Origin of the sequence: Enterovibrio sp. FF113, from assembly GCF_041439165.1 — a bacterium.
In the GTDB taxonomy this organism is placed as follows: domain Bacteria; phylum Pseudomonadota; class Gammaproteobacteria; order Enterobacterales; family Vibrionaceae; genus Enterovibrio; species Enterovibrio norvegicus_A.
Genome location: NZ_JBGONO010000011.1, coordinates 1 through 115,343, shown reverse-complemented (window position 1 = coordinate 115,343; position 115,343 = coordinate 1). Strand labels below are relative to the sequence as shown.

Below are 115,343 nucleotides of genomic sequence, written 5' to 3'. Positions count from 1 at the left end.
TTCTTTCCATTCTTAAAACCTCAATCATCCATCAAGCATTCTAACTTCTACCTGTAACAGGCTAAATTGCCACTGAACACGTAAAATCCCCGATATAAAGACTGATCACATATCCTTTGAGCTTGTATCTCGCGCTGGCGCCTCTATGGCGTATCGACCAGGGGTGAGTTGGCTCTGCTCGCATTGAATCAATACAAGCCATACAGAACTGCTCTGTCTGAATAGCCTTATCCCAGGCTTTGATTCACCTGCTTTTATCTATCAATGAAAAAGAAGGGCTGTCTCATTTATATGCAATTGTGAGAAAGTCCCTTCAAATCAACGAGAATCCTCCCACCAATAAAAGTGATCTATCTCACGCAATTTGCATCAATACAATGTTTATCCGCTTTCAATTATCGCTATAAACTGGCGAAAATAGGTCTATTTTAGAAACGATAATAACTAAATTTCCCCATTTATCGAAAGAGAAGCCATTGATTCATCACAGTGGTATATACCAGATTTGGTGTGAATAGTAACTTTCTTATTAGGAATGAATGGGGCGTTAAGACTATTTTTGATGCTACATATTCATTAATGTTGTGGATAAGTGTGTGCTTACTATTTGTACATATATAGATTAACAATCTGGCTTGAGGCTGGGTTGTGATCCCCATCCAGAACGATTAAGCATATTGTGATAATGGTTTCTTGTGGGAAACAGTTTTCTTCGTTGTGGATAACGCGAAAGTGAGGGGAAGATGAGGCGTTGAGTGTAATAAAAGCCTTCTTTTGAAATAGCGCTTTTAGATAAGTAATAGGTATAGCTTGGCGCTACAAGACCTTGCTCTTTGGCTAAATTGAATGGAAAAGAAATGGCTGCCAATAGAGCGCTACGTCACGAAATCAGGTATAATCGCGCGCAAAATCCCTCAGAATACATTTCCATGAATCAATATTTAGCTATTACCTCTCGCGGTCTCGAAAACCTGCTTGCAGAAGAACTCGAACAACTCGGCGCAAGCAGCGTTAAAGCGGTTAATGCCGGCGTACGTTTCCTTGCCGATGAGAAAACCCTTTACAAGTGCTGTTTATGGAGCCGCACAGCATCACGATTTATTCTTGTACTCAGCGAATTTGCCGTACGTGATGACATGGACCTGTATCTGGGTGCAACTGCCATTAACTGGCCAGAATACTTTAGCGAGAAAAAGCGAATTGCTGTTGATTTCAACGGTACTAACCGTGAAATTCGCAACAGTCAGTACGGTGCGCTGAAAGTTAAAGATGCCATCGTAGACCGCTTTATTAAGGCGGATCGTGAGCGTCCAAGCATTGACCGTGAGCAACCTGACCTTCGTATTCACATGCGCTTGTCTCGTGAAGATGGCCTGCTGGGTATCGACATGGTAGGTAGTGGCTTGCACCAGCGTGGTTACCGTACCGAAGCAGGTATGGCTCCTTTGCGTGAAACCAATGCCGCGGCATTGGTGATGAAAAGCGGTTGGACATCAGAGCAACCCTTGCTTGACCCTATGTGTGGTTCAGGCACGTTACTGATTGAAGCAGCAATGATGGCAGCGCAAGTTGCGCCAGGATTGAAACGTAAACGTTGGGGCTTTGAATCACTGAAATCTTTCAACCGCGAAGAGTGGATGGAAGTGCATGCGGAAGTTACCGTTAAGTCCAAGAAAGGCCCTGCAAGGTGCGAAACGCGCTTCTTTGGTTTTGATAACGACCGTCGTGTGCTTGAAACGGCAAAAGCGAATGCGAACCGCGCAGGTGTTGGTAGCCTTATTCAGTTTGAAGAAGCAGACGCAAGTACACTGCAAAACCCAGAAGGGTTTGGCACGGGTCACATCATTTGTAACCCGCCATATGGCGAGCGTCTTGGTACTACTCCGGGTCTTATTGCGCTGTACACCCAGTTGGGCGTGCAGCTTAAAACGCAATTCAAAGGTTCCGTCGCACACATCTACTCTGGTTCTAACGAACTCCTGAGCTGCATTCGCATGCGTGCAGAGAGCACCTATAACCTGCGTAACGGTGCACTTGATTGTGAAATGAAGACGTACCAGATCACTGCCCGTGGTGAGGTGACAACGTCACCAGATGGCCAAGTGCAAGTGCAAATGCCGGATGTTGCCCCAGAGTTTTCTAACCGTTTACGCAAGAACCTCAAGAAACTCGAGAAGTGGGCGAAACAGCAGGGCGTTGAATGTTATCGCTTGTACGACGCTGACTTACCCGATTACAACGTGGCGATTGACCGTTATAACGACAACATCGTTATTCAAGAATACGCGCCGCCTAAAACAATCCCGGAAGAGACTGCCCGTCGTCGTTTGATGGACACTGTGCGTGCGACTATTGCCGTGACTGGTGTTAACGCAAACAACGTCATCTTGAAAACCCGAGAGAAGCAAAAAGGCACTAACCAGTATCAGAAGCTGGGTGAAGCCAAGCGTTTTATGAAGGTTCACGAATACAACGTGACGCTGGAAGTTAATCTTCAAGACTACCTTGATACAGGTTTGTTCCTAGACCACCGTAACACCCGCAAGATGTTGGGTGATAAAGCGAAAGGTAAAGACTTCCTCAATTTGTTTGCTTACACCGGTACAGCAACGGTTCATGCCGCTGTGGGTGGCGCGAAGTCAACAACCACCGTAGATATGTCTAAAACCTATCTCGCGTGGGCTGAACGCAACATGGAATTGAATCGTAAAGCGGGGAATCAGCATCAATACATTCATGCGGACTGCCTAAAGTGGCTTGAGTCAGAACAAGGTCAATACGATCTTATTTTCATCGATCCTCCAACGTTCTCTAACTCAAAACGTATGGAAGATAACTTTGATGTGCAACGTGACCACATCAAACTGATGGCTGATCTGAAACGTCTACTTCGAACTGACGGCGAGATTGTGTTCTCTAACAACAAACGTAACTTCAAGATGGATCTCGAAGCGCTCGGCGAACTGGGTTTGTCAGCACAAAACATTACTCATCGTTCTATTCCATTGGATTTTGAACGTAACAAGCAGATCCACAACTGTTGGATTATTACCCACAAGGAAGGTTAATGGCCTTAATCCTCTACAGCACGGAAGGGTGTCACCTTTGTGAAGAGGCAATGGCTTTATATCAAGCAGCGGATAACACCGCTGCTTTGAACGTTATAGACATTGCATTTGATGACACGCTGTACTCTCGTTACGGCGTCACTATTCCTGTTATCTCACTTCAAACGAAAGACGGCTCAGTCATTGAAGAACTGAGCTGGCCTTTTGATTCTTTCGCTTTAACAACATGGTTAGTTAAACATGGCATTGATTAACATCACCAACGCTCAGCTCGCTTACGGCGATAATCCTTTACTCGCCCACGCAGAATTTGCGTTGCAGCCCAATGAACGGGTTTGTCTTGTCGGCCGAAACGGCGCGGGTAAATCGACTCTAATGAAAGTCATCCATGGCACAGTGCAGCTTGATGACGGCAGTATTAACCGCCAGCAAGATTTGAAAGTGTCACGTTTAGAGCAAGATCCTCCGCGTGATTCCGAAGGCACTGTGGTTGACTATGTGTCTGAAGGTTTAGCAGAAGCAGGGGCGCTCCTTAAGCAGTACCACGAATTGCTCGGGTTGATGGAAACGGATCCTAGCGAGAAGAACATCAACCGATTGGCAAGGGTTCAAGATCAGCTAGACCATTCTGGCGCATGGCATTTTGAAAACCAACTGACCATGGTGCTTGATGCACTTAAATTGGACGGTTCTAAGAAGTTGTCCGAATTGTCTGGTGGTTGGCAGCGTAAAGCCGCTTTAGCGCGTGCACTGGTGTGTGAGCCTGATGTATTACTTCTAGATGAGCCAACGAACCATTTGGACGTGGCGACGATTTTGTGGCTGGAAAACTTCCTTAAAGATTTCAAAGGCGCGATCATCTTCATCTCGCACGACCGTGCATTTATTCGTTCTATGGCAACACGCATCGTTGACCTCGACCGCGGTCAATTGAGCTCATGGCCTGGCGATTACGAAAAATACCTTGATGCCAAAGAAGAAGCGCTTCGTGTCGAAGCTGATCAAAACGCTGAGTTCGACAAAAAACTCGCGCAAGAAGAAACCTGGATTCGCCAGGGGATCAAAGCGCGTCGTACGCGTAACGAAGGCCGTGTACGTGCCCTTAAGCAACTTCGTCGCGAACGATCTGAGCGTGTCGAAGTGTTGGGTAGTGCCAATATACTGGTTGATGAAGCGGTTAAGTCAGGAAAAATCGTTTTCGAAGCGAAAGACATTAGCTTTAAGTTTGATGGAAAGAACTTAATCGAAGACTTTAGCTTTAATGTGATGCGTGGCGACCGTATTGCATTGATTGGGCCTAACGGCTGTGGCAAAAGTACGTTGCTGAAGTTGATGTTGGGAAATCTGGAATCCGAAACTGGCAAGTTCCATGTCGGCACTAAGCTCGAAGTGGCTTATTTTGACCAATACCGAGAGAAGCTCGATCCAGAGAAAACCGTGGTCGATAATCTTGCGGAAGGCAAGATGGAAGTCGAAGTGGGTGGGCGTAAGCGACATGTGCTTGGCTACCTGCAAGATTTCTTGTTCCACCCACGTCGTGCACGAACGCCAGTAAAAGCCTTATCTGGTGGTGAGAAGAACCGCCTTCTACTCGCGCGTATCTTCCTTAAGCCTTGTAATTTATTGGTTCTCGATGAACCAACCAACGATTTGGATATCGAAACGTTGGAACTTTTGGAAGAATTGCTTGCCAACTATCAGGGTACTTTGCTGTTAGTGAGCCATGATCGTCAGTTTGTCGATAACACCGTGACTCATAGCTGGGTGTTTGAAGGTGAGGGTGTTATTCACAAATTCGTCGGTGGTTATCACGATGCGATGCAGCAACGCGATAATTATCGTCAGACGATTGGTGCAGATAAACCTCAAGAGAAACAAAAGAAACAGGAAGCTTCACAAGAAGAAGCGCCTATAAAACAAGCTGAAAACAATAAGCCAGGCAAAAAACTGTCTTATAAGTTGCAAAGAGAGCTAGAAGCGCTTCCACAGCTTCTTGAAAACTTAGAGAATGAAATCTCGCAGTTACAGGAATCGGTGAACGATCCTGCGTTCTTCCAGAAAAGCACCGAAGAAACTCAGCCAATTTTGCAGCGTTTGAGCGATGTTGAAGTTGAATTGGAAACGGCGTTTGAGCGATGGGAAGAACTCGAAGAGATGCAGAAGGAATAGTAATGCAGTTCAACAAATTTAAACTTTCAGCTGTCGCGCTTGCGATGGCTGGTTTTCCAATCGCAGCGAATGCGGCATTGTATTCTGTCGACCGTGTGGATAACGCATCCACAAGCCAGTCAGCGGCTGCTACTGCTATTTCGCCTAATGGCGGTAAAGTTGCGGTTGAGGTGTTAAGTGGCCCTGTGGGACTTAACTACTCTCAAGAGCTGCCTTACATGGTAGACGTAGAGCATTTCATTAATAGCTATAATGACTTGGATAGTTACTGTTTTAACTACCTTGGCTACAACACCTGCGATACGTGGGCGAATGAGCAATGGTATGGCATTAAAGCATCTGGTGAAGTGTGTGATAGTGAAGACTATGATGCCAATATTTGTACTGGCGGCTTGAACAAAGAAATTGATGCTTGGCATGCAGGTTATACCAGCAATAGTGTCGCTACTTTAGATGGCTCTCAGGTTAATCCGTTTGGTTCAGGTGTTTCCGGTACAACGCTGACAAACCCAAATACGGATTCTACCAATGTTGTCGTTAATGCGGTGACTGATTCTGGGGAGGCGATGGGGGCTTCCAGCAGTCCTTATTTCGACGAAGGTAGCTATAACGCTCGTGCATTTGTTCGTCGAGGCTTTTCAGGAAGCACAGAACTTCTTCCTCCATCAAGCGCAACAGGTGTTATTCCACAAATCGGTCAAACCAATGCCAATGGCTCAATAGATGCTAACGGCACGACGATTGTGTTTGGTTCGGCCTCAACGCATAACATGGCAGAACCAAACAATAGCAACAAGGCTCCAGAGGATTCTGGGCTTTCCGATTTAAATAGCTGCTCAAGCTCTGTTGACTATAGCAACCGTGCTTGTCAGTACTATCAGTTTGCTAATCAGGCATCTGTTTGGTTGCTCGGCGCGACTGATGCCAATAATGCACGAGTTATTGCTGGCTTCCCGAATGGTGCAACTGGCAATACAGACGATACCGCTCAGGCAAGTGTTCGTGCTGCAGCGCTTGTAGGGGCGGACACTGCGCCGACAATGGTTGGTTTTAGCACTTATGATGATAGTGACTTCTATGCTCGTGCCGTGAAGTTTACGCCAACCGCCGATTTTGATGCGTGTTTTGCGACACTAAAACTAGATTCATCCGCTGGCACTTGCTGGGGTATGTCGCTTATTCCTGGCATAGAAATCCGCCAAAATGGCGATATTATCTATAGTTACACCGAAGCCAACGACATTAATGCAAACAATGTCGTTGTAGGTGTGGCTAAGAACTACAGGCTGAATAACGGTGCATACGCAGAAAATGTGTTTGTTAATGAAGGCACATCAACGACACTTTTAACCACTGCTCAAAGTTCATTGTTCTTTAATGGCTACAACGCGACTGCGGCGGCGATTAACGACAATAATGAGCTGGTGGGTAAGGTCGATATTGAATCCTCCCGTGATCGCGCTCGACGCCAGCGTGGCTATGTATATCTGCATGGCTCTGCGCCAAATTTGGCCGATTTCGACAATACGCGCGGTTGGTTGTTGGATGATCTGACCAATGGTGCAACGGGAGCGAATGCTTACCGTATCGCTGAAGCTTATGATATTGCAGTAAATGGTGATATTGCAGCGTCTGCTTTCTATTGTGCTGGTGGCTATAGTTCAACAGCCCATGACGCAAAATGTGATGGCGAAGAAGCGCTGGTGGCCGTGAAACTGACACGTGAAAGCGGTGATATTACACCTCGTCCTTACGAAACAAATACGATCACTCGCAGCGGTGGTGGTTTTGGTGTGCTAGGCCTTGCTCTTCTTGGGCTAGGTGGACTGTTGAGACGTAGAAAGTAATGTTCATTTTTGGCTCGTCCTCACAAATATTTGTCGGATGAGCCAGTCGATGCTTGATTATTTATTAACCTTGAATGAATCTTAAATGGTGCGGTTCATTAACAGTGACCCTGTTAAGCCGCATCGCAAAGATACATTTGTCGAAGGATAAGAGGGCGGAAATATGAAAAGACAGAAGCGAGATCGTTTAGAGCGAGCACAAGCTAAAGGCTATCAAGCCGGCGTAAGCGGTCGATCCTCTGAAACATGTCCTTATCAAGCCACGGACGCACGCAGCCAATGGCTAGGCGGTTGGCGTGATGGTCGAGATACTAAAGCGACGTCAATGAAATAATCTCTTTCTTGCAATCCATCCAAATAAGCCCCGAATTCGGGGCTTTTTCTTACCCGTTTAATGCACTATAACTAATTGGGTTTGAATTATTGTTCAATACAGGATTGGAGATGTCGATATCTCTACTTAAGTCTGTGGGTGGAAACCGTGTGGGTGAAGCTGATTCGCACCAGAAAGGACAAACGCGAGAAGAGAGGGAATCTGCAGCACTAAACAAAAAAACCGCCACAGGGGCGGTTTAATGAAAGATTGGCGCATGTTTAGAATGAAGAGGTATCTTGAAATAAACCTACTTTCAAATCTTTCGCAGCGTAGATTTCTTTGCCATCTACCAGTACACGGCCATCAGCAACGCCCATTACCAATTTACGGTTAATGACACGCTTCATCTGAATTTCATACGTCACTTTTTTCGCAGTAGGGAGGATTTGGCCAGTGAATTTCACTTCGCCTACACCCAGAGCTCGGCCTTTACCTTCGCCGCCCATCCAGCCAAGGAAGAAACCAACCAGCTGCCACATTGCATCCAAGCCCAAACAACCAGGCATTACTGGGTCACCAGGGAAGTGGCAATCAAAAAACCAAAGGTCAGGTGTGATGTCGAGTTCAGCAACAATAAAACCTTTACCGAAATCACCACCTTCATCGGTGATGTTTGCAATTCGGTCCATCATCAGCATGTTTGGAGCTGGCAACTGAGGACGGCCAGGGCCAAAAAGCTCGCCCTGACTTGAGGCAATTAGGTCGTCGCGATCATATGAGTGACGTTTCATTAGTATTGTACTGCTCCTGCAAAAAGATGTCATTATTCTAGCGTACACGTGTACGCTAGACAACTCTGATCAGTGTCGGCTGAACATGTTTTTAAGCTTATTTATTAGTGATGTGTGACGATGCTCACCATGGTGGAAGAGTTCGATTCGCAGCGCGATTTTATCGAGCAGTGTTTCGGTTTCTTCATCGTCCTCTTCGCCACTAAATGGCACACCGGTGATCAATGGGAATGCTTCTTCAACATTTTCAACGGCCCAGATGTGGAACTTACCATCACGAATGGCTTCGGTGACGTCCTTACTAAGGCAGAGTGCGTTGAGGTTTGTCATTGGCAAAATGACACCTTGAGAGCCGGATAAGCCGCGATGCTCACAGATGTGGTAGAAGCCTTCAATTTTCTCATTGATACCGCCAACTGCTTGTACACGACCGAATTGGTCGACAGCGCCCGTGATGGCAATGCTCTGGTTGATCGGCTGTTGAGATAGAGCACTCACAAAGGCGCAGAGTTCAGCCAACGATGCGCTGTCACCGTCCACTTCACAGTAAGACTGCTCGAATACGATAGAGGCGGAGTAAGGCAATGGCTCGTCCAAATCCAGTGCAGCACTCACGAAAGCTTGCATGATCATCATGCCTTTCGCGTGGATATTGCCACCCAGTTCTGCTTTGCGTTCTACGTCAGCAATGTCACCGTCACCGAAATGCACGACACAAGAGATACGTGCCGGTTCGCCATACGCCATTGGATGTCCAGGCATCTCAACCACGGTCAGGCCGTTTACCTGCCCAATATGTTCGCCTTCAGTATCAATAAATACTTGGCCTTTGTGAATGTCATCAACGGCACGAAGTGGCAGATAAGACTCACGGAAGTATTTGGCTGAAATCGCCGCATCTAAGTCTTCATCAGTGATGACGTCTGTCAGTGATTGATAATCAGCTTCACGCAAAATAGTTTGAACCCACAACGGGCAAAGGGGCATGCGCTCTTGGTCTTCAGCGTGACGCGCACCAGCCTGCATAAAGCGTTTGATTGCACCGGTGGTCAGAGGTTTTACGCCGAATTGCTGCTGGAAGCCTTTAACCACAGCAAGGTAGGTATCAATGTTTTCTTCTGAAAGGTGTATGTCTTGCTCGTATTCACAATAACTCGCAATACCGTGTAGCTCTGGTTCGCCACTTGCGAAGTCTGCCATTAATCCACGATCACCAATAACGATGACACTGACAGAGATGGTTTCAGGATCTGGCAATTCGCAATAGGTATCTCGCTTGGCGCTTTTCCAATGCAACGTATTTGTCGCAATGACGTTTTTCAGTCGATTCCAAATATTGGCCTGACTGATAATGCCGGTTAGCGAAATAATCAGCACGCCACCATTCGCTTTATGGAGTAAACCTTCCATTTTTTGTGACGTTGTCACGCTGTCGTTGTTAGGATAAACTGCACCAAATAACTGAGTTTCATCAAAGTTTTCAGCAATAACAACAGGCATGTCCGGTTTGGGAAGGTGGTCAACCACCATCTTCTCCGTTAGCGTAAAGTAGTCATGAACATCGGCCGCGGTGACCAGCAAAAGGCGAGGGAAGTGCGACTCATGGACAAGCCGTTGAATGCTGTTTTTCAGTCGAGGTTGCAGAGCACTGGGCGCAACGGCGTCTATCGAAGCGTAATTTTCAATGTGCTGCTCTACGTGAGAGAACTGGGGAACAACGGACTGCCAGGTAACTTCTTGCATACGTCTGGGTTTCTGCCTTTGGAGATTTAGATATATCCATTATAAAGGAATAAGACCCTGCAAAGTAGCGAAGATAACCGCTTGTCATGATTCGAGAAAATAATTAAAAATAAAGGCTCACTTTGTGAGCGAAGCGACGAAAATATCAATAAGATATAACAGGTAAAATTTGATTAAAAAGTAATCTACTGTTACGCTGTAACTGTAATTTCACATCACTTTAGCTCTCACAATAAAAAATTAATAATATGAAATATCAACAACTTGAAAATCTCGAAGCCGGATGGAAATGGAGTTATCTGGTTAAGAAGCACAAAGAGGGCTTCAATGTATCCCGCTATGTCGATACCAGCGAGATAGATGTATCGATTAAATCTCTTCTGGCACTTGAACACGAACCCACTCGAGTGATCGAATGGATTGGTGAGCATATGTCACCGGCGCTCGATATTAAGCTCAAGCAAGCCATTCGCGCTAAGCGGAAACGTCACTTTAATGCAGAACAAGAGCACACGCGCAAAAAGTCTATTGACCTCGATTTTCGTGTGTGGGAAAAACTGTCTGTGAAAGCGCAAGAACTCGATGCCACATTGTCAGATACGATAGAGTATTTGATTGGTGAAGCTAATCGTTCGCAAAACGCCAACAAGAAAGTTGATGCGTTGAAGAAAGATTTGAATAGTTTGTTAGATTTGTAAGGTGAATTCATGGAGTACTTTCTGGCGGGGAGTTTTATCGCGCTGTTTGTGTTTATCGCCATTGACCGTCCCATTCTTCTCATCAAATTCAAAGACGGTGAGATCATAAAGACACGAGGTAAAATCCCTCACGGACTCTTGCACGACTGCGCAGAGATTGCCAAGCGCAATCCGATTACCGGAACAGTGAAAGTTTATCGTAATCGATTTAAACCCGTTAAATTGGTCATATCGAAAAGTATCGATAACAAAGCGCAGCAACGAATTCGCAACGTCTTCCCTTATAAGTCTTTCAAATAATGCATGCCGTTACACCTCAAGCCTTTCGTTTAACGCGAGGGGCTGACCTCAAACTGTCAATTCTCGACGCCATTAGATATCATAATATTCCAGCAGGGTGTGTAGCCTCCGTTGTGGGGTGTTTATCGCGACTTGTGATCAGAACGGCAGACGGAAAATCCACTATCGACATTCATGAAGATGTTGAAATTATCTCAGTGTCAGGCACGCTTACGCCCGATCATGTGCACCTTCATATTGCTGTCGCAAACAAGCAGGGCGAAGTGGTAGGCGGGCATTTAATGGAAGGCAGTATCGTCAGCCACACTGCCGAAGTCTGTTTGTTCTCGTTTCCGAATATGTCTTTTACACGTGAGTTTGACGGCGGGACTGGGTACACCGAGTTAGTCGTAGGCAAACAGTAGACGATATAATAAAGGTAAAGCAGAACAATGATTTATTAATGACATTGTGAATAGTTATGTGCCATGGTTAGAAAATCTTCGGGTAAAAGACAAGGTGGCATGCATAGAACGCTAGTTTCAGTGACTAAACGTCGTTGAGGTAGTATCTAATATTGCATACTTTCAAGGTGTTAATGCCTACTCGGGTTCGTTTGTTCACTTAGCAATATAGCCAGTAATTCGTTTATTAGCAGAACACTAACGCACTATAACTTAGAGTATTGGCTTGCCATAATCTTGCCACATTTGTTCTTTATTCATCCTTAATTGCCGCCCGAAAGTGACAGATTGTTTTGATGTAATAAGCCCATCAAAAACGATACAGGACGTGGCAATGTTAACCCTGACATTCATTCGAACTCACTTTCAAGGGCCAACCTCTGATTGGCTGCTCACCGCACTACTCATCTTTCTCATGCCTGCACTGGCTTTCGCTGCAGAAGAAGAAGGAGGCTTATACATTCAGTCAGCAAATAGTGAATCGACGTTGTGGACAGAAGCACCCCAGTTTTCAACCGATGCCAGCATGGTGATTAATGGGTTGATCAATCGCGTAACCGTTAGGCAGGTATTTTCTAATCCAACCGAGGATTGGGTCAACGCGCGGTATCTATTCCCGTTGCCACAAAATGCCGCCGTTGATCGGTTAAGAATTCGCGTCGGCGAACGTGTTATCGAAGGCGAAATTCAAGAAAAGCAGAAAGCCCGAGAGATCTTCAATCAAGCGGCTGCCATCGGCAAGAAAACATCATTGATTGAGCAACACCGTTCAAACCTGTTTTCAACGCAGATGGCAAACATTGCACCGAACGAGACCATTATCGTTGAGATTGAATATCAAGAAACGCTTCACTATGAAGATGGAGAATTCAGTCTTCGCTTTCCAACCACGTTTACGCAGCGCTATATACCTGGGTTGCCACTGTCTTCAGTATCGGAAAGTCATGCACATAATCTTGACGAGACGCGACGAGAGCAAGCCAGTGAAACCATTAAGCCGGCTTCGTCAGCATTGGCTGATCTTCAAAACGGCTGGGCAGTTGCAACGGCTCAAGTGACCGATGCCAACGAAATATCCTCTGAATACAGAGATCCATTAGTCGATGACGCTATCGCATTTAATCTCGATATTGACCTCAACATGGGGTTGCCTGTCGGGTTAATCGAAAGCCAAACAGGAAACATCAACGTTGTTGAAGTTACGGCCGGTCGCTATTCGGTCACTCTCAGTGAAATGGCGATTGCAGATCGAGATTTCGAACTGTCATGGCGTCCGTTAGCAGGGGCAGAACCAGTGGCTGCGATGTTTGTTCAACACGGCGACAATGAAAATTATGGCCTGCTAATGGCGATGCCGCCGCAATCAAAAACGTCTAACCCGATCCCCAAAAACATAACCTTAGTACTGGATACTTCGGGTTCTATGTATGGTGATGCGATGGACCAAGCCAAAGAATCGGTTATCTATGCGTTGAGCCGCTTAGATTCTGACGACTATTTCAACCTGATTGTGTTTAACGACAAAGCCAAGCGCTTGTCAGCCAATGCGTTACCAGCGACCAATGATAATATCCAAAATGTCATTCGCGGCGTTAAACGTTTGGAAGCCGATGGCGGTACGGAAATGGTCGATGCCATTACGCTTGCCTATGATTCTGCCGCTCTGGACGGCTACTTGAATCAAGTTGTATTTATCACGGATGGCGCCATTGGCAACGAAGAGGAACTGTATCGTCTGATTGACCAAGGGCGAGGAGACCGCCGCTTATTTACAGTAGGCATTGGCTCAGCACCTAACAGTGCGTTTATGCAGCGTGCGGCAGTCAGTGGCAAGGGTACGTTTACGCATGTCGGCAGTTTGAACGAAGTGAATGCGGTCATGAAGCCTCTTTTTGACAAGCTATCAAGCCCGATCATGAAAGATATCGACGTGAAATGGCAAAATGGAAAGCCCGTTGATGCTTGGCCCTCGCCAATTTCCGACCTCTATCAAAGCCAACCGTTAACCCTGGCGTTTGTTATCCCTGAAGGTGCCGAGACGCTGAGGCTAAGTGGACAATTGACAGATGATGAATGGACGTATGAGATCAGTCTGGCAGACATCAATGCGGAAAAGGCGAATGGCATTGACGTGCTTTGGGCTCGTAATCAGATCGAAAGCATTACGCTCAACCAGGCGCTAAATAACGAAGTGAAAAAGTCTCGTATCACGCAGCTTGGGCTAGATCACCATATCGTCACTAAACACACTAGCCTTGTTGCCGTTGATAAAACCCCAAGTCGACCAATGAGCGAGACGGCCACGCCGCATCAAATAGCGCCTCATCAACCCAAGAACGTACAACCCTTGTTACAAAGTGGGCTGGGTAGTACTGGGTTAGTTATTCTCGGGTTTTGCATGGTCTTTATGAGTCTATCAGCGTGGTTAATGACGGGGCTTAGACGAGAGTTTTCCTTTGAGAAAGGGCGCTTATCATGAAAAAAGGGATTCGCCGTTTCTTACCGCAAACACCGGCACAGTGTTTGCTCATTGGCACAATGACATGTGGCGCGATTTTGATGGCTAATGGACTTTATATCAAAGCCAAGGCGCAGTTGGCACAAGTTCTTATCAGCCATGCGTGGGAGCAACAAAAGCTAACCGGTGACAACCACAAACCGTGGCCGTGGGCAGACACATATCCGATAGCGAAGCTGTCAATGCAAGATCAAACGTCTAATTGGGTGTTGTCTGGTGCGAATGCGCGAAACCTTGCGTTTGGACCGACGTTACAAACACAAACCGCCGCACCTGGTAGAAAAGGGAACGTGGTGGTCTTTGGTCATAACGACACCCATTTCTCGGGGCTGGCCTCGTTAGCTCTTGGGGACGAACTCAACCTAGAAACGCGTGCGGGAACCAAGCTGTACTATCAAGTGACGAATGTGGCCGTCGTGCATGAATCGGAAACTGAGTGGGCAGCCAATACGGCAGATGATCGTATCACACTGATCACATGCTATCCGTTTGATTCATTAACATTTAACGGGCCAATGCGGTATATTGTCGTCGCTAAACCGATTGACCCTGAAATTGGCTTAGATGATTTCTCCCCAACGGAATTTTATACTCGTCACCACACGAATAAGTTGTGGCTTTAAATACCTTAACCCTAACGCACTATAACTTAAAAGTATGCATCTAAAACTAATCAAATACCGAGGATTAAACACGGTAAGTCCCTGACGGAAAGAAAGAGGGGATTCGAAGTTAAGCTAAACACCAAATAAACAGAATTTTACTTTCCATTCTTATTTGTGATATTGCCTTGGTTTGATTAATAGTACTAATTAACAATACTATAGGCCGATTTTTAGCTGTCTGTGATTTGATGTACGGGTTGGAAATATCCTGAAAAAGCATAGTGTTTCACTGTTGCAACACTATGTGTATGGCTCGCATTTTTAACGCTGATTGAGTGGTATTTCTTTCTAAATTTACCATTTAGGAAAAAGATGTAATCAAGGGCATATTGTTTCATTGCAACATGCGATCACTCTTAACTTTCAGCGGTATACGACCTTATGATTAAACATCTTATCGTACTTGATGGCCCTTCAGGGGCTGGTAAAACATCGCTAGCAAGAGAGCTTCAAGAGCAGCTTTTAAATGATAACTGGCTCTATTTTTCTTTAGATACTTTCACCTCTACGTTGCCAGTTTCAGTGTTAGCACAATGTCAGTCAGAAAACGATTGGCAAGACGTCGACTCAAGCACCTTGCTGCAGAACGCGCTGCTATGTGTCGACACGTTACTAAAAGCAGGGAACAACGTCATTTTCGATTCCGTTATTTCCACCTCAAAGCGTGCATTACAAATCGATCTCGCGTTCGAACAGCATGACCGTTTCTACGTCGGTGTGCATTGCGAACTTTCAGAACTGGAGTGTCGTGCGGCCGCACGAAATGATCGTACCATTGAACAAGCCAGGCATAGCTTTGCAACCTCACCAATGCACCTTATCTACGATTTGGAAATCGACAGCACCTCAACTTCAGTAAAAGAACTCGCCACTATTGTTGCTGCCACTATGTATGAGCAAAAACACGACGTGTAATCGATGAATTTCATTTTATCGCCCAGGTTTTGAACCTGGGCATTCAAACAGAGCGTCTCTTTTTATAACCAACATACTTTGTTAATGTATTGAATATATAGAAATACGCGGTTGGAAAACGATGACCTTTATTTATCTCGCAGACAGACCTGAGTTTCTGCCGCTTGTCGCCAAGTGGTACTTCAATGAATGGGGCGCACTCTCAAACGCGTCACTAGAAGATTTCACGAACAAGCTCAGTGACTACCTCAACACCGATAAAATCCCACTACTTGTTCTCGCCATGGACGGAGACATTGCCGTCGGTGCAGCGCATTTACGCTTCCATGAAATGAATATCTACCCAGACAAAGAACATTGGTTAGGAGGTGTATATGTTGATTTCCCATATCGAGGAAAACATATTGCCTCAGCGCTTGTCACCATGATCGAAGAAATCGCATTAACGAATGGCGTTCAACAACTACACCTACAAACCGAACAACTCGACGGCGGCTTATACGCGAAGCTGGGTTGGCAGGAGATTGAGCAAGTTGAAAGTCGGGGAGTGGATGTATCAGTGCGGGTTAAGTCGTTAACTTGATAGATAAATTAAAGTGTTACCGCGTCACTTTTTGGATGATTTCTTACTAAACTATGTCTACAAAATCGATAAATTACACAGGTAGGAAATCTAAAAATATCTCGCTCATTGCTAAATAGTCATATTGCCATCTCGATAATATACATTTTATGATATGACTGGCCAGTTTACCGATGAGCTATCCGCATGCAATTTTGATGATTTAATTGAGCATCCGCATAAGTTGAGCGGGTCTTTAGCTGGTCAGCGTTTGAAATGTTGCCAGAAAATGAAGGTAGTTTATGCAAGAGAGCTGATATTGAATATAAAGCGTGTGTTCGCATTTATCGAATAAGTGGCACGAGAGTTAAAATAAACCGTAGCAGCCGGTTTTAATACTTCCATTTATCCCGCGTCGGTATCCACGTTTGATAAACAGCTAATGCAGTTAGCAATGGTTCAGAGCATCGCGAACTCCAAGCGCGAGCAAGTGAATCCAGTTGACGAAAACATTCAATCTGCCGAACACCAAAGAACATGACAACAAAGTTAGAACCAAAACCGCAATCCGCACAAACCAAAAAGAAACATCAACGGCACAACGCCAACAAAGATCAAACAGACAAAGCTTAAAGTCGCTGAAAGAATGAGCAATAGACCAGATAAACGCCAAACCGCACTATGTCATCAGTTATACCGCACTACGCATTATGTATATTATGTTAAATAAGATATGCAGTAGCGTGAAATGTGCTTCCCTCATGCCATCAAGTCCTCTCTTTACTCATTAGATTCAGTCTATTGAACGTAATTGTCTATTTACCATAAAGTATATAATTACTAGCGTATTAAGAAGTTCATCTGGAAACTGGTTCCAACTGACTTCTTCATCACCTAACAATTATAAGTAACAAGCAGCTGGCTGCTTAACTTTAGCGTATTTACCAGTGCCGACAACGAGCCGATGATTTCCAAACATCATGGGATCGTTGTTTTGAAAAGCACGCCGGATGCTTGATAGTGAAACACGTTCGACCAACCGTATTTCTCGACGCTTTCTATACTCATACCACACCGTTCATCAGCACAGAATTCGATATGTTTCCCTATGAGCGAGCCAGAGGCTTACTTTTTTCTTTGGGTATGAGTTTGCCGATTTTGTATGGCGCTCTCGCTCAAGATTATGTGCGAGCTGCCTTTATGACATTGGGCGCGCTTTTGGCGTTGTTGCTCGACCCACGCAGCCAAGCGCTCAAACAAATGGCAGCTATCGTAATCGGCGTGCTCGCCGTCATTGTCTCTGCCGCTTTAGGTTTGACTTTGGTTGGCCATTCTCAACTTGCCATCGCAGCTCTGATGATCTTTGGCTTCCTTGCTGGTCAACCCAAACCCGAGCATGCCTATTGGGGATTACTCGGTAAGTATCTCGCCACTGCATTGCTGCTTGCGCAATTGGGTTTTCCCGCTTCGGCATCCATTGGCATCGCGTATTTTGCCGGCGCCTTGCTAGCCTTAATGCTGATTCTCTTGCAAGGATGGATGTACAAAACAGATGAGATTGCGCATTCACCCAACAACGAATTTTTCCAAATCATTAAGGGAGACACCAATGGACCTTTATATGGACTCACTTTACCCCTAACGATACTGGCCGCTACCATTAGCGCGGATTGGATGCATGTGACTCAGCCTGGCTGGGTTGGCTTGACCATATTATTTGTCATGCACATTGATGATCGACTTTCATGGCACCATCTTTGGGATCGTATTCTAGGCACCCTTTTGGGAATTTTGATTGCCTATATTGCGGTTCGTTATATTGACCAAATTGGCTTGGCCATCATTGTTGCCTTGTTTGCTTTTTGGATCCCGTACAGTCTGCGTAAAAGCTATTTACTTTTCAGCCTCGTCATCACGGTGACTGTGATGGTGGCAATAAACTTCGCCTTGTTACCTAAGGGTGATTTACAACTGATGAGTTGGCGCTTCCTCGATACTTTAATCGGTTGCTTTTGGGTGGCTATCGCGCTCATCATGACTCATGGGCTCCATGCGCGAAAAGCAAAACTCGACTAGTCGATCTCAAGTTTTAAGCGTAGGTCTCCCCGACCGTTAAGCCAATCTCGCCATTGGCGGTAACAATCCGGATCAATTGCAGCGATGACACTTCGTGGCGCCAAGCTTTTTTCAAAAACAGCTTTGCCGTCAAAACTTGATGAACACCCGCCTGCTTCTCGCAGTATCAATTCGCCCGCGGCGTAATCCCAAAGCATCTGACTGCCATGAAGATAAACCTGACACCGACTGGCCGCTATCCAACACCAATCAAGTGCGCTTGCACCGAAACTTCGTTGAGAACGATACGGCGGATCTATTGCGAGTATCGATGCCAAGTTAGTCGGTAGGCGTTTAAAATCTATCAATGCTGAGGCATGATTTAGTGAATTGTTGAACATGACTCTTGGTCGTAATATTTGTCCATTGAGATGTGCGCCACTTCCTTGGAAAGCAAAAAACGATTCATCTCGATTTGGGTCATGCACCAGACTCAACACCACCTTGCTTTCAACCACCAACGCCAAAGATGTACAAAAGTACGGGATGCCGGCGGCAAAATTTCCCGTTCCATCAATGGGATCTAACACCCAAGCTGCGCTGTCTAAGTACGTTATTACTGATGCATGCTGTTGCGAAGTTTGCTCCTCGCCTAATACAGGAATGTGAGGCCAGTAACTCGTTAACGTCTCGATCAAACGCTGCTGCATTTGTTTATCAGCAAGCGTTACCAGTGAGTCATCTTCTTTGTGTGAAACCTCTTGTTGATAGGCGTTCAAAGCAAACTTAGGTAACATTATGTCTTGGGCAGCTTGGCTGACAATATCTCTCAGTACTTGCCAAGCTGTGCCAATTGGCATGTTAAGTAGCTGCTCTACGTGGTCATGTGTCAGTACTTCGTTTCTCTGACTCTCTGTTCGGCAGTCCATAACACCTCCGGTGCGATATCAGCGCCATAAAGATCGGAATCAATTAGCCTCTTGTCGAAATGGTAACTCAGACTCTATTTCTTCATCCATTTCAGTGTGATAGCGGTCAATGCGACCTACTTCTTCCTTTGCGCCGAGCATAACGGGAATACGTTGATGAAGCTTATCTGGGCAAACTCCCATCACTCTTTCACGACCCGTTGTTGAAGCACCGCCCGCTTGTTCAATGATAAAACTCATCGGGTTGGCTTCGTACAATAAGCGCAACCTTCCCTCTTTTACGTTCTCTCTATTGTCTCTAGGGTACATGAAAATGCCGCCACGCATCAGAATTCTGTGAACTTCTGCCACCATGGATGCTACCCATCGCGTATTGAAATCTCGTCCTCGCGGACCATCTGCTCCAGCAACAACTTCATCGATGTAGCGTTTAACGGCTGGTTCCCAGTGACGCTGATTGGACATATTGATTGCGAATTCACTGGTCGATTCTGGGATTTGCAACTTTGGGTGCGTCAAGATGAACTCGCCAATATCTCGGTCGAGTGTGAACCCGTTAACCCCCTGACCTGTCGTGAGCACCAAATTCGTTGCGGGACCATAAAGCACATATCCCGCGCAGACTTGCCGAACGCCAGGTTGTAGAAAGTGCTCTTCACGTGGCGCAGAAATGTTTTCTGGGCAACGCAAAATCGAAAAAATAGTACCTATCGAAACATTAACCTCGGTGTTTGAAGAACCATCCAGCGGATCAAAAACCAACAAGTATTTTCCCGTGGGGTATTTCGAGGGGATGGGATAGACCTCTTCCATCTCTTCCGAGGCCATACCTGCGAGATGACCCGACCATTCCAGTGCGCGTAACATGATGTCGTTAGAGATAATATCGAGTTTCTTCTGTGTCTCACCTTGAACGTTTTCAGTTTCGGCGCTGCCAAGAACGTTAATCAGTTGGCCGCGATTTACGTCATCTGATATTTCTTTGCACGCGGTGACAATGGCACTGAGTAACAAAGTAAACTCCCCAGTCGATTCTGGAATTCGGCGCTGCTCTTCGATAATAAAGCGTGTAAACGTCATGCCCTTTCTCATACTGAACTCCTTAAATTGCTGGCTCGCGTTTGGCGAATCTGTCATGGGTTGTGGCAACACTTACACGATTTGAACCGTTCAAAACCAGCTCTTCGATCAGTGGCTGCATAATCAACTCCATCGCTAATCCCATCTTGCCGCCTGGGACGACAATGTTGTTGCGACGTGACATAAATGAACCATGAACCATGTTGAGCAGATTCGAAAAATCGACGCCCGTTTTCTTTGGATCTCTAAAGCGAATCACTACCATGCTTTCATCCAACGTAGGAATATCACGGGCGATAAATGGGTTAGAGGTATCCACCATAGGAACACGCTGAAAATTGATATCCGTTAGTGAAAACTGTGGCGTAATAAAGTGCACATAATCATGCATGCGACGAAGAATGGTGTCCGTCACGGCTTCACGGCTGTAACCCCGCACATGTGTGTCACGATGAATTTTCTGTATCCATTCTAAATTCACAATGGGAACCACACCGATCAACAAATCGACAAACCGCGCCACGTTGCTTTTCTCTGTCACCACTCCGCCATGCAAACCTTCATAGAATAAAAGATCAGAGCCTTCAGGAATGGGTGTCCAAGGCGTAAACGTCCCGACTTTCTGGCTGTGAAGCAATGCTTCTTCTTCATTGTGAATGTAGTATCGACGAAGTGCCGTTCCCGATTCAGAATAGGCTTTAAAGGTTTTTTCGAGCTCAACGAAATCATTGCCGTCGGAACCAAAATGACTCAAATTTTTGCCTTTTTCGTAAGCGCGTTTTAGCCGCTCGCGCATCTCGACTCTGTCATAGCGGTGATAACTATCGCCCTCAATCACTGCGGCATCAAAATGATTGCGACGGAATATTTGCTCCATGGCATTTTTCACCGTCGATGTCCCTGCTCCAGATGATCCTGTCACAGCAACAATAGGATGTTTAACTGACATAATTGCACTCCTTGGCGTATTTCTCGTATTTTCAATCTCTAATCCTGATTCAATGGAAAGACGGCGTTAGCTCGCCATTTGCATAACGAAATGCCATGACCTCTAAATTTATTGGCGTGATTTTTGATGCCATTCCTGCGCAACCAAATGCCTCATAGCGTTCTTGACAGAGTGTTTGCATGGCTTGTGTTGCGGCGGACAGAAACTTACGCGGATCAAAATTGCTAGGATTGTTCGCTAGAAAACGTCGCACAGCACCAGTGCTTGCCATGCGAAGATCGGTATCTATATTGACCTTTCGCACGCCATGTTTAATGCCTTCAACAATTTCACTGACGGGAACGCCATAGGTTTCTCCCATTTCACCGCCATGTTCGTTGATAATTTCTAGCCAATCTTGAGGGACAGAGGAAGAACCATGCATGACCAAGTGCGTGTCGGGGATCATCGCATGTATGGCTTTGATTCGGTCAATGGCAAGAATATCGCCCGTTGGCGGTCGGCTAAATTTGTATGCGCCATGACTGGTACCAATGGCAATGGCCAACGCATCAACCCCTGTTTGTTGAACAAACATTAAGGCTTCTTCAGGATCGGTCAGCAACTGATCGTGACTAAGTACACCTTCAGCACCAGAGCCATCTTCTTCTCCGGCTGTGCCGGTTTCCAGTGATCCCAAACAACCCAACTCGCCTTCTACTGACACACCACCAGCGTGTGACATCTCAACGACTCGACGCGTGATATCGGCGTTATATTCATAACTCGCTGGCGTTTTCATGTCTTCCAGCAACGAGCCATCCATCATGACGGAGGTAAATCCTTGCTGAATAGACTGAAGGCAAACGGCCAGTGAAGCGCCGTGATCTTGATGTACCACAATCGGAATAGAGGGCCATTGCTCAACAGCCGCCAACATAAGATGACGTAAAAAGCCTGCGCCAGCATAAGTTCGCGCCCCTGCCGATGCTTGCAAAATGACAGGACTGTCACACGCTTCTGCGGCCTGCATGATAGCGTGAACTTGCTCCATGTTATTCACGTTGAACGCCGGAACACCGTAACTGTGCTCGGCTGCGTGGTCGAGTAATTGCCTTAAGCTGATCAATGCCATTATTCTCTCCTTGCTTGCTGTATTTGAAAATTTTTATCTAAAAATAGCCTCTGCCATATTGTATTAATCATCACTATTAACTTATTTGTATTTAATGAATAGATGACGAATTTTTTTAAAAAATATAAACCTTTAAGCAATATGCATTCCCCTAGTGAAATCACAATAAGGGGGAAACGTCACTCACACCAATCAGGAATAACAAAGATAAGGATAAGTTACACTTATAAGTCATGTGGACATGGAGTTATACAATTTAAAATCAATGACTTGATAATCCACCAGCACAGTGGGAATTCACTTTTGTCTAATGTGGGATGATAAAGACCCTCCTATATTAATCAATAAGATAGTGATAAATGCCTCTAAGAATATATATCACCAACCTACTCGATATTAATATTTATCGTAGGTATAAGTAGATGCTATTTCACTTCAAGCCCATTATCACTAAGAATTAAACCAAGCCAACAAGTGGATGGCGAAACAGTCTCCAAATACATAAAAGGAAAATATTATGGCTAAAAGTTATCAAGCTGGCGTGAAGGATTATCGCGATACATATTGGATGCCTGACTACATACCCGCAGATACTGATATTCTCGCCTGCTTTAAAATTGAGCCTCAACCGGGTGTCCCTCGCGAAGAAGCCGCAGCAGCAGTTGCGGCAGAATCATCAACAGGTACGTGGACAACGGTATGGACAGATCTACTTACCGATCTCGACTACTACAAAGGACGTGCCTATGCCATTGAGGATGTGCCAGGAGACGATACCGCTTTTTATGCTTTTGTGGCTTACCCCATCGATCTGTTCGAAGAAGGCTCAGTGGTCAATGTGCTGACTTCTCTCGTGGGTAACGTATTTGGCTTTAAAGCACTGAGAGGTTTGCGCTTAGAAGACGTGCGCTTCCCAATTGCTTATGTGAAAACCTGTGGCGGACCGCCAAATGGTATTCAAGTTGAGCGCGACAAAATGAACAAATATGGACGCGCCCTGCTTGGCTGCACGATTAAACCAAAACTGGGCCTTTCCGCCAAGAACTACGGACGAGCTTGCTATGAAGGCCTACGCGGAGGGCTTGATTTCACCAAAGATGATGAGAATGTTAACTCTCAACCCTTTATGCGCTGGCGTGATCGATTCGAATATGTCGCGGAAGCCATTCATCGCGCTGAGCGAGAAACTGGCGAACGCAAAGGACATTACCTCAATGTTACCGCCGCTACTCCAGAAGAAATGTACCGCCGTGCCGAGTTCGCCAAAGAACTCGATATGCCCATCATCATGCATGACTTCCTGACGGCAGGTTTTACCGCTAACACGGGACTCGCGAACTGGTGTCGCGAGAATGGCATGTTGTTGCACATTCACCGAGCGATGCACGCCGTATTAGATAGAAATCCGCGTCATGGTATTCATTTTCGGGTGCTGTCGAAATGTCTTCGTCTATCAGGCGGTGATCACCTTCACTCAGGAACCGTGGTGGGTAAACTCGAAGGAGACAGAGAAGCGACGCTGGGTTGGATTGACATCATGCGTGATCGTTACATTAAAGAAGATCGCTCACGAGGTATTTTCTTCGATCAAGATTTTGGTTCTATGCCCGGCGTATTACCCGTGGCTTCAGGGGGAATCCATGTATGGCATATGCCGGCGCTGGTGTCGATTTTCGGTGATGATGCCATCTTCCAATTTGGTGGAGGCACACTCGGTCACCCTTGGGGTAATGCAGCAGGTGCAGCGGCAAACCGTGTTGCATTAGAAGCCTGTACGCAAGCGAGAAACGAAGGCCGTGAACTTGAGCGCGAAGGGAAAGACATTCTTACCGCCGCCGCCAAACATAGCCCGGAATTAAAAGCGGCGATGGAAACATGGAAAGAGGTCAAATTTGAATTTGATACCGTCGACAAGCTGGATGTCGTTCATGCCTGATCCTCTTTCGATTATGCATAACGTGAAGAGTGACAATACCAAGTATTAAAGGAGCCATACCATGAGCGAAGTGATGGATTACCCGTCGCGTTTAACGGACAAACATAGCCGAAAATTTGAAACGTTTTCTTATCTGCCGCGGATGACCGCCGAGCAGATCCGTCGACAAGTGCAATACATTGTCAGCAAAGGTTGGAACCCTGCTATTGAGCATTCGGAGCCAGAGGAAGCCAGTGGTGCGTATTGGTACATGTGGAAGTTGCCGATGTTTGGTGAAACTGATGTGGATACCATTCTCAACGAGGCACAGCTTTGCCATAACTTAAACCCTGATCACCACGTGAGATTAGTGGGATACGACAACTTGGCGCAAAGTCAGGGGGCATCGATGGTGATTTATCGGGCCCCTGGTTTCGAATAGCCAATTTTTTCATGATAAGTCCTTTGACTGGGCAGAGTATTCTATCCACTCCCGTTCTGACCCAGTCCTTTTTCCCGCCAAGATGACATCACAACACGGAGGCCAGTAATGACTCAACCAATACAAGCGATGCCTTCGCATCATCAATACACCATTGAAAAAGAACCCTACTATCAGGAAGCAGGTGACGAAATTACGCTTTATCAAGCAGCCTATCAGTCCCGTATTCCTATGATGCTAAAAGGTCCTACAGGCTGTGGGAAAACCCGTTTTATTGAACATATGGCATGGCGTTTAGATAGACCATTAATCACCATTTCCTGCCATGAAGACATGACGGCTTCTGATCTTATTGGCCGCTACTTGCTTGATGCCAACGGAACATATTGGCAAGACGGTCCGCTTACCCTCGCTGCTCGTATAGGCGCAATTTGTTATCTCGATGAAGTGGTTGAAGCTCGGCAAGATACCACGGTCGCGATTCATTCGCTGACAGACTATAGGCGATCGTTATCGTTAGAAAAGAAAGGCGAACTGCTAACCGCTCATCCAGATTTCCAGCTGGTGATTTCTTACAACCCCGGCTATCAGACCTTGATAAAAGATCTGAAAACGTCCACCAAGCAGCGCTTTGCTGCGTTGGAATTTACCTATCCTGACGAAGAAACCGAAATGCAGATTGTCTGTCATGAAACCGGCATTGACCAAGATACAGCGCGTCGGCTCATTCAAATCGCGCGTCATGCCAGAAACCTGGTGGGACATGGGTTAACCGAAGGCATTTCTACACGGCTTCTGGTTTACACCGCTCAACTGATCTCTCAAGGGATACCTGCCATTTCAGCGTGTCATATGGCCCTAGTTCGTCCATTGAGCGATGACCCTGATATTCGTGAGACCTTGGATGCGACCGTATCGGGATGCTTCTAACTAAATAAGTGGGTGATTGAGGGAGCGGATACCATGACAAACGAGCCAGTTTTATCTATTTATCAAACCAAGGCAATGTTGCAAAGCCATGGTGCCCTTAACACGCTTGTAAATGAAGCTTTAGATAATGTTCAACGCTTATTTAGTCCTGATGAGTTGCGACAATATTTGAGTGAAATTGAACAATTTATCGCTAATAAACAATCAAATATATTCATTCAAGCTTGGGTTTGTTCTATCCCTAACGTTTATCAATATCCTCATGGTGACACAAGTGACAATGTCACTAAGAACGTTCTACATAGCTTATCTGAACTTGGTAAATGGGTCAGTGCAGAGCGATTGATTCAGTTTCTGGAGTCCTTACCGAAGGTAGCGCCCCACGTAAACTCAAGGGAAGAATTCACTGCATATTTGGCGCTCATTGAAACGTTGGCTTTAAAGGCGCCACGCAATCTAAAAACGCTATTGGACAATGCGCCGATGTTGTTAGATGTGTTGCCCTTATCTGGTTTCAAGTATTGGGCTAATTTTGGGGTAAACGCCCATGCAAACAGTGCTGCGGCTATTGATGCTTACTTTTCATTATCATCGACAGAAAGCCAAACCGTGTTTCAACAACAACGTCGTGGGACACCATTTTCTGACATTCAGCGACAATTACAGTTTTTCTTACGCGCCGTTTGGGGTAAAGAATTCTTCATGCGGCCTATTGCCAGTTGCTATACGGCCATTAGCAATATTGATAGATATGCCATTGAAGATTCAACAAACGCGAAAGTAAATTCGGGTGTTATTAGCAACGCTGTCGCCACGATTGAAAATGGCGTTATTCTTCTACCGGATGCTATCGATAGCGATGACCATTCAAACTCACCGTCATTGCCTTGTCGCAAATCAGAAAAGCAAGTGTATCGCGCGATGGCAGCCCATTGTGCCGCTCATCTTCGATATAGCCGCCCTCGTGTCAGTAAAGAGTACAACGCCCTTGAACGTGTATGCATTGAATTGTTTGAAGATGCCCGCGTTGAAGCATTGGCGATACGGATATTCCCGGGTCTTAAATCACTGTGGTTAGGGCTTCTCCGTCAATCTTCGCCGCTGCCTTCAATACGACAGTCTCCACAACAATCTTCAAACCCTAAGTTAACGCTTCAATGTATCAGCGTCGCTTTACTCAATATGGACATTGAAGAAACAAACCCTCACCCGCTCGTTGAGTTATCACTCAGAAAATTCACAGCATTGATGAAGCGTGACATGCCTGATGGGCACTTTGAAGGTATTGAACAGTTAGGCTGCTGGCTGGCTCGTGAGCTTAAGGTTATAGATGAATGTGAAAGGTCAGTCGCCCCATTCTCATTGCGCCCATTAGTCGTCTATCGAGACGACAATCAATACCTTTGGCGCCAAACAACGGCTGATATCATTCGGTGGGAGATCCAACACCAACGTCAGGTTAAACGAACGGTCTCTGTCATGGAGATGGTGAACGAAATTGACTGCGAATTGGCAGATGAAAACGCGCAAGAAATTTGGGTGCTGGAATCTGAGTTTTTCCGAGATGGCGATCCGGAAAATGTCAGCATGAATGAACAAGAAGCAAAAGAACGGACCTCTCCGCCATTTCTCTATCCAGAATGGGACTACGGTTTAGACGCGCATCGTCCTGCATGGGTAACCCTCACAGAGAGACGCGTACCTAAGGGCAATGCTGAAGATATCGACCGTATTATTGCCAAACGTCAAATCTTGGTACGAAGAATTAAAGCTATGGTTGAAGCGCTGCAACCTAAAGGCTTAATTCGGTTACGCAAGCAATATGAAGGCGATGGATTGGACCTAGACGCGGCCATTGAAGCCATGAAAGAGCTTAGACGTGGCGCACTCCCAGACATGAACATTGATCAGCGCCTTAAACGCCAAGAACGAGACCTCGCTGTATTGGTACTACTCGACCTTTCACAATCAACACTTGATGCTATCCCCAACGACATTGAGAGCCGCACCATTCTCAATGTCGCTCAAGAAGCTACGGTCATGTTGGCAAGCGCACTAGATGGTATTGGTGATGCGTTTGCCATACACGGGTTTTCATCAAATGGAAGGCATGATGTCCAATATCAGAGAGTAAAAGACTTTGAAGATGAATACGATGATGCTGCCAAATCACGGCTAGCGGGCATAAAAGGCGGCCTATCGACACGCATGGGCGCAGCGTTGCGTCATGCCAAAACATTTTTGGCTCAACAACCACAACGTAAGAAACTACTGTTATTGGTGAGTGATGGAGAGCCTGCCGACATTGATGTTCGTGATCCGCTTTATCTTCAAGCCGATACCCGACGTGCAGTCGAGGAGCTTTGCAGTCAGGGCGTCATTCCCTATTGCCTGACGATCGATCCGAACGCGGACAATTATGTCTGTCAGGTCTTTGGGCAAGGTCATTACACTGTAGTGGATCGTGTGACGCAACTGCCCGATGTTCTTCCAAATCTGTTTGCCTCTCTTACCAAGCGAGCGGGTTAGAGAGCGTTCTTTTCAGTACATAGGGAATGACTGAAACAACACGTGCGGATTAAGACAAGGACGTATTATGCATCTGACCCTGCGACAACTGAACATCTTCCAAGCGGTAGCAACGCACTCTAGTTATACACGAGCCGCCGAAGAGCTACATCTCACGCAACCCGCTGTGTCTATGCAGATTAAGCAACTCGAAGACAACATTGGCTTGGCCTTGTTTGAGCAGCTAGGTAAATCCTTGTTTTTGACAGAGGCCGGCGAAGAACTCCTTGGCTATTGCGAACGGATATCTCAGCAACTGCGTGATGCAGAAGATGTCTTTGATAGCATGAAGACGCTTTCTACTGGCAAGTTGAATATTACCGTCGCCAGCACAGCCAATTACTTTGCTGCGCGTTTACTCGCTTCGTTTTCCCAGCAACACCCTGACATCAAACTCAGTCTCAAAGTGACCAATCGCGAAAACCTTCTGAAAGATCTCAAGAGCAATGGCTGTGATTTAGCCATTATGGGAAAGCCACCAGAAGAGCTTGAATTGAACGCGACGGTATTTATGGAAAATCCCCTTGTTGTTGTCGCGCCAGTTAATCATCCACTTTGCCAAGAAACCAACATACCGCTGTCACGCATTGCTAGAGAGCCCATGGTCGTTCGTGAGCAAGGTTCAGGAACACGTTTTTCCATTGAGCGTTTTTTCCACAATCACGGATTATCGTTAATTGTCGCGGCAGAAATGAGCGCGAGTGAGGCGATTAAGCAGGCAGTATCTGCGGGATTGAGTTTGGGGATCGTGTCGAGTCATACCATTGAGCTTGAGTTGGAGGCAAACCGACTGAAGGTACTTGATGTTGAGAATATGCCGATAATACGGCACTGGTATCTGGTGCACCGAAAAGAAAAGAAACTGTCTCCGATTGCGATAGCGTTTAGAGATTACTTACTGCGGGTTGCACCAGATCTGTAGTGACATCAGACCAAAAAGCATCATAAAAATCCTAACTCAATGTATTAAAATACAAAAAATAGGTGACGGCGTCACTAATAAACAGGTGAGATGCGTTCAAATTATTCCTAAAGTAACCTGAATCGCTTAGGTTGTAGCATCACTAGGTACGTGACGTTGTAACGCCTGTCTAAGCACGACAGAGCGGATTGGCTTGGTAACGAAATCATCCATCCCTGCTTGAAGACACTTCTCTTTATCTTCATTCATGGCATTAGCCGTAAGTGCAATAATCGGCAATTGACATCCTTTCGCACGAAGCTGCTTTGTTGCCTCTATGCCGCAAAGCACTGGCATCGACATATCCATTAAAATAATATCAAACTGGGTTTTGCCCTCGTCAATCATATCGATAGCCTCTTGACCATTGTTTGCCACTACAACGTGATGACCCGCTTTTTCCAGCATCAATTTGACGACCATTTGGTTTGCTTTGCTGTCTTCTGCAACCAATATATTCATTGGCTTCAATTTGCTCTCTTCCGACTTGTCTTTATGTACGATTTCTTGTGGCAACGGTTTGATCAAAGGAATATCAATATAGAACGTCGTACCCACACCCGGTTGACTGTCAAAGTCGATAGACCCTTTCATCATCGATACCAGTTTCTTACAGATAGAAAGGCCTAACCCTGTACCACCGTATCGGCGTGTGATACTGCCATCCGCCTGAGTAAAAGGCTGGAAGATATCTTTCTTCCTATTATGGCTTATGCCAATGCCCGTATCTTTTACGGCAAGCTTGAGTGTGTTCCCCTCGGCGTGCATGAAAACCTGCACTTTTCCTGTCTCAGTAAACTTGACTGCATTGCCTACAAGGTTCAACAATATTTGCGTAAAACGGTTCCCATCTTGATAGATGAGCTTGGGCACGTTGTCAGCAACCTCAACGTCCAACTTGATGTCTTTGCCCGAAGAGACTTCTTTCAGTTGATTAAACACCACCGTGACGCTTTCTCTTGGATTGATGTTCTCTGGGTGCAAAGCAAACCGATCTGACTCTACACGCGATAAATCAAGTACGTCATTGATAATCGTCAGAAGCAGTTGGGCAGACTTGTCCATTTGTAACACCCACGATTCTTGCTCTTCATTGATGGGTGATTGTTGTAGTGCATCTAACAACCCCATCACGGCATTGAGGGGCGTGCGGATCTCATGACTCATCATCGCAAGAAACTGAGATTTTGCCGCGTTAGCAGATTCTGCTTGCTGCCTGGCTTGTTGCAGCTCATGCAGACGCTGCTTCCGTATCGTGATGTCTTTTGCGGTGCCCCGAAAACCCATGCAGTTTCCGCGTTTATCATAGTAAGGCCGACCAGAAAGGCTTATCCATTGCTCCGCCCCTTGGTTGTAGACTTTCCACTCGACTTCAGAGAATGGCTCCTCTACTTGAATTAAATCGAGCAGTTTATTTTTGACGTCAGGTTGTCGATTGAGTTGACCCATGATCGCCTGAGGCTCGGCTGATAACGATTCGTTGGATGGAGAAGAGAGATACGTAAACTGCAGATTGTTATTAATTTCCCAGAACCAATCACCGGCTGTTTTTGCGAAGTCCCTAAAGCGCTGACGACTCGCTGTCAATTCTTGCGTCTTGACCGAAACAAGGCACTGCAAACGCTCTCGATAGTCGATATCAATAATGGTGCGTTCAATCAACGGGCGAAAACGCTCGATAACTTGCTGCGCTTTGGTATCAAAACCGCCCCTATTGGAAGAAAATAGCAATAGTATTGATTCGCTGGCGTTGACTGTCATACCCGTGATCAGGGCAGACCGGCAGGATTCAAAATCTATCGGCTCCAACAAGCTAAATTCTTGAACACGCTCTGGGGCATATAAAATGACAGTCTGACCGTTCACGCAACGTGAAAATGTTCCACCATCTCGCCAATGAAATTTCTCCACTTCATGAGACGTCGACACTAAACAGGAATATCTGTCTTCGGTATCTTTGTTACGCGTAAGCACCAAAGCATTATCAAACGCGACATAACGTTCAATCACTTTAAGTAGCGTATTGAACACTTCAATTTTATTGCTGGCACCAGACATCGCAGAGATCGCCGAAAGGATGGCGCGATTCTCTTCTTTGAATTTATGTTCTCGTTCTTCAACGCGATTTAATTCAAATAACGTTTCCTGTAACTTCTCTGATACAGCGCTTGTCATAACTCATCCTTGTGAAACAAAACTGCAGAGATCATCAAATTTCCATGAGCAATCTCTCCTCCAAGAAACTGCCCTTGCTCACCAAACGTAAATGGGCAGATGAAAGGAGCTTGGTGCATAGACAAACTCATGTTCGCCGCAACATCGTTCAATGAATCTCTTACGTGGAGCATACACCCTGCACAATAGATGGCGATGCCTCCGATTGGATCACGGGGGTTTTTGTCATGGTCATTGGCAGAATCAACAACGCGACCTGCACGGGAAACCAGCATTTCTGTGGTTCCAGACATAAAATGTACGGTTTCACCCTCACCGAGGTTACAGAACATTTGGATGCCACCGTCCTCCGACACAGACGCAGGATGCGAGAGTGTGTAATACGGCATTCCATGGATTATTCCCGTTTGGCGACCTAAGGGAAACAAGGTTGACTGAGCGAACAAATCGTCGTTATCAATGACTCTTCCTGTCGCGCTCTGAAACCAGTTCGCATAAACCTCTGCGGCAGGCTGACCGTTTAATTCCAACAAGGTTCTGCCGTCTATTCGTGTTGCCACAGCACTGTCCCCTAGCGGGGCATATCCACTATGGAATGAATAGCTGACCCGAGCAGACGGAAAAAACACCGCCATGGCAATGCCATTACTCGTGACGTTGTCACTATCAAACAGTGACCAATTGCCGCTCACGCCATCATCGGCAGCGGTACCACCGATAATGGGGACGTTTACGCCTAACTCACTGGTGATCGCGCGGAGTATGGTTTCTTCATGTCCTGGCGTGGTATGGAGTGTGATAAGCGCAGGGAGCTCTCCAGGACGACCACTACTATCAATGGCGCGTTGGAGCACCTGCTTAGCTTGCAAAAACACGTCGTTTTCTGAGGATAAATTGCACAGCGCGCTGCCATAGGCACCAGATTCATCTTGAACTGCCCAAGCTGCAATGTTGTGGCCACCCACGTAGCCTTTATCTGTCATCGTGCCTCTGCATGACGAACACCCTATGATATAGGTATCAGGAAATTGCTTCTTAAATTCATTTTTGATGCTTTGGACGTCTTGGGTTTCGGTGTAGTAGACAAGCATCAGCGAAGGAGACGAGATTTTCTTGCGAATCTCTTCCTTGATAGCCTTGACGGCAGAAGCGGCATTTAAATCGGTAGACGACGATGTCGCAATTCTCATGGGTGATTTCTATAGTGTCGCGGCAATTAAATTAATAATAGCGTTCTCCCTTCTGCTATGACCAGTCTTTCGATTCATTCTTTTCGTTTAATCACTGAATTCTCTATTAATAGACGATAGAATTGTGACATTGTAAGTCAAAATTTTGCTCGCGATGGACAGCCAGCTATATCTCGTCATTAATACACAGCAACCTCTTGGTCAACGTATAAGCAAGCGATTGGCCGAAAAAGGAAATATCGTCGTCTATCTGACTGATGACGATCAAGAAGGCTATGCCATTGCGGCAGAAGAACCTAGAGTGCGTTACCGCTATTGCTCACCGAAGAATCAAGCCATGCTTGCAGAAGAAATAGAATGGACACAACGCTGCGTATCATTAATCGATGGCATTGTGGTCATGGTCTCAGAGTCCGAAATCGAAGACATTCAGATGCCACTTGATGAGCGATTTTTTTCTTGTGCTCGACCTCAAAATACTTCCTCAGAACTTTCACAAGAGCCGCTGCAAGAACTCTGCATTACTTATGTCATTGTTGCTCAGAAGCCTCAAGCGCCCGACTCACTTAAAGCATTACATTTGGCTTTGTGTTCACGCGCACATGATGACGAAAAATGTAATGGATTTAGAGTCAACTATGTTTTGGTGTCGTTAAATGACAAGGACGAAGAGGATAACGACACAACACAGAGCGATATTGCAACGAGTGCGTCAAATCTGACACATTACTTGACCTCACAGCAGGCTAAAGCGGTACATCGACAAGCTTTCTACTTTAAGAATTCCTCAGATTGATTTGCAGTAAAAAAGCCATCTGTCGCTGCTTTTTTACTAGATTCAGTCAATTCGATCAAAATAGTCATCCAATAGCCAAAATGTTAACTTAAATCGCACAAACATTAATTTAATGTTAAAAGTTAATTTCTATTTGATCTTGATCAATGTGCAAAATGAATTTATGCGCTGCCCCATATTTAACACTGTCAGGTAAAGCATAAATATAAGCACGTTTATTACCCATTACGACGACTTCATGCGCAATCAAAACACTATTATCTGAATCTAAATTCACTTGCAAAGACGACGGTGTTGCTGGTGAGAAAACCACCACAGAACCCCCTGCATCCCCTTGTTTATCATATTGAATATGAACCTTTTCACCTTTCAGTGAAACTTGGCATTCATCCGCCAACATCGTGCAAGTAAGTGTGTTTTTTGAACTAGAATAGTCAATGGTTCGCCAAACAAAAGCAGCAATAAGTACAGCCATAACGACTAATATTTGTATTAAACGAGCGGTGGTTAATTTTTCTGCAGCCATAAGATCTTTACTTTTCCCGTGTTACAGAGCTCAAAGTTTTAATATAAATGTTACCTAAGGGTAAACCGTCTGTGGGTAGAGGCCTGTATTTAACTGATTAAGTGAAGTATTATCGATACCGAAAATGCCACTTTTACAAAGAAATAGCAATGGAATGCATCAAGTGGGTATAAATCAATCACTATTCGCATTGCATTGCTCCTGGGTGGCATTGTGACGTAAAAGTCACGTTGTTTTTACGTGAGTGTAGTAATCAAAAAGTGGAAGCATGCAATATGAGCCAAGATAAGCAGCTTGAACTGGAATACAACTACCGCGTTGTCCGTCAATTTACCCTAGTAACAATATTGTGGGGCATTGTGGGCATGGGTGTTGGTGTTCTCATTGCATCTCAGTTGGTATGGCCCGCGCTAAACTTCGATATTCCTTACCTGACATATAGCCGACTAAGACCACTGCATACCAATGCAGTCATCTTTGGTTTCGGTACAAGTGCATTGTTCGCAACGTCTTACTACGTTGTTCAGCGCACATGTCAAACGCGTTTATTCGGAGGCAAGCTGGCTGAGTTTACCTTCTGGGGTTGGCAAGCAGTTATTCTGTCTGCAGCAATTTCGTTACCGTTGGGTTATACCACCAGTAAAGAATATGCAGAATTGGAATGGCCAATCGATATCTTAATAGCGGTTGTATGGGTCGCATACGCTGTGGTTTTCTTCGGAACCATGATTAAGCGAAAGACATCCCATATTTATGTCGCGAACTGGTTTTTCGGAGCCTTCATCCTAACCGTTGCGGTGTTACATATCGTCAACAGTATGGCGATCCCTGTTTCAGGCATGAAGTCTTATTCGATTTACGCCGGTGCCATTGATGCCATGATTCAGTGGTGGTACGGACATAACGCCGTAGGTTTTCTTTTGACCGCTGGCTTCTTGGGTATGATGTATTACTTCGTCCCTAAGCAAGCAGGTCGCCCAGTTTATTCCTACCGTCTATCGATTGTGCATTTCTGGGCGCTAGTATCGCTCTACATTTGGGCGGGTCCTCACCACCTGCACTACACCGCACTTCCAGACTGGACTCAGTCTTTGGGTATGGTTATGTCGATCATTCTGTTTGCTCCTTCTTGGGGTGGCATGATCAACGGTATCATGACGCTATCTGGTGCTTGGCATAAACTTCGTTATGACCCAATCCTTCGCTTCTTGATCGTATCTCTGTCGTTCTACGGTATGTCTACGTTCGAAGGGCCAATGATGGCCATTAAGACAGTGAATGCCCTATCCCACTACACTGACTGGACCATTGGTCACGTACACTCAGGTGCTTTAGGCTGGGTTGCGATGGTATCGATTGGTGCTGTTTACCACCTTATTCCTAAATTGTTTGGTCAAGAGCGTATGTACTCTTTGAGCCTAATTAACGTTCACTTCTGGCTCGCAACCGTCGGTACTGTTTTGTATATCGTCGCGATGTGGATTTCAGGTGTAATGCAAGGTCTGATGTGGCGTGCGGTGAATACTGACGGAACATTGACTTACAGCTTCGTTGAGTCGCTGGAAGCTTCTTACCCGTTCTATTTTGTTCGCTTTGTTGGTGGCGTTATCTTCCTTTCAGGCATGTTTTTGATGGCATACAACGCCTACAAAACCATCACTGCGCCGGAAGCTAGCTTGAAAGCCATTGAAGAACCCGCATAAGGAGACCAACGAATGAGTTCTAGTCGTCATGAAATTGTAGAGAAGAACGTTGGTCTTTTTGCAATCTTAACGATCATTGCGATCAGCTTGGGTGCATTGGTGGAAATAACCCCTCTACTGTACCAAAAGCAAACCACTGAACCTGTCGACAACCTGCGCCCTTACACGGCTCTGGAAATGGAAGGTCGTGATATCTACATCCGAGAAGGTTGTAACGTTTGTCACAGCCAAATGATCCGTCCATTCCGTGCCGAAACAGAGCGCTATGGGCACTACTCTGTTGCTGGTGAAAGCGTTTGGGAGCATCCATTCCTGTGGGGCTCTAAGCGTACTGGTCCTGATTTGGCGCGTGTTGGCGAACGTTACTCTGACGAGTGGCATCGCGTTCACCTAATCAACCCACGTGCGGTTGTGCCTGAATCAAACATGCCAGGTTTCCCTTGGTTAGCTGAAAATGTGTTAACTGGGGATCTGACAGAGAAAAAACTGACGGTTTTCCGAGACATGTTTGGCGTGCCATACACGGATGAGCAAATAGCGAACGCGCAAGCTGACGTTCAAGGAAAAACAGAGATGGATGCGTTGATTGCGTATCTACAATCTCTCGGCCATGCAATGAAGTAAGGGACTGTTATGGAAATTGTATCGTTCCACAGTATCTGGACACTTGTGATTTTTGTGTGCTTCATTGTGATTGCGCTTTGGGCGTACAGCGGTCGTCGTAAAACGGAATTTGACGAAGCTGCAAACCTTGTCTTCGCTGACGAGGAAAAAGGACTTAAAAAGACAGGAGAAGATAACAAATGACAACATTTTGGAGTCTATTCATCACTGTCATTGTCGTCGCGACGCTAATTGGTTGTGCTGCACTGGTTATATGGTGCAGTAAAGACCTAAAAGGTATTGCTGACGGTGAGGATATGGGACACGAATACGACGGTATTCGTGAGCTGAACAACCCGCTACCGAAATGGTGGTCCTATATGTTTTGGGCCACTATTGTGTTTGGCGTGGTTTACTTGGCTCTTTACCCAGGCTTAGGGAACTATAAGGGTTTGTTTGGTTGGCAGAGTTCTGCGCAGAATGTCAGTAACATCGAAGAATCTCGTGAGCTTTTGGCAAACAGCCAAGGGATTGACCAATACGCACGTGAGCTTAATGCAGCAAACGCCGTGTTTGGTGAAACATTCCGCAAGCTGGCTTACAAGCCGGGTACGGATGAGCTTCTCGACATCACTGAAATAGCGAAGAACCCAGAAGCCGTTAAAGTTGGCCAACGCCTATTCATTCAGAACTGTGCACAATGCCACGGCTCGGATGCTCGCGGTCAATCTGGCTTTCCTAACCTAACAGACAGTGCATGGCTGTATGGCGGGGAACCAGAAACCATTAAGGCCACCCTTCTGCACGGCCGCGTCGGTAACATGCCTGCATGGTTGGCGGCATTTGGCGAAGATGGCGTTGCTGAAGTTTCTGCCTATGCGTTGAGCCTTTCAGGTCGTAAGGTCAACGCTGAAGAAGCCGCGAAAGGTAAAGCACGCTTCGTTGTTTGTGCAGCTTGTCACGGCACTGACGGTAAAGGTAACCCAGCATTTGGTGCACCGGATCTAACAGACAATATTTGGTTGTTCGGTGGTTCACGTAAAGCCGTTGAAGACACTGTTCGATATGGCCGTCAAGGTGTGATGCCAGCTTGGAAAGACATTCTGGACGAAGATAAGATCCAGCTTCTTTCAGCTTATGTTTGGCAGCTAGGAAACCCGCAAAACTAATAATAAGTTGTCATTGTTAGGCCCCCGCTTGCGGGGGCTTTTTTACCCAAGAACATTCGTAAACACAGGAAAGCGATATGAACAAACCATGGTATAAGCAGTTTTGGCCTTGGTTCCTGATTGCCTTGCCCGGCAGCGTCGTCGTTGCGAGCTTATTCACTTTTACACTTTTCAGTAAAAATCAGGTTTCTCTCGTCGCCGAAGACTATTACAAAGAGGGAAAAGGGATTAATCAAGATCTCTCTCGCCTTCGCCAAGCAGATGCATTGTCACTGTCTGCACGCTTAACACTTTCCGATGACAACGCCATTGTTATCCTAGACAAAGGTGAGTTGGCTCAGTTCCCTACGATCAAAGTGACTTTTCAACACCGTACTCTCGCCGACAAAGATATTGAGAAAATGGTGAACTCAGACCAAAATGGTCGTTATCGTCTAGCTCTTGTAGAACCGCTGCAAGGGCCTTGGTATGTTGAAATCAATGCATTTGATGGTAGCTGGGCACTGAATGGCCGCGCTAACTTCCCATCTTCAGACCCAGTTAAGTTGTATGGTCAGAGCAAGGAATGACAAAAGATTGTTATCACTGTGGAGAGCCAGTGCTTACTGGCGACTCTTATAACGTAGAGATCCAGGGCGTAAACCGTACAATGTGTTGCCCGGGTTGTGAGGCTGTTGCCACCACCATCGTTGCTAACGGCCTAACCTCTTACTACGAATATCGCACCGCGCCAGCAGAAAAAGCCAACCTTATTCCTGACGAACTTCAATCTCTCAGCCTTTACGACAACGAAGACGTGCAGCAAGAGTTTGTCCGTCATGAAAACGGGATTGATGAAGTTGTACTCTCTGTCGATGGCGTCTCGTGTGCAGCGTGTGCTTGGTTGATCGAAAAACAAATTAGCACGCAAGACGGCGTCTCTCGCATTCAAGTCAATACAACAACAAATCGCGCCACGTTACGCTGGGATCCGTCCAAAGCAAAATTAAGCACCCTTCTGAGTAAAATTCATGCTTTAGGATACAAAGCCGCTCCGTTTGAAGCTGATAATCAAGAAGCACAATATCACCGCACCATGAAGCAATACCTCTACAAGCTAGGGGTTGCAGGATTGGCAACCATGCAGGTGATGATGTTGGCGATTGCCATGTACTTTGAAGTATTTGGCGACATGGACGAGTCATTTCGTAACTATTTTCGCTGGGTTAGCCTTATTTTTGCCACGCCAGTTCTGCTGTATTCCGCCATGCCTTTTTACATCAATGCTTGGCGCAATCTAAAAGCAAGAACGTTAGGCATGGATGTTCCTGTCTCCATCGCTTTGTTGTTTGCTTATTTTGCCAGTTTGTACGCAACAGTGACCGGCACAGGCGAAGTGTTTTTCGAATCTATCGCCATGTTTACTTTTTTCCTGCTGATAGGAAGGTTTCTTGAGATGCGTGCACGCAGAACAGCGGCAGCAGCCAGTGCAAACCTGCTTAAACTCATCCCGCGTTTGGCAACATTAGATTCTGGCGAACAAATCCCAGCAAAATCTCTCACCGTTGGCCATGTCGTTCGTGTTCTCCCCGGCGAACCCTTCCCTTCAGATGGTGTCATTGTTGAAGGTATTACCACCGTCGATGAGTCCATGCTTACGGGTGAATCCATGCCTGAGTCACGACAGCTTGGCGACAAAGTGTATGCTGGTACGCTTAACATTGACGGCAATGTGAATGTTGAAGTAACGGCGGAGAAAAAAGACTCTTTGATCGCTCATATCGTTCAGCTACAAGACGCAGCGCAACTCGCTAAACCGCGTGTCGCTGAAATTGCTGATATCGTTGCACGTTACTTTGTCGCCGTAATTTTGCTCATTTCTGCATTAACATGGTGGTATTGGCAAAGCCATCGCCCTGAAGATGCGTTTTGGATAATGTTGTCTGTGCTTGTCGCCACTTGTCCGTGTGCACTTTCTTTGGCAACACCAACTGCATTGACTTGTTCTACCTCTACATTCGGAAAGCTTGGGATTCTCCTTCGTCGAGGTCATGTGTTTGAAACCTTGACCAAGATTAATCGTGTGATTATCGATAAAACAGGCACCCTCACCGAGGGCAACGTCACTTTGGCTGACACAGCTGTTTATAGCGATATAGAGAAGAGTGAAGCATTAGCGATCGCAGCAGCCCTAGAGTCGTATGCGAATCACCCTATCGCCGATGCCTTTAAAAATATCAACGTGGCGTCTGGCGTGATACAGGTCGAAAACGTTATCGGCGAAGGCATTAAAGGCACTTATCAAACTCAGGAATGGCGCATTGGTAAGCCTGAGTTTGCCCTTTCTGATACGCGAGCAGCAGAAACATGCAATCATCAAATTTGGTTATCTTGCAGTGGCAAAAAGATAGCGTCATTTCAATTGGTCGACCCTATTCGCGAAAGTAGCCAAACCTTGATCAATAAATTCCACGAAGCGGGTATCGCTGTCACCATGTTAACTGGTGATAACTCAGCAACCGCGACATCCGTGGCAAATCAGCTCGGTATTGATGAGCTTGTATCAGGCGTATCACCTCAAGGTAAGCTCGATTACTTAAAATCACTCCCTGAAGATCAAATCACCATGATGATCGGGGATGGCGTTAACGATGCGCCTGTTCTGGCAGGGGCACATCTTTCTGTGGCTATGGGTGGCGGCACAGATGTAGCAAAAGCGTCTGCTGATATGGTTCTTCTCGGAGATGATTTGACTAAGCTGCTTGATGCTCGTCATCTTGCCGCGTTCACTCAAAAAATCATTCGTCAGAATCTCGCTTGGGCGTTAGGCTACAACCTTGTCATTCTTCCTCTTGCTGTGATGGGATTTGTCGCACCTTATGTGGCAGTGGCAGGCATGTCTGCAAGTTCTGTTATCGTTGTCACGAACTCTCTGCGCCTGTTCAAGAAAGACCTCATCGAAAGATTCAAGGACAAGTAGTTATGGAAAGCCTATATATTCTGATCCCTATCGCCATCATGCTTGTTTGTGTTGCTGTTGGCGTCTTCATTTGGGCGGTCAAATCCGAACAATTTGAAGATCTAGAACGTCAAGGCATGAATATTCTTCTTGATGACGATGAAAAGCTTACGCCAGAAACAAAAAACACATCAGCCACATCAGAGCGAAGTGAAAACAAGTAATGCCAATCTCTGATCTTGTTGCAGCGTTTATGGTTGGCATCTTGGGAGCCGGGCATTGTCTGAGCATGTGCGGTGGTGTAGCAGCCGCTGTTTCATTCGGCACACCAAACAGCCAGAATAAATTGCCTTACCTTCTTTTCTATAACGGCGGCAGACTTTTATCTTACGGTATCATTGGTGCAATTGGTGGCGGTCTTGTTTCTGGTGTTGTCGGTGTTAGTCACGTTAGCCAAAGTTTGATTTGGTTGCGACTAGCTGCCGCTATCATGATGATTTTACTTGCGCTGTACATTGGTCAATTCTGGAATGGGTTGTCTTACGTTGAGCGACTAGGCAAAGGTCTGTGGCGGCATATTTCTCCGCTAACATCAAAACTACTTCCTTTAAAATCACCCTTCGCGGCTTTACCATTTGGTATGGTTTGGGGATGGCTACCTTGCGGACTTGTCTATTCTGCGCTCAGTTGGGCGGCAGTATCAGGAAATGCGTTTCATGGTTTATTGATAATGCTCGCATTTGGCTTGGGTACCCTGCCCGCAATGCTATTTGTTGGCACCTCCGCAGAGTCATTAAAGAAGTTACTTAACAACATGATTTTTCGAAAGTTCTCATCATTAATACTGCTAATGTACGGAATAGTTACCGCTTATTCTGTATACAATCAGTTGTAGTAAGGGTCGATTTATCACGTGAAAGTGGTAAAATATTGACTCAAATCAATTTGGCTAAGCAGGCTCATGATTCAAGACAAAATAATGACTAAAAGAGTTCAATCAGGCGGATGCGCAATCCATTGTCAGGACTGCAGTATCAGTCAGCTCTGCATTCCTTTCACATTGAGTGAAAGTGAGCTAAATCAGCTTGACCAAATTATTGAACGTAAGAAGCCAATTCAAAAAGGACAGCCTCTGTTTCAAGCAGGTGATCCACTTCGTTCTTTGTATGCAATCCGTTCAGGTACGATCAAAAGCTATACCATCACCGAACAAGGTGATGAGCAAATTACTGCATTCCATCTTGCCGGTGATCTTGTTGGTTTTGACGCCATTAATCACATGTCCCATCCAAGTTTCGCTCAAGCACTTGAAACCTCAATGGTGTGCGAAATCCCGTTTGAAACCCTTGATGACCTTTCGGGCAAAATGCCTAAACTTCGCCAACAAATCATGCGTTTGATGAGTAGCGAGATCAAAGGCGATCAGGAAATGATTTTACTGTTGTCCAAGAAAAATGCCGAAGAACGCTTGGCTGCATTCTTACATAGCCTTTCTACGCGCTTCTCTCAGCGTGGTTTTTCAGCCAAAGAGTTTCGTTTGACCATGACACGTGGTGATATTGGCAATTATCTTGGTCTGACGGTGGAAACCATCAGCCGCTTGCTTGGTCGTTTCCAGAAAAGTGAAATGTTGAGCGTGAAGGGTAAGTACATTACCGTTCTTGATCATGATGAGCTAAGTCGCCTCGCAGGTGTCAGTAAGTAATCAATACTGACAAATTGACTGAATACGAAATGGCGCTATACGCGCCATTTCTCTTTTTTTACGTTTATCTTTCTGAATTTATCGCGCCATCCGCCTAGATTGCGTTACATTAAAGTAACGCATCAATAAGTTGGAGGTGTTATGAACAGATATACCAACTTGCTCGTGGCTATAGATCCCGACCACGAAGAACAGCCCGCACTCTCGCGTGCGCTGGACATCGCTAGAAAGTCTTCTGCGGATGTCAAAATTACACTCTTTCTTGCTATCTATGACTTTTCCTATGAAATGACCTCAATGCTGTCATCAGAAGAGCGTCAAGCCATGAGAACTGGCGTACTTCGTCAACGCGAAGAATGGGTAGCATCTTTGGTTGCCCAACATGACACGGAGAGCATTGACGTGACCACACATGTGGTCTGGCACAATCGACCTTACGAAAGCATGATTGCGCAAGTTTTTGATAGCAAACATGACTTACTGGTTAAAACCACACACGAACACGATAAGTTAGGCTCCGTGATCTTTACGCCGACAGATTGGCACTTACTGCGTAAATGCCCTTGTCCTGTTTTACTGGTGAAAGAACATGCTTGGCCGGAATACGGAAAAATTCTTACCGCTGTTAATGTGTCTTCTGAGAACGAAACGCACATCCCTCTAAACGACAAGTTGATTGATGAAGCCAAAGCCATGGCTAAACTTCTCACCGCTGAGGTGAACCTCGTCAATGCCTACCCTGCTACACCTGTTAACGTCACCATTGAGTTACCCGAATTCGACCCAGCTTCTTATACCGATGCTGTTCGGGGTCATCATTTACTTGAAATGAAGGCATTGCGACAAAAGCACGGTATAGACGAGTCGCAAACCTTCTGCCAAGAAGGACTACCAGAAGATGTTATCCCTGCCGTTTCGAAAGAACTCGATGCTGAACTGGTAATACTGGGTACAACAGGTCGTGTAGGGTTGTCTGCCATTTTTATTGGTAATACCGCAGAACATACGATTGATCAGCTAAATTGCGATGTTCTTGCCATCAAGCCAGATGGGTATGTCAGCCCGTTGGCACCAAACTTGTCTGAAGAATAGTGCTTTACTCACATGTGTACATAAGCGCCTGCGGGCGCTTTTCTTTTTTAATCATGCTGGCATCCTGCCCCGAAATCCGTATCATACGCGCCAAACCTTCGCATTGAGCATCGAGAGTCGGGCTTTTTGCCCACAGCGATTTTCCAGTCGCGGATTCGATGGCGTAGAGAAATTTCAGAGGCACTCAGTATTACCATGTCAAATCAAGAACTCACCAAATCACAAAAATACAACCAGAATAAGCTTAACAAACGTCTTCGCCGAAATGTGGGTCAAGCAATTGCTGACTTCAATATGATCGAAGAAGGCGACCGTATTATGGTTTGTCTCAGTGGTGGCAAAGACAGCTACACCATGCTCGAAATTCTGCAAAACTTGCAGAGAAGTGCACCGGTGTCATTTGAACTGATCGCGGTTAACCTCGATCAAAAACAACCGGGCTTCCCTGAGCATGTGTTACCAGAGTATCTTGATAATCTTGGCGTCGAATACAAGATAGTAGAAGAAGACACTTACGCGATCGTGAAAGACAAGGTACCGGAAGGTAAAACGACCTGTTCACTTTGTTCGCGTCTGCGTCGTGGCATTTTGTATCGTACGGCGAAGGAGATTGGCGCAACCAAGATTGCCCTTGGCCATCACCGTGACGACATTCTAGAAACCTTGTTCTTAAACATGTTCTATGGCGGTAAGCTAAAGGGCATGCCACCGAAATTGGTTTCTGACAACGGCGAACATGTGGTTATTCGCCCGCTGGCTTATTGCCGCGAAAAAGATATTGAGCGCTACGCGCAAACGGCAGAATTCCCAATTATTCCTTGTAACCTGTGCGGCTCACAGCCAAACATGCAACGCCAAGTGATCAAAGAGATGCTGCGTGATTGGGACCGACGCTTCCCAGGACGTATCGAAACCATGTTTACAGCAATGCAAAACGTGGTTCCTTCACATCTGGCTGACTTTGAATTATTTGATTTCAAAAATGTTGACCAACATTCAGGTGTCATTAACGGCGGCGATACCGCTTTTGATAAAGAGCAATTTACAGATGTTTCCCCATCACAAGACGATGTGATTGAAGTGGACCCTGCTTTGGCGCTCAACGTTGTTCAGGTTAGCTAATAGCTGACTCACACAACGCTTAAATAACAAAGCCCGCTAACTGCGGGCTTTGTTGTATTTATTCGTTAAAAACAGATTAACTTTGCGGTATCCAAGGCGTCACTTTTATTGGTTGCTGGCTAAACAAAACGCGCTCGTCGTCTTGTAAATCTGCCAGTCGCACAACGGCCACGTTGCCTTCCATATCGATAATTCGGCCTTTACTGGTTTCCAGTGATGATTGCGGCTCTGCGAAGTGTAACGATACACCCTCTACGTCTGGCATAAACCATGACGAGAACATACCGCCTAAATCCTGCATCATTGCCGTCATCTGAGGCACAAGCACGCTAACGTCGTCTACTGACATCTCATTCTCAAAGGCATTCTTTGCCATCACTTGAAATGACACATCGCAAAACGCATCACCTGCAGTTTCGATGAATACATCAGGGTTTACTCTTCGCAAATTACTATCGATCGGCAAAGGGAGCTCTTGCGAAGCGGGAATGACAAACTCCTCGTAGTGCTTCTTTTTTGTCATCCAAGCTTTTGTGATAGTGCAAACCTCTCCCGTTTGAGGCTTCACCATAAAATAGCCCACTTTCACATCAGGGTGAGTATCACTATTGTTATGCTTGAGCTGAGTAAACAGCTTGCTGTAGCTAAATTCAATCTGCGCTGCGCCAACAGGCAGTGAAATTACAGCTGCCACAACAGCAGCCGTAAGTCCTTTGATCATCCTTGGCTCCAATATTCTTCGTTATATCGAATCATGCCTTGCACTTCTTCGACATATGCCTGACCGCGTTCTGAGTAGCTTTCTAATCCATTAGCCAGAGTAACTCCCGTGACCGGCTTGCCGTCTTTTCTAAGGTCAGCACGAATATCACGTAAAGACGCGTAAGCTTTATTACGGTTTACATTAAGAAAATAAGCACGGATGGATTGGAAAGTATCTTTAAACACGGCGACTTCATGTGTTTTACCTTGGCTACGTGCACTTGGCACCATGCCGCAGCCAGAAGTGTAACACCACTGTCCAAAGTAATTATTACCTTCACGAGCAAAGCGTGACGTACCCCACCCCGACTCCTTTGCCGCTTGGCTTAGCACGAGATCAGCCGGAATAATATCGACACGTTTTAACGCCTCTTTAAACCACGCTTGGTCAGGGCCATTTTCGGGTAAAGGTAAATTAAAGAGATCAGCGACCTTGGCAAGGAAAGCCTGATCATCTTGGTTAATACTTGCTGCGCCGGACAGGCTACTTAAACGTGTTCGTGCGTTTTCTATCAGGCCATTAATGTAAGTCACACCAGGCTTAAGGAAGGCTACGAATGCCTTTTTCTTTTCTTCAACAATTTTGTAATCACCAAAATCAGGCTTCTGCACCATTTCTGGTGGTGGAGAAGCCGGTTGGAGTTGATTTAAGTTAGTGATTTGAGTTTGGGGGGCGTCGCTACACGCAGATATAAACAGAGCCGAAGCCAAAACAGCATGGGAAAGCTTCATTTATGCGTTGAAAACCTCTTTATTACCGTCTCCTGAAGAAGAATCATCATCCCCTTCTTGTGACACGGTCACTTCAATACCAACACCGAACATCTCGCGATACAGCACCCCTTTCACGTTAAACATAAACGGCAGTGCAAACAGTAACGCTATCCCGCCTGTCGCGTAAGAAAACACAAACAGAACGGCAATGACGATGTAAACCAAGGTCAATGGTATCAGTTTTTTTGTGATCGCTCTAAAAGAAACAATCATCGCAGTTAAAGGACGTAACTGTTTTTCGCATATCAGCAAAATCGTCATGGAAAACGCGATACCGAGAAAAATGCCAAGCAACGGGATGATTTGATTACCGACACTTTGCAGTGCGGAAATAAAGCACATGGCCATTGTGACGGCGAGTGCATACGCCATACCTTTAATGATGTGACGCGGCTTGGTTCGAAAACCAATAGCGTGGCTCAACCCCATCAAACTGGCACCGGCATACAAAGGTGCACTCAGCACCGTCGTTGCAAAGATGGCAATTCGACCTGAAGCCAAAAGATCCTCCGTCATCGGTTGCTTACCCAAAAGGGCATCGAACAAGACTGCTGGGGAGTCCAGCATGATCGAAAGCGCAATGAAAAAGATGGCAACATTGGCCCCAGCCAGCAACAAGGTCGCGGGTAGGAATCTCCAAAAATGCTTTTGTGTTAATTTGAGTGCTTCCTGAACCACACTGGAAGCACTCAAGGTATAGTTTCCTGTCAGCGCATTTTCTAACGTCCCGCCAACATGGAGTGCGTTGCTCAATTGTTGTTTATTCATAGCAAAGTAACTTTTGTCTTTAGCCTAAGAAATTTCCGTCTTTATAAAGTTATAGGTGATATTTTTTCAACTCGTCTCAAAGTGATGTATTTTTAGGCAACGAATTAAAGCGCTATACTACTGAACGCCTGTTTCACGAAATTTCGCGATGGGCATCACATGCCGCAATTTGGTTGATGTTTCCGCACATCTCGGTTGTCACGCAATTATTGGGCAGGATTTTGCCTCTAAAATACAAAAAAACGCTTTAACTTCATGGTTTGCACGTCTATCATGCGCCGTCTACTTTTTAGGGGAATTTTTTCTAGCTAATCGCCCGTGGTGTAAGGAGAGAGAGTAGAATTGAACGCGACACAACCAATGAAAAAACCCGTTGTACAACTGAAGGGACTCTGTAAGAGTTTCGATGGTAAAGAGATCATTTCAAATTTTGATCTTGAGATAAACAACGGCGAGTTTTTGACAATCCTGGGTCCGTCCGGTTGTGGCAAGACCACAGTACTTCGTTTGATTGCTGGTCTTGAAGATGCAGACGATGGCCAAATTATCATTGACGACCAAGATGTGACTGCAATCCCCGCAGAGCAACGTCACGTCAATACCGTATTCCAAAGCTATGCGCTATTCCCTCACATGACTGTGTTCGAAAATGTCGCTTTCGGTCTGCGCATGCAGAAAGTTGCCGAAAGTGAAATCGAACCGCGTGTCATGGAAGCGCTGCGCATGGTTCAACTTGAGAAATTCGCTCCTCGCAACCCTCATCAGCTGTCAGGCGGGCAACAACAACGCGTAGCGATTGCTCGTGCTGTTGTGAATAAGCCTAAAGTGCTTTTGCTTGACGAGTCCCTCTCGGCGCTGGATTACAAACTGCGTAAGCAAATGCAGAACGAGCTTAAACAGCTCCAGCGTAAATTGGGAATCACCTTCATTTTCGTGACGCACGATCAAGAAGAAGCATTGTCGATGTCTGACCGCATTATCGTCATGCAATCAGGTGACGTAGTTCAGGATGGTACGCCTCGTGAAATCTACGAAGAACCTGCGAACTTGTTTGTCGCACGCTTCATTGGCGAGATCAATGTATTTGACGCACACGTTATTGCACGCATTGATGAGCAACGCATTACGGCAATCGTAGAAGGTCAAGAATGTCAGGTCTACTGCAAACTTGATGTCGGTGCTGGTGACAACGTTAAGGTTCTGCTTCGCCCCGAAGATCTTCGCATTGAAGAAATCAGCGCAACAGAGTCCAGCAATGGCATTGTTGGTTATGTTCGTGAACGTAACTACAAAGGCATGACGTTGGATTCAGTGCTTGAACTTGAATCTGGCATGTCTGTCATGGTAAGTGAGTTCTTCAACGAAGACGATCCTGATGTTGACCACTCATTAGATCAGAAAGTGGCGATTACCTGGGTTGAAAGCTGGGAAGTGGTACTGCCTGATGAAGAAGCTTAATCTCCAAAACGCCATTATTGGCGTCATTGTAGGTTGGTTGCTGCTGTTCGTATTAATTCCGAACCTGATGATTATCGTCACCAGTTTCCTGACTCGCGATGACGCAAACCTCATAGAGATGACTTTCACCTTGAGCAACTATGCCAAGTTGATGGATCCGCTCTATGCGAAAGTGGTTTGGCATTCCTTTTACATGGCAGCCATTGCTACCTCGCTATGCCTATTGATTGGGTATCCGTTCGCTTACATTATCGCGCGCATGCCTAAACATATGCGCCCGTTCATGTTGTTTATGGTGATCGTTCCGTTTTGGACGAACTCCCTAATCCGCACTTACGGTTTAAAAATCTTTTTGGGCACACGTGGCTTACTCAATGACGGCTTACTCACACTAGGCATAATTGAGAAACCGCTTCGCATCATGTACACCGAATATGCGGTCATGATTGGTTTGGTATATATCCTGCTACCTTTCATGATCCTGCCCTTGTATTCAAGCATTGAGAAGTTAGATAACAGCTACCTTGAAGCAGCGAAAGACCTAGGTGCCAGCAAGTTTCAAGCGTTCGTTAAAGTTATTTTGCCACTGACAATGCCAGGTATTATTGCTGGCTGTCTATTGGTTCTGCTTCCTGCTCTTGGCATGTTCTATGTGTCAGACCTACTTGGCGGCGCGAAGAACCTCTTGATTGGTAATGTCATCAAGAGTCAGATCCTCAATGTTCGTGATTGGCCGTTTGGTTCAGCCGCGAGTATTTCTCTGACAGTATTGATGGGACTGATGCTGTTGGCCTACTGGCGTGTCAGCAAGCTAATGAACAAGAAGGTGGAGCTGGAATGAATCGTTTCTTCAAAACCAGCTTTATGTCGCTGGTCTACGCGTTCTTGTACATTCCTATCGTCATTCTTATCGTTAACTCTTTTAACGAAAGTAAGTTCGGTATCGAATGGAAAGGTTTTACGACCAAGTGGTATACCCAACTGCTAAGCAACGACAGCTTGGTACAGGCTGCAGGTAATTCACTGACTATTGCAATATTTTCAGCAACGGCAGCGGCCATTATTGGTAGCCTGACCGCAGTTGCGCTGTATCGCTATCGTTTTCGTGGCAAAAAGTTCGTCAATGGCATGTTGTTTGTGGTCATGATGTCGCCTGATATTGTGATGGCGATTTCGCTACTGGCGCTATTTGTGTTGATCGGTGCGCAATTGGGCTTTCTTACCCTATTGCTGTCGCACATCACCTTCTGCTTACCATTTGTTGTGGTGACCGTATACAGCCGCTTAAATGGCTTTGACTTACGAATGCTTGAAGCAGCGAAAGATTTAGCAGCAAGTGAGTGGGTTATCCTGACCAAGATCATTCTGCCCCTTGCAGCCCCAGCGGTTGCAGCAGGTTGGTTATTAAGCTTTACCCTTTCATTGGATGATGTGATTGTCAGCTCGTTTGTCACTGGGCCAAGTTACGAAATCTTGCCGTTGAAGATTTATTCGATGGTCAAGGTAGGCGTATCGCCTGAAGTGAACGCACTCGCTACACTCATGCTTATCGTATCTCTCGTGCTGGTTATTTGCTCTCAGCTACTGGCACGCGACAAGGTGAGATAGTCGTCAAAGGGCAAGTGTCGGACTTCCTCTTACGCTTGCCCTGTCGATTTTCGCACTTTTCAGTCACGGGTGACGACGTACACCCGTTATTCTAACTAACCAATACCTACGAAAAACACAGGAGTTGTTGATGAAACCCTGGTCTAAGTTTGTGCTGGGAAGCTCTCTAGCCTTCTCTCTTTTCTCAAACACTGCTATTTCGGCAGAAAATGAACTCTACTTCTATAACTGGTCTGAGTATATTCCGACTGAAGTTATTGAAGAGTTTACCGAAGAAACCGGTATCAAAGTCATTTACTCAACTTATGAGTCAAATGAAAGCATGTATGCCAAACTCAAAACGCACCCTGACGGTTACGATTTAGTCGTTCCTTCCACGTATTACGTGAAGAAAATGCGTGATGAAGGCATGTTACAACCTATCGATAAGAGCAAGCTAAGCCATTTCGACGGTTTGGATCCAAACAACCTCAATAAGCCTTTTGATCCAAATAACGCGTACTCTGTCCCTTACATCTGGGGTGCGACAGGTATTGGTGTCAACACCGACTATGTCGAAAAAGACAGCGTAAATTCGTGGGCGGACCTTTGGAGTCCTAACTACGAAGGTCAGTTGTTGATGATGGATGACGCCCGAGAGTTCTTCCACATTGCTCTCACCAAGCTTGGATATTCAGCAAACACGACCAACCCCGAAGAAATCAAGCAGGCTTACGAAGAGCTGAAGAAAATCATGCCAAACGTGCTGGTATTCAACTCAGACTTCCCTGCTAACCCTTACATGGCGGGTGAAGTAGCACTGGGTATGCTTTGGAACGGTTCTGCTTATATCGCTCGTAGCGAAGGCGCACCTGTTGATATCGTATGGCCAGAAGAAGGCGCGATTTTCTGGATGGACAACCTTGCCATTCCAGCAACAGCAAAGAATGCGGATTCTGCGCACAAAATGATCAACTTCCTTCTTCGCCCCGAAATTGCGGCGCGTCTTGCTATTGAAATTGGCTATCCAACGCCAGTAAAAGCGGCCTACCCGCTTCTTCCAAAAGCATTTAAAGACGACCCAAGTATTTATCCACCACAAGAAGTGATGGATAAAGGCGAATGGCAAAGTTCAGTTGGCACGGCAAACGTGCTGTATGAAGAGTATTTCCAGCGGCTAAAAGCAGGCCAATAATCTGGCATGTGGTCCCATGACTGCAGATAATACAAAAACATAAAGCGGCTTCTCAGCCGCTTTTTTTAGCAAATAATCAAACGAATAATAGTGATTGGCACCAATGTGTCCAATCTGGACGCTAGGATTGAAGCGCGAGTAGTTCTTCAACCAATTTCGGAACCAGAATACTCGCTTTGCCATAACGTTTTTCATCAAACTCGCTTTCAACAGCACTCGGCTCAAGATTGACTTCTATGGTTTTCGCTCCACCGATCGCTGCTTCATGAACAAATCCCGCTGCCGGGTAAACCGACCCTGACGTACCAATAGAAAGAAACAGATCCGCGCTGAGTAACGCATCATGGATTTTATCCATGGCGATAGGCATTTCACCAAACCAAACAACATGAGGGCGCATCGGAGATGGCATCTGACAACAATGACAAGCATCATCAACCATGATATCCCCTGTCCAATCGACCACTTGTTTTGAATAGCTACAACGTGCCTTAAGCAATTCTCCGTGCATGTGGATCACATTTTCACTACCTGCACGTTCATGTAAGTTATCGATGTTTTGCGTCACGATAGTGACATTGCCTTCAAGTTCGCGTTCCAATCGCGCTAGCGCTTCATGCGCCAAGTTAGGTGCAACACCTGATTGAAGCTGTTTTCTGCGCTGGTTGTAAAAGGTTTGAACCAGTGCGGGGTTTCTCGTAAAGCCCTCAGGCGTTGCTACATCCTCGATATGGTGCTCTTCCCATAATCCATCTTGCGCACGGAAAGTTCGAATACCCGACTCCGCGGAAATTCCTGCACCTGTCAGTATTACTATGTTTTTATACGGGAATTGCATATTGAGCATCCTTTCTCGATTTGATCTTTAACCTTTATAACATTGTTGAATTGAGCAAAACAGGTTCAGCATGCTAGACCATGGTCGAATTTGACATGATTTACTGAATTTACACATGAAATCAAAATTCTGTCTTATATTTAATCTATGCCTTAAATACGAGATTGAGATTAACCATTGCGGCGTTTTACACAACCCCTATTTATCTCCATGCTTTCCCTGCTGACGGTTCCTGCCGTTTCGGCGAGCGAGAGCGTGAAAATAAGCGGTTTTGGCAACGCAACCTACATTAAATCAGGTACTGATGACTTTGGTTATAAATACGATCTGACGAAAGAAGCACAATACGGTGGCTGGGAGTTTGATACGGGTTCAGCCTTCGGGCTTCAACTCAATGCGAACATTGCAGACGACGTTGACTTCGTCGTCCAAGGTGTTTTCCAAGATCGCATTGAAAATGATTTAGATAAAAGCATCACTTGGGCATTCTTACGATACAACGCAACGCCAAATCTTACGTTTCGCATTGGTCGAATCGCGACGCCGCTTTACATGTTGTCCGAGTATCGTGATGTCGGATTTGCCTACCTATGGACGAAACCAATCACTGATTTCTATGCGAACATTCCCATCTCCTCAATTGATGGCGTTGATGTTGCCTATAGTGTTCCTTGGGAGCATGGACTGTTTGAAGCTCGGTTATTTGCTGGGCAATCAGACATTACCATTGAAACAGTGATCGAACCTTATGAGGTGTCACTGTCTCCAGTAATCGGAACAAAGCTCTCCTACTCCGTTAAAGATTGGCTTTTTTCAGCAACAGCTACAACAACTGTTGTCAAACAAGGCGATCCATCTACTAGCGTGACAGCTGGACTCGAACAAGACCCTGCACTCATGTTTTTCTGGCCAGAAGTTGGCACTATTGCGTCCGACTTTAATTTTGTTGATTCGCGCTTTTACTACTACTCACTAGGCGCACTCTACGAAACGGGTGACTGGACCATACAATCAGAATTGAGTTATACCGATGCAGAATGGCCTTTTTTCCCCGATCTTACTGCCGGTTATCTAAGTGTCGGTAAAACCTTCTCCAATGTCACCGCATTTGGTTTTGTATCTAAAACAAAATCGGTTGGAGATATGTATGATTTAACGCCACCAAATTCACAGGGGCTTGCAATACCAGACATTGCGGCGGCTTATGGCTATACCAAATCTCTTCTCGATGCTCGTGTTATCAACCAAGAAACATTGGGCTTTGGCGCACGAATTGATCTCAGCTCTCAGGTTGCACTAAAAGGACAAATAGAAAGAACATGGCTGAACAACCAAGATTTTGGGGCGTGGTTGACCACGGTGGAAGGATTGAATGCCACTGTGCCAGACTATATTGATACATACTCGATCAGCCTAACGTTTGTGTTCTGATATGAAGATACTTGTATTAGCAATGCTCACAATCATTTCCTTAGCATGGGTACCTACTAGCCGTGCAGAACTGGTCGTCGTTGTGAATCAAGAGAATCCTCTCGCTAACCTGTCTAGTCGCCAGCTTATCGACCTTTACATGGGTCGCAGTAGCCATTATCCAGATGGCATGATGGTGTTGACCACTGACTTGCCAGACAGTAGTCCTGAGAGAGAGGCGTTTTATCGACAATTAGTTGGAAAGTCTGCTGCCCAAATCAATGCTTACTGGGCGCGATTGCTCTTTGCTGGTAAATCCGAACCCCCTTATACAATCTCGTCGACAGAAAATGCCGCTGATTACGTTAAAAATAATAAAAACGCCATAGCGTACATCAATGAAGCAGAACTCTCGCAAGGCCTGAAAGTGGTATACCGGTTTGAAGATTCTCAATAAAAGAGTTCATATTCGTGTTGCCTCAGGGGTAGCAAGTGGTGCACTCATTTTCTCCGTCATTGCATCCATTGTCTGGTTCTATATTTCTTATCACGATGAAGTCGATCGTTCTCGAAATCAAATTCGACAAGTTATCACGACGGTAGAGCAAACAGCCTCAATCGCCATGTACCTAGGAAACAAAGAGCTCGCAGAGGAAGTGCTGCGTGGGTTAGAAGCCAATGACATTATTTCAGCAGCGCGACTAACGAGTCAGGAAGGCCTATCGGCATCATTTGAAGGTAGTGGCGATTTAAAGCAAACCGACATCGCCGTGATATTTCCAATCAAATCGCCATTCAATGAAAACGAAATTGTCGGCGACCTGCTGATTTACCCAAACCAGCAGTACATCGAAGACAATGCGATTGCACTCGCGAAAATCCAAGTCATCGTGCTTGTGCTCTACTCAATCATCATTGCTTTTTTAACGCTGGTCATCGTTAACCGTATCCTCACAGAACCATTGAAAAACGTGGCAAATCGATTCCACTTGATCACGCCAGGTGATTCCACACGCATTGAGATCCCTTTTGGTCACAAGCACAATGAAATCGGGGCATTAGTTGGTGATATCAACCATATGCTCGATGCGGTAAATAATCAGATCGATAACGAGCGCGATCTTAGATCGCAAACCGAGAACCTTTCAAAGAAATTCCGCTTTATTTTTGAGCGCGCGAGTGCTGGTATCGGATTGATAGATGCCACCGATCATCTCATTGTCGCAAACCCCGCGCTGCTGAGACTCCTAGGGCAAACCTTCATTGTTGATACCGAACGCTTCTCCAAAACTGACTTCACGGCCTATTTTAACGACCCACAAGTGATAAAAGAGTTTATTGAAGAATTCTGGGCCAAACCAGGTAACCAATTCAGCGCCGTAGATATCCAACTGAAGCACAAAGTTAGAGCGACAGATCGTTGGGTACATTGCCTATTCTCCAAAGTTGAAGACATCAACAACCCTGATGACAGTTTATTAGAGGTGGTGCTGTATGACATTACCGAGCGCGCTGAGCGTGAACAGAATATTATTTACGAAGCAGAACACGACCCAATTACACAATTACTCAATCGCAGAGCAGGCATGACCAAGCTTGAAAACTCAACCATGGAGGCGGAGAAAAAAGAACGTAGCTTTGCCGTTTTAATGATTGATTTAGATGGCTTCAAACATGTCAACGACACTTACGGTCATGATGCGGGTGACAAAGTGATCATCGAGGTAGCACATCGAATTAAACAATTTTTCCGTGGTTCAGATGTCGTCGCCCGTTGGGGTGGAGACGAGTTTCTGATCGGTTTTTCCTACAACCCTAACTACGATACCGCTGTCTCTGACATTGCCACAGACTTACAGTTCCAGATATCTCAGCCTATCCAAATAGGTCATGAACAGACTACTGCCGTTGGTTCAAGCATTGGGATTAGCCTTTTCCCAGACAATGACACTGCTGTTGGGCCTTTGATTGAACAAGCTGATGAAGCCATGTATTACGTCAAAAATAACGGCAAAAACTTTTTTCATTTTTATCAACGAGAGAAAGTAGCCGCCCCAGCCAACAAATAATCCTACCTTGGATCATCGGAAAAGAAGCGTTACGCTATCGTCTAAATCCAATATGTCCCTTGCTCGTAGGAGAAACAATGCATCCATTGCGCGTATCAGTCAGAGCGGTATGCTATCGCGATGACACCCTATTGCTCGCCGAACATAGAGACGAGCGTGGCCTTTGGTATATTTTACCAGGCGGAGGCATTCAACATAACGAAACACTCGACATCGCCTTTAAGAGAGAATTGCTTGAAGAAACTGGCGGTGAAGCAGACATGGGCGATGTGTTATTCGTCAGAGAAGTCATCGCAGATAAGCTAGATACAACATTCCTTCCTCAACACCTTCACCAAATTGAACTGTTTGTTGAGGCGACAAATTTTCGTGATGTAGCAACCCCATCGCAACCAGACAAAAATCAGATTGGCACAATATGGATGCCATTAGAAAGACTGCCCAGTCTGCTTTTCTTTCCAAAAACCATGGTTGAAGCCTTCCAGACCCGCCAGTTTGACCGCATATACCAAGGCCACATTATGTAGGTGCTACAGATACTCAAGCACATAGGCAACAACCATGAATTTTATTTATATAATTTGCTGAACAGTGAACTGGCTAGACCATTGCAAGCCTGTGACTCAGTTACAATGCCGGACAAGATAAACAGTGGAAAACCACAGTAGAGCTCATGCAGTTAAACAACTATTTTAGTCAGAACAATAATCAGTTTGCATTTACGCGTCAGCAGGCGAGCCATTTTGCTAAATTGGTCGCGGGCGATTTTAATCCTATTCACGACGAAGACTCAAAACGATTCTGTGTTCCAGGTGATCTCCTTTTCTCTGTCTTACTGGCAAAAGCCGGTATCAGCCAAAAAATGCACATCTCGTTTGGCGGCATGATCTCAGACAACATGTCCCTGACGTTCAAAGAAGATGCACTCGGTACAATCGAAGTGCTAGATGCGAATGACAAATGCTATCTGACCATGACGCGCGAAGGCGACAACTTGGTTGATGAAAAACTCGCTGCTAACGTGGCAGAACATTATGTGAAATTTTCTGGCATGAATTTCCCGCACATCATGGTGCCTTTGATGGAAAAGAGCGGGATGATGATCAACCCCGACCGCCCTTTGGTTATCTATGAAAGCATGCACCTAAACTTCCACCATCTAAACTTCTCAGCGCCTACCGTTGAGCTGACGGATTCAGTGATGGAAGTGAATGGAAAGCGCGGAACGGTAAGTTTGGCCTTTTGCTTCAAAGAAAATGGTCAGATCATTGGTGAAGGCAGAAAAAAATTGGTTTGCAGCGGCCTACGTCCATTTGAACATTCTGCCGTTGATGCACTCGTCGACAAATTTAATAGCCGAAAATCTGTATTCCTATCTGCGCTGCCAGTTTAATTCATTAGATCGCGTCAATACGCGTATCTTATAGCAGGCAATAAATACGTAATATTGACCCCGAGTTATTCGGGGTTTTTTATACCCGTCAATGTCTTACTTATAAATATTCGCGCCACATTTGAGACCGTGTTCTATATTTAAGTTACGGTCATCGCACTGGAGCCGAATATGACAATTGACAAGTTGCTTTCTCATGTAGACAAACTCCCTAAGATTCCCAAGGTCGTCCAAGAACTCATGGATCTCGTTAATAGCGACGGCTCAGACATGAATCAAATCTCGACCAAAATTGCTATGGACCAAGTGATAAGTGCCCGTGTATTACGGTTGTCTAACTCTTCACATTTTGGTCGCGGGCGAACGGTAGCTTCTGTGGACGACGCGGTTATTCGTCTTGGATTAGGACCCATTCGCACACTCGTGACGGCTTCTGCACTGATGAGTACATTTCCCAAAATAGAGGGCTTAGATCTCAATGCTTTCTGGGGAACAACGTTTGAAGTCGCTACATTTTGTAAAGCGATAGCAAAAGAACTTAAATCAGACCAAAACGAAGCATTTACAGCCGGTATGCTGCACAACATCGGTGATCTGTTGATCTATACGGTCTATCCCGACCAGGCGCAAAAAGTCGAACTGCACATGGATATGGGTAAAACGAAACCAGAAGCGCAGCAAATTGTGCTAAGTACTGACGGTGCTGAGTTAGGCGGCATGCTCGCAAAGAATTGGAAATTTGCCGACACGCTCATCGATGCAATTTCGCATCAATACTCTGCAGTGCAAGGCGACGAATTTTCACAACTAGCCGCCATCATTAATCTATCAAGAAAGATTGATTGCAACTGGGAAGGGTTAGCGGATAGAGAAGCGCAACAGACGTGGCTTAACCATCAGCTAGAATACAGCATGCTGGGTTTAAACGAAGATTTCATAGAGTTGGTCGAAAACACCCGTGGGGTCGGCAGAGAGCTAGCAAGCTCCCTCGCCTAACAAGCCAACATCAGATCAAATAGCCGCCAATGCTGGCGGTTTTTTTTCGTCTGATTTCTATTGAAAAAACTCAAAATATCAAACTTTTCGCCGCAAGCTAGAAATAGTGCGCCATAGCAAGATACCGCGATCGAATATGTTCTATCAATGCACGCAGTTTCTCTGGCGGATGGCGCGTATGGGGGTAGATAGCATAGATCCCCAGTTTCTTAGCAACTTGATGGGGTAACAAGTCAATCAATGTGCCCTGTTGCAGATCGTGATACACCAAACATTTTGGCACGTACACGATACCGTGGCCGGCCAATGCCGCTTTTCTCAGCGCTGCAGCATTATTAGTCGAAAAGTTTCCGCTGACCTTAACGATACGTTTACTTTCTGTTCCAGGTACGAAGAACTCCCAATCCCCTTCACCTGTCGTTTGGTAGGTGTAATGTAAACAATTGTGGTTTATCAACGCATCTGGGGAATTCGGCTTGCCCCGCCGTGTTATATACACAGGAGCGGCACACACCAACCATTGCGAATCGATAATATGACGTGCGATCAAGCTTGAATCTTCAAGGTAGCCGGTACGAATGGCTAAGTCGAACCCTTCATCAATCAAATCAACAAAACGGTTGCTGAGTTTGACATCGATCCTTAAGCCATTGTGTTGGCTGGCAAACTCAGCAATAGCTTCGGCCAGCAATAAATCTCCCGATATGGTAGGAACAGAAACACGCAGATGCCCTTTAATCTCAGAAGAGAGTTGAGTCACAGAGTCAGTCACATCTTGGTTCAGCTGAACCATTTGTTTTGCTGTGGGAAGCAAGGCTATTCCCGCCTCAGTGAGAGATAGCTTACGCGTGGTTCGATGGAGTAATTGAACCTTCAAATCCATCTCAAGCCGCTGGATACGCTTACTCACGACGGAATTTGCTAAACCAAGCTTGTCTGCTGCAAGCTTGAAAGACCCAAGCTCCGCCACTTCCGCAAACAAAATCACATCATCTGAACGCATTGATTATATCCATTAAGGAAACAATTAATTCATTTAATGCTATTTATTCACTTATGGCAATTGCATATTCTCAATGTCTAATAAATAGGCGCAGCCTGACAGAATCAATGAGCTAGCGTTATACATGGATACACTGTTGCGAGGACGATTTATGCAACCTGCTCGGATTTACCCAGCGAAACCTGCCAAGGTCTATCTCTACGCAACCTGTCTGGTTGATATGTTTGACCCAGACACAGGGATAGACGCGATTTCCGTCCTTGAGCAGCAAAGCATCGAGGTTGTATTTGTCGACAAACAAACCTGTTGCGGACAACCTGCTTATAGCTCTGGCTACACCCAAGAATCACGCGATGTGGCGCAACATCAAATGTCCCTGTTTCAAGAACCTATCCCCATCGTGATCCTTTCTGGTTCATGTGGCGGAATGATGGTTCATCACTACCCTAAACTCTTCGCCGGTCACCCCATTGAACAGCAAGCGTTGGCCTTTTCGCAAAGGGTGTTCGAGTTCACCGAATTTCTCACTAATGTGTGTCGCGTAAAACTCGAAGACAAAGGCGAGCCTACCGCCGTGGTTGTTCACACTTCTTGCGCAGCAAGACGAGAAATGAACGTACACCATTATTCTGCGCACTTGCTCGGTCAACTCAGTAACGTGGACATTAAAAAAGCAGCATATGAGGAAGAGTGTTGCGGGTTTGGCGGGACTTTTTCGGTGCGTCATCCCAACATCAGTGAAGCCATGGTCACAGACAAAACCCACAACCTGATCAACAGTGGCGCGATTGAACTCGTGAGTGCCGATTGGGGGTGCATGCTTAACATTAACGGCGCGCTGGAATACCAAGGTAAATCATTCAAGGGGCAACACATAGCTCGTTTTTTGGCGAAACGCACACACGCTGACGGAGGTGCGTCATGAGTCATAACACACCAGAGCATTTTCATCAGCAAGCAAAAGAAGCACTCGCTGACAAAGAGCTAAGACAGAACTTCCGAGGCGCCATGGATTATCTTCGTGGGAAGCGACGTGAAGCCTTTCCCGATGCAGATGAAGAAAAAGCGGTTCGAGACCGTGCAGAAGCGATTCGTCAGCGATGTTTAAGCAAGCTACCTGATCTGCTAGAAAAGCTTGAAATACAATGCCAACGAAACGGCATACAGGTTCATTGGGCACAGAACTCTGATGAAGCCAATGCGCTGTTTAGTGCGCTGGCAAAGAAGCATCAAGCGAAGCTTATCGTCAAAGGTAAATCGATGGTGAGTGAGGAGATTGGCCTTAATCACCACATGGAAAAACAGGGCGTGCATTGCCTTGAAAGCGACATGGGCGAATACATTGTTCAGCTTGATGGCGACACACCTTCTCATATCATCATGCCGGCAATTCATAAGAACAAGCAGCAAGTTTCTGACACGTTCGAACACAATATCCGTGATTTCAAACCAACCACGGATGTCGATGAGCTAATCAAAACCGGGCGCAAAATGCTGCGCCAAGCCTATCAAGATGCAGAAATTGGTATTTCAGGGGTCAATTTCCCTGTGGCTGAAACGGGCACACTGTGTTTGGTGGAAAATGAAGGCAACGGGCGCATGTGCACCACCATCCCAGACGTCCACATCGCCATTACAGGCATTGAGAAAGTGGTTGAGTTCTTATCGGATATACCACCGCTATACAGCGCCCTCACGCGTTCTGCGACGGGACAAAACATCACGACGTATTTCAATATGATCAGTGGCCCCCGTAAAGACGGCGAATTGGACGGGCCAAAAGAAGTGCATTTGATTTTACTAGATAACGGCCGCACTCAGGCTTACCACGACGAAGAACTGCGCAAAACGCTTCAATGCATTCGCTGCGGCGCGTGTATGAACCATTGCCCTGTTTATACCCGCATTGGCGGTCATGCATACGGTACGGTTTATCCGGGGCCGATCGGCAAAATCATCTCCCCTCACATGATGGGCCTTGAAAGTACCAAATCTATTATTACCGCATCCAGCATGTGTGGCGCATGTGAAGAAGTCTGCCCTGTCCGAATCCCTATTCCATCCTTGCTGCAAAGGTTGCGTCAAGAAGCCAAGCACAATGCGAACGACGGGCATGAAGCGCTAAATGGTCAAGACGCCGACAACAGCAATATTGAAAAGATAGCCATGAAGGGCTTTGCATTCGCAGCGAGCCATCCCTCGCTGTATCACAATGCGCTGAGTATCGCCCGAAAGATGAACGGCGCAATCCCTAAGCACTTGGGTAACTGGACGCAATGTCGCGTGAAGCCCAAGCTCGCCACGACGTCACTGAAAGCAAAAATTGCCAAGCGTAACGGGAGCAAAACATGACGAACCAAAGCCAACAAGCTCGCACAGCAATATTTGCCAAACTCAATGCAGCGCCAAAGCAAACGGTCAACGCGTCGCTTCCAGGATGGCAAGCGTGGCAAGATGACGACGCTCAGGCTCGCGCTGATCGCTTGGCAACATGCATGACAACGGCTCACACCGAAATTATCCGCGTCTCGGAAAATAATTTATTGGCGCGATTGGTCGCCTGTCTCGGTGACAATAGCTTCAAAAACGTGTTGCTGGGCAGAGATAATCCATTCACGGCGGCTCTGCAGGCCGCCGATATCGAATGTGATATCAAAACCTACGACCAGTCTATCGATCAGGTCAAAAATGACCTGTTCAATCATATTGATGCGAGCCTAACTGTCATTCCAGCCGCTATTGCGGATACCGGCACTCTTGCCGTCATCACGGGTGATAAAGAACCGCGAGCTTTGTCACTCGTTCCACCCACACATATTGCCATACTGCGGGAATGTGACATTGTTTCTAACTTCAGTGACTTGATGGCTTCGCCGTTCTGGACACAAGCAGGATGGGACACCTGCCCACCGACGAACCTATTGCTGATCTCTGGGCCATCAAAAACTGCCGATATTCAACAAACGCTCGCTTACGGCGCACATGGCCCCAAGCGATTGATCGTATTTATGGTTAAGGAGTAACCATGAGCCAGACGCTGGCAAATAACACCAAGGCACAACTACTTGATAAACTAAACCAACGTATTCCTTCATCGCGTTTGATCACAGACAACACGCGTAGGTTAGCTTATGGAACAGACGCCAGCTTTTATCGATTAATCCCTGAAATGGTTGTGCAGGCAGACGATCTCGATGATGTCATTTTCATTATCAACACCTGCGTTGAAATGAAAGCACCGTTCACCTTTCGTGCCGCGGGCACCAGCCTTTCTGGACAAGCGGTCTCAGATTCAGTATTGATTACGCTTACGGACAACTGGCGAGAACACGAGATTATTGATGATGGGGACAAAATACGGCTTCAGCCAGGTGTGATTGGCGCAGACGCCAACCGTTACCTAACACCATTTATGCGGAAGATCGGCCCAGATCCGGCATCGATCAACAGTTGTAAGATTGGTGGCATTGCCGCCAACAATGCTAGCGGCATGTGCTGTGGCACGGCGCAAAACACTTATAAAACCGTGGATTCAATGAAAATCGTCTTCCACGATGGTACCTTGCTTGATACGTCAAATGCCCAATCCGTCGATGAATTCAAAATCAGCCATCGTGAGATGATTCAAGGTATTAAATCTCTGTGTGCCGATGTCGAACAGAATCACGCCTTGAAAGAACGTATTGCGCACAAGTATCGACTCAAAAACACCACAGGCTACGCCCTGAATGCGTTAATTGATTACCAAGACCCTATCGACGTACTGACTCACTTAATGGTGGGTTCAGAAGGCACGCTCGGGTTTATAGCAGAAATCACGTACCACACAGTCATAGAGCATCCTTTCAAAGCCTCTGCGCTGCTCGTGTTTGATGATATTGAAACCGCATCTAATGCGGTGACCGCATTGTCTAAAACCCCCGTTTCGGCCGTCGAAATGATGGACGGTCGTGCACTTCGTTCCGTGGCAAACAACCCCGGCATGCCCGATTTCATGCCAGTGCTGACACTAGAACACTGTGCCCTGCTGGTTGAAACACGCGCCAGCGATGAAGACACGCTCTACATGCAAAGTAAAACCATTATGGCGACACTCGCCGCTTACGACATTTTGCATCAAGTGGCGTTCACCTCGGAAGCAGAAACCGTCGGTACGTTATGGGGCATTCGAAAAGGTATGTTCCCCGCAGTCGGTGCAGTCAGGCAAGCAGGCACCACGGTGATTATCGAAGACGTCGCTTTTCCCGTTGAGAGATTGGCAGGAGGAATTCGAGAACTTCAGGCGCTATTCAGTGAGTTCCAATACCATGAAGCCATTATTTTCGGTCATGCTCTTGAAGGTAATCTGCACTTCGTTTTCACTCAAGGATTTGACAGCGAAACTGAGGTTGAGCGCTATGGGAAATTCATGGATGCCGTCACACAGCTTGTGGCGGTTAAATACCAAGGGTCACTAAAAGCGGAACACGGCACAGGACGCAACATGGCACCCTATGTTGAGCTTGAGTGGGGGGCAGACGCCTACCAGATAATGCGACGGATCAAGTCTCTGTTTGACCCGCTAGGGCTGTTAAATCCAGGCGTCATTATTAACGACAACCCAAAAGCGCATATCACCCACCTTAAACCCATGCCCAAAGCCGATGACTTAGTGGACAGATGTATCGAGTGTGGTTTCTGCGAAGCCGTCTGCCCATCACGCACGCTGTCTTTGTCGCCTCGCCAACGGATTGTGATTTATCGTGAATTACGCCGTCTTGATGGCGTTAATGAACCTGCCAGAAAAGCTGAATTGCAAAAAGCGTTTGATTACCTCGGTGTGGACACCTGTGCCGCTACTGGATTGTGCGCAGAGCGTTGTCCGGTTGGCATTAATACTGGCGATCTCATCAAGAAATTGCGCACTGAAAAATACAAACGTTTCACCCCTATTGCACGTTGGACAGCAAAGCATTTTTCCACAGTAACCTCACTCACGCGCGTCGGGCTATCGGCAAACCAATGGTTACAAAAGACGATCGGAGAGAAAGCGCTGGGTTCAACCGTTAACGGACTATGCAAACTGACGAAGGGAAGCACGCCCGAGTGGCAAAATCGTTTCCCAACCGCAAACCGCTACAAGCTAAAATCGAGTACGGAGCGCAGCCTTAAAAAAGTGGTGTATTTTCCGTCTTGCGCCAGCAGAAGCATGAGCAATGAAATCGGCAGTGACGAGCATCGGCCACTCACAGAAGTGACAATGTCACTCCTTGAGCGTGCAGGATATCAGGTCATCATTCCAAAAAATCTCAGCAACCAATGTTGCGGTATGCCCTATGACAGCAAAGGGATGACAACGATCAGCAAAGACAAAAGCTATCGTTTAGAGGCAACATTATGGCAAGCCAGCGAGATGGGAAAACTCCCTATATTGATGGATACCAGCCCCTGCGCAAAACTGAGCAAAGAACTGTTCACTTTCCCTTTAGAGGTGTTCGAGCCAGCCAGCTTCGTACTGGAACATGCTATTGATGACCTTAATATCACGCCCGTAGACGAAACGGTCATGCTCCACATCACATGCAGCACCAGAAAGATGGGACTTGCAGATACATTATTGAAAGTGGCTAAAGCCTGCGCAAAAGAAGTGATCGTGCCTGAGCATATCGAATGTTGTGGATTTGCCGGTGATAAAGGCTTCTTCACCCCTGAGCTCAATGCCGCGGCGGTCGCACCATTGAAGATGCAAATCCCGGAAGGCTGCTCTCGCGGCTTCAGTAACAGCCGAACCTGTGAAATAGGCTTAACCCATCACAGTGGTATTTCGTATCGTTCAATTTTGTATTTATTAGATGAAGTGTCGACAAAGCGCCAGACTGCTCATACCGCGAACAAGCCAACGAGGATAAAAAGCAGCGTCACCTGTCCTGAATGGCAACTAGGTTGGCGAGAGTAAGCTCTCGCCTTCATCAAGCTCGAAGGCTAAGGGCTTTGTGGACAAACTGCGCCCTTCTATCATTGCCAATAGTGACAACGCTGCTTGCTCACCCGTTTCAACATCTGGCGTGACGATGCTTGCCAGCCTTGGCATCATAGACTGACCGATATCTAATGCGTGAATACCTGCAATACCTATATCTTCTGGCACGCGTAAATCAAGTTGCTGGCACTCTAGCAAAACACCGGCCGCCAACTCATCATCAGTACAGAAAAATGCATCAGTGTCCGAATAGCGCTCCATCACTTTTCGCGCCATCTTTTTTGCAACGGAAACGGAAGACTCTGATTTAGCCGTTAAGCTTCTCGCCTGCAAGCCCGCTTGCTCCATCGCATTCACATACCCCTGAAGCTTACTCTGCGTGCGAATGCCCTTTTTGGCGCTCAAGCACACAATGTTCTCGTAACCACGCTCAATCATCAAAGTAACCATCGACATAGCAGCAAGCTCATTATCGATGCCAACAGACATTGTGCTCGCGTCGTCTTCCGTACTCATGACTTCATCAGCATCCAACACTTCAATAAACGGAATACCAGCCGTGCCGATCATCTTCAATGCACGCTCTGAATGTTCACTGTCAGCAAGGATCAATCCATCCACATTAAAAGACAATAACGACTGAATTCGCTGCTCTTCAATATCCACATCGTATCCGCCATGCGCCACCATCACTTGATAGTTTACAGTTTCCGTTACTTTCTCTATGCCTTTGATCACGTGTTGAAACACTGGGTGACTAAGGGAAGGAAGAACAACACCAATCGTTCGACTACTGCGATTAGACAAGATACCTGGCACACGGTTAGTAATGTAACCGACATCATCCAGGGCAATTTGAATACTATTACCTGTCGATTTGGCCACTTTGTCGGGGTATTTCAAGTAGCGGCTCACCGTCATCTTTGTCACGCCGACTATCTCGGCGACGTCTTGCATCGTTGGCCGACGTTTTTTTTGCATAACCCAAAATCCTTAACCGAACGACGAAAATAGCCGCTTGGTTAAATTCTTGAACACATTCAGAAATTTGCCACGGTTAATATGCAAAGTGTGAGGTTACTAAGGTATATCGCTTTGTCTAACAGCACTTTTCTATGATTGGCTATTGCTTGCTCTTATCAATACGCACATAACGTGCAAATTTAGGAATACCATTTTTCGTGTAACCGTTGTAACGATAGGTCACAAGACTTCCAATTTCAGGCGGGGTTCCTCTTTGTTTATCCGTAAAACCTGTACCGATTTTAAACACCTTTCCATCGTCCGTTTTCACCACAATCGATCCCATTCTCCCTTCATGCTTACCTTTCCCCTCAACATGCCCGATCACCAAGGCTTCGGCATCGATGGCAAGTTTGAGTTTCAATACGTTGTCACTGCGGCCCAAGTCATACCCACCAGTCATCTTTCTGAGCATCAAACCTTCGCCGCCATTCTGGTCAACCTTCGTTAACAACGATTGAACGTGAGATTCACTGAGTGCAGGAAAATGCGCCACATATTGAATATGCTCGGCAGCCGTTTGATCAACAAAGCGAACCAATGCGTCAAACCTTGTCACAAAATCATGAGGCTGATTAGGAAGATCAAACAGCATATAACGAATGGATCCCCATTCCATGTCATCAGGCTTGTCATCCATAACCACTGACATCACATGCTCGAAGCGATTTCTGCCTGCCCATAGTTCACCTTCAACAGCATAATCAGGTAAATCATCAGTGAACCATGACGGTGCAGAAATCGGTGTTCCCTGACGGGTTATAAGCCGATCGCCAGTCCATATCGCCCTAATGCCATCAAGCTTTTCACTAAACAGGTAATCAGCCCAGTCGATTGCCATCCCTTGCTGATAATCCGTCGCCAACTGAACCACGAGTCGTGTTGCATGCGTTGACAGTGCAACCTTCTCTTGGTCAAGGTTGTTGCGAGAAAAACCATCAAGAAAATAACTCTGCTTTGAAAAGTCCGATTTTGATTGGTTCTCTTGTGCGAGCACGCAGGCTTGGTAACTCAATATCGACGAGATAGCGCCCGCCATGACATATTTTTTCATCGCCATTCCATAAGCAATAATTTGCTTATCATTTTCTTTATACAACGATGAAGTGCCACTTGAATGAATTATTGTGGGACTGCCTATATAGTTAGGCATTTGTTGTTGCAGTTTGATGCAAAGAAATGGCGCGTTCTCTCGATTCGCACCAAATAATTTCGGACAATATTAGTGATGTTATAAGCGAGTGATCTCAGCCAAATGCATAAATGTAAGAACCATTTTTGATGGTATTAATCACTTTCTTCGACAGATAACTCGGCAATGCAGGACAACCCCAACTTCTGCCAAGCTGACCCGTTTTCGATATGACTTTGGGATGAGCATATGCCGCTCCATGGATGACAATTGCACGCTTGCGCGCATTGTCATTAAGCCCTTTCGATAGCCCATCGAGACGCAAGGAATAACCATGTTTGCCATAATACGTTTCCGCAGCTCGATAGACGCCTATTGAGGTTTGACGAGAATTAACACGATTTGAAAAATCTTTGGCATAAAGACTACCGCTGTTTTTCCCGTGAGAAACATAAGATGAAAAAAGCGTTTTTCGTTTAGCCGCATCAAACACCCAAAAGCGCTTTTGTGAAGACGGCTTGCTGTAATCAATCAAAGTGAAAATTGACGTATCGTCTTTGTGCGTCTTGAAGTGGTTATACGCTTTCTCGAACTTATCGTAAGAGACTTCATGAGATAGCTTTAGCTCGCTATACATGGTCTTCGCACCAGGAAGATGCGAGGCAAAAGCATTTGCCGAAAAAACAAATAATGTCAGCGCAAACAGCGCTTTTACTGCCCTAAACATGTTATTCCCTATTAATTAGCACATCATTCATATCGAGTTCCCAAAAGTCACTGTTACGTTGGGAAGTATTAAATGAGTACCAAAATTCGTGCCAGCCATGGCATAGCAACGAATGGTTATTTTATTCAATAAGTTAGAATTAGTATTTTTTCTGGCTGACTGATATTCATCATTTAAGCCAGATCAAACCGACTTTGAAGGCATGTACTTGCCGCTTGTCAGCATTCTGTCGTGAAGATCTTGCCACAACGGCAAAAAGTGAGAAAGCCAGCATAACTGCTGGCTTTCTGTTTTTAAGGTAAGGTGCGTCTGATATGAAACAGCCTTGTAAAGACCTTATATGACGCTGATCGCATTTTTAATCCGCTTATCAGAAATCGGATAAGGCGTCCCTAATTGCTGGGCGAAGTAACTTACGCGTAATTCTTCTATCATCCATCGGATTTCTTTTACCGTTTCGGGGATTTTCTGCCCTTTCGGTATTTTGTTGAGTAACTCTTTGTACTCACCCACAATGGATTCAATTTTCAGCATGTGCAGACGGTCTTTGTTCGGGTCAATTGGCAATTTTTCCAAACGACGTTCAACCGCATTTAAATACCGTTGGATATCTGGCAAACGCTTCCAACCGCACTCTGTCGCGAAACCTTTAAAGATAAGGCCATCGACCTGTGCCTTGATGTCCGACAGTGCAAACGCCATAGTAAAGTCAATTTTCCCCTTCAACTTCTTATTGATGTTGAACGCCGTTGTCAGAATCTGCTCTACCTGTTTCGCAATATCTACCACAGTGTCACCCAATTCTGCGCGAACATATTCCTTCAACGCGTTGAATGCATCAGGTTCCCATTTCAGACCACCTTGCGCTTCAATCAGCTTATCCACCCCACACGCAATACAGTCATCAATCAAATCCAATACGCGACCGTATGGGTTGAAGTACAACCCAAGCTTGGATTTATTTGGCAAATTGTCATGCAAGTATTTGATCGGTGACGGCACATTCAACAAGATCAAACGACGCTGGCCTTGTTGCATGACCTGACGTTGTTCTTCTTCCGTTTCGAACAGCTTAATCCCTACCGAATCTTTGTTATCGATGATTGCGGGGAATGCTCGAACTTCAAAGCCACCGCGCTTTTGCTGGTACATCTGTGGTAGTTGACCAAAGCTCCATGTCGTCAACCCCTGCTGTTCGATGTCATCATCGGCAACTTGTGACAGGGTTTCTTGTACTTTCTCTTTCAGGCTCTCTTTTAGCGCATACAGATCCTGATTCTCGCTAAGTTTGCGGTTTTTATGGTCAACCGCGCGGAAAGAGATTTTCAAATGCTCTGGAAGCTGTGCGAGTTGCCAAGCATCACGCAGCACGGTTGTTCCCGTCATGCGTTTCAACTCTTTCTCAAGCGCATCAAGGATCGGTGCTTCCATCGGTGTCACGCGCTGAAGAAATGCAGACGCATAGTTCGGTGCAGGCACAAAGTTACGTCGTAACGTCTTGGGTAGTGATTTAATCAGTGCCACCACCAATTCATGGCGAAGCCCAGGTATTTGCCAGTCAAATCCTTCGGGTTCAACCTGATTCAGAACAGGTAGCGGGATATGAACCGTGACGCCATCGTGATCTTCCCCTGGCTCAAACTGGTAAGAAAGCTTGAGTTTCAAGTTTCCTTGATGCCAGAAATTAGGATAATCCAGCTCTGTAATGTGGCTGGCATCCCCTGCCAACAGCATGGCTTTTTCGAAGTTCAGCTTTTCAGGTTCGTCTCGGCTAACGTTCTTCCACCAGGAATCAAAATGACGCCCAGAGACCACTGTATGTTCAATACGCTGGTCGTAGAATTCATAAAGCGTGTCATCGTCGACCAAAATATCGCGGCGACGTGATTTTTTCTCAAGCTCTTCGACTTCTTCTAACAGCTTACGGTTTTGATGGTAAAACTTGTGTTTGGTGTCCCAATCGCCTTCCACCAGCGCTGACCGTATAAATATCTCGCGGCTCAATACAGCATCAATGTTGCCATAATTCACCTTACGATTAGGCACGATAGGAATGCCATACAGCATGACTTTCTCATGAGCAAAGACAGCCGCTTGCTTCTTCTCCCAATGAGGTTCGCTATAGCTGCGCTTGATCAAGTGCTTGGCAAGAGGCTCAACCCACTCAGGTTGGATCTTTGCGGCAACACGCCCCCATAACTTGGAGGTTTCAACCAGTTCCGCCACCATGACCCATTTTGGCTGTTTCTTGAAAATGCCAGAACCAGGGAAAATACCGAAACGCGCATTACGAGCGCCTTGATACTCATTCTTCTCTTGATCTTTCAGGCCAATGTGTGAGAGCAAACCGGCCAGCAGTGACGTGTGTACGGCTTGATAATCTGCGGGCTCTTGGTTGATTTTAAAACCAAGTTCATGGACAACCTGACGGATTTGGAAATGCACATCCTGCCACTCGCGAACACGCAAATAGTTAAGGTATTCTTTCTTACACTGCTTGCGGAACTGATTACCCGATAGCTCTTTTTGCTGCTCTGCGATGTAATCCCACATGTTGACGAACGACACAAAATCAGATTCTTTGTCGTTAAATCGACTGTGTTTCTCATCAGACGCTTGCTGCTTATCCGATGGACGCTCACGCGGATCTTGAATCGACAACGCCGCCGCAATCACCATGACTTCTTTCAGCGCACCCATACGTGCTGATTCCAACACCATGCGTGCCAAACGAGGATCGATAGGCAATTTTGCGAGTGCACGCCCCGTTTCAGTCAGATGTTTGTGTTCATCGTGGCTCTTGCCTTGCTTCAGTGCACCAAGCTCTTCTAGCAGACGCACGCCATCTGAAATGTTTCGGCTATCCGGTGGCTGAACAAATGGGAAAGCCGCAATATCGCCAAGCCCAATCGCGGTCATTTGGAGGATAACGGACGCCAAATTGGTACGCAGGATCTCTGGATCAGTAAATTCTGAACGCGACAAGAAATCGTCTTCGGAGAATAAACGAATACAAATACCGTCAGACACACGTCCACAACGACCTTTACGCTGATTGGCACTCGCTTGCGAGATGGCTTCAATCGGCAAACGCTGAACCTTGGTGCGATAGCTATAACGAGAAATACGCGCCGTACCCGGGTCAATAACATACTTGATACCCGGCACAGTCAGCGAGGTTTCCGCCACATTGGTCGCAAGAACAATTCGGCGTCCTGAATGCGTCTGGAACACGCGATTTTGCTCACCCGATGACAAACGTGCGTATAGCGGCAAAATTTCAGTGCCACGAAGATTGCGCTTTTCCAACGCATCCGCAGTATCTCTGATTTCTCGTTCGCCATTCATGAAGATCAGAATGTCGCCCGGCCCTTCGTCATGCAACTCATCCACGGCATCGAAAATGGCTTGAAGTTGATCGCGATCGTTATCATCGCTGTCTTCAACCAATGGACGATAACGCACTTCAACCGGATAGGTACGGCCAGATACTTCAATGATGGGTGCACCACGGAAGTGATTAGAAAAACGTTCCGGATCAATGGTTGCGGACGTAATAATCAGTTTTAAGTCTGGGCGCTTCGGCAGCAATTGCTTCAAGTAACCCAGAATGAAATCGATATTCAGACTACGTTCGTGTGCTTCATCGATAATGATGCAGTCATACTGACTCAGAAAGCGATCATGCTGTATTTCTGCCAGCAAGATACCGTCTGTCATCAGCTTAACTTTCGATTCCGCCGAGACTTGATCGTTAAACCGCACTTTATAACCGACGGTTTTGCCCAACTCAGTGTCGAGCTCTTCCGCAATACGATTCGCAACGGTACGGGCGGCAAGACGTCTTGGCTGCGTATGGCCAATCAGACCAGAGACACCCAGCCCCAACTCCATACATATTTTCGGCAACTGGGTGGTTTTACCCGAGCCGGTTTCACCCGCCACGATCACCACTTGGTGATTGGCAATGGCCTCTGCAATGTCATCTTTTTTCTGACTAACGGGCAGTTGCTCTGGGTAAGAAATTTTTGGCATAGATTGCAGGCGTTGCATACGCACTTGCATTGAACGCGCAATGTCTAAAGCCAGCTCTTCAAAGACGGCCTGACGGGCTTCGTCTTTCTTAATGCGCTGTGCCCCTTTGATGCGTTTGCTCAGACGAAATCTGTCTTTGATCATGCAATCGTCTAGTGCCGCGAACAGGGTTTTTTCGTTATTTTGATGATTTGAAGCGGTCAAAACGGTATCCAAGAAATGCTGTTAATAATGAAGATACATACACGGTACGTAGTCGCAGAACAAATGTGCGCAATACCGTCTTAAAAATTGCGACGATTCTACCACAGACCTTCTTAAACGCCCTCTTCAATCTCTGTCACGTCATCTCTCGTCTAATCCCTGAATATCACTTGAAATAAAGCGTTAGCATGAAATTAGCAGAGCCCTGTATTTACTGCATATCGTTATGCTGTCATCACCTCGCTAGCGCATTTGGGTTATGCGCCAATCCGCACTAGCTCTACCCACAGGAATAGTGAATCGCGAAAGAAACAATCTTAACGATAGAACGGTCGTATCAACTCTCTTCCTCATGACGATTATCATGTATGTGAGACAGCCAAAATTTGCATGCCAATTACACTTTATCGTACGACATACCTAGCTGGACCACGATGGAGATAACAATGACAACAGTGTATGGAATTGACTTTGATTATGTCGCTTTAGGATCTGACGAAGACGATACGTTTGAAGGCATGAACGGCAGTGATTTTTTAAATGGGCTGGACGGAGACGACGGGATCATTGGTTTTGGCGGCGATGACGTTATATTCGGGGATGACATTCCCATCGATGAGTATTTCGAAGCCGAAGCCGAGGCGTTGGAAGGCACCTTGAGTGCGCTGTATGAATCGCTCAAAGAGCAAGATTTCTCATGGGTATCACCTGAAGACGTGAACATGGCACTTTCAAGCGTTCAGCAATTCATTGCGGAAAACCCGGCGTTTCTCAATCACATCGCCTCGTTCGGCGGTGATGACACCCTTACGGGTGGCACAGGACATGACATTGTTTATGGTGGTGCGGGGGACGATTACCTAGGAGGTGGTAGCGGCGACGATATTCTCATCGGTCTGGCTGGTAATAATGATTTACTTGGTGGCGTTGGCAACGATGTTCTGATTGGTGGCATTGGTAACGATCGCTTGTTCGGAAATGACGGCACTGATTATCTCGTCGGTACCAGTGGCAATGATTTCTATATTGGTGGTGACGGGCAAGATTACTTCATGTTCTCTGGGCTAATGGAAGGCGAGCAAAGCCAAGATCGTATCGTTGATTTTGAGCAAGACAATGACATGGTGTTTTTGTTGAATATGGCAGATGATTTTGATGATTTAGACATCAATCAAGTCGGATCAACCGTTGTTTTGAACCTCTCCGATTCGCATGCAGTCACATTTAACAATGCACAGCTAACCGATTTCTCGAATGATGATTTTATTTTCTACAACGCATAGCGGCTAAATCCCTTTCCTTTCCTAAAAAAGAAAGGCTGTAGTTTGCCTTTCTTTCGTTCTTTTCTCGGTCAACGCCTCCTGCAAATCGCATTCACCTTGTCCAATGGCAAAAATACTTTGTCTTCGCTAAATATTTTGTTTCTTGCGTGAATCTTTGCCGATGGAAACAATAGATATGTTAACGAAAGCCAACGCAACGTGCCCCACCCTTCGTTAACAACTCAATAATGTCAGTTGAAACTATCATTCAAGGAGAAAAAGATGCCTACACAACATGCAAGCGCGGTTTGGGAAGGAACGCTGAAATCAGGCAAAGGCACTATGAAGTATGGGGACGTAACGGGCCCATTTACGTTTGCATCACGATTTGAAAATGGTGCAGGCACTAACCCAGAAGAACTCGTTGGCGCAGCGCATTCTGGATGTTATTCCATGTTTCTTTCAGCACTGCTTTCAGAGAAGCATTTTGACCCAACGATTAAAACATCGGCCAAAGTTCATTTAGGTGAAGATGACGGCCCAAAGATCACCTTGATTCAGCTTGAATCTAAGGTGTCAGCGGAAGGGCTCACAGACGAGATATTGCAAGAACTCGGTGCAATCGCAAAGCAAAAGTGTCCAATTTCACGACTGTTCACCGGCACTGAAATCACTCTGTCTTTATCTCTGATTTAGGACTGTCCTGCGTCATTTTCAAACAGGTATACGCCGGGCTTGTGCTCGGCGTTTTTTATATTTAGACGCCTATTGCAAACACAAATGCTGTTATGCCCTGTTAGTCGTTTTAGGCCACGCTTAATATCCCTACAATTTATACATGTTTGTTAACAATAACCTCGGCTACAATGCGTCTCAATTACCAAATAGTCACAGAAAGGAAACCTTGTGAGTCAGTTTGTTGTCTGCGCGTTATACAAGTTTGTTGAATTAAAAGATTACCAAGACCTTCAAGCGCCATTAACGGCGTTGATGGAAAAGCACCAAATACGAGGCACTTTACTCCTGGCACAAGAAGGGGTTAACGGCACGGTAGCTGCGCCTCGTGAAAGTATTGATATTTTCCTCGCTAACCTCAACGCAGACCCACGCCTTTCCGGTATCAATTTCAAAGAATCGTTCTCTGATGAGCAGCCTTTTAACCGCAGCAAAGTGAAATTGAAGAAAGAAATCGTCACCATGGGGATAGAAGGCATCGACCCCCGTCATGTGGTTGGCACTTACGTCAAACCAGCGGAATGGAACGCGCTGATCGCCGATCCTGAAGTATTTGTTGTTGATACGCGCAACGATTACGAGATTGAGCTAGGTACATTCGAAGGCGCAGTTAACCCACACACTGAAACCTTCCGTGAGTTTCCCGACTATGTTAAAGAGAACATGGATCCGAAGAAACACAAAAAAGTGGCCATGTTCTGTACCGGCGGTATTCGCTGCGAAAAATCAACAGCCTACATGAAAGAGCAAGGGTTTGACGAGGTCTATCACCTTGAAGGTGGTATTCTGAAATACCTTGAAGAAGTGCCAGAAGAAAACAGCCTTTGGAATGGTGATTGCTATGTTTTCGATGGTCGCGTTGCCGTTAATCATCAGTTAGAACAAAGCGACTATGAGCTTTGTAATGCGTGTCGCCTGCCAATCACGCAAGAAGACAAACAGAGTCCTCAGTTTGAACACGGCGTAAGCTGCCCGAAATGTTTTGGCACTCACACTGATGAACAAATCGCAGGGTTTAGAGAGCGAGAAAAACAAGTTCAACTCGCTAAACAACGCGGTGAAGTCCATGTCGGCGCTGACGCCATCAAGCATAAAAACTTAAAACGTGCACAAAAGTTATCGCTAAAAGAAAAGCAACGCTCGCGCCGTAAATAATACGATTAGAAACACTGGCCGATCCCCTCGGCCAGTTTTGCTCTGTTAAGCTTTTGAGAATCACGCCCCTCAGTCTCCATCACCTCAACTTTTACCGAACGGTATGATTTGTTCCATACCTTACTTGGCATGATGTCTGTTTCCACCGCGTTGTATTGCCAGATTTAGATATCTTTGCTCACTGTGAGCAAGGCGAGCGATAAAAAAGCGCGATAACATGCCATGCTCCCTGCCTTCGGCTTAAAAGCATTCCCAAGCAAATTCTTGATGAACAAGCCACCCATCCTGCTTCGGCGTATATTTTCTTACCGTGACAGCTACTACGTTCAGCATAAACAACACACATCCATCGCTATTCGCCCAGCAAGTCACACACCCCACACTTAAATCCCATACGAAATGTAATCGATTAACCTGCCACTCTCATTATTGAGAGATGAAAATTGTAAAAAATATTTACACTCGATGTAGGTCAGGGAAATTCAGCAATGGTTCAACGTTTCATTAATGTGCCTGTTCGGACAAGAGTTCTTCGTGTTTGGATAACAGGTATTTTCGTGACTGTTGTTAACGTGACATAGCGGCTTCTTAATTACATATCCACCAATAAGAAGCGCCCTCTGCGAATGTGCACCTGCGCAGTGGTTATTTGAGATAGACGCAATGACTGCATAACAACAGGTTGTGATTTTTTTCAGTCCAAACTGCGGTGATTGGCGAAACGACATCGTCACCATCTATTGCGATTGAAATCAATCAGTGACGTATCCACCAGCAATCAAGGGATGAAACAATGAGTGATGATAAAATAGCGGAGCTCAGAGCACTAATTAATGCACCAAGCCCAGAGTCCGACAGCAGCACCAGCAATTTGACCCGGTCTGCTCGATTTTTCAACAAACAGTGTTACGACGGCACAGATTTTGTGCAAGGAGGGCCGGAGGTTGGGCTTGGCGGAAACGAGAAATGGTTAGCGCCGTACCCCATGGTTTCACTGCCGCAATATGATAGCGTTACGCTGAGTGAAAGGCAGCAAGCGCTTGAGCAAGCAAAAATAGATAACTTTTTTGAATACGCCAAGTTACCTGGCGCTGTTATACACGGAAACGTCACCACGACTGACGTACAAGATGCTAATGAGTGGCGTTACCGAGGTGGCTTAGAAGAAGCTGAGTATAACTTCGGTGTGAATGATGCTGACCCTGACTTTGCAGGCGTCCGACTGTTTGAAGGCACTATTGCCTATCTTGAAAAAAACTTTTTAACGATAGTGCTTTCTCCAGATATCGCGGCAAAGTTTATCAACCTCCTCACTGTTATCTATAGCTCTCTGGCCGATAACAGACCAGGGCGTATCACCTTTGAAATCATGGATCCTATTCTGCTGACTTTTCCGAGCAGAAAGTGCAACAACGTGGATGAATTGGATTTCTATCCCGACTTTTGTACCACGCACCCACAGTATGAGCAGCGGATTAATCAATGGCCAAAAGCGTCATATGACAATGATTTTCGTTCTGATGATGTTGTTGGATGGTTGATGACGGCAGCGCCTACGCCAGTGTTCAATTATCTGAAACCTTACACACAACATCAGAGAAACTTTCCAGTCACGAATAAACATTTCAAACGCGTCGCGGGTTTTGAGTCTGATGATTTAGACCAAGCGATGGCAGAAGACCGACTGTTCATTTTGGATTTCAAAGATTTTCATGATGAAACCGTCGCGCCACGTAACTGGGATAATTCAGGTGCAAGGTTACATGCCGGTATTGCTTTGTTCGCTATCCCATCGAACGGAGGCACACTAAAAACAATTGCCATACAGCCAACTCAAACCCCTATCGGCCATTCATTTTGGGACAACTACAACTGGTTCTTCCTCAATATCTTTGGCTATGGCAATCAAAAATCCCCAGCATCAAGAATTATCACCCCAGCAGATAACTACTGGGCATGGCAAATGGCGAAGAACTGCATCACGACAATGACATCCATGGCCGCGGTGGTGGACCACTTGTCTACGCACGTTTACCTCGGTCCAATTCCTGTTGCCTATTTCCGAAACATCCCCAATCACCATCCTTTGCGTCCACTGCTGGACACGCACTTGATGGCGCTGGTAACCAATAACCATACAGGGATCTTTGAAGAGGTAGGTGTTCAAGTTATTGGCGAGGCCGACCCTTATGGCAACCCTTATAACGGTCTGTTGACTGGCGCTATTCAGCGTCTGTCTGGTTTCAGTAGCACCACATTTTTAAACGCCACTGTGCGAAGGAAAAACCATTACCACTTCTTCGAACACAGCACACCGTTTGATCGAATGGAAGATCCCGCGTTCTCTCAATTGGACGACTACCCACAACATGATGACAATCGTTTAATGCCCATCATCCATGAATGGGTCGATGGCTACCTTCGCTTGTATTACCACTCTGACCAAGATGTCCGTGATGACAATGAGGTTCAAGCTTTCCTTTATGAAACCACTCATGAAGGCAGAGTTCGCGGTTTCCCCGACAATGCAGATTCAATCGAAGAACTTGTCGATATTGTCGCAAGGATTGTTTACTGGATGTCCGTCAACCATGGTTTCACCAGTCTTGCATCGTTCATGAAGTTAGGCGCACTCGGTTTTTATCGTGGTCACCCTATAGAGCCGACTCACCCTTATTCAGAAAGAGATTGGCTCAACGTATGTCCACCAATGAATGTTGGCGCAGGGTTGTTCTTCTTTTCTCGTATCTTTACGGATCTGCCCGAAGACTGGCACCGCTCTTTGGGTAAATACCCCAAAGGCCAGTTCAAGCATGATTACAACGTCTATCCGTTACTCGATGTTTTCCAATCACAACTTCAGGATCTCGATGACGAAATACGTGCGAAGAACTCAGAACGCCGCTGGAGTTATGATTTGAGAATGCCTTCAACCATCACGGTCAGCCCTTGGAATTAATGACTTGGAACGACGGCTTTGACATTGAAGTTTTTGGAGACCCAATATGAAACAAATTGATTTAACACGAAGAGCAACGATGCGAACCCTTCTCATTGCAGGGGGATCTTGTCTGGCGCTGTCTCAAATCAACATTTGGAAGCAGCCAAAACGTGCATTAGCGTCAACGACAGACAATGCTAAATCGCTTGCTGCGGCTGAGGAGTTCGAATTATCGTCCCCTGAGCAAGACGTGTTCGTCGCAATAAAGAAAAACCTGACGTACTCAAAAACAGTAAAAGATGAACAGATAGCGGAATTTGCAAAAGGAATGGTTGAAACCAGCCCACCTGGCACTGATTTCAAAAAAGCCTTTGCTGGCTTGCAGCAAGAGTTCCAGTTGATGGAATATTTTATTCGCTATATCCATGCTTAATATTGATTAGAACCAACATACAATGAGGCCATATCATCATGGCCTCATTTTTTTGCGCCGTTGAGCGATACCTTCGATCTCCCCGCTTTTTATGCTCCCCAATTAACGGTGTATGGTCTACGCAGCAAATTGCTAAGAAATCACGTCATATCATACCTTTTGGCACTATTTCGGCACTCTACACCTGCCGCTACAAGGCATTCTTTGGTTGCTGATAGTCTTCTGGCACACCAAGACAAACCGATTATTCAGTTGGCACTTAACATCAATATGCACCTTTCTATAACACGGAAAGCATTTGCATTAACTAATCGAAACCATGGAGGTCAAAATGTTAATGTCACACTCCCCTAAAGTTAAGTTGTCACAAGCGGCACTGCTCGTTGCATCAATACTAAGTTTTGGTAATGCAAACGCGGCTGGCTATCAGATCGCCTTTGACTCTGTCAGCGGGCTAGGACGCGCGTACGCAGGTGAAGCGGCGATTGGCGACTCTGCGGCTGCCATGGGACGAAATCCAGCACTCATGGCACTGTTTAAGCAGGCCGAAATTTCTGGCGCCATGATCTACTTCGATGCGGATATTAATGTCACAGGAAGTTCAGATGCACTTTCATCCGATGACACGGTGCCCTCACAATTTGTGCCCTCCACCTACTATGTCCAACCTCTCAATGAACAACTGGCCTTCGGGCTTGGCTTTTACTCAAACTATGGGCTAGGAACTGATTTAAAAGATGATTTTGCCGCAGGTGACATTGGTGGCGACACCTCATTGCTGTCAGTAAACCTGAATCCTTCAATCTCTTACCGTATCAATCCTATGTTTAGTGTGGGTGCAGGTGTCAGCCTTATCTATGCAACTGGTGAAGTTAACCGCCATTACGGCGCAGCAAATCCTGTGTCTCCTTCAAGTAAAATTCTTAGTTGGGAAGCTGATGACTGGGCGTTAGGCTGGAATTTGGGTGCATTGGTTGAACTTGATGAGAACAATCGCTTTGGCTTGGCTTATCGCGCAGGTGTAGATCTGGAACTCGGTGGTGATTTCACTGACCATACTCCTGGCTTAGTCGCTATCCCCGGCGGAGGATCTGTAGACAGTCAATCAGACGTCCCCTTACCTGCTACCGTTGAATTTTCTGGCTTTCATCAACTGAACCATACATTCGCTGTGCACTACAGTGCGCTATGGACACAATGGAGTGATTACACCGAATTCAAAGCAACTGGCACGGGTTGTTCTGTTACTGGTGGCACCTGCTTTAACAAACCAGAAACGTACGACGATAGCTGGCGCTGGTCCCTTGGTGCGACATATCAGCTCAATCAAGCGATCAAACTCAGAGCGGGTGTGGCATTAGATGAAAAGGCAGGCACGACGACATTAAGCATTCCCGATCAAGACGCCTTTTGGTATGCCGCTGGCCTAAATTACCAACACAGCGCTGAATGGTCTTTTGATTTTGGCCTTGCATACATGGATAGATCAAACGAAAGCTATACGGAAACGAGTTTATTTGTGGGAGAGCAAGACTATCAAACCAAAGGTTACCTCGTGATCCTTGGGGCTCAAGCGAACTATCGTTTTTAATAGATGTTTTTGAATACGCGCTTTATATAAGCACGTCCAAAAACACGTTTAGCACCCGTTCTAATACTCGTTACCACTTTGACTCAGCCCGGTTTACCGGGCTTTTTTATGCCGTTACGTTAACATATGGTTCTGATGTATGTGCCGCTGTACCGCTTTAAGAAACATAAACTCGGTACTCAATGTGCCACCTTCTATGGACTAAAACTATTCACAAAAAAAGCCCCAACAGGCTCATGCTGGGGCGTAAAACTGTTGCGATAGCAACAGTAAAGGACAAAGAAAGGATTTGCTGCGTTGGTTAATCAAAGCGCATTGGGTTTCACCCTCAGCTCACGTCGTAAAATCTTACCCACGGCTGATTTAGGCAGTTCGTTAACGACAGTGATCTTTTTTGGTATTTTGTAGGCAGTTAGATTCTCACGGCAGTATTGCTTGATCTCCCCAATATCAATGGATTCTGTTGCTGTGATATAGGCGTCGACGGCTTCGCCAGTGATCTGGTCTGGCACACCAACCACGGCAACTTCTATAACGTCAGGATGTGAACACAACACTTGTTCAACCTCGCTGGGGTAAACGTTAAAACCGGACACCAAAATCATGTCCTTGAGTCGGTCAACAATTTGGATACAGCTATCATCCAAAATCATTCCCATATCTCCGGTTTTAAAGTAACCATCAGCGGTTAAAACCTCTGCGGTTTCTTCAGGGTTCTTCCAGTAGCCTTTCATCACCTGTGGGCCTTTTACAACGATTTGCCCCACATCTCCCTGCGGCACTGGCGAATCATTTACATCCCAGATCTCGACCTGTGTTCCAATCAGAGCCTGCCCCACTGTCCCATAATGCTCTTTACCGGGGTAATTGATACTAATCACTGGCGATGTTTCAGACATGCCATAACCTTCGGTGATCTCCCCGCCCGTCGCCTCTTTCCACGCCATTCTGGCGCTATCGATAAGCGCGGTGCCACCCGATACCGTCATTTTTAAATGGGAAAAATCTAGCTCACGAAAGCCCGCGTGCTGGCACAAACCAACGAACAACGTATTAATGCCAGCCATACCTGTAAATTTGTGGGGTTTAATCAAGGCAACGAAGCTATCTAAATCCCTTGGGTTTGGGATCAGGATGTTGGCATGACCCTGAGAGAAAAACAGGATCAAATTCACCGCAAACGCGTAAATGTGATAAAGCGGCAAGGGACAGACAAAGATCTCTTTACCCGGCTCAATCGTGGTAGATAACCTTTCAGACAATTGCATCGCATTGCTAAGTACAGAGTGATGGGTCAAGCAAGCGCCCTTTGCCCTTCCTGTGGTTCCCCCAGTGTATTGCAACATGCACACGGCATCGGGCGGAACGATAACAGGCATTAATGTTTCACCTTCACAGGCAGCCAAGGCGCTGTTTAAATCGGTCTGATTAATGTCTTTTTGGCATTCAATATTTGGCAACTCGCCTGCGGTGGTGTAAATCACCACGTCGATATCGGTTTGATCAATAATCCCCGAAAGCTTTTCAGCAAACGGAGAAAAAATCACAATGGCTTTGGCGCCTGAATCAGAAAATTGGTGCAGCATTTCTCGCTGTGTATATAAAGGATTGGTATTCACCAGCACGAGTCCCGCTCGCAATGCTGCAAACGCGACAATAGGAAACTCAAGAATGTTAGGCAGCTGAATGGCGATGCGATCACCCGGTTGCAGCGCGGTATGAGTTTGGAACCAGCACGCTAACGCTCTGGATCTCTCTTCCACATCACGATAGCTAAGTTGTGCGGGCCCACAATAGAACGCTGTTTTGTCACCGTACTCTTCACATGCCTGCACGATAAAGCGCGCTAGGTTTGTACTGTAATTTTCACTGTCAGTTCGAAACACGGGGAATTCTCCTTTTCGTCAAACCAAACCCAAGCTAGGGCAACTGTCTCGCCAGAGGTCTCTCCCTAATCTAGCGAAGAGAGCATATGATTAGCGGACAAAAAACCGATAAAACCATTGATGCAGTCGCGTTCCATAGGGTGGAAATAGCATGTCAGCGAAGAACAGCCTACCGCGACTAAACACGGACTTCGCATGAGAGAAAGTTCGAAACCCTTCTACACCGTGATAGCTGCCTAAGCCTGAATCACCTGTTCCCCCAAAAGGTAGGTCATCCACCACCACATGAAATGCCGCATCATTGATACACACACCACCTGCATGGGTGTTGTTCAATACCGTATTCTGAAAGTGTTTGTCGAAACTTTGAATGTAGAGCCCCAGCGGGCGCGAGTTGGCATTTATACTATCAATCACTTGGCTCAAGTCGTCGTATCCAATAATGGGCAATATGGGCCCAAATATCTCTTCTTGCATCACTGTCATTGTTCGATCACTTCCAATGATCAAGGTCAACGGCATATAACATTCATCCTGGTCCGTGGGCACTTCCCCCAAAGGGATCACTTCCGCGCCGAGTGATTTGGCTTGCTCTAAATAGCCCACTAATCGGCCATGTTGCCGTCGATTGATAATGCGCGTTCGTTTTGAAAAGCCATCAAGTGACGGATACATCGATTCATGTCGCAACCGTATGGCAGCAACCAATTCATTCACCCGACTTTTAGGGCAGTACACATAATCTGGTGACACGCAGGTTTGACCTGCATTCATGGTTTTCCCATAGATAAAGCGCTTAACCGCTTCACCGAGCGGGATTTTGTCATCGATAATCACGGGTGATTTACCCCCCAATTCCAGTGTTACCGGAACCAAATTTTCAGCCGCTGCCCTCATGACATGTCGACCGACCTCCGTTGATCCTGTAAACAGAAGATGATCAAACGGTAAACCAGAAAAAGCCTGCGCCACTTCCGCTTCTCCCAAGGTAACGCCCACTTTGCTGGAATCAAAGATACCTGCTAATAACTTCACCAATACAGCATTGGTGTTTGGCGTGTATTCGGACATTTTAATCATGGCGCGATTACCCGCAGCCAGTGCCGCCACTAAAGGCCCGATGGTAAGAAACACCGGATAGTTCCAAGGCGCAATAATACCTACCACCCCTTTAGGTTGATAAACAACCTTCGCATGTGCCGGCTGAAACACGATGCCAACGGCACGTTTTTGTGGCTTCATCCATCGCTGTAAGTGCTTCAGTGTGTAATCCACAGAAGAAATAGAAGAGAAAATGTCACCCAACATGCTTTCATCATGACTGCGGTAACCAAAATCCGTTTCTAGCGCATTAAGCAAATCTTGTTTGTTTATCAAAATTGCCTGCTTAAGCTGTTTCAGCTCACGCACTCTCTGTTCGTAACTTGGAAAACGGTCTTTATCAAACGCCATTTTCTGGCGATCAAACAAACTGACCATTTGCGTTTTTGCCGTTGCTACCAAACTTTCAGCTATCACGCTATCTGGGATTTGCTCTGCATTACTCATAGGAACTCCTTGTATTGGCACGGCAGTGCGCTTGGTTCCAATATGAAGTATTCGAGATCAGATCTGATTGTTAATTTGCGCCAAAGACTTATCCCACACGCGACGATGCAGAATTAAAACGATGATAGGAAATGTGAAAATAGAGGATCAAAGACCAGTCGACTTGGCTTTAAAGTGGGCGGGAGTGTGAGTCGTTAAGCTCTAGGATGGATGTGCTCGATCATTGAGTTTGTAGAAAGATAATTGTGACGATACTCCCCAGGTGCACACCCTTCCCAACGACGAAAAGCACGATTAAAGTTGGCCACATTGGAAAAACCAACCAAATAGCCAATCTCGCTGATACTCATGTGGGGTTGTTTAATGTAGCTCAGTGTTAATCGTTTACGGGTGTTATCCAGAATTTCTTTGTAGCAGGTGCCCTGTTCGCTCAGCTTGCGTTGCAAATTACGCAAACTCAACCCAAGTTGTTTCGCGACATCGGCTTGTGAAGGTGCGCCCATGGGTAATTCTTCTAGGATTTTACTTTCGATGAGGTAAGTCAGGTTTGTCTTATCCACTCGGCTCATGAACTTATTGAGTATTTCGATGTGCAACTGATTAATGGCGGGATTATTGCCAAATGCCCGCTCTTTGGCTTGCTCTAAATCAAGCACTACAGCATTGCGTTCGCAGCCGTATTCGATTGGGCAGTTGAAGAACTCAGAGACTACAGGGCAATCATCACTTGAACGCTCAAAGGTGCATTGGATCTTAATAGGGTCGATATCGCCACCTACCAAATCTCGCGATAGCTGCACAAGTGTCGCTAGAAATGACTCGATAAGGTCTGGAGATAGCACCAATCTACCGCTATCGGTATAGCGATATACGACGAGTTCAACGATAAGTTCATCGCCCGATTCGTAGGTGTCCATGTTGCTGCAATTCGATACAACTCGCTTGTACTGGCTCACACGTTCTAACGCTTCTTGCAAGCTGAACGCCGACTGCACGGCATAACCCAACGCGTGCAACGCCGAAGGGTGAAAAGAACGCGCCACTTCTATATTGAATTGACGGTTTCCCACACGCTTATTACAGAAGGTAAAAAGATTCCCTAGACTCTCGACACAAATCCGCCCTTCCGGATCGTTAACTTCTGCAGGGTCGATATCAAACATCTCCAATGTTTTCACTGGATCGAGATCTAGCGATTTCATTGCTCGAGTAACAGGGATAATCCAACCACTTAACGTAGAGTAATATGCATTCATTTGAGCCACTTCCAACTACAACACTCAAATTGTTGCAACAATGTTGCAGGATGTAAAGTTAACGAATGGAGGTTAAGCAAGTGTTGATTACGTTTAGATTAGCGCATGCTCTTTGCGAGTCCATTCGCTTAGCCGATCAAGTTGGCCGTCTATTTCTCGCAAATAAATATTTATAATTTCAGTGCTTTAATGTCACTTTGACATTGTTGAGATGAGCGCTTCATACCACGTCTATAAGACATCGATACGAGCTAGTACACAGTAGAACACCATTAAACCTTTAGAAAAAATGCGTCTTTTTTGATGCTTTGTGACTAAGGCAAAAGAAGGGCGTTTTCGTCAAACAGCATGCAGCCTACTTCAAATCTAGACACGCATAGCTAATAGACCATGCAACCGCCACAAACATAGTCTTAAATACCCATACGTGACTTAGCTCTCACATCTGTTATTTGTTAAATAAATCTGTATAATTCCCCGCCTATTCATTCGTGCTTTAATTTCTGTTGATTTGGCAACTCTCATTCAGCGATTAGCCAATCTTATATACCTAGGAATACTTCTTTGATCTCAACCGCTAACATCACCATGCAATTCGGCGCCGAGCCATTATTCGAAAACATTTCTGCTAAGTTCGGTAACGGTAATCGTTATGGCTTAATCGGAGCTAATGGCTGTGGTAAATCAACGTTCATGAAGATTCTTAGCGGTGCGCTGACGCCAAGCTCGGGCAACGTATCAATCACCCCTGGGTTAAAGCTTGGCGTACTGAGCCAAGACCAATTTGCCTTTGAACAAAACAACGTTATCGACGTCGTGATCATGGGTGACCGCAAGCTATGGGAAGTTAAACAAGAGCGCGAGCGCATCTACTCACTGCCAGAAATGAGTGAAGAAGATGGTATGAAGGTCGCTGAGCTAGAAAGCGAATTCGCCGAAATGGGTGGCTACACCGCCGAAAGCCGCGCGGGTGACATCCTACTTCAAGCGGGCATCGAAGAAGAATTGCATTTTGGTCTGATGCAACACGTTGCGCCAGGCTGGAAACTGCGTGTGCTACTTGCACAAGCCTTGTTTGCCAACCCTGATATCTTGTTGCTAGATGAACCTACCAACAACTTGGATATTCACACCATTAACTGGCTTGCAGAAGAGTTGAACCAGCGTAAGTGTACGATGATCATCATCTCGCACGATCGCCACTTCTTGAACTCTGTATGTACCCACATGGCAGACATTGATTACGGTGAGCTACGTATTTACCCAGGTAACTACGAGTACTTCCTTGAGGCGTCTAGCTTGATCCGCGATCAGCTCTTATCAGGTAACGCGAAAAAAGCGGCTGAGATAAGTGAATTGCAGGACTTTGTTAACCGTTTTGGTGCGAACGCATCTAAAGCGAAACAAGCGAGTTCACGTGCGAAGAAGATGGATAAAATTAAGTTAGACGACGTTAAGTCGTCTAGCCGCATGAGCCCGTCTATTAATTTTGGTGAAGGCAAGAAACTGCATCGCCAAGCCCTTGAACTGCAAAATCTAGGTCACTCTTTTGACGACGAGTTGCTGTTTGAAAACGGCAACTTGTTACTTGAAGCTGGTTCTCGTTTAGCCGTTATTGGCGAGAATGGCGTGGGTAAGACAACACTGTTGCGCTGCCTCGTGAACGAAATCGAACAAAACCACGGCATTGTTAAGTGGTCTGAAAACGCATCAGTTGGTTACTGCCCACAAGACAGCACTGCTGACTTCGACAACGATCTAAGCATCTTTGATTGGATCTCGCAGTGGCGCACAGTGAAACACGATGATTTGATGGTTCGCGGTATTTTAGGCCGTTTGCTGTTCACTGCCGATGATGTGAACAAGAAAGCGAAGAACTGTTCAGGTGGTGAAAAGAACCGTTTGTTGTTTGGTAAGTTAATGATGCAAGACATCAATGTGCTTGTCATGGACGAACCAACCAACCACATGGACATGGAAGCGATTGAAGCGCTAAACAATGCATTGAAAGTTTACGAAGGTACGCTTATTTTTGTTAGCCATGACCGTGAGTTTGTCTCGTCTCTTGCCACTTCTATTATCGAAGTGAAAGGCAAGACGCTGGTTAACTTCCAAGGCACTTATGATGAGTACCTCGATCACCAACAGAAATTGCTTCAAGTGGCATAACACCACAAACTGACAATGTACGACGCAAAAGTACAACGTAGAAACATGCGACATAAACTGTCGTTAGAATAAACACTTAGTGGCTTGGAGGGTAGATTAACTCACCATCCCAGCCACGAGTAATGGAGAAACTCTTCATGACTGAACAAGAAAGAATTGAACTGCAGCAAAACAACCCGCTGCATGGCCTAAAAATGGAAGACATGCTCACTCAGCTTGTTGATCATTACGGCTGGGAAATACTTGATACTGCAATGCGTTTGAACTGCTTTAATACCAAGCCAAGCATCGCTAGCAGCGTGAAATACTTAAAGAAAACGGAATGGGCAAGAGAGAAAGTAGAAAACTTTTACCTGTACCGCTTTAAACGCATGCCTAAAGCGTCTGAAGCTGAATTTGAGATGCCAGCTCGCTCACGTACCTTTGCACATGGTTTAAAGCCGAGAGAGCCGATGGAGCTGACAGTTGAGTCCATTTTGCTTTCCCAAGCAAAAGCTGCATCTGCGCATAAAGAAAGAACCGGCCGTCGTCCTAGTCGCCGTTAATATTTCAAAAAAAGCCAAACTTTATTATGGGTTTGGCTTTCTTGTTACGTGTTGCCCTGCTCTGCCCTAGGTCATTGAGCCTAAGACGATATTTTTAGTGAACCTCTCATCTTTTTCACCGTCTGAAAGATAAGAAGCACCAGCAAGTCGCTGACAACTTCTCAAATTATCCCTCATACTCTTATTCTATATGTATTGGTGGGTGTGACTTCACTCAGCCATATGCCATATGTACTCAAAAGCTGATTCATACTGATAAAGCTCATCAATAAACTTCACTAGGTAACCTACATGTTTTCAAAACTGTCTTCGATTCTAAGAGAAGTCTTTACTGAAGAAGGTGGCAGTGCCGCTTCAAACGAACACCGTTATCAACGTGCGATGGCAGGTTTATTGTGCGAAGTCGCCAGTGCCGATAACGAACTCGACCCTCGTGAAGAGGCAGCTAAAACACGAATGCTTGGTGAGTTATTAGGGATTGAAGAAGCGGCGTCAAACTCACTCGTCAATGAAGCGCGCGTCGATGCATCAAACTCCGTGTCACTCTATGACTACACAGACAAGTTGCGCCAGCTAGATCAGCAACAGCGATTCAGCTTGGTCAAAGCGATGTGGGAAGTCGCGTATGCGGACGGTAAGCTCGATCCGCTAGAAGAGTCTGTGATCCGAAAAACGTCGGAATTGTTATATCTCGACCACGCATTGTTCATCAAAGCAAAACTTGAAGCGCAAGCCGACGCCAAGCACTAAGTTAACGTTCATCAAACCTAGTGCGAGACATCGTGCTAGGTGTTTAACATCAGCAGTTGACCGTCAATTTCTACTCGACGTAAGCGAGTGCCAAACACCGCTTCCAGCGTGTCCACGTGCATCACTTCCCTAGGACTACCTTGAGATACAAGGTGGCCATTTTTAAGTAACATCACCCTATCTGCATCACTGAGTGTTCGATTGATATCATGATTGGACATGATCACCGCAATACCACGATCAGCAATGCGACGAATCATCTTGTACATCACGCTTTGCTGAGCGATGTCGAGTGCGCTTGCTGGTTCGTCGAGAATAAGCAGTTTTCCATCGGGATTTATATCAGGCCAAATTTGTAAGCACACACCGGCAAGTCTTACGCGCTGCCATTCCCCCCCCGAAAGCTGCTCCGTATTGCGATTCAGCTTATCTTCAATCCTCAAAGTTGAGCATATGTCTTTGACGGCCGCATCTAATTCAATGGGATTACTTTTGGTCAACGCGGACAAACTTAAACTGAGGTACTGATAAACGCCGATGGCAAAAGCCGGCTTTTGTTGTTGGCTCAAATACGCTCGTTGTCTTGCTAAGGTTTTGCTGTCTATATCCGCCAGTGCGATGCCATTTAAGGAAACGTTGCCTTGGCCTTCCGTTAAACCAGACAATAATTCCAACAACGTGCTTTTCCCGCTTCCGTTTGCGCCAAGCAGATGAACAATCTCGCCTTGCCAAACAGAAAAACTTAACGGAAGAAGACGCGTACCCAATGCAATATTCTTAGCTTCAATCATGCGCGTCTCAATAACATCCAGATAAATAGAGGCGCACCAAGTGACGTTGTCACTGCACCTACAGGTAACTCTGCTTCAGCAATTGCCATACGCCCTATCGTGTCAGCCACTAACAACAGTGAAGCACCAGCGAGCGCTGAAAGCGGAAGAAGATACCTGTTTTCTGTCCCCAGCCAAAGTCGCAAAAAATGCGGAACCACTAAGCCGACAAAGCCAATCACACCGGCCATGGCTACCGACGCGCCAACAAGCACACTGACCATCAAGATCAGCTGCCATCTGAGCGTTTGAATATTCAATCCTAACTGCTTCGCTGGCGCTTCACCCAGCATCATCAGATCCAGGTTATGCCCTTGCGTACACAGCCAAAGCACAGCAGGCACAACCACCACGGCAAGCGTTAGCTGCGCCCAATGCACACCTGAAAGGCTTCCCATCAGCCAGTAAAGTAGCTGACGAAGGTTAAGGTCTGAACTGAAATAGAATGCCCACGTTACGATGGCGCCGGAGAGAATACCCAGTGCAACACCAATCAGTAATAGCCTTGCTGTCGACATAGTTCGCTTGCGAGCTAACCATACCAGTACGCCAGTAAAAGATAGCGCCCCAAGCATCGCAGCAGACATTAATCCGTACTGAGTGGCTAACGCCGGGAAGAAAAACATAACAAGCACAAGGGCAAGGCTTGCACCACCGGAAATGCCTAACACGCCGGGCTCTGCCAATGGATTACCCAGTAACACCTGCAGCACCGCACCAGACACCGCCAAAGAGGCGCCAATCAAGATGGCGGCAATAACGCGCGGGACACGAAGCTCCATCAACAATTGTTGCGTGAGAGGAGAATCAACATGGAAAGGGAAAATCCAGATCTCACCTGCCGCCAGTGAAAGCAATGAGCACACAATAAGCAGTGCGACAGCGGTAATGAGAGCGGTATGCCAGCGCCGAGTGCGACGCTGAACAAGTTGAAGTAAATGCATGGTTTTATAGTTTAAACGTCAATAGCCGCCAACCATACAGAGAACGCAGAACAATGAAAAGTGCTAACTGATTGCAAACGGTCCTGGCTCGCTTCCCACGTTAACAAAAAGGGGTTTCGATTCATCCGGAACAAAAGGTGTCACCAGTAAACAAGCGCGCTGACCTACCGCGACGTTGGCATTGGGGAACACAGCCGCCTCCCCGCCCTTTTGCGCCACGTATAGCGTGCCATTTTCTTCTGCCAGCTGTTCGCCTTCCTTGAAGTAAGTGAAGTTTGCTGCATCATTACTAAAAGCCAAAGAGAAAGCATCGTCGGTTTTGGTAATGGTGCGCGTCACCTTATAGATAGAAAGATCATGTTCAATCGCGACTTCGACGTTTTCACAACCACATAGAAAGTTTATCAGCGCGTGTTTAAGCGGCGCGAATTCTGACATATCGTTTTGATACAAAGGCGCGACACGACCCATTTCAAAGGTTGCGGCCAATGCACCGAAATTCTCACCACTCCACCAACTGAATGTTGAAGATGGCGTGCGGCTTAACAGCATGGCATCCATCTGTGCCGACTTTAGGAAGCCAATAAGAGGGCGAACATCGGTTGTCTTTGTTGAGGCAGGTACGACGGCAAACATGTAGTGTTTGGAATCACGAATGGCGCTGTGCATATCAAAGTGCCACTTCTCATCATTGCCTTTGGTATTGACAAAGAAGCGGCGAACATATTCTTGAAGATGATTAGCCAGCTGACATTCTGCATTGCGATCGGCGTTAACATCAGCAAAGAGACGGTTCAAATTTTCCTCAATAAAACGCGTGTGAGCATGAATCGCATCAGGATGCGCAATGATGAAAAGAGTGCGTGATTGAGGAACCCACGCGCCATTCAGTATTTCACTCACCAAATCATCAACCAGCTCAATCGGTGCGGTTTCATCACCATGAATACCAGAAGAAATTACAATGGCGCGATTCGCGTTTTCTGGTGAAACCTCCAATACGCCAACGTCATGATGAATAATATCGAGACCATTTGGCAGTTGAAATGAATACGGTTTGAATGTCATCGGCGAAGACAAAGTGTGCTTGAGAAAGCCACCGGAGAGTTGACTGTCCATTTTCAAAACTTCCTAATTTATTATTTTCGTATCTCGCTAACTACTATACCCGAACAATATTAGGATTCATGTTTGTGTTATTACGTGGTGTAAGAATTGAGAGATTGAAAGGCATGTTTATCAGGTGGTGCGTGATTTTTACCCAATAAAAAACCGCAGCAAAAAGCTACGGTTCTTAACATGCCAGGGCATAGAAGCAAATTAACTAAGAAGTAACTGTCTTCGGAACAGACTTTCTTCTAAAATTACCATCGAGAATTACTTGTCGATTTTTGCGTTTTCTACGCGTGCTTTCAGCTTTTGCCCCGGGCGGAACGTTACTACTCGACGAGCAGTAATTGGAATATCTTCACCCGTTTTTGGGTTGCGGCCTGGACGTTCGTTCTTTTCGCGAAGATCAAAGTTTCCGAAACCAGACAGCTTAACTTGCTCGCCACCTTCGAGTGCTTTTCGAACTTCTTCGAAGAACGCTTCGACGGTGTCCTTGGCGTCCCGCTTGCTCATCCCGACATTTTCAAACAGGTTCTCAGCCAGATCGGCCTTAGTGAGCGCCATAGGTCATTCCCTCAAGAAATGTTAAACATAAATGAGATACATCGTATCTTCACTACCAATTGCACTGCATTGGAAATATTCACTTGCTCCACTGTCGGGCAGCATATTCCGCATCAGTAACTTACGAACAGTGTAAGCCAACTGGCTGATTTGCGCCAACTTTTTTCCATATCATTATTTAGAACAGTGCTCTGTTTATGAGGATTTCATTCTTGCGTCATGCATAAAAAATGAGACATGACGATGGCAAAATCCTGTTTAGATGATGTTTTTATTCGAGTTTTAAACAGTTAAAAACCAAGGTCTGTTATCGTTTTGATAAAACTTAGGTTTATCAAAACGATAGGTGTTAGAACTTTTGGACATAAAAAAAGCAGCCCGAAGGCTGCTTTTTATTGATAGTTTTCGCATTAGTCGCGAAGGTGAGCACCGAATTTTTCGCCAAGTGTCGCAACAACTGCCGCAACCGCCTCAGAAATATCACTTTCTTCTAAAGTACGTTCAGTAGATTGTAGCGTCAGAGCGATAGCCAGACTCTTCTTACCTTCTTCAACGCCTTTGCCTTTATAAAGGTCGAAAAGCTTAGAGCCTTTGATAAGTGCATTGTCGGTATCTAAACATGCGCGTACAACTGCTTCTGATTCTACGTCATCAGCAACAATCACCGCGATGTCACGACGGTTCGCTGGGAACTTAGAAATCACAACCGCTTCCGGAATCACACGCTGATTGATAGCAGCCCACTCGATTTCGAACACGATAGTGCGACCATTCAGGCCAAACTTACGCTCAAGCTCAGGGTGAACCGTACCAATGTGGCCGACAATCTTGCCGTCGACTTCAATCGCCGCGCTCTGACCTGGGTGCAGCGCCGGATGCTTAGACGCTTTGAAACTGTATGCCAACTCATTAGCAGTTAGCTCCAGAACCGCTTCCAGATCGCCTTTAAGGTCAAAGAAATCGACAGTGTTAGTCGCAATGTCCCAGTGCTCTTCAGAACGCGCACCGGCAATCACACCTGCCAGCATCATTTCTTGGCGCATGCCGTTTTCAGCAGTCGCTTCAGGAATAAAACGCAGACCTGCTTCAAACAGACGCACACGTGGTTGCTGACGTTTCTGGTTGTACGTCACTGTGTTTAGCAGACCTGTCCACAAGCTCAAACGCATTGCTGACATGTCAGCAGAGATTGGGTGTGGCAAGATCAGTGGCTCAACGTTTGGCACGATCAGCGCCTGTTGAGAAGGCTCAACAAAACTATAAGTAATCGCTTCGTGGTAACCACGGTCAACCAGCAAATCACGAACGCGTTTCAGAGGTTGGTTGACCTCTTTATATTCGTTCATGGTCAGGTGCGCTTCAGGCGCTTGGTTTGGAATGTTGTCGTAACCGAAGATACGCCCTACTTCTTCAACCAAGTCTTCTTCAATGGCCAGATCAAAACGCCATGACGGTGCTTTCGCTGTCCAACCTGCTTCTGTGGTTTCTACGTCACAACCCAGACGCGTCAAGATCTCCACAACATCGTCAGAAGAGATGGCGTGGCCCAGAAGGCGATCCAATTTGCTGCGACGCAGAGAAATGGTTTTCGCTTTAGGGAGATTCTCTTCAGATTCTTGACCGACGATTTCACCCGCTTCACCACCACAGATATCAATCAGCAGTTGTGTCGCACGCTCCATGGCGTGGTACTGAAGGCTTGAATCAACACCACGCTCAAAGCGGTGTGATGAATCCGTGTGCAAGCCGTAGCTACGTGCACGACCACGAATTGAATCAGGTGCAAAGAATGCAGCTTCTAACAATACGTCAGTCGTCTCGGTAGTCACACCCGAGAACTCACCACCAAAGATACCAGCAATAGCCAGTGCTTTGTTGTGGTCAGCAATAACAAGCGTGTTGTCGTTTAGCTCAGCTTCATTACCGTCCAGAAGAACCAGTTTCTCGCCTTGCTTCGCCATACGCGCAACGATGCCACCTTCAATCTTAGAAAGATCGAATGCATGCATAGGTTGGCCTTGCTCAAGCATCACGTAGTTAGTGATGTCGACGATTGGATCAATAGAGCGAATACCGCTACGACGCAGCTTTTCTTGCATCCAAAGTGGCGATGCCGCTTTCACGTTCACGTTGCGAACAACTCGGCCCAAGTAACGTGGACACGCGATAGGCGCTTCGATAGCAACAGAAATCTTGTCATCAATTGACGGTGCTACGTTTTCAAACGCAGGCTCAGACACTTCAGCGCGGTTCAATACACCCACTTCACGTGCCATGCCTTTAAGGCTCAAGCAATCAGCTCGGTTTGCCGTCAGATCAACATCAATGGTGACATCGTTTAGCGAAAGGAACTCGCGGAAGTCAGTACCCAAAACCGCGTCTGCAGGTAGTTCCATGATACCGTCAGATTCAACGTTAATGCCAAGCTCGGTGAACGAGCACAGCATACCGTGAGAAGGTTGACCACGAAGTTTCGCTTTCTTGATTTTAAAATCGCCAGGCAGAACCGCACCAACGGTTGCTACAGCAACTTTAATACCCAAACGACAGTTTGATGCACCACAAACGATATCCAGCAGCTCTTCGCCACCGACGTTTACTTTGGTAACACGTAATTTGTCCGCATCAGGGTGTTGACCACATTCAACCACTTCACCAACGACTACGCCGGTGAATTCACCGGCAACAGCTTCAATGTCGTCGACTTCTAGGCCAGCCATGGTGATTTGGTGTGCCAGTTCTTCGCTATTGACAGCAGGCTTAACCCACTCGCGAAGCCAGGATTCACTGAATTTCATTTCTCAATTACCCCAATGCTTACTTGAATTGTTTCAGGAAACGCAAATCGTTCTCGAAGAACGCACGCAGGTCATTCACGCCGTAACGCAGCATGGTTAGACGCTCAACACCCATACCAAAGGCAAAACCTGAGTATTTCTCTGGGTCGATATTTACTGCGCGAAGTACGTTCGGGTGAACCATACCGCAGCCAAGGATTTCCAACCACTTACCGTCTTTACGACGAACATCCACTTCCGCAGAAGGCTCAGTGAATGGGAAGTAAGAAGGACGGAAACGCACTTCAAGATCTTCTTCAAAGAAGTTGCACAGGAAGTCATGAAGGATGCCTTTTAGCTGCGCAAAGTTAACATTTTCGTCAACCAGCATGCCTTCAACTTGGTGGAACATTGGCGTGTGCGTTTGGTCGTAATCATTACGGTAAACGCGGCCAGGCGCGATGAATCGCAGCGGTGGCTGGCTCTCTTCCATAGTACGGATCTGAACACCTGAAGTGTGCGTACGAAGCATCAAATCTGGGTTAAAGAAGAAGGTGTCATGATCAGTACGTGCTGGATGATCTTCTGCAATGTTCAGTGCATCGAAGTTGTGGAATGCATCTTCGATTTCTGGACCTGTTTTTACGTCAAAGCCCAAATCACCGAAGAAACTTTCAATGCGTTCAATGGTACGAGTTACCGGGTGAATGCCACCATTTTCAATGCGACGACCAGGCAGGGTCACATCGATAGATTCAGCAGCCAGCTTCGCTTCAAGTTCAGCGCTTTCTAGCGCATTTTTACGCTCAGAGATCGCTTGCTGGACAGCCTGCTTAGCTTTATTGATGCTTGCGCCCGCTTCACGGCGTTCCTCATGCGGCAATTTGCCCAATGCTTGAAGTTGCGTAGTTAGCTCGCCTTTCTTACCTAGGTACTTAACACGTACCTCATCCAAAGCCACAACAGAGTCAGCCGATTCGATAGCTGCCGTTGCGCTGGATAGAATGTCTTCTAGTTGTTGCATCGTTTCCTCATCCACCCTTTCAGGCGATTACTTACGGAGTAAAAGATATACCAATTCTCGTAACAAAATACGTGAACCAATCGCGACTCGCATCGGCGAATTTTGCTCTGAGAATTGGTATAGACGTAACGGTACATAGTAAATAAACCGTGAACTAAAGCCAAACTGAAAGTGACATCAAGTGCTTGTCATGCCTATTTCATCACCACATTTATGGTTGAATCATGTAAATCGCGAAGAAGTTGGCCTTTTCATGAAAGGAGAAGACTCAATTATCCGCATCGGAGCATGTAAAAATGGACGCTGAAGAGGTAAAGCGAAGAGAATTAGACTGGGTTTATACCTGAGTAACCTCAGAATACTGCAGTTAACATTAATCAGGCATACAAATTTCAGATGTAAAAAAGGGGAGCCTAAGCTCCCCTTTCTTGCAAAATCTATTCTGTATAATTACAGAGCAGCTTTCGCTTTCTCAACAAGTACAGAGAAAGTAGCTTTGTCGAATACAGCGATATCAGCAAGGATCTTACGATCGATTTCGATAGACGCTTTCTTCAGACCGTTGATGAAACGGCTGTAAGACATACCATTCTGACGAGCCGCAGCATTGATACGTGCAATCCAAAGTTGACGGAATTGACGTTTCTTCTGACGACGGTCACGGTAAGCGTATTGACCAGCTTTGGTAACTGCTTGGAAAGCTACGCGGTAAACACGTGAACGTGCACCGTAATAACCTTTAGCTTGTTTTAGAACTTTCTTGTGACGTGCACGAGCTTGTACACCACGTTTTACGCGAGCCATGGACTCTCTCCTAAACTAAATCGTTAATAAACTAAGAAAAATTATGCGTATGGAAGCATACGAGCAACTGCAGCAACTTCGCACTTAGGCAGAATTGCATTTGGACGCAGTTGACGTTTGTTCTTAGTAGTACGCTTAGTCAGGATGTGACGTTTAGTCGCGTGCTTGAACTTGAAGCCGCCAGCAGTTTTCTTGAAACGCTTAGCTGCACCTTTGTTTGATTTCATCTTAGGCATGATGAATAACTCCGCATTGTTGCATGTTAATAACAATGTAATCCGGCGAACAAAGAGGCTACACCCGAAGGCATAGCCTCTTACGTTACTTGTATGCCGAAATTACTTCTTTTTAGGGGCAAGAACCATGATCATTTGACGACCTTCGATTCGCGTTGGGAAGCTTTCTACCAAACAAATTTCAGCAGTGTCTTCTTTCAAGCGATTCAAAACGTCAACACCGATTTCTTGGTGCGCCATTTCGCGACCACGGAATCGGATTGTAACCTTGACCTTGTTACCCTCTTCAATAAAGCGAACCAGGTTGCGTAGTTTTACCTGATAGTCGCCAATATCGGTACCAGGACGGAATTTGATTTCCTTAACCTGAATAACCTTTTGTTTTTTCTTCTGCTCTTTCGTAGCCTTGCTCTTTTCGTAAATGAACTTACCGTAGTCCATCACGCGACAGACAGGTGGTTCGGCATTAGGGCTAATTTCGACCAGATCCACACCTGCCTCTTGAGCAGTTGCTAGAGCGTCTTCGATTGAAACTACGCCAACGGCTTCGCCGTCTAGGCCGGTCAAACGAACTTCGCTAATACCGCGAATTTCGTCATTCAATCGATGAGCATTTTGTTTAACTGGGACTTTTCTTGTTGCGCCTTTAATACCTTATTCCTCCAAAATATTGAGCGTTCGGGTACGAACTTCGTTCTCGAGCAGAGAAATGAATTCGTCAATTTTATATTTACCCAAATCTTTACCTTTGCGTGTACGTACCGCGATTTCACCGGCTTCCATTTCTTGGTCACCGCAAACCAACATATAAGGTACGCGCTTCAAAGTGTGTTCACGGATTTTAAAACCAATCTTCTCGTTTCTCAAGTCCGCTGACGCTCTAAAACCTGCTTTTTGCAGTTTTTTTGCTACTTCCTGAACATAATCAGCCTGATTGTCTGTGATATTCATGACAATCGCTTGCTGAGGAGCCAGCCATACCGGGAAATGACCCGCGTATTCTTCAATCAAAATGCCAATGAAGCGTTCCAGAGAACCCAAAATCGCACGGTGAATCATGACTGGGGTATGGCGTTCGTTGTCTTCACCAACGTACGTTGCGCCCAAACGCTCAGGCAGAGCAAAATCGAGCTGAACAGTACCACACTGCCATGCGCGATCCAAACAATCATGCAAAGTAAATTCAATCTTAGGACCATAGAAAGCACCTTCGCCTTCCAAAATCTCAAATTTGATGTCCATTGACTCAAGTGCTTCAGCCAATGCCTTCTCTGCACGGTCCCACATTTCGTCAGAACCAACACGCTGTTCAGGGCGTGTAGATAGCTTCACAACAATCTCATCAAAACCGAATGTTTTGTATGTGTCGTAAACCATAGAGATGCAAGATGTCACTTCTTCTTGAACTTGGTTTGGCGTACAGAAGATGTGAGCATCATCCTGAGTGAAGCCACGAACGCGCATCAGACCGTGCAATGCACCTGATGGCTCGTTACGGTGACAGCTACCAAACTCCGCCATACGCAGCGGCAAATCACGGTATGACTTCAGACCTTGGTTAAAGATCTGTACGTGACCTGGGCAGTTCATCGGCTTAAGCGCATATTCACGGCTTTCAGATTGCGTGGTGAACATGTAGTCAGCGTACTTGTCCCAGTGACCAGAACGTTCCCAAAGAACGCGATCCATGATCAGTGGGCCTTTGACTTCTTGGTATTCATATTCGGTCAGTTTTTCGCGGACGAACGTTTCCAGTTCACGGAAAACAGTCCAACCATTGTGGTGCCAGAACACCATACCCGGCGCTTCTTGCTGCATGTGGTACAGATCAAGTTGCTTACCTAGTTTACGGTGGTCACGCTTTGCCGCTTCTTCAAGACGAACAAGGTGCGCTTTTAATTCTTTCTTATCGTAAAACGCTGTGCCGTAGATACGCTGCAGCATCTTGTTGTCGCTGTTACCACGCCAGTAAGCGCCAGCAACGTTTAAGATCTTGAAGTTTTGGCAGAAGCTCATGTTCGGCACGTGCGGACCGCGGCACATGTCGATGTATTCTTCATGGTGGTAAAGTCCTGGGCGATCGTCTCGAGAAACGTTTTCGTCCAGAATTTCAATTTTATAAGTCTCGCCGCGTGATTCAAACGTATCGCGCGCTTCCTGCCAGCTTACATTCTTCTTAATGACCTGATATTTGGTTTTTGCCAAATCTTTCATGCGCTTTTCAATCGCATCAAGGTCTTCTTGGGTCAACGAGCGATCCAAGTCTAAGTCATAGTAGAAACCGCTGTCGATGGTCGGACCGATCGCCATTTTTGCATCAGGGAACAGTTGCTTGATCGCATGACCCAGCAAGTGAGCACAAGAGTGACGAATGATTTCGAGACCGTCTGCGTCTTTTGCAGTGATGATTTCTAGCTTAGCGTCGTGTTCAATCAAATCACACGCATCAACACGGTTTCCGTCAACACGACCAGCGATACAAGCTTTAGCAAGACCTGGGCCGATGTCGAAAGCAACATCATAAGTAGAAACCGGGTTGTCAAAAGAACGTTGACTACCGTCAGGAAGAGTAATTACAGGCATTTTTATGTCCTATTTACAGTGGTGCTACACACGAAGTAGCACTTGTTTTAGTTATTGGCGTCTGAACTCGAGGAGTATTGAATAGACGTCTTAGAGAGTGCTTCGTTAGGTGCTCATTTTAATACCAATCAAAACGGGCGCACCTGAAGCGAGACGCGATTGTAACCGCGCCCCTGCCCGTGATCAATTCGTATCAATACACAATTGTGTCAAATCAACAAATCACCACGGTTTTTCATTGTGTTGGATACACTACTGTTTCCTGTATATACCTACGCAATGTCAATATGCTGGTATAGCAGTTACAGGTGCCCAGAGAAATTCGTGCCCTTGGCCATGCGGTCATAAAGGATGACATTGACGCAAGCAGCCAGGTTCATACAGCCATTCGTAGGAATGTAGATAGTTTCCGCACAAAACTCGGTGATCTCTTTCTTCAGCGAATTGTCTTCTGGGCCAAAGATGTAAAACGCACGAGCAGGATGTTTGTAGTCAGGAAGCGGTTTTGCGCCTTCCACCAACTCAACGGCAATTGGAATACAACCAACCGGCACAACGGCTTTGAGATCATCAACACCAATAAGCGGCGTATCTAACACTCTGTTTTTCGTGTCGGTACAAAACTTTGCCGCCCTGTCGTAACGGGTTCCGGTGTAAAACACGGAATTCACACCGTAACAGCCAGCAGCACGCATAACAGAACCGACATTTTCGGGTGATTTTGGGTTTACTAACCCTATACAGCTGTAACCTTGTTTCATTTTTTCCAATAACGCCAAAATTTAAATTGGCGACATTCTACATGAATTCTGAAAGCCCTTGCTGCTTGAAAAACGTTTTCAGGAAAAAACAGTCTTTGAAACGCCAAAGTATTGAGGCAATAAAAAGCACTTGGGCGGGATGTTTTTGATTAAAAGCCGCGGGTTTTGAAAGGAATAGACATAAAATAATGGTATAAACGTCGCTTGCTAAATCGTCATACAGAGATTTTCTTGTAATGCCATCAACGTCCACTTCCCCCCTGTTCTTGTCGCTACTTTTTCCTTTCTTTGCTTTTGCTGACAGTCAAACAGCAGAGACCGAGTTGTCTTCTCACTCTTTACATTACAGCCAGCTCATTGCAGAGACCTGTTCAACACAAGTCACTCAACAAGACAGAGAACAAAACGCATTTCGTAAGATGTCTAGCGCTCTTGCCAATGCGCAAGTAATGGACCGCCAATATACGGTTACACCGAGCCTACTCGAGCAAATGCATAAGCTTTTACCAAGGTACATTGATTGTGATGCACCCGCTCAAACCCAGCTAGAGCCTATTGTTGATAGCTTCATTTCGTTTCTCGCCGTGAATCGTAAGCTGCCGAGTGATGAGCGCCGTGCCTATATAAAGTACGCGATGAAACTGTCAGAAATTGATTCGCAGTCAAAGTGAACTCATTCCCCTACGTCTACGTAGAGGAATTTAATGTTGCACTGCTATCGCTTGGGCCTTCATGGCGTTCGTCAAAGAGGCCTCTTTTTCCGGCTTATAACTTCGCCACGAAAAAAGGCATCAACAACGACTGATAAATGAATGTCTTTCTCTTCACCTCGTCGTCAAAAGTTTCCTAGGCAACCCACTCACTTTCATATCAAACTGTTAAAAGCCCTCATAAATCGTAGATTTTTCCTATTTTCGGCTGATTACAACAAGCAATAACAGATAGTTACAATCTCATCACGCTTAATGTTTCAATAATATTTCACACTACCATCAAGTATCTGAGACAACTGACCCCTGCATAAAATGCATCGTTAAATATACACCTTCACCCCCCAGCGCACCTTGCGATATAGCAAAGACACCTGCAGTATTTTCTAAAAATATTGAATGGTGTTTTTTATCACGCTGATATCAATTAATGCTCGTTGCGTTAGTCATTCGCAATAAAAAAGTCTGCCACTCGTCTCGATGTCTGATGCTCTCTCAGATAGGCGCTTTTCGACGAGTTGCTATCTAAACGTCTCGGTCAAGCAGTACGAGGCATCTAAGGAACGTGAAGGTAAATTCACAACATTAAGGAAAAATATCATGGGATGGTTTACAAACTTTTTTAAGGGAATTGGGGATGCTATTAGCGCCGTTGGCGATGCAATTGCTGATGTAACCACGGGGATCGCCAATGTGGTCAGCACAGCAGTCAGCGTCGTTGATGAATTTATTAGCGACGTTGGTGATAAAATCGCTGATGCCACCGCCGACATACCGATAGTCAACGGCATTACCGCAGCAGTCGCGACAGTCATTGATGGCGTTACTGATGCAGCCGAAATCGTCACACATCACTTTATGATGAATGTAGCGCAAGTTGGTCAAGCGACAGGAACCGTCATCTCAACAACAGGTGACGTGGTTGATGCCGTTTGCGAAGGTAATACAGAATGTATCCCCGAGATCATTAAAGATGGTATTGGTGAGATAGTAGAAACTGCTGATCAACATCTTGCGATGCACCTTGAGCATGATATCGAATTACTTCAAATCCCACTCGAAATGGTCGCAGAAGCATCCAGTGAGCTATTAACGGGCATCATCGGTCACAATGACATTTCTCAAGCACCGTTTCTATTAGATGACGCTCAAAGCTTTGTGTTCGACACTGTCATTCACGAAGGCATCCTTGAGCCCGCTGTCGACGCATGGGCGGTTACCAACAATCACGTGTTTGGCAACGTGGTCGATCAACTTTCACATGCTGACATGGGCATGGGTTGGGCAACAGACCACGGAATGGGTCCTGATACTGGTCACAGTACTGATATGGGCCATGGAACTGACCATAACAACGGATGTGGTTGTGGTGACACAACAATGCCAGCTGTGGCTGACGAATTTATGTGGGTGTAACCCATTAAGTAACATCTGGGCGTTTAAAGCGTCCAAGTCAACGCTAAAAACGGCCTCATCGCATTCAGCATGAAGCCGTTTTTTATCTATTCTAGCCCCATGCAGTTTGCGTAAAACGTGGTGGTTGCTGGCCAGTCTGAAAATACCCCCACTACCCCAACATCTTGCGCCAATACGTCCAGCAAAGTCATGACATCACCGTCGTTATTGATCACGTCTTTCACTGATTGGTAATACCATCCGCCACCATTGCCAAGATGACCAGAACGCTCCAACGTCCAAGTAATGATGCCTAACCCCGCTGCTTTGGCATGTTTAGCATAATCAGACGGCGCAATGTTACCCTTCTCATCGACAGTGACCAATGCATAAAGTGGTGGCGATATATATCCCACACCGCTCTCTTTCAGCGCTTTCATGTCTTTTAACGACGACTTCCAGCTTTCATCATCGTACATACGTGAATCTAAGTAGACCGATTGTTGACCAAATTCAGGTTCATTGGCGACCCAGTAATCCACATCATCAGTATTGAAAGACTGCGGATAAACGTCCAACGCTTTTACACCTGCCTCTTTGTATTCATCAATCATTTTTTGTGCGTAATCGCGCTGCGTAAAGCCATTGTAGGGCATAGGAACTTTGGGCTCTTTTAGTTCAGGTGTCATTTTCACGCCCAAACTTTTCAACAGTGCAATGCTCTCTGCATGCGTCATCAAGGTGCCACGACTGGCATACAGGTCAGTACGAAAATCTGCCGTACCTTTCATGTATTCTTCTGGTGTTGTCGCCATGGGGTTCGCCCCATCCATTTTTCCTTTGAGTTGTCTAAATTCGTCCAAAGTGAAATCTGACGTGCGGCATTCCGCCGTTGCTTTCTCGCCCGTTTGAGGATTGGCAGGCGTGAATGGTACGGTGCATTTTTCGGCTAATTTTGGATAAGCCAACACATCCGTCGTGGTGTGCAGATCGTTTTGAGAATGACGACACACCAGTTGCTTGTCTTTGGTAAAGGTGACATCACACTCTATGATCCCCGCGCCCATTTGCGCTGCAGCCACATAGGATTCCTTCGTGTGCTCGGGAAACTGCAATGAAGCCCCGCGATGACCAATTGAGAAGGTGCTTTTCTTCGGTGAATTTGAAAAGCATGCTTCAAGCTTTTCTTTGAGCGGACCACTGTCCATGTCGGCGACCAGATAAAAAGGACGAGGCCCTAAAGTGACAGGGTCGGCAGCCATCACACTGCCTGTTGCGAATATCGAAAATAGAACGCCAAAGCTGACGATATTTTTCATGGTCTTTTCTCCCTAGAGGGTAAAGTGCGATATCTAATAACATTTGCGATATAAGAATAGCGATATAACCGTAATCGAACGGCATTCTGTGCTTTCAATATGACTAATTTGAGACAAAAGCTTGACGATTGGATGTTAAGTTCAGCCTTGTCTTTGAATCGCAACACCTTCACCCTGACTTGCTAGGCACATAACTTCTTCGCCCCTTAAAAAACCACACTTGATTTTCGCCGCCAAGTCATACACTCTTATTTGTATATACGAATAGTCACGGTGTTCATATGACAGCTACGCCTCGCTTTAAACAAATTCAGGAATACCTGCAGAAGAAAATTGAATCACGAGAATGGACAGTAGGGACACGCGTTCCTACTGAGGCGGAATTGTGCGAACAATTTTCAGTAAGCCGAATGACGGTTAACAAAGCGGTGAGGGATCTGGTTAATGAAGGCTGGCTAGAGCGCACACCAAGGCTTGGTACATTTGTGTGTCAAAAGAAAGCTGAAAGTCCTCTGATGGATATTCGTAACATCGCCGACGAAGTTCAGGAACGCGGGCAACGCTATCACAGTGAGATTGTCTCACTGCAAAGCATCAGTTCGCCTGAGGATGTCGCCATGCGTTTAGGCATGATGCTAGGGTCAGAAGTCTACAAAAGTGAAATCGTACATTTCGCCGATGATATGCCCATTCAACTTGAAATACGTTGGGTGAACCCCGCACACGCTCCCGATTACTTAAAGCAGAATTTTTCAACCATCACACCCAATCAGTATCTGGTTTCTCAATGCCCTCTGAGTACGATAGAGCATACTGTTGAAGCAATTCTCCCTCCCCCGCACGTTGCCTTACACCTTAGTATGGACAGCCGACACCCCTGCTTGTTACTGCATAGAAGAACGTGGAGTGAAGGCCAATTGATCAGTGCGGCGTTACTGTATCACCCTGGCGATCGCTACAAGCTCAGCGCGAGAGCCGTTCTCGATTAAGCCAGCGACAAGATGCTGACAAATATCTCAAAAACACTCACTGGCCACTTAGATTTACACTTTTGATCACATTCATGTAACACAGTGTCTTGCACCTGTTGATTTAATTGTCTATACATTTGTATAGACATATTGATTACAGGCGCAGTTGTAGATGAAAACAATGTTCACTGACTGCCGTATCGTCAGTTTGCACACAGACGTAACCGAACAACAAGGTTACCAAGTGCAAGAAAACATGATGATTGCGGTTGAAAATGGCGTTATTAGCGCCCTCGGTTCGTCATTGCCATCAGACGGCTTCACACATGTCTCACTCGAGAATCGACTTGTCACGCCCGGTCTCATTGATTGCCATACCCATTTGGTTTTCGCTGGCAACCGCGCTAACGAATTCGAGCAGCGCCTCAATGGCGTTTCTTACCAAGATATTGCCGCACAAGGTGGCGGTATTCTTGCGACGGTTAATGCCACACGCAAAGCAAGTCTTGAATCCCTCATTGAACTCGCGTTACCACGTGCAAAAGCATTGATTAGTGACGGCGTCACAACTGTAGAAATCAAGAGTGGTTATGGCCTAACGGTTAATGACGAACTGAAAATGCTTCGCGCCGCGAAAATGGTAGGACGAGAAGCAAACATCCACGTCACGACAACGTTGCTTGGTGCACATGCACTTCCTCCTGAGTTTGCTGGAAGAGGCAACGATTATATCGATCTGGTGTGCAATGAAATGATCCCCGCTGCCGCAGAAGAAAATCTAGCCGATGCCGTGGACGTATTCTGCGAAGGCATTGGTTTTAGCAAGATACAGATGCAGCGTGTGTTCGAGGCGGCCCTTTCACATGGCCTGCAAATCAAAGGTCATACTGAGCAACTTTCCAATCTGGGCGGTAGCGCTCTTGCTGCCAAAATGGGCGCGCGCTCCGTCGATCATATTGAATACATAGATTTAAGTGGCGTGGAAGCCCTCGCCGCTAACAACACCGTAGCGACCTTGCTTCCCGGTGCGTTTTACTTTCTAAGGGAGACTCAAAAGCCACCTATTGATCTGCTACGAAAAAATCACGTCCCAATGGCAATAGCCACCGATTTCAATCCCGGCACCTCACCGTTTGCCAGCCTGACACTGATGATGAACATGGCGTCGACATTCTTTGGCCTAACTCCCAAAGAAACCCTTTATGGCGTCACCAAACATGCCGCCCAAGCATTGGGACTGAACAAAGGTCAGCTAGCCATCGGATCCGATGCAGACTTTGCGGTTTGGGATCTTTCCGAGCCCGCTGAACTGAGCTACCAGATTGGAGTGACAGGCCTCCATGCTCGCTACCTCAATGGAGTAAAAGCCAATGACCATTGATATGTCGCTTTGGCAAGGTCGCATTGATGAAGAAGACGGTGACAAAGGTGCGCGGCTTCATCAAAAAATTCAACCTGCTGACAAAGCGAGCGAGCCCGGCATTATGCTGATGGGCTTTGCGTGCGACGAAGGTGTTTCACGCAACAAAGGCCGCGCCGGCGCATATGCTGCGCCCAATGAAGTTCGTAAAATGTTGGCAAACCTACCGTGGTACGACTCACGTCCGTTTTACGACAACGGCAATACGCCTTGTGACGATCACGATCTCGCAAAAGCTCAGAAGCTACTGGCAAAAAACGTTACCGATGCTCTCAGACAAAAGCACTTCCCCATTATAGTGGGAGGAGGCCATGAAGTAGCATGGGGCACGTTTCAAGGGCTCGCCAACCACTGCCTACAAAAAAACACGACCACACCTCCGCGTATTGGCATCATCAATTTTGATGCGCATTTTGATCTTCGTGCGCCGTCAGGGCAAAGCGCTCAAGGCAGTTCAGGTACCCCGTTTTCACAGATTGCAGATTTCTGCCAACACCGTGGTTGGCCGTTTCACTATGCGTGCATAGGTGTCAGCAGAGCCAGCAATACTCAAGCTCTTTTTGATCGTGCTGAATTACTGTCGGTTTTGGCCATTGAAGACAAGCATATTTCTGCGGAATCGCTATCGACAGTGCGAGACAAACTTCAGGGTTTCATGTCACAGGTCGATGCGCTTTACCTCACCATCGACATTGACGTGTTTCCTGCATCAACCGCTCCAGGCGTCAGTGCACCTGCCGTTCATGGCGTGGCTTACCCACTGGTGGAGTCATTAATTGAAGACATTCTGTCTGCTGAAAATAGCGACGGAACAATGAAACTTACCCTTGCCGATATCGCAGAACTTAATCCGCGATATGACATTGATAACCACACTGCTCGCCTTGCTGCCCGTCTTATTTGGACAATTACTCGCAGCCTTTCTGGCCCTACCCATTCTCAAGGAGTGATGTAATGAACGACCCTCGTCTGGATCTCTCGCGGACTATAGAAGCCCCAACAGGCACAACGCTTACCGCCAAGTCATGGCTTACCGAAGCGCCGCTGAGAATGTTAATGAACAATCTTCACCCTGATGTAGCAGAACACCCGCATGCGCTGGTGGTGTACGGCGGTATTGGCCGAGCAGCCAGAAACTGGCAATGCTTCGACAAAATTGTTGACGTGCTGACTCGACTCGAAGATGACCAGACCTTGTTGGTTCAATCCGGTAAGCCTGTGGGCGTATTCCCTACCCACAAAGATGCGCCTCGCGTCTTGATCGCTAACTCGAACTTGGTACCGCACTGGGCAAACTGGGAGCACTTTAACGAGCTCGATAAGCAAGGCTTGATGATGTATGGCCAGATGACAGCAGGAAGTTGGATATACATTGGTTCACAGGGCATTGTTCAGGGCACATACGAAACCTTCGTCGCTGTGGCGAAAAAGCATTTTGGTGGCGAAGCGAAAGGTCGGTGGGTTCTGACGGGCGGATTAGGTGGCATGGGTGGTGCACAGCCCCTCGCTGCCACCATGGCTAACTTCTCAATGATCGCCGTCGATTGCGATGAAAGCCGTATAGATTATCGCCTACGCACAGGTTACGTCGACAAAAAGGCCATCGACCTCGATGGTGCCTTAGCCCTGCTTCAGCAATCACTCGACGACAACACACCTATTTCTATTGGTTTGTTAGGCAATGCTGCGGACATCTTTGCAGAACTCGTGGAACGCGGTATCACGCCAGATGTGGTTACCGACCAAACCTCGGCGCATGATCCACTCAATGGCTACCTGCCAAAAGGCTGGACCATGGAATACGCCGCCGAACAGCGCAAAATTGATGAAGCGGGCGTAGTCAATGCCGCCAAAATTTCCATGGCAGAGCAAGTCAAAGCCATGCTGACATTGCAAGAACGCGGCGCGGCGACGCTCGATTACGGTAACAATATCCGTCAGATGGCGCTGGAAAAAGGTGTAGAGAACGCGTTCGATTTCCCCGGATTTGTGCCTGCGTACATTCGCCCATTGTTCTGCCAAGGCATTGGCCCTTTTCGCTGGGTCGCACTGTCTGGCGACCCAGAAGACATCTATAAAACCGATCAAAAAGTCAAAGAACTGATCCCTGATAATCCGCATCTTCATCAATGGCTAGACATGGCAAGAGAGCGTATTCAGTTCCAGGGCTTGCCCGCGCGTATCTGTTGGGTTGGTTTGAAAGATCGTGCTCGTCTTGGTTTAGCGTTCAATGAAATGGTCAAAAATGGCGAGTTGAAAGCCCCTATCGTTATTGGTCGAGATCACCTTGATTCTGGCTCAGTCGCCAGTCCAAACCGTGAAACCGAAGGCATGTTAGATGGCTCAGACGCCGTCTCAGATTGGCCGCTCTTGAACGCGCTTTTGAACACTGCCTCAGGTGCGACTTGGGTGTCACTCCATCACGGTGGCGGCGTGGGCATGGGTTTCTCGCAACATTCTGGCGTTGTCATTGTCTGTGACGGTACCGAAGATGCCGCCAAACGCGTCGGACGGGTACTGCATAACGACCCGGCCACAGGTGTGATGCGCCATGCAGACGCAGGCTATGGCATTGCTATCAACTGCGCCAAAGAACAGCAACTGGATTTACCGTTGCTTGATGTCCCAAATGTGCCCGTGATTAAGTAAGGAATAACCATGTACAAACTAACATTGACCCCGGGCGAACTTACCCTGAAACAACTTCGCGCGGTCAGCCGCGAAGGCGTACAACTTTCTTTCACAAGCGGCGTAAAAGAACACATGCAGCCAAGCATTGATACTGTCGCCAATGTGCTATCCGAAGGGCGCGTGGTCTACGGTATCAACACAGGCTTTGGCTTGTTGGCAAACACGCGCATTGATGCCGAGGATCTGGAAACACTTCAACGCTCTATTGTGTTGTCACACGCTGCTGGCATTGGCACTTTCATGGACGATCATACCGTCCGTCTGATGATGGTGTTGAAAATAAACAGTCTCGCTCGTGGTTATTCCGGTATTCGATTTTCCGTCGTTGAGGCATTGGCAACGCTGATTAACGCAGACGTCTACCCCTGTATTCCAAAGAAAGGCTCTGTCGGTGCATCTGGCGATCTCGCCCCACTGGCTCACATGAGCACGGTGCTTCTAGGTGAAGGACAAGCAAGACATAAAGGCGAGATAATTTCTGGCGCTGTTGCACTGAAAATAGCGGGATTAGAGCCTATCACCCTTGGCCCTAAAGAAGGTCTGGCACTTCTTAACGGCACACAAGCTTCAACGGCATTTGCGCTTGAAGGCTTATTTGCAGCGGAAGATCTTTACGCATCCGCCACAGCATGTGGTGCGTTGTCAGTAGAAGCGGCGCTAGGAAGTCGCCGCCCGTTTGATCCGCGCATTCATCGTGTACGCGGGCATCGCAGTCAAATAGACGCCGCCGCGGCTTATCGTCATTTATTAGAAAACGACAGCGAAATTGGCAACAGCCATCAAGGGTGCGAAAAAGTGCAAGACCCCTACTCGCTGCGCTGCCAACCACAAGTGATGGGCGCTTGCTTGCAACAGATCCGCAATTCAGCCGACGTACTAGAAATTGAGTCTAATTCCGTGTCCGATAACCCCTTGGTGTTTAGCGACGATGGTGACATTATTTCTGGCGGCAATTTCCACGCAGAGCCAGTCGCAATGGCGGCAGATAATCTCGCCCTCGCCATTGCAGAAATTGGCAGCTTGTCTGAGCGTCGTATGGCATTGCTGATCGACAGTGGTCTGAGCAAGCTTCCACCATTTTTAGTCGACAATGGCGGCGTTAACAGCGGATTCATGATTGCACAAGTCACCGCGGCAGCACTGGCAAGCGAAAACAAAACACTCGCACACCCTGCGTCAGTTGATAGCCTACCTACGTCTGCCAACCAAGAAGATCATGTTTCCATGGCGACTTTCGCAGGCCGCCGACTCACCGAAATGGCTGAAAACACACGAGGTATTCTTGCCATTGAATTGCTTTCAGCCTGTCAGGGTTTGGATTTCCGCGCGCCACTAAAAAGCACAAAACAGCTAGAGCAGATCAAAGCGGAGCTAAGAAGTCATGTTAGCTTCTACGACAAAGACCGTTACTTTGCGCCAGACATAGAAAGTGCCAACAATCATCTCAAAAATGCCAGCCATAACAAGTTCATGCCAGCACAGTTGTTGCCAAGCATCAGATAGTCATAGCCGTATTTTTGATTATAAAAGCCACTGATTAAGCTCTCACTGAACATTTACCGGAGCCTTTACCGTAAAGGCTTCGCTGATTTTTTTACAAAAACCGAATATCTATCATATATTGCAAGCTTTGCAACACCTCACTCTGCACAGATTGCGCTACTATTTTGTTATCACACCAAATTTGCACGCTTAATGCAGAGGTTCCCTATGTGGCATTCGCTTTCTGTTCAGCTTTCACTCGCTCTCGGTCAGCAGTTTGAAGTCGAAGAAAAAATGCCGATTGACGGTGGCGATATTAATGAATGTTACGCTATCAGTAGCGGCGAAATTCGTTTCTTCGTCAAAATCAATTCACGTGAAAACCTCCCAATCTATGAAGCGGAAGCAGAGGGTTTGCGCCATTTAGCAAACAGTGCAGAGGTTTCCGTCCCGCAAGTTATCTATATGGGCGTGATTAAAGAGAAAGCTGTATTGGTGTTGGATTATTTGCCCATGAAACCGCTTGATGACGAAAGCGCCTATTTGCTGGGTAAAGACATGGCGCGATTGCATCAGTGGGGTGAACAACTGGAATACGGTTTCGACATTGATAACTTCATCGGCACAACGGAACAGCGAAATAGCTGGCACAGAAAGTGGGCTAACTTTTTTGCGGATCACCGTATTGGGTGGCAGCTAAAATTAGCCGAAGAACGTGGTATGTCGTTTGGCGACGTAGAGACGATCGTTGAAGCCGTAAAAGACCGGCTTGTCGGCCATCAACCAAAAGCCAGCTTACTTCACGGAGATTTGTGGAAAGGCAACGCATCAGCGACCATTAACGGCCCGGTTGTCTTTGACCCCGCTTGTTATTGGGGTGATCGAGAAGTTGATGTCGCCACGACACAGCTTTTTGGCGGTTTCCCGCAAGACTTCTATCGAGGTTACAACGAAGTGTTCCCACTTGATGAAGGCTTTGAGCAGCGCAAAGACATCTACAATCTCTACCATATGATCAACCATTGCCTGATGTTTGGCGGGCACTATCTCGAAGAGACAGAGGCTTTGATCAACAAACTGGGGTTAACTGAATAAAGTCGTTTACGAGTTACATCGAATTGAATTAAATTGTGGGCGCATATTGGCGCCCTTTTCGATCTTGTGCGCTTTTTCTTCCGCCCGACAGATGGTATTTCCTATGATTCAAGCTGCAATTTTTGATATGGATGGCCTGATCGTTAATTCAGAGCCTTTCTGGCAAGACGCTCAGTTAGCTGTACTGAGTGAACTGGGTGTACAACTCACCCGACAAGACACCATCGACACCACCGGCATCCGTATCGATCAAATCGTTAAGCACTATTACGAAACACAAGGCTGGCAAGGCCCATCTTGTGACCAAGTGTGTGACATGATTTTGGATAAAGTGATCGAACTAGTCGCAATTCACAAGCCCATTATGCCAGGTGTGATTCACGCTCTCGAGCTATGCAAAGCTGCCAACCTTCGTATTGCACTGGCGTCTTCGTCGCCGCTTCGATTGATAGAAACCACGCTCAAAGCGCTGGATTTGGAAGACTGGTTCGAGCAATGCCACTCAGCTGAGCATTTGAAGTACGGTAAACCTCATCCAGAGGTATATCTCAATGCCGCAGACAGCCTTGGTATCTCCCCTGAAAATTGCGTAGCACTTGAAGATTCGTTTACGGGTTTATTAGCCGCGAAAGCAGCGCAAATGCGAACCATTGTTGTGCCAGAACATGCAGTTGCCGACCAAGCTCGCTGGGTGATCAGTGACGTCAAACTTACGTCGCTTAACGAATTAACCACGGAAATATTGACGCGATAACACTGAATTGGGCGTGATTTTCACCAAATTACGCCCTTTTTTCATCCATTCTCTGAATCCCGCTCGCAATTCGACATACCCACACACACCTAGCAACGTTTAGTTACGTAACCCATAACAACCAGAAAATCATTTCGATCAAACACATTATGCAAATGAATGCTTTAGCGTGAATTCTGGTCTCGGGTCATAGTTTGACCTTATTTCACTGAGCAAAGATTCTTCATTTCTTAGAATGGGAACACATGATTGGTTCAGGCAACAGCTACCTTTTCACCATCATGTTGAGAAGCTCGCGGTTCAGATAGGGAGTTGGACATGCAAAATTATACTGAAAGAGGGATCGACTGTCCGCATTGTGGACACAAGATTCGCATTACATTGGATACAAGTGGTGGCGACCAAGAGTTCTATGACGATTGCCCATCTTGCTGCCACGCTATTCACCTGAATTTGCAGATTGACTCGCAGCACAAGACGATCAACTTATTTGTCGACGCGGATGACGAGCAAATTTTTTAAATTGCCCAAACACATATAGGTTACGTCAAAAGCCAGCATTGCTGGCTTTTTTACGTCTCGTGCTTCACGTCGAATAGAACAAAAAATAGTGACGCAATTACATGCGGGCCGCCAACACTCGCTCTACTGTGTCAACAACGGCTTGTGTTTGCGGGTCGACTTCAATGTTTACCTTGTCTCCCACCTTGCGCCAACCCATGTTTGTTCGCTGCATCGTTTCTGGGATTAAATTGACGCAGAAGCAGTTATCTCTCACCTCACCGATCGTAAGGCTGATGCCATCAATGCCTATGTAGCCTTTATCAAACACATATTTTGTTATGTGCTGAGGCAATTCCATCCACACTTGGCGATTGTTCTCGCTATCAATCACATCTGAAACCTGCGCCGTGCACATGATGTGGCCTGACATGGAGTGGCCGCCAATTTCATCGCCAAACTTGGCGGCTCTTTCAAGGTTAATCTTGTCACCCTCAACCAAAGTGCCAAGGTTTGTCAGGTTTAACGTCGCCTGCATTAAATCAAACCACACAAGATCGCCATCCACTTTAGTGACAGTCAGGCAACAGCCGTTGTGTGCGACCGACGCGCCGAGAGTTATCCCTTTTAATAACTCTTCGGTAAAGCGCACGGCATGGCTTTGAAAGTCTGTCTTCTTGTCAATATGAACAACATCGGCTGTAGCCTGAACGATTCCTGTAAACATGTTTGCCCCCTGATACCCATAAAAAGCGCTGCTTTGTCTATTCTATCTATCGCGAAAACTGATACCCAGTGACAGTACGCCCGTATCGGCGTCCATCATCAAAAGCAAACAATAAACTCGTTAAACAACATCTTACGCCAGTGTCACTGTCTTGAGTCAACATCATATATAAATATGTAGTACTTTCTCCGTTGTATTGATTGCCGAAAGTCTCGGCAGGCGTATAATTCGCTGTCCTTTTTCCTGCCTCTTTTCTATTTCGGAGTTATAGGTGCAAAATTATCGCCTAGAAGCCAAATCCATCATTAAGTTGGGGATCCCAGTCTTTATCGCGCAACTTGCGCAAACCTCAATGGGATTCGTTGACACTGTGATGGCAGGTGGCGTCAGCGCCACAGACATGGCTGCGGTTGCCGTTGCATCCAGCATTTGGTTGCCCTCTATACTGTTCGGTATCGGCATTTTGCTTGCCATGGTTCCCATCATTGCTCAACTGCATGGATCTGGCCGTCAAAGTAAAATTCCGTTTCAAGTACAACAAGGCATCTACATGGCGTTGATCATGTCCGTGCCTATTATCTTGGTGCTGATTAACGCCGGTTACATCGTTAACTATATGGACGTTGAACCTGCACTGGCTGAAAAAACCATTGGCTACTTACATGCCATCAGTTGGGCCGTACCCGCGTTCTTGTTGTTCCAAGCACTACGAAACCTAGCCGAAGGCATGTCCCTCACTATCCCAGCAATGGTGATTGGCTTTATCGGCTTGGCAGCGAACGTGCCGCTAAACTGGATTTTCGTTTACGGTAAATTCGGTGCCCCAGAACTCGGCGGTGTCGGTTGTGGTGTTGCAACTGCAATCGTGTACTGGCTGATGCTGGTAGCAATGCTTATCTACATCAAGGTCAACAAACGTCTTAACCGTGTTGAAGCGTTCAATGGATTTTCGAAACCAGACGTTCCAGCGCTTTGGCGTATTTTCAAAATGGGCTTGCCTGTTGCTGCTGCCATTTTCTTTGAAGTCACTCTGTTTGCCGTTGTTGCCCTTCTGATTGCGCCTCTAGGCTCAATGGTTGTCGCAGCACACCAAGTTGCGATCAACTTTTCATCCATGGTGTTCATGTTGCCAATGAGCTTGGCAACGGCAGTAAGCATTCGTGTTAGTCATCAGTTGGGCGAACGCTCTATAGAGGGTGCAGCACGCGCCGCTAAACTCGGTATTCTGATTGGTTTTGGCACCGCGTTGATCACGGCAGCACTCACCGTGTTGTTGCGAGAGCCTATTATTCACCTCTATACTAAGAATACAGAGGTTGTCACCATTGCTGCGAATCTGATGTTGCTGGCAGCTATTTATCAATGTACCGATTCCATCCAAGTGGTCGCTGCGGGTGCATTGCGCGGTTACAAAGACATGCGCGCTATTTTTGAGCGCACGTTCATTGCGTATTGGATCCTCGGCGTACCGATGGGCTACATCTTAGGTATGACCGACTGGATCGTGGAGCCAATGGGCGCCTACGGTTTCTGGATAGGTATTATCGTTGGCCTAACGTCTGCCGCGATCATGCTAGGAATGCGTTTACATTGGATTCGCAAGCAGCCTGAGTCCTATCAGTTGGCGATGGCTGAAAAGTAATCGTAACGCTTCCTCACTTCTCAAATCCCGACGTCATGTCGGGATTTTTCTTTGTGTGCCACGATTTTCGATCCTGCTTTTCATATACTTCGTAAACGTTAATAGTAATTTGAAATAATGGAATACTGCTGGCTTGAAGATCTCACTCCTTTTAGTGAATACCCTGATAGTTGCGACGTTGAATGGTTGCTTTGGCACAGATCCGGCGGTGGAAAACTTCTCCAACTATCAACAACGACTCGCCAATGTACTCGATACCGAACGACTTCCTCTGCATGAAGCCGTTGTTATTGCGTTACCCAGGAAACGGGATCTTGTTTTTCCCCTCGAAGATGTCCGCATGGGCTTATTGGATGCTTATGAACTAAGAGAGTGCGGCTTGTTTCAACTTGTCGCAGACAGAAATTCGATTCTTGGCAAAGTTCAGGATGCGTTTCGCCAATTGGACTACGAAGTGAAACTGCTCCGTACATTAGAACGTTGTTTAGACTTGGTTGAAGACATAACTCTCACTACAACATTAAAAGAGATTCAGGCGCATAAGCGACGTCAAATACAAACCGTATATTGGAATACCTTTGTTGCCAGTGATGCATGGCGAAAACAGCTCACACCGCCAAGCTCGACAATGATCCCGCCTGAAGCCCCTCTTCCACATAGCGATGCCTTGCTCGCCATCACTGCATACACCAATGCGATTATATCGCCCAGTTCCAACCTCAATATCATCGCCATGCAAGAACCGATCGAAAAACAGCGCTATCTCGGTGCGTTGTTTTATTCCATGGATGAAAGTACGCGCTGGCTAAACACCATCACACAGCAACTTGAGCGCGATGATAGCCAAGTGATTTGCGGAGCCAACCGCGACAAAACACGACTCAATTATCTGCGAAATGTTTTTGACACGTTTTTCGTGGGTGACATACAGCCCTATCTTTCCAAAATCAACAGTCTATACCTTGATGTACAACCGGCTCTTGAGGCATTGGATGGACAACTGCCTAAAACAACGCCATTTTTAGCGTATAGCGATGCCTATCTGGGTGGCGCTCATTATCAAGAGTTTCAGCTATCCATCAAAAATCACGTCGGGTACTGGCAACGCCTTTTCAAACGTTGTCAGCTACAAGTAGGCAATCAGGCGAAAAAATAGACTGAGCCTTACTTCTCAGAAACCAAATACTTGAGCTTTCGTGTACACAGAGGCACCAATTTGTTCACCAAATCGTCAAACGAACGCAGAAGCACAAAAAAGTCAGGTTTTACGCTTGCGCGCGTTCCTCCTACTCGCTAATATTCACCCCGCTTTCACGGAAAGCTTCGCTGAAGTTCAGCACGGTATGCGTCTATAGCTCAGTTGGTTAGAGTACTGCCTTGACATGGCAGGGGTCGGCAGTTC

At 46.3% G+C, this 115,343-nt stretch carries 100 protein-coding genes; 66 read left to right on the top strand and 34 right to left on the bottom strand.

All coding sequences use genetic code 11. The features are described 5' to 3' along the window. Positions 1 to 929 precede the first annotated feature (929 nt). The 6 genes from rlmKL (at position 930) to ACED36_RS10825 (ending at position 7,660) form a co-directional block, all read left to right on the top strand. A complete protein-coding gene (gene rlmKL / locus ACED36_RS10850) occupies positions 930 to 3,068 on the top strand; it encodes a bifunctional 23S rRNA (guanine(2069)-N(7))-methyltransferase RlmK/23S rRNA (guanine(2445)-N(2))-methyltransferase RlmL (protein ID WP_026023783.1) in 2,139 nt (712 codons plus the stop codon). Then, positions 3,068 to 3,322, top strand: coding sequence for a glutaredoxin family protein (locus ACED36_RS10845; protein ID WP_017002774.1), 255 nt, complete (start codon positions 3,068 to 3,070; stop codon positions 3,320 to 3,322). Before rlmKL ends, ACED36_RS10845 begins: the two co-directional genes overlap by 1 nt. Beyond that, positions 3,309 to 5,237: an ABC transporter ATP-binding protein gene (locus tag ACED36_RS10840; RefSeq protein WP_371733246.1), complete on the top strand. Its 1,929-nt coding sequence runs from the start codon at positions 3,309 to 3,311 to the stop codon at positions 5,235 to 5,237. Before ACED36_RS10845 ends, ACED36_RS10840 begins: the two co-directional genes overlap by 14 nt. A 2-nt stretch (positions 5,238 to 5,239) precedes the next feature. Beyond that, positions 5,240 to 7,084: a DUF3466 family protein gene (locus tag ACED36_RS10835; protein ID WP_371733245.1), complete on the top strand. Its 1,845-nt coding sequence runs from the start codon at positions 5,240 to 5,242 to the stop codon at positions 7,082 to 7,084. 163 nt (positions 7,085 to 7,247) lie between these two features. Continuing rightward, on the top strand, positions 7,248 to 7,418 hold the full coding sequence (gene rmf / locus ACED36_RS10830) for a ribosome modulation factor (RefSeq protein ID WP_016962160.1): 171 nt from the start codon (positions 7,248 to 7,250) through the stop codon (positions 7,416 to 7,418). A 110-nt stretch (positions 7,419 to 7,528) separates the two neighbouring features. After that, on the top strand, positions 7,529 to 7,660 hold the full coding sequence (locus tag ACED36_RS10825; RefSeq protein ID WP_371733244.1) for a hypothetical protein: 132 nt from the start codon (positions 7,529 to 7,531) through the stop codon (positions 7,658 to 7,660). Between the two features lie 18 nt (positions 7,661 to 7,678). Here ACED36_RS10825 and fabA read toward each other — a convergent pair whose 3' ends face one another. Beyond that, positions 7,679 to 8,197: a bifunctional 3-hydroxydecanoyl-ACP dehydratase/trans-2-decenoyl-ACP isomerase gene (gene fabA / locus ACED36_RS10820; protein WP_026023782.1), complete on the bottom strand. Its 519-nt coding sequence runs from the start codon at positions 8,195 to 8,197 to the stop codon at positions 7,679 to 7,681. 63 nt (positions 8,198 to 8,260) lie between these two features. After that, positions 8,261 to 9,934 carry an AAA family ATPase gene (locus tag ACED36_RS10815; RefSeq protein ID WP_371733243.1) on the bottom strand — a complete coding sequence of 558 codons (1,674 nt, stop codon included), beginning with the start codon at positions 9,932 to 9,934 and terminating at the stop codon, positions 8,261 to 8,263. 248 nt (positions 9,935 to 10,182) lie between these two features. Between ACED36_RS10815 and matP the strand changes: the two genes are divergently transcribed. The 8 genes from matP (at position 10,183) to ACED36_RS10775 (ending at position 18,111) form a co-directional block, all read left to right on the top strand. Then, entirely contained in the window at positions 10,183 to 10,632 is a 450-nt protein-coding gene (matP, locus tag ACED36_RS10810; protein WP_016962157.1) for a macrodomain Ter protein MatP, read from the top strand. 9 nt (positions 10,633 to 10,641) lie between these two features. Next, on the top strand, positions 10,642 to 10,932 hold the full coding sequence (locus tag ACED36_RS10805) for a DUF3634 family protein (RefSeq protein WP_016962156.1): 291 nt from the start codon (positions 10,642 to 10,644) through the stop codon (positions 10,930 to 10,932). Beyond that, complete coding sequence (locus ACED36_RS10800; protein ID WP_371733242.1) at positions 10,932 to 11,336, top strand: PPC domain-containing DNA-binding protein; 405 nt, start codon at positions 10,932 to 10,934, stop codon at positions 11,334 to 11,336. Before ACED36_RS10805 ends, ACED36_RS10800 begins: the two co-directional genes overlap by 1 nt. A gap of 373 nt (positions 11,337 to 11,709) precedes the next feature. After that, on the top strand, positions 11,710 to 13,854 hold the full coding sequence (locus ACED36_RS10795; RefSeq protein WP_371733241.1) for a marine proteobacterial sortase target protein: 2,145 nt from the start codon (positions 11,710 to 11,712) through the stop codon (positions 13,852 to 13,854). Next, a complete protein-coding gene (locus ACED36_RS10790) occupies positions 13,851 to 14,516 on the top strand; it encodes a class GN sortase (RefSeq protein ID WP_371733240.1) in 666 nt (221 codons plus the stop codon). Before ACED36_RS10795 ends, ACED36_RS10790 begins: the two co-directional genes overlap by 4 nt. Positions 14,517 to 14,939: 423 nt before the next feature. Next, positions 14,940 to 15,473: an AAA family ATPase gene (locus ACED36_RS10785; RefSeq protein ID WP_371733239.1), complete on the top strand. Its 534-nt coding sequence runs from the start codon at positions 14,940 to 14,942 to the stop codon at positions 15,471 to 15,473. A gap of 121 nt (positions 15,474 to 15,594) precedes the next feature. Next, the gene (locus ACED36_RS10780) at positions 15,595 to 16,056 is read left to right on the top strand and encodes a GNAT family N-acetyltransferase (protein ID WP_017002764.1); all 462 of its coding nucleotides are present in this window, start codon (positions 15,595 to 15,597) and stop codon (positions 16,054 to 16,056) included. A gap of 999 nt (positions 16,057 to 17,055) precedes the next feature. Further along, complete coding sequence (locus ACED36_RS10775; protein WP_371733238.1) at positions 17,056 to 18,111, top strand: FUSC family protein; 1,056 nt, start codon at positions 17,056 to 17,058, stop codon at positions 18,109 to 18,111. Here ACED36_RS10775 and ACED36_RS10770 read toward each other — a convergent pair. From ACED36_RS10770 to fba, 4 genes are read right to left on the bottom strand one after another with little or no spacing between them, the layout of a single operon-like run. Further along, positions 18,108 to 19,019: an inositol monophosphatase family protein gene (locus ACED36_RS10770; RefSeq protein ID WP_017006449.1), complete on the bottom strand. Its 912-nt coding sequence runs from the start codon at positions 19,017 to 19,019 to the stop codon at positions 18,108 to 18,110. The genes ACED36_RS10775 and ACED36_RS10770 overlap by 4 nt on opposite strands. Positions 19,020 to 19,058: 39 nt before the next feature. Continuing rightward, complete coding sequence (locus ACED36_RS10765; protein WP_371733237.1) at positions 19,059 to 20,111, bottom strand: class 1 fructose-bisphosphatase; 1,053 nt, start codon at positions 20,109 to 20,111, stop codon at positions 19,059 to 19,061. A gap of 10 nt (positions 20,112 to 20,121) precedes the next feature. Next, positions 20,122 to 21,048 carry a phosphoribulokinase gene (locus ACED36_RS10760; RefSeq protein WP_017002759.1) on the bottom strand — a complete coding sequence of 309 codons (927 nt, stop codon included), beginning with the start codon at positions 21,046 to 21,048 and terminating at the stop codon, positions 20,122 to 20,124. Positions 21,049 to 21,097: 49 nt separating this feature from the next. Then, positions 21,098 to 22,162 (bottom strand): class II fructose-bisphosphate aldolase, encoded by a 1,065-nt coding sequence (gene fba, locus ACED36_RS10755; RefSeq protein WP_017006447.1) that lies wholly within the window; start codon positions 22,160 to 22,162, stop codon positions 21,098 to 21,100. Between the two features lie 517 nt (positions 22,163 to 22,679). Here fba and ACED36_RS10750 point away from each other — a divergent pair. The 5 genes from ACED36_RS10750 (at position 22,680) to ACED36_RS10730 (ending at position 28,939) form a co-directional block, all read left to right on the top strand. Beyond that, a complete protein-coding gene (locus ACED36_RS10750; protein ID WP_371733236.1) occupies positions 22,680 to 24,098 on the top strand; it encodes a form I ribulose bisphosphate carboxylase large subunit in 1,419 nt (472 codons plus the stop codon). A gap of 61 nt (positions 24,099 to 24,159) precedes the next feature. Further along, positions 24,160 to 24,519 carry a ribulose bisphosphate carboxylase small subunit gene (locus tag ACED36_RS10745; RefSeq protein ID WP_016962143.1) on the top strand — a complete coding sequence of 120 codons (360 nt, stop codon included), beginning with the start codon at positions 24,160 to 24,162 and terminating at the stop codon, positions 24,517 to 24,519. Between the two features lie 108 nt (positions 24,520 to 24,627). Continuing rightward, positions 24,628 to 25,449 (top strand): CbbQ/NirQ/NorQ/GpvN family protein, encoded by an 822-nt coding sequence (locus ACED36_RS10740; protein WP_371733235.1) that lies wholly within the window; start codon positions 24,628 to 24,630, stop codon positions 25,447 to 25,449. Positions 25,450 to 25,482: 33 nt separating this feature from the next. Continuing rightward, the gene (locus tag ACED36_RS10735) at positions 25,483 to 27,978 is read left to right on the top strand and encodes a nitric oxide reductase activation protein NorD (protein WP_371733234.1); all 2,496 of its coding nucleotides are present in this window, start codon (positions 25,483 to 25,485) and stop codon (positions 27,976 to 27,978) included. 67 nt (positions 27,979 to 28,045) lie between these two features. Then, a complete protein-coding gene (locus ACED36_RS10730) occupies positions 28,046 to 28,939 on the top strand; it encodes a LysR family transcriptional regulator (protein WP_016962140.1) in 894 nt (297 codons plus the stop codon). A 126-nt stretch (positions 28,940 to 29,065) separates the two neighbouring features. Here ACED36_RS10730 and ACED36_RS10725 read toward each other — a convergent pair whose 3' ends face one another. Further along, complete coding sequence (locus tag ACED36_RS10725) at positions 29,066 to 31,153, bottom strand: ATP-binding protein (RefSeq protein WP_016962139.1); 2,088 nt, start codon at positions 31,151 to 31,153, stop codon at positions 29,066 to 29,068. Next, a complete protein-coding gene (locus ACED36_RS10720; RefSeq protein WP_017002755.1) occupies positions 31,150 to 32,343 on the bottom strand; it encodes an FIST signal transduction protein in 1,194 nt (397 codons plus the stop codon). The genes ACED36_RS10725 and ACED36_RS10720 overlap by 4 nt, the downstream gene beginning before the upstream one ends. 154 nt (positions 32,344 to 32,497) lie before the next feature. On the opposite strand from ACED36_RS10720, the gene ACED36_RS10715 reads away from it, so the two are divergent. Next, a complete protein-coding gene (locus tag ACED36_RS10715; RefSeq protein ID WP_371733233.1) occupies positions 32,498 to 33,139 on the top strand; it encodes a hypothetical protein in 642 nt (213 codons plus the stop codon). 115 nt (positions 33,140 to 33,254) lie between these two features. On the opposite strand, the gene ACED36_RS10710 is transcribed toward ACED36_RS10715, so the two are convergent. Continuing rightward, positions 33,255 to 33,665 (bottom strand): hypothetical protein, encoded by a 411-nt coding sequence (locus ACED36_RS10710; RefSeq protein WP_016962135.1) that lies wholly within the window; start codon positions 33,663 to 33,665, stop codon positions 33,255 to 33,257. A gap of 275 nt (positions 33,666 to 33,940) precedes the next feature. Between ACED36_RS10710 and ccoN the strand changes: the two genes are divergently transcribed. From ccoN to ttcA, 11 genes are all read left to right on the top strand, one after another. Further along, a complete protein-coding gene (ccoN, locus tag ACED36_RS10705; protein WP_016962134.1) occupies positions 33,941 to 35,368 on the top strand; it encodes a cytochrome-c oxidase, cbb3-type subunit I in 1,428 nt (475 codons plus the stop codon). A gap of 12 nt (positions 35,369 to 35,380) precedes the next feature. Next, a complete protein-coding gene (ccoO, locus tag ACED36_RS10700; protein ID WP_016962133.1) occupies positions 35,381 to 35,992 on the top strand; it encodes a cytochrome-c oxidase, cbb3-type subunit II in 612 nt (203 codons plus the stop codon). A gap of 9 nt (positions 35,993 to 36,001) precedes the next feature. Next, the gene (locus ACED36_RS10695) at positions 36,002 to 36,175 is read left to right on the top strand and encodes a CcoQ/FixQ family Cbb3-type cytochrome c oxidase assembly chaperone (protein ID WP_016962132.1); all 174 of its coding nucleotides are present in this window, start codon (positions 36,002 to 36,004) and stop codon (positions 36,173 to 36,175) included. Then, on the top strand, positions 36,172 to 37,140 hold the full coding sequence (gene ccoP / locus ACED36_RS10690; RefSeq protein WP_371733232.1) for a cytochrome-c oxidase, cbb3-type subunit III: 969 nt from the start codon (positions 36,172 to 36,174) through the stop codon (positions 37,138 to 37,140). Before ACED36_RS10695 ends, ccoP begins: the two co-directional genes overlap by 4 nt. Positions 37,141 to 37,217: 77 nt before the next feature. Then, positions 37,218 to 37,709, top strand: a complete 492-nt coding sequence (locus tag ACED36_RS10685) for a FixH family protein (RefSeq protein ID WP_016962130.1) — start codon at positions 37,218 to 37,220, stop codon at positions 37,707 to 37,709. Next, positions 37,706 to 40,099: a heavy metal translocating P-type ATPase metal-binding domain-containing protein gene (locus tag ACED36_RS10680; RefSeq protein ID WP_017002751.1), complete on the top strand. Its 2,394-nt coding sequence runs from the start codon at positions 37,706 to 37,708 to the stop codon at positions 40,097 to 40,099. Before ACED36_RS10685 ends, ACED36_RS10680 begins: the two co-directional genes overlap by 4 nt. Before the next feature lie 2 nt (positions 40,100 to 40,101). Further along, positions 40,102 to 40,302, top strand: coding sequence for a cbb3-type cytochrome oxidase assembly protein CcoS (ccoS, locus tag ACED36_RS10675; protein ID WP_017002750.1), 201 nt, complete (start codon positions 40,102 to 40,104; stop codon positions 40,300 to 40,302). Then, the gene (locus ACED36_RS10670; protein ID WP_017002749.1) at positions 40,302 to 40,973 is read left to right on the top strand and encodes a sulfite exporter TauE/SafE family protein; all 672 of its coding nucleotides are present in this window, start codon (positions 40,302 to 40,304) and stop codon (positions 40,971 to 40,973) included. The genes ccoS and ACED36_RS10670 overlap by 1 nt, the downstream gene beginning before the upstream one ends. A 66-nt stretch (positions 40,974 to 41,039) precedes the next feature. Further along, positions 41,040 to 41,783 (top strand): FNR family transcription factor, encoded by a 744-nt coding sequence (locus ACED36_RS10665; RefSeq protein WP_026023781.1) that lies wholly within the window; start codon positions 41,040 to 41,042, stop codon positions 41,781 to 41,783. A 141-nt stretch (positions 41,784 to 41,924) separates the two neighbouring features. Further along, entirely contained in the window at positions 41,925 to 42,875 is a 951-nt protein-coding gene (uspE, locus tag ACED36_RS10660) for a universal stress protein UspE (RefSeq protein ID WP_016962125.1), read from the top strand. 189 nt (positions 42,876 to 43,064) lie between these two features. After that, positions 43,065 to 43,997 (top strand): tRNA 2-thiocytidine(32) synthetase TtcA, encoded by a 933-nt coding sequence (gene ttcA / locus ACED36_RS10655; RefSeq protein ID WP_026023780.1) that lies wholly within the window; start codon positions 43,065 to 43,067, stop codon positions 43,995 to 43,997. A gap of 76 nt (positions 43,998 to 44,073) precedes the next feature. Here ttcA and ACED36_RS10650 read toward each other — a convergent pair whose 3' ends face one another. The 3 genes from ACED36_RS10650 to ACED36_RS10640 are packed head-to-tail and all read right to left on the bottom strand — an operon-like array spanning position 44,074 to position 46,301. Continuing rightward, positions 44,074 to 44,718 (bottom strand): DUF2987 domain-containing protein, encoded by a 645-nt coding sequence (locus tag ACED36_RS10650; protein ID WP_371733230.1) that lies wholly within the window; start codon positions 44,716 to 44,718, stop codon positions 44,074 to 44,076. Beyond that, positions 44,715 to 45,491, bottom strand: coding sequence for a glucosaminidase domain-containing protein (locus ACED36_RS10645; protein ID WP_017002745.1), 777 nt, complete (start codon positions 45,489 to 45,491; stop codon positions 44,715 to 44,717). Before ACED36_RS10645 ends, ACED36_RS10650 begins: the two co-directional genes overlap by 4 nt. Next, entirely contained in the window at positions 45,492 to 46,301 is an 810-nt protein-coding gene (locus tag ACED36_RS10640; RefSeq protein WP_371733229.1) for a hypothetical protein, read from the bottom strand. It lies immediately after the preceding gene. A gap of 360 nt (positions 46,302 to 46,661) precedes the next feature. Here ACED36_RS10640 and potA point away from each other — a divergent pair, with 360 nt between their 5' ends. The 4 genes from potA (at position 46,662) to ACED36_RS10620 (ending at position 50,541) form a co-directional block, all read left to right on the top strand. Beyond that, positions 46,662 to 47,759, top strand: coding sequence for a spermidine/putrescine ABC transporter ATP-binding protein PotA (gene potA / locus ACED36_RS10635; protein WP_371733260.1), 1,098 nt, complete (start codon positions 46,662 to 46,664; stop codon positions 47,757 to 47,759). Beyond that, the gene (potB, locus tag ACED36_RS10630; protein ID WP_017002743.1) at positions 47,746 to 48,600 is read left to right on the top strand and encodes a spermidine/putrescine ABC transporter permease PotB; all 855 of its coding nucleotides are present in this window, start codon (positions 47,746 to 47,748) and stop codon (positions 48,598 to 48,600) included. Before potA ends, potB begins: the two co-directional genes overlap by 14 nt. Further along, positions 48,597 to 49,367, top strand: coding sequence for a spermidine/putrescine ABC transporter permease PotC (gene potC / locus ACED36_RS10625; RefSeq protein ID WP_371733228.1), 771 nt, complete (start codon positions 48,597 to 48,599; stop codon positions 49,365 to 49,367). Before potB ends, potC begins: the two co-directional genes overlap by 4 nt. Positions 49,368 to 49,497: 130 nt before the next feature. Then, positions 49,498 to 50,541 carry an extracellular solute-binding protein gene (locus ACED36_RS10620; protein ID WP_371733227.1) on the top strand — a complete coding sequence of 348 codons (1,044 nt, stop codon included), beginning with the start codon at positions 49,498 to 49,500 and terminating at the stop codon, positions 50,539 to 50,541. A 121-nt stretch (positions 50,542 to 50,662) separates the two neighbouring features. Here the strand turns inward: ACED36_RS10620 and cobB are convergent, their stop codons facing one another. Next, positions 50,663 to 51,379 (bottom strand): Sir2 family NAD+-dependent deacetylase, encoded by a 717-nt coding sequence (gene cobB / locus ACED36_RS10615; RefSeq protein WP_017002741.1) that lies wholly within the window; start codon positions 51,377 to 51,379, stop codon positions 50,663 to 50,665. Positions 51,380 to 51,634: 255 nt separating this feature from the next. Here cobB and ACED36_RS10610 point away from each other — a divergent pair, with 255 nt between their 5' ends. The 6 genes from ACED36_RS10610 (at position 51,635) to ACED36_RS10585 (ending at position 57,247) form a co-directional block, all read left to right on the top strand. Further along, on the top strand, positions 51,635 to 52,810 hold the full coding sequence (locus ACED36_RS10610; RefSeq protein ID WP_241823334.1) for a hypothetical protein: 1,176 nt from the start codon (positions 51,635 to 51,637) through the stop codon (positions 52,808 to 52,810). A 1-nt stretch (position 52,811) separates the two neighbouring features. After that, positions 52,812 to 53,246, top strand: coding sequence for a hypothetical protein (locus ACED36_RS10605; protein ID WP_241819077.1), 435 nt, complete (start codon positions 52,812 to 52,814; stop codon positions 53,244 to 53,246). After that, a complete protein-coding gene (locus ACED36_RS10600) occupies positions 53,230 to 54,858 on the top strand; it encodes a diguanylate cyclase domain-containing protein (protein WP_016962112.1) in 1,629 nt (542 codons plus the stop codon). The genes ACED36_RS10605 and ACED36_RS10600 overlap by 17 nt, the downstream gene beginning before the upstream one ends. 77 nt (positions 54,859 to 54,935) lie before the next feature. Next, a complete protein-coding gene (locus tag ACED36_RS10595) occupies positions 54,936 to 55,385 on the top strand; it encodes an NUDIX domain-containing protein (protein ID WP_016962111.1) in 450 nt (149 codons plus the stop codon). Positions 55,386 to 55,531: 146 nt separating this feature from the next. Continuing rightward, on the top strand, positions 55,532 to 56,251 hold the full coding sequence (locus ACED36_RS10590) for a DUF3581 family protein (protein ID WP_016962110.1): 720 nt from the start codon (positions 55,532 to 55,534) through the stop codon (positions 56,249 to 56,251). Positions 56,252 to 56,422: 171 nt separating this feature from the next. Next, the gene (locus tag ACED36_RS10585; RefSeq protein ID WP_017002740.1) at positions 56,423 to 57,247 is read left to right on the top strand and encodes an HDOD domain-containing protein; all 825 of its coding nucleotides are present in this window, start codon (positions 56,423 to 56,425) and stop codon (positions 57,245 to 57,247) included. Between the two features lie 97 nt (positions 57,248 to 57,344). On the opposite strand, the gene ACED36_RS10580 is transcribed toward ACED36_RS10585, so the two are convergent. Then, positions 57,345 to 58,250: a LysR family transcriptional regulator gene (locus ACED36_RS10580; RefSeq protein WP_017002739.1), complete on the bottom strand. Its 906-nt coding sequence runs from the start codon at positions 58,248 to 58,250 to the stop codon at positions 57,345 to 57,347. Positions 58,251 to 58,401: 151 nt separating this feature from the next. On the opposite strand from ACED36_RS10580, the gene ACED36_RS10575 reads away from it, so the two are divergent. The 4 genes from ACED36_RS10575 to ACED36_RS10560 are packed head-to-tail and all read left to right on the top strand — an operon-like array spanning position 58,402 to position 64,185. After that, a complete protein-coding gene (locus ACED36_RS10575; protein WP_371733226.1) occupies positions 58,402 to 59,175 on the top strand; it encodes a (Fe-S)-binding protein in 774 nt (257 codons plus the stop codon). Continuing rightward, a complete protein-coding gene (locus ACED36_RS10570) occupies positions 59,172 to 60,602 on the top strand; it encodes a LutB/LldF family L-lactate oxidation iron-sulfur protein (protein WP_371733225.1) in 1,431 nt (476 codons plus the stop codon). Before ACED36_RS10575 ends, ACED36_RS10570 begins: the two co-directional genes overlap by 4 nt. Next, on the top strand, positions 60,599 to 61,273 hold the full coding sequence (locus ACED36_RS10565; RefSeq protein ID WP_371733224.1) for a lactate utilization protein C: 675 nt from the start codon (positions 60,599 to 60,601) through the stop codon (positions 61,271 to 61,273). The genes ACED36_RS10570 and ACED36_RS10565 overlap by 4 nt, the downstream gene beginning before the upstream one ends. Before the next feature lie 2 nt (positions 61,274 to 61,275). Next, entirely contained in the window at positions 61,276 to 64,185 is a 2,910-nt protein-coding gene (locus tag ACED36_RS10560; RefSeq protein WP_371733223.1) for an FAD-binding and (Fe-S)-binding domain-containing protein, read from the top strand. On the opposite strand, the gene ACED36_RS10555 is transcribed toward ACED36_RS10560, so the two are convergent. From ACED36_RS10555 to hrpA, 4 genes are all read right to left on the bottom strand, one after another. Then, positions 64,168 to 65,190, bottom strand: a complete 1,023-nt coding sequence (locus ACED36_RS10555) for a substrate-binding domain-containing protein (protein WP_016962103.1) — start codon at positions 65,188 to 65,190, stop codon at positions 64,168 to 64,170. The two genes, ACED36_RS10560 and ACED36_RS10555, sit on opposite strands and share 18 nt — an antisense overlap. Before the next feature lie 142 nt (positions 65,191 to 65,332). Beyond that, positions 65,333 to 66,286 carry a DNA ligase gene (locus ACED36_RS10550; RefSeq protein ID WP_017006474.1) on the bottom strand — a complete coding sequence of 318 codons (954 nt, stop codon included), beginning with the start codon at positions 66,284 to 66,286 and terminating at the stop codon, positions 65,333 to 65,335. 193 nt (positions 66,287 to 66,479) lie between these two features. Next, positions 66,480 to 67,091, bottom strand: coding sequence for a murein L,D-transpeptidase catalytic domain family protein (locus ACED36_RS10545; protein ID WP_017002733.1), 612 nt, complete (start codon positions 67,089 to 67,091; stop codon positions 66,480 to 66,482). 336 nt (positions 67,092 to 67,427) lie between these two features. Then, positions 67,428 to 71,330: an ATP-dependent RNA helicase HrpA gene (gene hrpA, locus ACED36_RS10540; protein ID WP_371733222.1), complete on the bottom strand. Its 3,903-nt coding sequence runs from the start codon at positions 71,328 to 71,330 to the stop codon at positions 67,428 to 67,430. 446 nt (positions 71,331 to 71,776) lie between these two features. On the opposite strand from hrpA, the gene ACED36_RS10535 reads away from it, so the two are divergent. From ACED36_RS10535 to ACED36_RS10510, 6 genes are all read left to right on the top strand, one after another. Next, positions 71,777 to 72,613: a calcium-binding protein gene (locus ACED36_RS10535; RefSeq protein ID WP_016962099.1), complete on the top strand. Its 837-nt coding sequence runs from the start codon at positions 71,777 to 71,779 to the stop codon at positions 72,611 to 72,613. Between the two features lie 261 nt (positions 72,614 to 72,874). Next, positions 72,875 to 73,288 (top strand): OsmC family peroxiredoxin, encoded by a 414-nt coding sequence (locus ACED36_RS10530; protein ID WP_016962098.1) that lies wholly within the window; start codon positions 72,875 to 72,877, stop codon positions 73,286 to 73,288. A 210-nt stretch (positions 73,289 to 73,498) separates the two neighbouring features. Then, positions 73,499 to 74,482, top strand: coding sequence for a rhodanese-related sulfurtransferase (locus ACED36_RS10525; RefSeq protein WP_016962097.1), 984 nt, complete (start codon positions 73,499 to 73,501; stop codon positions 74,480 to 74,482). Between the two features lie 793 nt (positions 74,483 to 75,275). Beyond that, the gene (locus ACED36_RS10520) at positions 75,276 to 77,441 is read left to right on the top strand and encodes a lipoxygenase family protein (RefSeq protein WP_016962096.1); all 2,166 of its coding nucleotides are present in this window, start codon (positions 75,276 to 75,278) and stop codon (positions 77,439 to 77,441) included. 46 nt (positions 77,442 to 77,487) lie between these two features. Continuing rightward, the gene (locus ACED36_RS10515; RefSeq protein WP_016962095.1) at positions 77,488 to 77,856 is read left to right on the top strand and encodes a hypothetical protein; all 369 of its coding nucleotides are present in this window, start codon (positions 77,488 to 77,490) and stop codon (positions 77,854 to 77,856) included. A 331-nt stretch (positions 77,857 to 78,187) separates the two neighbouring features. Next, on the top strand, positions 78,188 to 79,447 hold the full coding sequence (locus tag ACED36_RS10510; RefSeq protein WP_017006477.1) for an outer membrane protein transport protein: 1,260 nt from the start codon (positions 78,188 to 78,190) through the stop codon (positions 79,445 to 79,447). A 305-nt stretch (positions 79,448 to 79,752) separates the two neighbouring features. Here ACED36_RS10510 and ACED36_RS10505 read toward each other — a convergent pair whose 3' ends face one another. The 3 genes from ACED36_RS10505 to ACED36_RS10495 form a co-directional block, all read right to left on the bottom strand. Next, positions 79,753 to 81,333, bottom strand: a complete 1,581-nt coding sequence (locus ACED36_RS10505) for an AMP-binding protein (RefSeq protein ID WP_371733221.1) — start codon at positions 81,331 to 81,333, stop codon at positions 79,753 to 79,755. A 90-nt stretch (positions 81,334 to 81,423) separates the two neighbouring features. Next, a complete protein-coding gene (locus ACED36_RS10500) occupies positions 81,424 to 82,881 on the bottom strand; it encodes a coniferyl aldehyde dehydrogenase (protein WP_371733220.1) in 1,458 nt (485 codons plus the stop codon). A 194-nt stretch (positions 82,882 to 83,075) separates the two neighbouring features. Further along, on the bottom strand, positions 83,076 to 84,137 hold the full coding sequence (locus ACED36_RS10495) for an AraC family transcriptional regulator (RefSeq protein ID WP_017002728.1): 1,062 nt from the start codon (positions 84,135 to 84,137) through the stop codon (positions 83,076 to 83,078). A 564-nt stretch (positions 84,138 to 84,701) separates the two neighbouring features. On the opposite strand from ACED36_RS10495, the gene ACED36_RS10490 reads away from it, so the two are divergent. The 3 genes from ACED36_RS10490 (at position 84,702) to ACED36_RS10480 (ending at position 87,601) form a co-directional block, all read left to right on the top strand. Further along, positions 84,702 to 86,306, top strand: coding sequence for an ABC-F family ATPase (locus ACED36_RS10490; protein ID WP_016962090.1), 1,605 nt, complete (start codon positions 84,702 to 84,704; stop codon positions 86,304 to 86,306). A gap of 137 nt (positions 86,307 to 86,443) precedes the next feature. Beyond that, a complete protein-coding gene (locus ACED36_RS10485) occupies positions 86,444 to 86,851 on the top strand; it encodes a VF530 family DNA-binding protein (protein ID WP_016962089.1) in 408 nt (135 codons plus the stop codon). 291 nt (positions 86,852 to 87,142) lie between these two features. Next, positions 87,143 to 87,601, top strand: coding sequence for a TerB family tellurite resistance protein (locus tag ACED36_RS10480; protein WP_016962088.1), 459 nt, complete (start codon positions 87,143 to 87,145; stop codon positions 87,599 to 87,601). Between the two features lie 35 nt (positions 87,602 to 87,636). On the opposite strand, the gene btuD is transcribed toward ACED36_RS10480, so the two are convergent. From btuD to ACED36_RS10425, 11 genes are all read right to left on the bottom strand, one after another. Further along, complete coding sequence (btuD, locus tag ACED36_RS10475; protein WP_371733219.1) at positions 87,637 to 88,392, bottom strand: vitamin B12 ABC transporter ATP-binding protein BtuD; 756 nt, start codon at positions 88,390 to 88,392, stop codon at positions 87,637 to 87,639. Next, positions 88,389 to 89,375 (bottom strand): vitamin B12 ABC transporter permease BtuC, encoded by a 987-nt coding sequence (gene btuC / locus ACED36_RS10470; RefSeq protein ID WP_371733218.1) that lies wholly within the window; start codon positions 89,373 to 89,375, stop codon positions 88,389 to 88,391. Before btuC ends, btuD begins: the two co-directional genes overlap by 4 nt. A gap of 63 nt (positions 89,376 to 89,438) precedes the next feature. Then, the gene (locus tag ACED36_RS10465; protein WP_371733217.1) at positions 89,439 to 90,494 is read right to left on the bottom strand and encodes a succinylglutamate desuccinylase; all 1,056 of its coding nucleotides are present in this window, start codon (positions 90,492 to 90,494) and stop codon (positions 89,439 to 89,441) included. 258 nt (positions 90,495 to 90,752) lie between these two features. Further along, positions 90,753 to 91,049: an integration host factor subunit alpha gene (gene ihfA / locus ACED36_RS10460; protein ID WP_016962084.1), complete on the bottom strand. Its 297-nt coding sequence runs from the start codon at positions 91,047 to 91,049 to the stop codon at positions 90,753 to 90,755. 410 nt (positions 91,050 to 91,459) lie between these two features. Further along, positions 91,460 to 93,847 carry a phenylalanine--tRNA ligase subunit beta gene (pheT, locus tag ACED36_RS10455; protein WP_016962083.1) on the bottom strand — a complete coding sequence of 796 codons (2,388 nt, stop codon included), beginning with the start codon at positions 93,845 to 93,847 and terminating at the stop codon, positions 91,460 to 91,462. A 19-nt stretch (positions 93,848 to 93,866) separates the two neighbouring features. Further along, positions 93,867 to 94,850, bottom strand: coding sequence for a phenylalanine--tRNA ligase subunit alpha (gene pheS / locus ACED36_RS10450; RefSeq protein ID WP_016962082.1), 984 nt, complete (start codon positions 94,848 to 94,850; stop codon positions 93,867 to 93,869). A gap of 450 nt (positions 94,851 to 95,300) precedes the next feature. After that, the gene (rplT, locus tag ACED36_RS10445; RefSeq protein ID WP_016962081.1) at positions 95,301 to 95,654 is read right to left on the bottom strand and encodes a 50S ribosomal protein L20; all 354 of its coding nucleotides are present in this window, start codon (positions 95,652 to 95,654) and stop codon (positions 95,301 to 95,303) included. Between the two features lie 41 nt (positions 95,655 to 95,695). Beyond that, complete coding sequence (gene rpmI, locus ACED36_RS10440; RefSeq protein WP_016962080.1) at positions 95,696 to 95,890, bottom strand: 50S ribosomal protein L35; 195 nt, start codon at positions 95,888 to 95,890, stop codon at positions 95,696 to 95,698. 102 nt (positions 95,891 to 95,992) lie between these two features. Further along, on the bottom strand, positions 95,993 to 96,541 hold the full coding sequence (gene infC / locus ACED36_RS10435) for a translation initiation factor IF-3 (RefSeq protein WP_083248043.1): 549 nt from the start codon (positions 96,539 to 96,541) through the stop codon (positions 95,993 to 95,995). A gap of 3 nt (positions 96,542 to 96,544) precedes the next feature. Next, positions 96,545 to 98,473, bottom strand: coding sequence for a threonine--tRNA ligase (gene thrS / locus ACED36_RS10430; protein WP_371733216.1), 1,929 nt, complete (start codon positions 98,471 to 98,473; stop codon positions 96,545 to 96,547). A 302-nt stretch (positions 98,474 to 98,775) separates the two neighbouring features. Beyond that, a complete protein-coding gene (locus ACED36_RS10425) occupies positions 98,776 to 99,234 on the bottom strand; it encodes an RNA methyltransferase (RefSeq protein WP_016962077.1) in 459 nt (152 codons plus the stop codon). Positions 99,235 to 99,470: 236 nt separating this feature from the next. Between ACED36_RS10425 and ACED36_RS10420 the strand changes: the two genes are divergently transcribed. Next, a complete protein-coding gene (locus ACED36_RS10420; protein WP_017002724.1) occupies positions 99,471 to 99,905 on the top strand; it encodes a hypothetical protein in 435 nt (144 codons plus the stop codon). Positions 99,906 to 100,544: 639 nt separating this feature from the next. Next, positions 100,545 to 101,360 carry a hypothetical protein gene (locus ACED36_RS10415; protein WP_016962074.1) on the top strand — a complete coding sequence of 272 codons (816 nt, stop codon included), beginning with the start codon at positions 100,545 to 100,547 and terminating at the stop codon, positions 101,358 to 101,360. Between the two features lie 86 nt (positions 101,361 to 101,446). Here ACED36_RS10415 and ACED36_RS10410 read toward each other — a convergent pair whose 3' ends face one another. Continuing rightward, the gene (locus tag ACED36_RS10410; protein WP_016962073.1) at positions 101,447 to 102,658 is read right to left on the bottom strand and encodes a glycerophosphodiester phosphodiesterase family protein; all 1,212 of its coding nucleotides are present in this window, start codon (positions 102,656 to 102,658) and stop codon (positions 101,447 to 101,449) included. 281 nt (positions 102,659 to 102,939) lie between these two features. Here ACED36_RS10410 and hutC point away from each other — a divergent pair, with 281 nt between their 5' ends. The 8 genes from hutC (at position 102,940) to ACED36_RS10370 (ending at position 111,593) form a co-directional block, all read left to right on the top strand. Then, the gene (gene hutC / locus ACED36_RS10405; protein ID WP_017002721.1) at positions 102,940 to 103,647 is read left to right on the top strand and encodes a histidine utilization repressor; all 708 of its coding nucleotides are present in this window, start codon (positions 102,940 to 102,942) and stop codon (positions 103,645 to 103,647) included. 154 nt (positions 103,648 to 103,801) lie between these two features. After that, a complete protein-coding gene (gene hutI, locus ACED36_RS10400; protein ID WP_371733215.1) occupies positions 103,802 to 105,010 on the top strand; it encodes an imidazolonepropionase in 1,209 nt (402 codons plus the stop codon). Then, entirely contained in the window at positions 105,000 to 106,004 is a 1,005-nt protein-coding gene (gene hutG, locus ACED36_RS10395; protein WP_371733214.1) for a formimidoylglutamase, read from the top strand. The genes hutI and hutG overlap by 11 nt, the downstream gene beginning before the upstream one ends. Further along, on the top strand, positions 106,004 to 107,698 hold the full coding sequence (hutU, locus tag ACED36_RS10390) for a urocanate hydratase (protein WP_371733213.1): 1,695 nt from the start codon (positions 106,004 to 106,006) through the stop codon (positions 107,696 to 107,698). Before hutG ends, hutU begins: the two co-directional genes overlap by 1 nt. A gap of 9 nt (positions 107,699 to 107,707) precedes the next feature. Continuing rightward, positions 107,708 to 109,243: a histidine ammonia-lyase gene (gene hutH / locus ACED36_RS10385; RefSeq protein WP_016962068.1), complete on the top strand. Its 1,536-nt coding sequence runs from the start codon at positions 107,708 to 107,710 to the stop codon at positions 109,241 to 109,243. A gap of 207 nt (positions 109,244 to 109,450) precedes the next feature. Further along, positions 109,451 to 110,317: a fructosamine kinase family protein gene (locus ACED36_RS10380; RefSeq protein WP_016962067.1), complete on the top strand. Its 867-nt coding sequence runs from the start codon at positions 109,451 to 109,453 to the stop codon at positions 110,315 to 110,317. A 103-nt stretch (positions 110,318 to 110,420) separates the two neighbouring features. Beyond that, entirely contained in the window at positions 110,421 to 111,071 is a 651-nt protein-coding gene (gene hxpB / locus ACED36_RS10375; protein ID WP_016962066.1) for a hexitol phosphatase HxpB, read from the top strand. Between the two features lie 318 nt (positions 111,072 to 111,389). Continuing rightward, on the top strand, positions 111,390 to 111,593 hold the full coding sequence (locus ACED36_RS10370) for a CPXCG motif-containing cysteine-rich protein (RefSeq protein WP_016962065.1): 204 nt from the start codon (positions 111,390 to 111,392) through the stop codon (positions 111,591 to 111,593). A gap of 97 nt (positions 111,594 to 111,690) precedes the next feature. On the opposite strand, the gene ACED36_RS10365 is transcribed toward ACED36_RS10370, so the two are convergent. Then, positions 111,691 to 112,299 (bottom strand): riboflavin synthase, encoded by a 609-nt coding sequence (locus ACED36_RS10365; RefSeq protein WP_017002715.1) that lies wholly within the window; start codon positions 112,297 to 112,299, stop codon positions 111,691 to 111,693. Positions 112,300 to 112,570: 271 nt separating this feature from the next. Between ACED36_RS10365 and ACED36_RS10360 the strand changes: the two genes are divergently transcribed. Continuing rightward, positions 112,571 to 113,941 carry an MATE family efflux transporter gene (locus ACED36_RS10360; protein ID WP_016962063.1) on the top strand — a complete coding sequence of 457 codons (1,371 nt, stop codon included), beginning with the start codon at positions 112,571 to 112,573 and terminating at the stop codon, positions 113,939 to 113,941. A 133-nt stretch (positions 113,942 to 114,074) separates the two neighbouring features. Continuing rightward, positions 114,075 to 115,097 carry a DUF3080 domain-containing protein gene (locus tag ACED36_RS10355; RefSeq protein WP_241823958.1) on the top strand — a complete coding sequence of 341 codons (1,023 nt, stop codon included), beginning with the start codon at positions 114,075 to 114,077 and terminating at the stop codon, positions 115,095 to 115,097. Positions 115,098 to 115,343: the final 246 nt, after the last annotated feature.

Bases quoted from the DNA above. Each gene is read 5' to 3' on its own strand.
- rlmKL (WP_026023783.1), top strand. From the start codon at position 930: ATGAATCAATATTTAGCTATTACCTCTCGCGGTCTCGAAAACCTGCTT.
- ACED36_RS10845 (WP_017002774.1), top strand. From the start codon at position 3,068: ATGGCCTTAATCCTCTACAGCACGGAAGGGTGTCACCTTTGTGAAGAG.
- ACED36_RS10840 (WP_371733246.1), top strand. From the start codon at position 3,309: ATGGCATTGATTAACATCACCAACGCTCAGCTCGCTTACGGCGATAAT.
- ACED36_RS10835 (WP_371733245.1), top strand. From the start codon at position 5,240: ATGCAGTTCAACAAATTTAAACTTTCAGCTGTCGCGCTTGCGATGGCT.
- rmf (WP_016962160.1), top strand. From the start codon at position 7,248: ATGAAAAGACAGAAGCGAGATCGTTTAGAGCGAGCACAAGCTAAAGGC.
- ACED36_RS10825 (WP_371733244.1), top strand. From the start codon at position 7,529: ATGTCGATATCTCTACTTAAGTCTGTGGGTGGAAACCGTGTGGGTGAA.
- ACED36_RS10815 (WP_371733243.1), bottom strand. From the start codon at position 9,934: ATGCAAGAAGTTACCTGGCAGTCCGTTGTTCCCCAGTTCTCTCACGTA.
- matP (WP_016962157.1), top strand. From the start codon at position 10,183: ATGAAATATCAACAACTTGAAAATCTCGAAGCCGGATGGAAATGGAGT.
- ACED36_RS10805 (WP_016962156.1), top strand. From the start codon at position 10,642: ATGGAGTACTTTCTGGCGGGGAGTTTTATCGCGCTGTTTGTGTTTATC.
- ACED36_RS10800 (WP_371733242.1), top strand. From the start codon at position 10,932: ATGCATGCCGTTACACCTCAAGCCTTTCGTTTAACGCGAGGGGCTGAC.
- ACED36_RS10795 (WP_371733241.1), top strand. From the start codon at position 11,710: ATGTTAACCCTGACATTCATTCGAACTCACTTTCAAGGGCCAACCTCT.
- ACED36_RS10790 (WP_371733240.1), top strand. From the start codon at position 13,851: ATGAAAAAAGGGATTCGCCGTTTCTTACCGCAAACACCGGCACAGTGT.
- ACED36_RS10785 (WP_371733239.1), top strand. From the start codon at position 14,940: ATGATTAAACATCTTATCGTACTTGATGGCCCTTCAGGGGCTGGTAAA.
- ACED36_RS10780 (WP_017002764.1), top strand. From the start codon at position 15,595: ATGACCTTTATTTATCTCGCAGACAGACCTGAGTTTCTGCCGCTTGTC.
- ACED36_RS10770 (WP_017006449.1), bottom strand. From the start codon at position 19,019: ATGGACTGCCGAACAGAGAGTCAGAGAAACGAAGTACTGACACATGAC.
- ACED36_RS10765 (WP_371733237.1), bottom strand. From the start codon at position 20,111: ATGAGAAAGGGCATGACGTTTACACGCTTTATTATCGAAGAGCAGCGC.
- ACED36_RS10760 (WP_017002759.1), bottom strand. From the start codon at position 21,048: ATGTCAGTTAAACATCCTATTGTTGCTGTGACAGGATCATCTGGAGCA.
- fba (WP_017006447.1), bottom strand. From the start codon at position 22,162: ATGGCATTGATCAGCTTAAGGCAATTACTCGACCACGCAGCCGAGCAC.
- ACED36_RS10750 (WP_371733236.1), top strand. From the start codon at position 22,680: ATGGCTAAAAGTTATCAAGCTGGCGTGAAGGATTATCGCGATACATAT.
- ACED36_RS10745 (WP_016962143.1), top strand. From the start codon at position 24,160: ATGAGCGAAGTGATGGATTACCCGTCGCGTTTAACGGACAAACATAGC.
- ACED36_RS10740 (WP_371733235.1), top strand. From the start codon at position 24,628: ATGACTCAACCAATACAAGCGATGCCTTCGCATCATCAATACACCATT.
- ACED36_RS10735 (WP_371733234.1), top strand. From the start codon at position 25,483: ATGACAAACGAGCCAGTTTTATCTATTTATCAAACCAAGGCAATGTTG.
- ACED36_RS10730 (WP_016962140.1), top strand. From the start codon at position 28,046: ATGCATCTGACCCTGCGACAACTGAACATCTTCCAAGCGGTAGCAACG.
- ACED36_RS10725 (WP_016962139.1), bottom strand. From the start codon at position 31,153: ATGACAAGCGCTGTATCAGAGAAGTTACAGGAAACGTTATTTGAATTA.
- ACED36_RS10720 (WP_017002755.1), bottom strand. From the start codon at position 32,343: ATGAGAATTGCGACATCGTCGTCTACCGATTTAAATGCCGCTTCTGCC.
- ACED36_RS10715 (WP_371733233.1), top strand. From the start codon at position 32,498: ATGGACAGCCAGCTATATCTCGTCATTAATACACAGCAACCTCTTGGT.
- ACED36_RS10710 (WP_016962135.1), bottom strand. From the start codon at position 33,665: ATGGCTGCAGAAAAATTAACCACCGCTCGTTTAATACAAATATTAGTC.
- ccoN (WP_016962134.1), top strand. From the start codon at position 33,941: ATGAGCCAAGATAAGCAGCTTGAACTGGAATACAACTACCGCGTTGTC.
- ccoO (WP_016962133.1), top strand. From the start codon at position 35,381: ATGAGTTCTAGTCGTCATGAAATTGTAGAGAAGAACGTTGGTCTTTTT.
- ACED36_RS10695 (WP_016962132.1), top strand. From the start codon at position 36,002: ATGGAAATTGTATCGTTCCACAGTATCTGGACACTTGTGATTTTTGTG.
- ccoP (WP_371733232.1), top strand. From the start codon at position 36,172: ATGACAACATTTTGGAGTCTATTCATCACTGTCATTGTCGTCGCGACG.
- ACED36_RS10685 (WP_016962130.1), top strand. From the start codon at position 37,218: ATGAACAAACCATGGTATAAGCAGTTTTGGCCTTGGTTCCTGATTGCC.
- ACED36_RS10680 (WP_017002751.1), top strand. From the start codon at position 37,706: ATGACAAAAGATTGTTATCACTGTGGAGAGCCAGTGCTTACTGGCGAC.
- ccoS (WP_017002750.1), top strand. From the start codon at position 40,102: ATGGAAAGCCTATATATTCTGATCCCTATCGCCATCATGCTTGTTTGT.
- ACED36_RS10670 (WP_017002749.1), top strand. From the start codon at position 40,302: ATGCCAATCTCTGATCTTGTTGCAGCGTTTATGGTTGGCATCTTGGGA.
- ACED36_RS10665 (WP_026023781.1), top strand. From the start codon at position 41,040: ATGATTCAAGACAAAATAATGACTAAAAGAGTTCAATCAGGCGGATGC.
- uspE (WP_016962125.1), top strand. From the start codon at position 41,925: ATGAACAGATATACCAACTTGCTCGTGGCTATAGATCCCGACCACGAA.
- ACED36_RS10650 (WP_371733230.1), bottom strand. From the start codon at position 44,718: ATGATCAAAGGACTTACGGCTGCTGTTGTGGCAGCTGTAATTTCACTG.
- ACED36_RS10645 (WP_017002745.1), bottom strand. From the start codon at position 45,491: ATGAAGCTTTCCCATGCTGTTTTGGCTTCGGCTCTGTTTATATCTGCG.
- ACED36_RS10640 (WP_371733229.1), bottom strand. From the start codon at position 46,301: ATGAATAAACAACAATTGAGCAACGCACTCCATGTTGGCGGGACGTTA.
- potA (WP_371733260.1), top strand. From the start codon at position 46,662: ATGAAAAAACCCGTTGTACAACTGAAGGGACTCTGTAAGAGTTTCGAT.
- potB (WP_017002743.1), top strand. From the start codon at position 47,746: ATGAAGAAGCTTAATCTCCAAAACGCCATTATTGGCGTCATTGTAGGT.
- potC (WP_371733228.1), top strand. From the start codon at position 48,597: ATGAATCGTTTCTTCAAAACCAGCTTTATGTCGCTGGTCTACGCGTTC.
- ACED36_RS10620 (WP_371733227.1), top strand. From the start codon at position 49,498: ATGAAACCCTGGTCTAAGTTTGTGCTGGGAAGCTCTCTAGCCTTCTCT.
- cobB (WP_017002741.1), bottom strand. From the start codon at position 51,379: ATGCAATTCCCGTATAAAAACATAGTAATACTGACAGGTGCAGGAATT.
- ACED36_RS10605 (WP_241819077.1), top strand. From the start codon at position 52,812: ATGAAGATACTTGTATTAGCAATGCTCACAATCATTTCCTTAGCATGG.
- ACED36_RS10595 (WP_016962111.1), top strand. From the start codon at position 54,936: ATGCATCCATTGCGCGTATCAGTCAGAGCGGTATGCTATCGCGATGAC.
- ACED36_RS10590 (WP_016962110.1), top strand. From the start codon at position 55,532: ATGCAGTTAAACAACTATTTTAGTCAGAACAATAATCAGTTTGCATTT.
- ACED36_RS10585 (WP_017002740.1), top strand. From the start codon at position 56,423: ATGACAATTGACAAGTTGCTTTCTCATGTAGACAAACTCCCTAAGATT.
- ACED36_RS10580 (WP_017002739.1), bottom strand. From the start codon at position 58,250: ATGCGTTCAGATGATGTGATTTTGTTTGCGGAAGTGGCGGAGCTTGGG.
- ACED36_RS10575 (WP_371733226.1), top strand. From the start codon at position 58,402: ATGCAACCTGCTCGGATTTACCCAGCGAAACCTGCCAAGGTCTATCTC.
- ACED36_RS10570 (WP_371733225.1), top strand. From the start codon at position 59,172: ATGAGTCATAACACACCAGAGCATTTTCATCAGCAAGCAAAAGAAGCA.
- ACED36_RS10565 (WP_371733224.1), top strand. From the start codon at position 60,599: ATGACGAACCAAAGCCAACAAGCTCGCACAGCAATATTTGCCAAACTC.
- ACED36_RS10560 (WP_371733223.1), top strand. From the start codon at position 61,276: ATGAGCCAGACGCTGGCAAATAACACCAAGGCACAACTACTTGATAAA.
- ACED36_RS10555 (WP_016962103.1), bottom strand. From the start codon at position 65,190: ATGCAAAAAAAACGTCGGCCAACGATGCAAGACGTCGCCGAGATAGTC.
- ACED36_RS10550 (WP_017006474.1), bottom strand. From the start codon at position 66,286: ATGAAAAAATATGTCATGGCGGGCGCTATCTCGTCGATATTGAGTTAC.
- ACED36_RS10545 (WP_017002733.1), bottom strand. From the start codon at position 67,091: ATGTTTAGGGCAGTAAAAGCGCTGTTTGCGCTGACATTATTTGTTTTT.
- ACED36_RS10535 (WP_016962099.1), top strand. From the start codon at position 71,777: ATGACAACAGTGTATGGAATTGACTTTGATTATGTCGCTTTAGGATCT.
- ACED36_RS10530 (WP_016962098.1), top strand. From the start codon at position 72,875: ATGCCTACACAACATGCAAGCGCGGTTTGGGAAGGAACGCTGAAATCA.
- ACED36_RS10520 (WP_016962096.1), top strand. From the start codon at position 75,276: ATGAGTGATGATAAAATAGCGGAGCTCAGAGCACTAATTAATGCACCA.
- ACED36_RS10515 (WP_016962095.1), top strand. From the start codon at position 77,488: ATGAAACAAATTGATTTAACACGAAGAGCAACGATGCGAACCCTTCTC.
- ACED36_RS10510 (WP_017006477.1), top strand. From the start codon at position 78,188: ATGTTAATGTCACACTCCCCTAAAGTTAAGTTGTCACAAGCGGCACTG.
- ACED36_RS10500 (WP_371733220.1), bottom strand. From the start codon at position 82,881: ATGAGTAATGCAGAGCAAATCCCAGATAGCGTGATAGCTGAAAGTTTG.
- ACED36_RS10495 (WP_017002728.1), bottom strand. From the start codon at position 84,137: ATGAATGCATATTACTCTACGTTAAGTGGTTGGATTATCCCTGTTACT.
- ACED36_RS10485 (WP_016962089.1), top strand. From the start codon at position 86,444: ATGACTGAACAAGAAAGAATTGAACTGCAGCAAAACAACCCGCTGCAT.
- ACED36_RS10480 (WP_016962088.1), top strand. From the start codon at position 87,143: ATGTTTTCAAAACTGTCTTCGATTCTAAGAGAAGTCTTTACTGAAGAA.
- btuD (WP_371733219.1), bottom strand. From the start codon at position 88,392: ATGATTGAAGCTAAGAATATTGCATTGGGTACGCGTCTTCTTCCGTTA.
- btuC (WP_371733218.1), bottom strand. From the start codon at position 89,375: ATGCATTTACTTCAACTTGTTCAGCGTCGCACTCGGCGCTGGCATACC.
- ACED36_RS10465 (WP_371733217.1), bottom strand. From the start codon at position 90,494: ATGGACAGTCAACTCTCCGGTGGCTTTCTCAAGCACACTTTGTCTTCG.
- ihfA (WP_016962084.1), bottom strand. From the start codon at position 91,049: ATGGCGCTCACTAAGGCCGATCTGGCTGAGAACCTGTTTGAAAATGTC.
- pheT (WP_016962083.1), bottom strand. From the start codon at position 93,847: ATGAAATTCAGTGAATCCTGGCTTCGCGAGTGGGTTAAGCCTGCTGTC.
- pheS (WP_016962082.1), bottom strand. From the start codon at position 94,850: ATGCAACAACTAGAAGACATTCTATCCAGCGCAACGGCAGCTATCGAA.
- rplT (WP_016962081.1), bottom strand. From the start codon at position 95,654: ATGGCTCGCGTAAAACGTGGTGTACAAGCTCGTGCACGTCACAAGAAA.
- rpmI (WP_016962080.1), bottom strand. From the start codon at position 95,890: ATGCCTAAGATGAAATCAAACAAAGGTGCAGCTAAGCGTTTCAAGAAA.
- thrS (WP_371733216.1), bottom strand. From the start codon at position 98,473: ATGCCTGTAATTACTCTTCCTGACGGTAGTCAACGTTCTTTTGACAAC.
- ACED36_RS10425 (WP_016962077.1), bottom strand. From the start codon at position 99,234: ATGAAACAAGGTTACAGCTGTATAGGGTTAGTAAACCCAAAATCACCC.
- ACED36_RS10420 (WP_017002724.1), top strand. From the start codon at position 99,471: ATGCCATCAACGTCCACTTCCCCCCTGTTCTTGTCGCTACTTTTTCCT.
- ACED36_RS10415 (WP_016962074.1), top strand. From the start codon at position 100,545: ATGGGATGGTTTACAAACTTTTTTAAGGGAATTGGGGATGCTATTAGC.
- ACED36_RS10410 (WP_016962073.1), bottom strand. From the start codon at position 102,658: ATGAAAAATATCGTCAGCTTTGGCGTTCTATTTTCGATATTCGCAACA.
- hutC (WP_017002721.1), top strand. From the start codon at position 102,940: ATGACAGCTACGCCTCGCTTTAAACAAATTCAGGAATACCTGCAGAAG.
- hutI (WP_371733215.1), top strand. From the start codon at position 103,802: ATGAAAACAATGTTCACTGACTGCCGTATCGTCAGTTTGCACACAGAC.
- hutG (WP_371733214.1), top strand. From the start codon at position 105,000: ATGACCATTGATATGTCGCTTTGGCAAGGTCGCATTGATGAAGAAGAC.
- hutU (WP_371733213.1), top strand. From the start codon at position 106,004: ATGAACGACCCTCGTCTGGATCTCTCGCGGACTATAGAAGCCCCAACA.
- hutH (WP_016962068.1), top strand. From the start codon at position 107,708: ATGTACAAACTAACATTGACCCCGGGCGAACTTACCCTGAAACAACTT.
- ACED36_RS10380 (WP_016962067.1), top strand. From the start codon at position 109,451: ATGTGGCATTCGCTTTCTGTTCAGCTTTCACTCGCTCTCGGTCAGCAG.
- hxpB (WP_016962066.1), top strand. From the start codon at position 110,421: ATGATTCAAGCTGCAATTTTTGATATGGATGGCCTGATCGTTAATTCA.
- ACED36_RS10370 (WP_016962065.1), top strand. From the start codon at position 111,390: ATGCAAAATTATACTGAAAGAGGGATCGACTGTCCGCATTGTGGACAC.
- ACED36_RS10365 (WP_017002715.1), bottom strand. From the start codon at position 112,299: ATGTTTACAGGAATCGTTCAGGCTACAGCCGATGTTGTTCATATTGAC.